Raw genomic sequence first — 115,343 nt, 5'->3', positions numbered from 1 at the left:
ATCCTTACCCGCTACCATGACGTGCACCGTCGGCAGCTGCCCGAGCTTATGCGCATGGCCCGCCGGGTGGAGCAGGTCCATGGCGCACGTGACACCTGCCCCCATGGCCTGGCCGACCTGCTCACTGCGCTCTACCAGGAGATGGAAAGCCACATGCAGAAGGAGGAACAGATCCTCTTCCCGATGCTGCGCCGGGAGCTGGGTGCCCAGGCCCGGGGGCCCATCACGGTGATGCGCCACGAGCATGACGACCACGGCGAAAACCTCGACCAGCTGATGGCCCTGACCAACGACATCACGCCCCCCAGGGGCGCCTGCACCACCTGGCGTGCCCTCTATACCGGGCTGCGCGAGTTCCGCGATGACCTGATGCAGCATATCCATCTCGAGAACAACCTGCTGTTCGAACGCGCCGGCTGATCGCCGGCCACACTCACGACGGCGCGTCGCCTCGACGATGCGCCGGGGAGGCCACCATGAAAGCCATCCTGCTCGAGCGACTGCATGCCGACCACTATCGCTACGAGGCGCTGCTGTGCATCCTCGACCGACAGCTGCATATCGCTGCCTGCCAGGAAGTGCCTGACCACCAGCTCCTGGCCCGGCTCTTTCACTACCTGACCCGACAGCCCGAGGAGTGGCACCACGGGGTAGAGGACCGGCTGTTCGAATGCCTCGCCGCCCATCACCCGGTCAGCCGCGAGCTACTCGCCGTGCTGGTCGAGGAGCATCACCGGATTGCGACCTACGGCCGCGAGCTTGAGGCCAAGATGCGGCGGCTGGCCGACGAGTGTCCGGACGAGGAACTGGATATCAACACCCTCAACCTGGCACGTGCCTTCAGCGAGCTCTACCACCACCATCTGCATACCGAAAACCACCGGGTCTTTCCGCTGTTCGAGGTGCATCTCCCCGCGGATGAACTCGAGCACCTGGCGCTCGCGCCTCTCGTGGCCCCCGCCGAGGGCAGCCCCGACTTCCAGCGGCTCTATCGGCAGATCGCCGCGGGACGCACGGGCCTGAAGCTGGGCCATGACGAGCAGGCCGATTTCTGCCCGCTGTGCGACGCTCGGCCCACGGCGGCGGTCGAGCCCTGAGCCCGGCCTCTTAGGGGCCCTGGCGGCCCATGGGGACGCCGGCCGCGTGAGCTTACCGCGCGGCTGGCCCATCCGTGGCTCGCGGCTCAGGAGGCCCCGCCACCCGGTCATAGTGGAAGGTCACGTAGACGATCCCCGGCGTCATCACCAGCCGCCAGGCCAACTCCACGTCGTCATTGAACTCGTCGTCGAAGCGACGTGCCGTCTCGACCAGCGCATCGAGCCACAGGTCATAGAGCCCGGGGCGTATGTCGAGGTGGGCACGACTGTGGCTGATCGCCACCTGATCGAGGTAGTAGTCGGCATTGCTCGACCCGTAGAAGGCCAACAGGTGATAGAAAGCCTTCTTGAGCATGAGCCGCTGTCGCGCCATATCGGTGTGGCGGAACTTCTCCGCGACCTCCGGCGAAGCGGCGATGAAGCGCTCATAGAAGGCCTCGAAAAACTCCTGGCCGTTGACCTCGCGGTTGAGCACGCGCACGAAGCTGGCATTGAAGAGCTGCTCGATGTCCATGCGGCCTCCACGCGGCAACCTCTCTTGCGGCAAGCCTAGGCCAGCCATGCCCTTCCGGCGGCCTTGTGGCGCCCCGGCATGACATGCATCAAAGGACGGCCACGAATGCTCGACTAGCATGGTCGGGTTTTTATCGACAGGAGTCTCGCCATGGAGCTCGTCTGCCCGGCTGGCAACCTGCCCGCCCTGAAGCGGGCCGTGGATGAAGGAGCCGACGCCGTCTATTTCGGCTTCCAGAACGCCACCAACGCCCGCCAGTTCGCCGGGCTTAACTTCACCGGCCGGCGTGCCCGGGAGGGCATCGACTACGCCCACGCCCGCGGCAAGCGGGTGTTCTGTGCCATCAACACCTACCCGCAGCCCGACGGCTGGGCCCTGTGGACCCGTGCCGTGGACCAGGCCGCCGAGTTGGGTGTCGACGCCCTGATCCTGGCCGACATGGGGCTTTTGGACTACGCCGCGCGACGCCATCCCTCCCTTCCCCGCCACCTCTCGGTACAGGGCTCGGCCACCAGCGTCGAGGCACTGCGCTTCTACCACGAGCAGTTCGGCATCCGGCGCGCCGTGCTGCCCCGCGTGCTCTCCATCACCCAGGTGCGTGATCTGGCGAAGCAAAGCCCGGTGGAGCTCGAGGTGTTCGCCTTCGGCAGCCTGTGCATCATGGCCGAGGGGCGCTGCTACCTGTCGTCCTACCTCACCGGCGAGTCGCCCAACACCCGCGGCGTCTGCTCGCCCGCGGCTCACGTGCGCTGGGAACAGACCCCGGCGGGCCTGGAATCGCGCCTGGGCGGCGTGCTGATCGACCGCTACGGCGAGGGCGAACGGGCCGGCTACCCGACCCTGTGCAAGGGACGCTTCGAGGTCGGGGGCGAGACCTACCACGCCATCGAGGAACCCACCAGCCTCAATACCCTGGAGCTGCTGCCGGAGCTCAAGGAACTCGGCATCCACGCGGTGAAGATCGAGGGCCGCCAGCGCAGCCCCGCCTACGTGTCGAAGGTGGCCGGCATCTGGCGCCAGGCGCTGGACCGCCTCGCCCAGTCCCCGGTGCGCTTCCATCCTGACCCCGCCTGGATGACCGGCCTCGGTGCGCTCTCCGAGGGCACCACCACCACCCTGGGCGCCTATGAGCGTCACTGGAAATAGGAGACCCCATGCCGACTTCCGACACCCTGCAGCTGTCGCTGGGCCCGGTGCTCTTCTACTGGACCCGCGAGCGCTATGCGGCCTTCTATCGGGAGGCCGCCGACTGGCCCATCGAGATCGTTTACCTCGGTGAGTCGGTCTGCTCGCGGCGCCGCGACATGAAGCTCGACGACTGGCTAGGGCTAGGCCGGGAGCTCGCCCAGAGCGGCAAGCGGGTGGTGCTGGCGAGCCAGACGCTGATCGAGTCCGAGGCCGACCTGCGCGACCTGCGCGACCTGCGCAAGTTGTGCGACAACGGCGAATTCACCGTCGAGGCCAACGACCAGAGTGCGGTGCAGCGGCTCTCGGCGGCCGGCTTGCCCTTCGTCGCCGGGGCGGCCCTCAACCTCTACAACACCGCGGCGATCGGCGTCATGGCACGCGCCGGCATGCAGCGCTGGCACGCCCCGGTGGAAATGTCGCGCCATGATCTCGCCCGGCTGCTCGCTGACTGCCGCGCGGAAGGGCTCGAGGCGCCCTGCGAGGTACTCGCCTACGGTCACCTGCCGCTGGCCTGGTCGTCGCGCTGCTTCACCGCCCGGCGCCACCAGAAACCCAAGGACCGCTGCCGGTTCGTCTGCCAACAGTACCCCGAGGGCCTGGCGCTGCGCTCCCAGGAGGCCCGGGAGGTCTTCACCCTCAACGGCATCCAGACCCTGTCCGGGGCCTGCCAGGATCTGCGTCACGAGGTGCCCACCATGGCCGAGCTGGACGTGGCGGTGGCGCGGCTCAGCCCCCGCGCCGAGGGCATGGCCGAGGTAGTGGTCACCTTCGATGCGGCGCGGCGCGGAACGCTTCCCGCCCCCGATCCGCTGGCCCTGGTCGACGCCGGCCTCTGTGACGGCTACTGGCACGGCCGGCCCGGCATGGACAACACCCGCGCCGAGGCGACGTCATGAGGATCCCGGTGCAACCGCTCGTCCCGGTCGGCCAGGCACCGCTGCGGCTGCCGCTGGCCGGGCTGACCACCCTCGACTGCCAGGCCTTCCCCGGGCGTCGTGCCCTGGTGATCTACCTCCAGGGCTGCCCGCTGCAGTGCGGCTACTGCGAAAACGGCCAGATGATGGCGCCGCGACGCGGCGACCCCGGCGAGTGGGAGGCGGTTCATGACTACCTCTCGGCACGCCTCGGCGACCTGGAGGCGGTGGTATTCAGCGGCGGCGAGCCGACCCTGCACACCGACCTTCCCGAGGCCATCGCCCGGGTCCGTGAGCGGGGCCTCGCCGTGGGCCTGCACACGGCGGGCCCTTACCCGGAGCGCCTGACCGCCTTGCTGCCGCAGCTGGACTGGGTCGCCCTGGACGTCAAGGGCCGCGGCCGCCACTTCGATCGCATCGGCGGCCGTCCCGGCGTCTGGCAGCGCCATGCCCGCAGCCTGGAGGCCCTGCTCGACGGCGACGTCGCCTTCGAGTGCCGCACCACGGTGCACTGGCGGGATTTCACCCTGGACGACGTGGAGCGCCTGGCCATGACGCTGGCCGACTGCGGCGTGCGCCGCTATGCGTTGCAGCTGGCTCGCACCGAGCGGTGCCAGGACCCCGACTACTGCCGGCCGGTGCCCGGTGCCCCGACCCGGGAGGCGCTGGAGGCCCTGGTACGGCGGCTCAGGCCCCACTTCGCGCGGCTCGAGCTGAGGCGCTGAACGGCAACCCGCCATAGGAGCGCTCCCTTCATCGGCGCGGGAAGGCAAGGCGCGCTGGGTCGCCGCCCGCCATTTGCTCGGGCCCATGGCTGAGGTCTAGGGTAAAGCAGTAGACGCTCGTGCCACATCCCCATTCGGCCCATCTAAGGAGGGGTGCATGGAAATTGTTATCGAAAACGTCAGCATGGCCGATGAAGAGTTTCACCAACTCATCAGCGGCGAAACGGGCGATGCGCTTCGGCAGACGGCCAAGAACTACCTGGGCAGCCAGGGGATCACCGAAAGCCAGCTGGCTCGGCTCAAGGAGAACGATGACCAGGCGTATGAGGAGTTACGCCGCAAGATGGCCGAGCATGCGATCGACGTGGTCAGCCTGCCACCGACGGATCGCCACATCCGCCTCGACATTTCCCTCGACGGTGGCAAGAAGGCGTAGGCGGAAGGAGAAGGCCTGAGCAGGAGAAGGGGCGACGCAGTCGCCCCTTCTCGTTCGGACCGGTGCCGGTCAACTCCTAGCCGCACTTCGACCAGCCGCAGCCTGTGCAGGTCGGGCAGCCGTCCATCATGATCAGCTCGCCGCGGCACTCCGGGCAATGGCCGACCACGGTAGGGCCGTCACCCTTCTCGACGGCTTTGCGCTCGGCCTGCTCGACCGCCTCCGGGGAGGGCGGCTGCCACAGGTGGCCACTGGCCTGACGCTGGGCATAGCGGGCCACCAGTTCCTCCACCGGCACCTGATGGCCGTCCTGGTCGAGGAAGCCGCGGCGGTAGAGGATCTGCTGGATCGACCAGGCGATGGCCGCCACCTCGGAGTCGTGGAACATCGGCTTGCCCCAGCGGTTCATGCCGCAACGCACCAGCCCCTTGTCCCAGGCCACCTTGCGCAGGTCGGCCACCGCCTGGGTGACATAGCCGCCCCGGGCGGCCAGCGACAGGCTACGCATGGTGGCGGTGATCCACTGGTGCTCGCTGGAGAGCTGGCCGGAAGGGAAGAAGAACTCCACCGGGCGCTCGATCACCACCCGCTGGCCACCCAGCACCCCCTCCACCGGCATGAAGGAGACCAGTAGATAGACCTTCTTGCGACCTTCGGCACCGACGTAGGAGATCTTCTCCGATACGGCCTCGAGCGTGCCCTCGGGACGCGAGGGGATTCGCACCGTGAGCGGGCTCTCGTCGGCCAGCGGCGGCGCCTCCACCGCCTTCTTGATGCTGTAGGAGACGATTCGAGAATTGATCTCGACGGCCATCAGGGGGCTCCTCCGGAAAGTTGTTGGGTGGCACTGGGCGTCCATCGCTTGGGGCTAATCCGGCAAGTGACGTGATTACCACTTGCCATAGGTGCCTTCCTTCAGCGCCTCATAGAGGTTCGCCGCGTTGTGTTCCTCGCCGTCGTAGATCACCTTCTCGTCGCCGGCCAGCTCGACGGTCTCGCCGTTCTCCAGCTCGAAGACGTAGGTGGTATTCTTGAGATCGTCCTCGCGCACCAGCACGCCCTGGAAGGCCTCGGGATTGAAGCGGAAGGTGGTGCAGCCCTTGAGCCGGCTGGCGTAGGCGTCCAGGTAGAGATCCTTGAACGCCTCGAAGGGGAAGTCGGTGGGCACGTTGACCGTCTTGGAGATCGCCGAGTCCACCCAGCCCTGGGCGGCGGCCTGCACCGCTACGTGCTGCGTCGGGGTGACGGCATCGGCGGTGATGAAGTAGTCGGGCAGGTCGCTCTCCACCGCGTCGGCGGCGATGAAGTGGCGGTAGGCGGCCAGCTCGAAGGAGACCACCTCCACCTGCTCCTTGGTCTTCTTGCCTGACTGGATGACATTGCGGAAGTAGCGGTGCGAGAAGGACGGTTCGATGCCGTTGGAGGCGTTGTTGCCCAGCGACAGCGAGATGGTGCCGGTGGGCGCGATGGAGCTGTGGTGGGTGAAACGCGCACCGTGTTCGGCGAGCTGCGCCACCAGCTCCGGCGCCACCTCGGCGATCTTCTGCATGTAGCGGCTGTAGCGGGCGTGCAGGAGTCGCCCGGGCACCCGGTCACCCACCTCGTAGCCGTCCTTCTTAAGCTCCGGCCGTTCGCGCAGCATCTTCGGGGTGAGCGCGTACTCCTCGGCGAGCGCCGGGGCCATGCCCTTCTCGCGGGACAGCTCGAGGGCCTGCTTCCAGCCCTCAACGGCCAGCACCTTGCTCACCTCCTCGGTGAAGGCCAGCGACTCCGGCGAGCCGTAGGGAATCTTGAGCATGGTGAGCGTGGAGCCCAGGCCCAGGAAGCCCATACCATGGCGGCGCTTGGCCTCGAGCTCGCGGCGCTGGCCCGCGAGCGGCAGGCCGCTGATCTCCACCACGTTATCGAGCATGCGGGTGAAGATGGCCACCACCTGGCGGTAGCGGTCCCAGTCGAAGCGCGGCTTGTTGCCAAAGGGGTCGATGACGAAGCGGGTCAGGTTGACCGAGCCCAGCAGACAGGCGCCCTCGGGGGGAAGTCCTTGCTCGCCACAGGGATTGGTGGCACGTATCTCCTCGCAGAACCAGTTGTTATTCATGCGGTTAACTTCATCGATCAGGATGAAGCCCGGCTCGGCGTAATCGTAGGTGGAACGCATGATGGTGTCCCACAGCGCGCGCGCCTTGATCACCTCGACGACGCGGCAGGCCACCCGGCCCTGGTCATCGACGGTGTAGCCCTCCTCGACCACCGGCCAGTCGCGGTAGATCAACTCGTTCTCGTCGACATCATCCTTCTCGCCGGGATGCAGCGGGAAGGCCAGCGGCCAGTCGGCGTCGTTCTTGACCGCCTCCATGAACTCGTCGGTGATCAGCAGCGAGAGGTTGAACTGGCGCAGGCGGCCCGCCTCGCGCTTGGCCTCGATAAAGGCCTGTACATCGGGGTGGCCCACGTCGAAGGTGCCCATCTGGGCGCCGCGGCGACCGCCCGCCGATGCCACCGTGAAGCACATCTTGTCGAAGATATCCATGAACGCCAGGGGGCCGTTGGTGCCCGCCCCGGCGCCGAACACGAAGGCGCCCTTATGGCGCAGGGTGGAGAGCTCATAACCGATACCGCAACCCGCCTTGAGCGTCATGCCGGCATCGACTACGGCCTCGAGGATATCGCGCATGGAGTCGCGGATGGTGCGCGAGACGGTGCAGTTGATCAGGCTCACCGAGGGCTTGTACGCCTCGGCGCCGGCGTTGGACATGATCCGCCCGGCGGGGATGGCACCGTTCTCCAGCGCCCAGCGGAACTTCGGCAGCCATGCCTCGGCGGCATCGCCTTCCACCGCCGCCAGGGCCCGGGCCACGCGCTCATAGGTGGCGGCCGGGTCCTTGTCCACCGGCTTGCCGTGGCGGTCCTTGAGGCGGTATTTGGCGTCCCAGATGTCTCGCGACGGTCCCTGCATCGGTACCTCACTGGAGGTGTGGGCAACCTGGGTGGGGGTGCTCATGGACGATGTCTCCACAGTGCTAAGAGTATGGACAGTGTCAGGCGCGGCGTCGTGCCAGGTGCTCCAGGTGGACCAGCCACTCGCCCAGGCGGCCTTGGGCGAGCCCCTCCTCACGGCCGTCGAGCAGGTTCTTGGCCATCAGGCCCAACTCGGTATCGCCCTCGATCAGCAGCCGGCGCTGGAAGAACAGTGCATCGGGATCCTCGCGACGTGTGGCCAGACAGAGGAACTCCCGCCAGCCGCCGCGGATAGTGGCCTCGCCGAGCTCAGCACACACCGTCAGGCGCTCGCCCGCCAGGGTGAGAGTCAGCGCCATGCCGAGATCCTCGATGGCCAGGGTGATGCCGCGCCCTTCCAGCGCATCGAACTCGCCCTCGGCCAGCGGCTCGGCAAAGGTGCGGTTGGGCAGCGGCTCGACCAGGCGTCGCTTCACATGCAAGGGAACACGCGGGTCAACGGCGCGAATCGGCCGGCTGGGCGCCGGGGGACGTGGCAATGACAGGGAGGGCAAAGGCAGTGGCATGACAACACTTCTCCTCTTACAGCGGGGCGGCCGGAGCCGCGAGCCGCCCATCCTAAGCCGGCCATCTCGCCCGTGCCCTGATATGCGTCAATGCACGGGCAGACTCCGGCGTCATTCTTGACCGCCGAGCACCATATATAGACGACAAGTTGTCATCACTCCACTACATATTGACATCTTAGAGAGAAAAGGGCCCATTCCATGCCGCACTCCGGCGGTCTGTCGTCGCATCTTTGCCCATCGCGGCCGACATGCCGGGAAGAGATCGGGCGGGCTATGCTGTACTCGCCAGCCCATGATCGATCGCGAGGTGAGCCATGGATATCGTCCTGAAGCGTGCCTTCGACTCCCCCGAACCGACGGACGGCTACCGTGTGTTGGTCGACCGGATCTGGCCGCGGGGAATCGCCAAGGCCCAGGCCAGCATCGACGAATGGCGCAAGGACGTGGCACCGAGCGACAAACTGCGCCAGGCGTTTCACAACGGCGAGCTGTCCTGGGGCGAGTTTCGCCGCCGCTACCTGGCCGAGCTGCGCACCTGTCGCGAGAGCCTGCGCGACCTGGCAGAGCGCGCAGGCCAGCAACGGGTGACGCTGGTGTACGCATCGCGCGATGAGCGGCACAACAACGCCGTGGTGCTGAAGCAGTACCTTCAGATGCTGAACCGCTGATCCTCTCTGCCGATCATCGCGAGCCGGCCCCCTGCCGTCCCCTGACACGACGGCCAGCCCACGAGCGGCTACCGGTCGCTCGGTCTTATTCGGAAGCTGGTATTGAAGAGCGAGTCGCTATCCTCGGGCCTGCATTCCATTTATCGGACTCATAATTGTCCACCAACCACATAAGACACAGCCTATCCAGCGTCTGCTGGCGCTCCTCGCTTGCTCCTTCTTGGTGGCACCAGCCATGCCGATAACCCATCATTTATTAAAATAGTCTGATTGAAATAATTTGGTGCACTGCTTTTCAGATTTTCCAGATACTTTTCGTCAAGAAGGCGCATGATAACGACATACTTTATGCAATTGCTGCATAATGGTGCATTGCTTTATAGTGGCGCTCGCTTTTCCATCACAGGTAATTTGCATGACCTACGTTCACGACACCCTGGAAGGTCTGCGCCAGAGCAGCCCGGCCCAGACCGAGTTCTACCAGGCCGCCGAAGAGGTGCTCGAGTGCCTGCGCCCGGTCCTCGAGAATGATCCGCGCTACCACGATCACAGCATCATCGAGCGCATCGTCGAACCGGAGCGCCAGATCATGTTTCGGATCTGCTGGACCGACGATGCCGGTCGGGTGCGAGTGAACAAGGGCTATCGCATCCAGTTCAACTCGGCGCTGGGACCCCACAAGGGCGGGCTGCGTTTCCACCCGAGCGTCAATGCCGGCATCATCAAGTTCCTGGGCTTCGAGCAGATCTTCAAGAATGCCCTGACCGGCCTGCCAATCGGCGGCGGCAAGGGGGGCTCGAACTTCGACCCCAAGGGCAAGTCAGATGCCGAGATCATGCGCTTCTGCCAGGCGTTCATGAGCGAGCTCTATCGCCATATCGGCCCGACCACCGACGTGCCGGCCGGGGATATCGGCGTGGGGGCGCGTGAGATCGGCTATCTGTATGGCCAGTACAAGCGCCTCACCGGACGCTACGAGGGCATCCTGACCGGCAAGAGCCTCAACTGGGGCGGCTCGCTGGGCCGCAAGGAAGCCACCGGCTATGGTGCCGTCTACTTCGCCGAGAACATGCTCGAGGCCCGCGGCGAGACCCTCGCCGGCAAGACCTGCCTGATCTCCGGCGCCGGCAACGTGGCCATCTATACCATCGAGAAGCTCTATCAGCTTGGCGCACTGCCGGTGACCTGCTCCGATTCACGGGGCACCGTCCATGATCCCCGCGGCATCGATCTCGAGACCCTGAAGCGCCTCAAGGAAGTCGAGCGGGCCCCGCTTCGCCACTATGTCGAGCACCATCCCGAGGCGCACTATATCGATCGCGAGGAGTATCCCAGCGATGGCCATGCCGTATGGCGCATCGCCGCCGACGTGGCCTTCCCCTGCGCTACCCAGAATGAACTGACCGAGGCCGATGCCGAGGCCCTGCTGGGCAACGGGGTGACCTGCATCAGTGAAGGGGCCAACATGCCCTCCACCGCCGCCGCCGTGGACCGTTTCCTCGACGCCAAGATCGCCTACGGCCCCGGCAAGGCCGCCAATGCCGGCGGCGTGGCCACCAGCCAGCTGGAAATGGCCCAGAACAGCAGCATGCAGCAGTGGACCCTGGAGAAGGTGGACACCAAGCTGCAGGCGATCTTGGCCGACATCCACCGCAGCTGCGCCGAGACCGCGGCGGAATTCGGCGCGCCCCATAACCTGGTGCTGGGCGCTAATATCGCCGGCTTCCGCCGGGTCGCCGACGCCATGATCGAGCAGGGCGTCGTGTGAGCCAGACATCGATCGGCTGACGGCCAAGACAACACGGCGCCCCGCGGGGCGCCGTGTTGCGTCGGGACAAGGATCGGCTTCAGACGGTGCGCGAGTAGCGCCCCTCGCTTCGTGTCAGGTAGGCATCGAAGGCCATGGCGGCATTGCGCATCATCAGCCGCCCAGCGGGCCGCACCTCAATGGCCCCGTCCTCGATCACCAGCAGGCCATCGTCCGCCATCTCCTCGAGCTCGGCGAGCGCGTCGGCGAAATAGTGGCGAAAGTCGATACCGTGACTGGCCTCGATGGCCGCGAAGTCGATGCGGCCATGGCACATCAGGGCGTTGATCACGTCGCGACGCAGCAGGTCGTCGGCGTTGAGACGATAGCCGCGCATCACCGGCAGCCGGCCTGCCTCGAGGCGCGCCTGGTACTGGGCGGTCTCCTTGACGTTCTGGCTGTAGCTGTCGCCCACCTTGCCGATGGCGGTATTCCCCAGGCCGATCAGGTCGCAGTCGGCATGGGTCGAGTAGCCCTGGAAGTTGCGCTGCAGGCCGCCGTTCGCCTTGGCCAGGGAGAGCTCGTCCTCGGGCAGGGCGAAGTGGTCCATGCCGACATAGACGTAGCCCGCCTCGGTGAGGCGGCGGATGGTCAGCTCGAGCAGCTCGATCTTGCGCTCCGGCGGCGGCATGTCCTCGGGACGGATCAGCCGCTGGGCCTTGAACAGCTCCGGCAGGTGGGCATAGCTGTAGGCGGCGATGCGGTCCGGCCGCAGGGCGATGATCTTGGAAAGGGTGGCGTCGAAGCTCGCCACGGTCTGCAGCGGCAGACCATAGATCAGATCGACGCTCACCGACGCGAAGCCTGCCTCGCGGGCCGCGGCCACCAGTTCCACCACCTGGGCCTCGCTCTGGATGCGGTTGACCGCCTCCTGGACCTTCGGGTCGAAGTCCTGTACACCGAAGCTCAGGCGATTGAAGCCCAGGGCATGGAGCTCGTGGATCTGCTCGGGGGTCACGGTGCGCGGATCCACCTCCAGCGAGAACTCCCGCGCCTCGGGCTCGGCGAAGTGGAAAACCGCGTCGAGGGCCGCCATCAGTTCGCCGAGCTGGTCGTTGTTCAGGTAGGTGGGCGTGCCGCCCCCCAGGTGCAGTTGAGTCATGCGCCGCGAGTCGTCGAACAGCGTCCCCTGGAGCGCGATCTCCCGCTTGAGCCAGGCAAGGTACTCCGCAGCCCGTTCGCGGTTGTGGGTGATGATCTTGTTGCAGGCGCAGTAGTAGCAGAGGCTCTCGCAGAACGGGATATGCACATAGGCCGACAGCGGCTTGGGCGTCGCGGCCCGGTTGCTGCGTTCCACGGCGGCTCGGTAGTCGTCCTCGGCGAAGGCCGCCTGGAACTGCGGTGCCGTGGGATAGGAGGTGTAGCGCGGCCCCGGACGGTCGTACTTCTCGACCAGGGGACGGATGAACGGCAGGGTGTCTTGCATGATCGAGTCAAACCTCTTGAACCGTAAGGCGACGGCCGGGGCCGCCACCGCTTGAACGGATTATGCCAGCCATGACCGGGTGCGTCGGTACCCTTCAAGGGGTAGCTGACCCAGGTCAATTGGAGGTAGTGCCCCCTGCGGCAACGGTCGCCAAGAAAATAAAAGCATCTATAATATTTCTTAAAGATACCGGCCCCGGCGCTGCGGCCTCGCGTCGCCTCCTGAAGGCGTTGGTGCCGACACGATGGTAGAGTTGACCGCAACCGTTTCGATTCACTCGCCGGGCCTGCTTCGCCACCCGTCGACCAGGAAGCCCCATGCACCTGACCCGCTTTACCGACTATTCGCTACGCGTGCTGATCTATCTCGCCGTCAAGGGCGAGGAGCGCTCGACCATCGCCGAAATCGCCGAGCGCTTCGAGATCTCCCGCAACCACCTGATGAAGGTGGTGCAAGACCTCAACCACCAAGGCTACATCACCGCCATTCGCGGCAAGCATGGTGGCCTATTGCTCAAGCGCCCCCCGGAAGCGATCCCCTTGGGCGAGCTGGTCCGCAACACCGAGCGTGACCTCAGCTTGGTGGAGTGCTTCGGCGACGACAACGAGTGCGTGATCACCCCCGCCTGCCGGCTCAAGCCGATCCTCGCCGAGGCCCTGGGGGCTTTCCTCGCCGTGCTCGACCGCTACACCCTGGCCGACATGCTGGGTCCCCAGCGCAGCGGGTTGATCCGGCTGCTGCAAATCAAGGACCCGCCCCCGCCGGCCGCTCAGGCCCCTCTCCCTAAGGCATAGGGCAGCCGCAGGCTGACCCGGGTGCCCTCCCCCTGGCGGCTGTCGATGGCCAGGGGGGTCCCGTGGCGCTCGCAGATCTCGCGCACGATGGACAGCCCCAGCCCCGAACCCTCGCCCCGCGCCTGGCTGCCCCGGGTGCGATAGAACCGCTGGGTCACCAGCGGCACCTCCTCGGCGGCGATCCCGATCCCGCTGTCGACCACCGCCAGCCTGACGCCCTCGGCCAGTGCCTCGAGCTCGAGCCACACCCGTCCCCCGGCGGGGGTGGCGTGCAGGGCGTTCTCGACCAGGTTCGACAGGGCACGATCGATCAGGCCGAGATCCGCCACGACCCAAGGCAGCGAGGGCTCCCCGATCACCTCGAGGACGATACCCGACTGGCGGGCCTGATGCTGGAACTTGCCGACGATATCGTGGGCGAGCTCGGCTAGCGAGAACGGCTCGCACTGCAGCGGCCGGTCGTAGGCATCGAGCCGGGCCTGGGTCGACAGCTGCTGGGCCAGGCGCGTCAGGCGATCGGCATTGTCGAGGATCGCGTCCAGCGCCCGCCGCCGCTCCCCGGGGGACGCCCACTCGCGCGCCAGCAGCTGCTCGGCATAGCCGCGCAGCGAGGTCAGCGGGGTGCGAAAGTCATGGGACAGGTTGGCGACCAGCTCGCGGCGCTGGCGATCGGTCTCGCGTAGCGCCGCGAGCTGGGCCTCGATGGTCCCCGCCATGTTATTGAAGGCGCGCGCCAGGCGACCGATCTCGTCATCTCTGGGCACGGCGACGCGCTCGCCGTAGTCGCCCTCGGCGAAGCGCTGCACCGCCGTGGTCAGCTGCGAGAAGCGCCGCGTCAGCAGGGCGAACCAGACCAGGCCGAAGACTCCCGAGATGAGCAGCGCCAGCAGGCTGGCGGCGACCAGGGTGCGGGTGATCGAGCTGGTGCGCAGCATGGCGACCATCGAGGCGTGACTGGCACTGTTCAAGTCGGCGTACAGATAACCGGGTCGCCGGGCCTCGCCATGGGTGATCCGCGCCACGGAGAAGACCCCGGGCCGCCCACCGCAGGGCGAGGCGACCAGCACCGGCAGCATGGGGGCCTCGCCGAGCAGGGCCTCCAGGGCGTCGCGCTCCACCCGGCGCCCCAGGCCGCAGGCCGACTCGGTGAAGTCGGCGATCACCCTGCCCTCGGCGTCGAGCACGTACAGCGACAGCGTGGGGTTGATCGAGGCGATATGCCGGGCGATCTCCCGGGCGGCGTCACTGTCGGCACCGGCCTGCAGGCCCGGGCGCATGACGCGGGCGAGGTTGTCGGCCAGATCGATCGCCTGGCGCTGCTGGAGCTCGCGCCCTAGCTGGTCGAACTGGCTGATGGCGATCCAGGCGGCGGCCACCGACAGCAGTAGCAGGCTGGTCAGGTAGACCACGGCGATGCGCGCATAGAGGCTGCGCCCCAGGCGCCCGATGCGCCGCAGCAGCACACTCATGTATCGGCGTCCTCCGCCGCCGGGTCGACGAAGCGATAGCCCACGCCCCAGACGGTCTGGATGAAGCGCGGTCGCGCCGGGTCGACCTCGATCTTCTTGCGCAGGCGGTTGATGTGGGTGTTCACGGTATGGTCATAGCCGTCGAACTCCTCCCCCCAGACCTTGTCCAGCAGCTCGCCGCGGGTGAAGCCATGCCCGGGATGGCGGGCGAACAGCGACAGCAGCGCGAATTCCTTGCCGGTGAGCTGTACCGGCTGGCCGTCGAGGGTGACGCGATGCTGGTCGGCATCGATGACCAGCGTCCCGCGGACCAGCGGCGCCGTCTCGACGATGCCGTCCTCCCCCTGTGCCTGGCGCTGCCCCCGGCGCAGCAGGGCCTGGACCCGGGCCATCAGGATCGGCATGTGGAAGGGCTTGGTGACGTAGTCGTCGGCCCCGAGCTCGAGCCCCTCCACCACATCGTGGATCGCGGCCTTGGCGGTCACCATCAGCACCGGGGTCCGGCTGTCGCGACACCGCAACCGGCGACACACCTCCAGGCCGTCGATACCCGGCAGCATCAGGTCCAGCATCACCAGGTCATAGGCGCTATTCTCCAGGGCCCCCAAGGCCACCTCACCATCGGCGACCCAGTCACAGCGGTGGCCGGCCTCGGCGAGGCGTTCGCTGAGCAGCCTGCCGATCTCGGGATTGTCCTCGACACAGAGGATCCGGTAAGGCATGGGGCGGGCTCCGAAGAGGGGTTCGGTCTCTACTCTAGAGGCCCCCGCCTGAGGCTGCATCACGAAACCCTCACGCCGCCCTCTGGTTCGTGATGAATTCGTGATGAATCGCCCCGCGGGGCTGGCTAGCGTGACAGGTGCCGTCACGGCATGTCGCCGGCGGTCAGACCATTACCGGAGGTGCGAGATGTTCAAGCCGACCCATCCCAGGACCGCCCTGTTCGCCATCCTGCTCGGCGCCCTGCTGCTGCCGACCGCTACCCTGGCGGACCACCACGAGGACGCCATGCAGGAAGGCGGCAGCATGGAGCGGGACGCCATGGACGGCGAGGCCATGGACGGCGAGGCCATGGGCGAGAAGGACGCCATGGCGGGAGACGCCATGAGCGAGGATGACGCCATGCAGCCGGAAGGCGACGACGAGATGATGATGGAGGACGAGGACTCGATGATGGAAGGCGACGGCGAGATGTGAGGCTCGCCGCCTCGTGACCGACCGGGCCGCGGTCCGGTCGGTCATGTTTTCCCGCTCCGCCTCGCCTCTTCGGGAGGGCCCTTCCCATGCGACTGTTCCGTGCTATGCGCCGTGCTTCCCGGCCGACGGTCATCAAGCGGCACTCGGCGTTTACCCGAGTGTGGCACTGGATCAACGCCATCTGCCTGGCGATCCTGCTGATGAGCGGCCTGCAGATCTTCAATGCTCACCCTGCCCTCTACTGGGGCAAGGATTCCACCTTCGACGCCCCGGCGCTGTCGATCGGCGCCGAGCGGGCCGATGATGGCTCCCTGCGCGGCATCACCCACATCGGCGTCTGGCGCTTCGACACCACCGGCGTGCTGGGCGTTTCTGGTCCCGAGGCGGACCGGGAGCGACGCGCCTTCCCCGCCTGGGCGACCCTGCCCGGCCCCCGCTGGCTGGCCATGGGCCGGCAGTGGCACTTCCTCGCCGGCTGGGTCTTCGCGCCCCTGCTCGTGGCCTATCTGGTCTACCTGGTGGCCAGCGGCCAGCTGCGACGTCGCCTGCTGCCGCGACGCGACGAATGGCCGCGCCTCGGCCATGTGGTAGTCGACCACCTGCGGCTGCGCTTCCCGCGGGGCGAGGAAGCACGCCACTACAACCTGCTGCAGAAGCTGGCCTACCTGGTGGTGCTGTTCGTCATCGCCCCGTTGGTGGTGCTGACCGGCCTGACCATGTCGCCCACCATGGATGCCGCCTGGCCCTGGCTGCTGGATGTCTTTGGTGGCCGGCAAAGCGCCCGCACCCTGCACTTCCTGGCCGCCGCCGCTCTGCTGGCCTTCTTCGTGGTCCATCTGCTGCTGGTGCTGATCTCCGGCGTCGGCAACAACCTGCGCTCGATGATCACCGGGCGCTATGCCCTGCCCCCGGACCACGCCCCGTCTCAAGAAAAGGAGCCGCACGATGACGCATCCCACTGATCCCGGCCGCCGCCGCTTCCTGACCCACGGCCTGCTGGCGACCGGCACGCTGATGCTGGCGGGCTGCGACCGGCTCTCGCGCAGTGACGCCATGCAGCACCTGTTCGCCGCCAGCGAGGGCCTGACCCAGCGAGCCCATCGCCTGCTGGCCTCCCGGGAGGCCCTGGCCCGGGAATACGCCCCCGAGGACATCGCCCCGAGCTTTCGCGCCAACGGCACGACCATGCCCCGGGAGAGCGACTACCTGCGACTGGCCGCCAACGACTTCCGCGACTGGCGCCTCGAGGTCGACGGCCTGGTCGAACGGCCCGGGACCTTCTCCCTCGCCGAGCTCCGGGGGATGCCGGCGCGCACCCAGATCACCCGCCACGACTGCGTGGAGGGCTGGAGCTGCATCGGCGAGTGGACCGGGGTGGTGCTCGGCGAGCTGCTGGCCCGGGTCGGTGTACGGGACGAGGCGCGCTTCGTGGTCTTCCACTGCGCCGATCGCTACTGGGGCGGTGACCGCTACTACGAGAGCCTGGACCTGCGCGAGGCCTACCATCCACAGACCCTGCTGGCCTACGGCCTCAACGGTGACGACCTGCCCATCGCCAACGGCGCGCCCCTGCGCCTACGCGCCGAACGCCAGCTGGGCTACAAGATGGCCAAGTACGTCATGCGCCTGGAGCTGGTGGCGAGCTTCGCGCATCTCGGCCGTGGCCGGGGCGGCTACTGGGAGGATCGTGGCTACCGTTGGTGGGCTGGAATCTGAATCGACGGGTCGAGTCACTGCCGGGTGTCTAGCCTGTAGATGACCCACATCAAGCTTCCGGCACCGGGCCACTGGCATGATGGGGTCATCCGCCTGGTACGGCGCCGCCGTTACCGGGCTCGTTTCAGCACGAAAAGATGCATTCAGGAGGTAAGTTATGAGAAGGCTCGCTACCGTGGCACTCATCGGCTGCAGCGTCCTGGCCGTCGACGCCCAGGCCGCCGGGGATCCCGCTGCCGGTGAGGGCAAGGTCACCGCCTGCGCCGCCTGCCACGGCACCGATGGCATGGGTACCGCCCCCATCTACCCGAACCTGGCCGGCCAGTCCGCCGCCTACCTGGAAAGCGCCCTCAAGGCCTATCGCGCCGGGGAGCGCGGCGGGGGCATGTCCGCGATCATGACGCCCCAGGCGCAGTCGCTCTCCGACGAGGACATCGCCGATATCGCCGCCTACTACGCCAGCCTCGAACCCTGAGACTCCCCCGGCCCCGGGCCGGCTCCCTGATGGGTGGCGGCCGGGAAGCCGACCCGTGCCGCCACATTTCTCGCGCCGAAGGGACCTCTCATGTCGTTACTCCGTTCCCTGCCGGCCGGCCCGCTGAGCCGCCTGCTGCTCCTGTTGCTGCTCCTCTTGCCGGCCCTGCCCCTGCACGCCCTGGAACTGGCACAGGTCCACGAGGGCTTCCCCGACGCCGACCGGCTGGAGGCCATCGATAGCGAATGGCCAGTCAGTGGGGTCTATGCCGGTGATGAGCTGCTTGGCTACGCCTTTGAGACCGTCGACGTCGCCCCCATTCCGGCCTACTCCGGCAAACCGGTCAACCTGCTGGTGGGGATCGACCCCGGCGGTCGACTGACCATGGCCAAGGTGCTCGACCACACCGAGCCGATCATGCTGGTGGGGATTCCCGACCAGAAGCTGCAGGACTTCGCCGGCGCCCACGTCCCCCACCATGTCAACGACACGCCCAAGATCGGCGACAACCTCGATGCCATCTCCGGCGCGACGGTGACGGTGATCGTCGTCAACGACACTATCATGCGCGCGGCACGCCGGGTTGCCGCCGGCCTGGGCATCATCGAGGATCCGACGGCCAACCCCGCGGCCACCGTCAAGCCTGATGTCTTCCACGAGGCCGACTGGGACGAGCTCACCGGCGACGGCACCATCCGCCGCCTACACCTGACCCATGGCGAGGTCGACGCGGCCTTCGTCGGCACGCCCGCCGAGGACTACCTGCACACCCCGCAGCCGGCCGACCGAACCTTCATCGAGCTCTTCTACACCTACCTGAACCCGCCCACCGCCGGCCGCAACCTGCTGGGCGACACCGGTTACGAACAGCTGATGGCCGACCTCGACGACGGCGAGCACGCCATCGCCGTGATGGGGCGCGGCGACTACTCCTTCAAGGGCTCGGGCTACGTGCGCGGCGGCATCTTCGACCGCCTCGAGCTCTCCCAGGGCAACACCAGCGTCAGCTTCCACGATCGCGACCATAGCCGCCTGGGCGGCCTGGCCATCGAGGGGGCGCCCGCCTTCGATGAGCGCGACATCTTCATCGTTCGCGAGGACACCGCCTTCGATGCCGGCCAGCCCTGGCAGCTGGAACTGCTGGTGCGCCGCGCTTCGGGGCCGCTGGATACCGAGTTCAGCCGCTTCAGCGCCGACTACCGCGTTCCCGAGGCTTACATCGAGCGCCCCGAGCCACCGGTGGAGGAGCCTATCTGGGTGCAGGTATGGCGCGACAAAGCCTTCCAGATCGGCGTGCTCGCCGCCGGCCTGCTGGTGTTGACGGGGATCATGCTGTTCCAGGACGTGCTGGCGCGTCACCCGAGGATCCTGCGCCCGCTGCGCCTGGGCTTTTTGGTCTACACCCTGGTCTTCATCGGCTGGTACGCCCTGGCCCAGCTCTCGGTGGTCAATATCCTGACCTTCACTAACTCGCTGATCACCGGCTTCAGCTGGTCGTCGTTTCTGATCGACCCAATGATGTTCATCCTCTGGTCCTTCGTGGCGGTGACCCTGCTGCTATGGGGCCGCGGGGTCTTCTGCGGCTGGCTGTGCCCCTTCGGCGCTCTCCAGGACCTGGTCAACAAAGCCGCCCGCAGGCTCGGCGTGAAGCAGATCGAGGTGCCCTTCGGCCTGCACGAGCGCCTCTGGGCCATCAAGTACATCATCCTGCTGGGACTATTTGCCGTCTCGCTGCATTCCCTGGGCAGCGCCGAACGCTACGCCGAGGTGGAACCCTTCAAGACCGCCATCACCCTGCGCTTCCAGCGCGAGTGGGGCTTTCTGCTCTATGCCCTCGGCCTGGTGGCAATCTCAGCCTTCAACCACAAGTTCTACTGCCGCTACGTCTGCCCGCTGGGCGCCGGCCTGGCGATCCCCGCCCGCCTGCGCCTGTTCGACTGGCTCAAGCGCCATCGTGGCAGCTGCGGTACCCCCTGCCAGATCTGCGCCAACGAATGCGAAGTGGCCGCCATCCATCCCGATGGCCGCATCAATGCCAACGAGTGCCACTACTGTCTCGACTGCCAGATCACCTACCACGACGACCAGCGCTGCCCGCCGATGATCAAGCGTCGCAAGCGCTACGAGAAGGCGGCCCGCCTGACCGGCCAGGCGGCTGGCACCGAGACATTCGACCCCGGCCAGGCCGGAAAGCCCAAGCTGCAGCGAATCCCGACCCACCAGGAGGATTGAAAATGAGTGACAAGAAGAAAGCGATCGAGAACCTCGGCCGCCGCCACTTCCTGCGCAACAGCGCCGTGACCGGGGTCGCCGGTGCCGGCCTGGCCGGTGGCTTCGGCGCCGGGGCGCTGATGAGCAGCCGCGAAGCCCACGCCGCCGAGAACGGCATCGAAATCGCCCCCGGCGAGCTCGACGAGTACTACGGCTTCTGGAGCGGCGGCCACCAAGGGGAGGTGCGGGTGTTGGGCATCCCCTCCATGCGCGAGCTGATGCGCATCCCGGTATTCAACATCGACAGCGCCACCGGCTGGGGCATCACCAACGAGTCGAAGCATATCATGGGCGACTCGGCGCGCTTCCTCAACGGCGACTGCCACCACCCGCACATCTCCATGACCGACGGCCGCTACGACGGCAAGTACCTGTTCATCAACGATAAGGCCAACACCCGGGTAGCGCGCATCCGTCTCGACATCATGAAGACGGACAAGATCACTACCATCCCCAACGTCCAGGCCATCCACGGCCTGCGCCTGCAGAAGGTGCCGCACACCAAGTACGTCTTCGCCAACGCCGAACTACCGATCCCTCAGCTCAACGACGGCCGCGACCTCGACAATCCCGACGCCTACTACACCATGTTCAACGCCGTGGATGCGGAGAGCATGGAGGTCGCCTGGCAGGTGATTGTCGACGGCAACCTCGACAACACCGATGCGGATTACACAGGGCGCTTCGTGGCCTCCACCTGCTACAACTCCGAGAAGGGCATGACCCTGGCCGACACCATGCGGGCCGAACGCGACTGGGTGGTGGTGTTCGACGTCGAGGCCATCGAGGCCGCTGTAAAGGCCGGCGAGCATGAGACCCTGGGCGACAGTGAGGTGCCAGTGCTCGATGGCCGCAAGGGATCCAAGCTGACCCGCTACATCCCGGTGCCCAAGAATCCCCACGGCCTCAACACCTCGCCGGACGGCCAGTACTTCATCGCCAACGGCAAGCTCTCGCCGACCTGTTCGGTGATCGCCATCGACAAGCTCCCCGAGCTGTTCGATGATGCCATCGCGCCCCGCGACACCGTGGTCGCCGAGCCCGAGCTGGGCTTGGGGCCGCTGCACACCACCTATGACGGCCGCGGCAACGCCTATACCACCCTGTTCATCGACAGCCAGGTGGCCAAGTGGAACATCGCCGACGCCATCCGCGCCTACAACGGCGAGGAGGTGAATTACCTGCGCCAGAAGCTCGACGTCCACTACCAGCCCGGCCACAACCATGCCAGCCTGACCGAGTCCCGCGACGCCGACGGCAAGTGGCTGGTGGTGCTCTCCAAGTTCTCCAAGGACCGCTTCCTGCCGGTGGGCCCGCTGCACCCGGAGAACGACCAGCTGATCGACATCTCCGGCGAGGAGATGAAGCTGGTCCACGACGGCCCCACCTTCGCCGAGCCCCACGACTGCATCCTGTTGCGTGCCGACCAGCTCAACCCGAGCCGGGTCTGGTCCCGCGACGATCCCTTCTTCGCCGAGACGCGTGCCATGGCCGAAGCCGACGGCATCACCCTGGAGCGTGACAACAAGGTCGTGCGCGATGGCAACCAGGTGCGGGTCTACATGACCTCCATCGCCCCCCAGTTCGGCCTGACCGAGTTCACGGTCAAGCAGGGTGACGAGGTGACCGTGGTGATCACCAACCTCGACCAGGTGGAGGACCTGACCCACGGCTTCGTGATGGTCAATCATGGCGCTTCCATGGAGATCAGCCCGCAGCAGACCTCCAGCGTCACCTTCGTGGCCGACAAGCCCGGGGTGTACTGGTACTACTGCTCCTGGTTCTGCCATGCCATGCACATGGAGATGACCGGCCGCATGCTGGTCGAGAAGGCCTGAGCCACGACGGGGCCGGGAAGACCCGGCCCCGTGCCACGGGAGCAACGATGACCCGACTCTTTTCCCATGCCGCCGTGGTCCTGCTGCTGACGGCGGCCTGCCTGCTGGGCGTCGCGCCGGCGGCCCTGGCGACTACCTGGATGGCCAGCCCCGGCGAGCCGCTGCAGCCGCTGATCGAGCAGGCCGGCGACGGCGATCGTCTGATGCTGCCCGAGGGGCGCTATCCCGGGCCGTTGACCATCGACCGCCCCCTCACCCTCTCGGGCGAGCCGGGCGCGGTGATCGATGGCGGCGGTCACGGCCACGCCGTGGTGCTCGAGGCCCCCGGCATCGTGCTGGAGGGCCTCACCATCGAGAACTGGGGCGCCGACCTCACCGCCATGGATGCCGGTATCTTCGTGGCCGAGAGCGCCACCGGCAGCGTGATCCGCGACTCGCGCCTAGAGGGCCCCGGCTTCGGCATCTGGCTCGACGCCGTGAGTGAGGTGGAAGTGCTGGACAACGTCATCCGCGGCGACGCCGACCTGCGCTCCCAGGATCGCGGCAACGGCGTGCACCTGTTCAACGTCCGCGACGTCACGGTGGCGGGCAACGACATCCGCCACACCCGCGACGGCATCTATATCGATACCAGCCGCGACAGCCTGCTGCGCGGCAACCATATGCAGGACCTGCGCTACGGGGTGCACTACATGTATGCCCACGACAACCGCCTGGAGGGGAACACCACCCGGAATACCCGCACCGGTTATGCGCTGATGCAGTCCAAGCGGCTCACGGTGATCGGCAACCGCTCGGATGACGACCGCAACTACGGCATTTTGATGAACAACATCACCCACTCGACGCTGCGCGGCAACCGGGTCAGCGGTATCCAACAGCGTCGAGGGGCGGACGGCGAGGCACTGATCAGCGGCGGCGAGGGCAAGGCGCTGTTCGTCTACAACGCCCAGTACAACCGCTTCGAGAGTAATCGCTTCGCCGCCAGCGACATCGGCATCCACCTCACCGCCGGCTCCGAGGACAATGCGGTGATCGGCAACGCCTTCGTCGACAATCGCCAGCAGGTGATGTACGTGGCCACCCGGCCGCAGGAGTGGTCGGAGGCGGGCCGTGGCAACTACTGGAGCGACTACCTGGGCTGGGACCTGGACGGCGATGGCATCGGCGACACCCCCTTCGAGCCCAACGATGCCATGGACCTCCTGCTGTGGCGCTACCCGGCGGCCCGGCTGCTGATGGACAGCCCCGCGGTGCTGGCCCTGCGCTGGGTACAGCGCCAATTCCCAGTGTTCCGCCCCGAGGGCGTCAAGGACAGCCATCCACTGATGAATGAACCCGACTTGAATGAACCCGACTGGGGAGGCGCCGACGCATGACCGCGGTGATCGACTTCCAGGGCGTGACCAAGCGCCACGGCCCCTTGACCCGCCTCGACGCCCTCGACCTGACGGTGAACCAGGGTGAGGTGCTGGCCCTTCTTGGCCACAACGGCGCCGGCAAGACCACTACCATGCACCTGATCCTCGGCCTGATCTCGCCGAGCGCCGGACGCGTCACGGTGCTCGGCGGGGCCCCCGACGGGGTCCATGCCGCGACGCTGCGCCGCCGCCTGGGCTATCTGCCCGAGAACGTTAGCTTCTATGACCAGCTCAGCGGCCGTGAGGTACTCGACTACCTGGCCCGCCTCAAGCGGGGCAACCGCCGTCAGGTGGATGAGCTACTGGAGCGGGTCGGCCTGGGCGACGCCGCCCAGCGGCGGGTGAAGACCTACTCCAAGGGCATGCGCCAGCGCCTGGGCTTGGCCCAGGCGCTGCTCGGCGAGCCGCAGCTGCTGCTGCTCGACGAGCCCACCACCGGCCTCGACCCCGCCGCCACCCGCGACTTCTACGATACGGTGAAGGCGCTGCGTGAGCGGGGCTGCACGGTGCTGCTGTCCTCCCACGTGCTGCCGGGAGTGGAGCCCTACATCGACCGTGCGCTGATCCTCGGCGGAGGGCGCCGCCTGGCGCTGGGCAGCCTCGACACCCTGCGACACGAGGCGCGCCTGCCACTGACCATCCGCGCCCGGGGCCGCCTGGTGGGGCAGGACTGGCGTCACGGCTGGGAGGACCCACGCATCGAGGCCCGCCCCCTCAACGGCCACGAGCTGACGCTTTCGGTACCCGCCGAGGCCAAGCTGGCCGTATTGCGTCGCCTGGCCGACAGCCCCGGGGTGGAGGACATCGACCTGCAGCCGCCGACCCTCGAGCACCTCTACACCCATTTCTCCGCCCGGCATGCCGCCGGCGAGCGAGGAGACGCGCCATGACCGCCATCCCGACCATCGCCGCCAAGGAGTTCCGCGACGGCCTGCGCAACCGTTGGGTGCTGGCCATCACCGTGATGCTGGCCTGCCTGGCCGTGGGCATCGCCTGGTTCGGTGCCGCCGCCAGCGGCGGCCTGGGCTTCACGTCGCTGGCCACCACCCTGGCCAGCCTGTCGACCCTGGCGGTATTCCTGATCCCGCTGATCGCCCTGCTGCTGGCCTATGATGCCGTGGTCGGCGAACGGGAAGCCGGCACCCTGCTGCTGCTGATGACCTATCCGCTGAGCCGCACTGAACTGCTGCTGGGCAAGTTCCTGGGCCATGGCCTGATCCTGGGCGTGGCCACGGCAGTGGGCTTCGCCGTCGCCGGGGCGGTGATCGCCCTGGCCGCCGAGGGTGTGGCGCTCCCCGAGCTGGCCATCGGCATGGGGCGGCTGATCGTCAGCAGCGTGCTGCTGGGCTGGGTGTTTATCGCCTTCGCCTACCTGATCAGCGCCGGGGTCACCGAGAAGGCCCGGGCCGCCGGCCTGGCGCTGGTGGTGTGGTTTCTGTTCGTGCTGGTCTTCGACCTGGCGCTGCTGGCGCTACTGGTCAGCGTCGAGCGGGGCGGCGACTGGCTGCCCTGGCTGCTGTTGCTCAACCCCACCGAGTGCTTCCGGCTGATCAACCTGGCCGGCCTCGAGGCGACACGCAGCGACGCCGGCCTGGCCGCCATCGCCCAGGGAAGCGCCTTCCGCCCCGCCGTCTTGCTGCCGGTTCTGCTGGCCTGGATCCTTGTGCCCCTGATCCTGGCCATCCTGCGTTTTCGTCACCAACCGGCCTAATGACCACCGACGGAGTCCCCATGTCACCACGCATGCTTCCCCTCATCGCCCTGTTGCTGGGGCTGACCCTGCTCGCGAGTTGCAGCAACGACGCCGACACTACTTCCCTGGCAGCGGCACAGCCCATCGAGGCAGGCGACAGTTGCCATGTCTGCGGCATGGTGATCGAACGCTTCCCCGGCCCCAAGGGCGAGGCCTTCTTGGAAGGCCAGACGACACCGCGCAAGTTCTGCTCCACCCTGGAACTCTTCACCTTCCTCAAGCAGCCCGAGAACGCGACCCAGCTCTCTCACGCCTATGTGCATGACATCGGGGTGACCACCTGGGACACTCCAGCGGACGAGGCCTTCATTCGTGCCGACCAAGCTTGGTACGTGGCCGGCCATGACCGGCGCGGCGCTATGGGCCACACCCTGGCGTCGTTTGCCGAGCGCCCCGACGCCGAGGCCTTCCGCGAGGCCCACGGCGGCGAGGTGATCGCCTACGCCGACATCGACCTGGCCCTGCTGGGCCGACTGGGACGTGGCGAGTTGGACGGCGACATGCAAGGCATGGGACAGAGGGATGGCCACATGCACCAGGCCAGGACGGACGGTCGGGAGTGACCGACGGCGGGACAGCCTCGCCGTCGCATGCTAGCCTCGGGCGCATCCGCTACCCGAGCCCACTATCGTCATGCGTTCGTTCCCCCTTCCCGCTCGTAGTCTTGCGCGGCGTGTCCGCCCGGCCTTGCTGATCCTCGGCCTGTGGCTGGCCGGGCCGGCGATGGCCACCCAGTACAACCTCGATGCCGTCGAGCGCCACGGCGACTGGCACTCGCTGACGCTGAGCCTTGGCGAGGAGCGCCATGTCCGCGCCCTGGAACAGCACAGCTATCGCGATACCGTGCTCAGCGTCAACGCCAGCCCCGGGGCCTGCGACCGGCCCTGGCTCGAGGTGCGGGTGGAGCTTGATGCCTACCAGCCCCGAAGCGGCGTGGTAAACCGGGTACCGGTCGATCTGCTGGTCGACCAGGGCCGGGGCCAGCGCGGTCAGGGCGAGTTCATCACCGGGCGCGGCGACAGCGGCTTCTACGTGCGCCTGTCGCTGCCGGATACCGCCCGGCTGCTCGAGGAGATGGCCGGCGGCGAAACCCTGCGCCTGCGCATCCACCGCGCCGAGGCCGACTACTGGTTCTTGGTCTTCAGCCTCGCGGGCGCCGGCGAGGCACTGGCCCGCACTCGGGCCCTGTGTGAACGCGCGAGCCAGGCCTCAGGGCAAGACGCGCCGACACGCCTGCGCTGACGGCCCACAGGCCAGCGCCCCCGCCGGTCGAACCGGTGGGGGCGCTGGAGGGGGTGCCCGTGGACGTCGAGGACGCCCGGAGCGATCAATCAGCTGCGGATCAGGTAATCGAAAGCCCCCAGAGCCGCCCTCGAGCCCTCGCCCAGGGCGATGACGATCTGCTTGTAGGGCACGGTGGTCACGTCGCCGGCGGCGAAGATGCCGGGGATCGAGGTCATGCCGCGCGCGTCGACGATGATCTCGCCGCGCTCGGAGAGCTCGATGGGCGACTCCTGCAGCCATTCGGTGTTGGGCACCAGGCCGATCTGCACGAAGATACCCTCCAGGTCGAGCGTCTTGAGCTCGCCGCTGGCGCGCTCCTCATAGGTCAGGCCGGTGACGCGCTTGCCGTCGCCGTTCACTTCGGTGGTCCGCGCGCCCTTGATGACCTCGACATTGGGCAGGCTGGCGAGCTTTTTCTGCAGCACGTCGTCGGCGCGCAGCTCGTCCATGAACTCGATCAGGGTGACCTCGGCCACCAGGCCGGCCAGGTCGATGGCCGCCTCGACACCCGAGTTGCCGCCGCCGATCACCGCCACCCGCTTGCCCTTGAACAAGGGGCCGTCGCAGTGGGGGCAGTAGGCCACGCCCTTGTTGCGGTACTCGGCCTCGCCGGGTACGCCCATCTCGCGCCAGCGGGCGCCGGTGGCCAGCACCAGGGTCTTCGCCTTGAGACTGGCGCCGGACGCGAACTGCACCTCGTGCTCACCGCCGGGCTGGGGGGACGGCACCAGCTTGACCGCCCGCTGCAGGTTCATGATGTCGACCTCGTACTCCTTGACGTGCTCCTCCAGCGCCGCGGCCAGCTTGGGGCCCTCGGTGTGAGGCACGGAGATGAGGTTCTCGATCCCCATGGTGTCGAGGACCTGGCCGCCGAAGCGCTCCGCCGCCACGCCGGTGCGGATGCCCTTGCGGGCGGCATAGACGGCCGCGGCGGCGCCGGCCGGGCCCCCACCGATCATCAGGGTGTCGAACGGCGCCTTGTCGTTGAGCTTGGCGGCTTCGCGCTTGGCGGCCCCGGTGTCCACCTTGGCCAGGATCTGCTCGAGGCTCATGCGGCCCTGGTCGAAGGGCTCGCCGTTGAGGTAGATGCTCGGCACCGACATCACCTCACGGGCCTCGACCTCGTCCTTGAACAGCGCGCCGTCGATGGCCACGTGGTGGACGTTGGGGTTGAGGATCGCCATCAGGTTCAGCGCCTGGACCACATCCGGGCAATTCTGGCAGGACAGCGAGAAGTAGGTCTCGAAGTTAAGCTCACCCTCGAGGCCCTTGATCTGTTCGATCACCTCGTCCGAGGTCTTGGGCGGATGCCCCCCGACCTGCAGCAGGGCCAGCACCAGCGAGGTGAACTCGTGGCCCATGGGGATGCCGGCGAACACCACGCCGGTCTGCTCGCCGGGACGGTTGATGGCGAAGGAGGGCTTGCGCGGGGCATCGCCATCGGTCTTCAGGGTGATTTTGTCGGTCAGGCCGACGATGTCGCGGAGCAGCCCATGGAGCTCCTTGGACTTGTCGCCGTCATCGAGGGACGCGACGATCTCGAACGGCTGAGTGACCTTCTGCAGATAGGCTTTAAGCTGGCTTTTCAGAGTCTCGTCCAACATGACAGCGGCATTCCTTCATGTTCGGGTTACGAATGCGGAGACATGAGGAAGCCTCGCGAGCACCATCGGTGTGTCGCTGTCGCTCATGTTTCCTGAAACAAGGCCCGGGCGGGAGATGCCCGGGCAGGGACGGGCGAGGCCGAGGCAGGCCTCGCCGGCAGGGCAGATCGCTTAGATCTTGCCGACCAGGTCCAGAGAGGGAGAGAGGGTCTCTTCGCCTTCTTCCCACTTGGCCGGGCAAACTTCGTTCGGGTTGGCGCGCACGTGCTGGGCGGCCTTGACCTTGCGCAGCAGCTCCTCGGCGTTACGGCCGATGTTGCCGGCGTTCAGCTCGATGATCTGGATCTTGCCGTCGGGGTCGACCACGAAGGTGCCGCGCTCGGCGATGCCGGCATCTTCGATCAGCACTTCGAAGTTACGCGAGATGGCATGAGTCGGGTCGGCCAGCATCGGGTACTGCAGCTTGTTGATGGTCTCGGAGCTGTCGTGCCACGCCTTGTGGGTGAAGTGGGTGTCGGTGGAGACACCGTAGATCTCGACGCCCAGCGCCTTGAACGCCTCATAGTTGTCCTGCAGGTCGCCCAGCTCGGTGGGGCAGACGAAGGTGAAGTCGGCCGGATAGAAGAAGAAGACGCTCCACTGACCCTTGAGGTTCTCCTCGGACACGTCGACGAACTCGCCGTTATGGTAGGCAGTGGCTTTGAACGGCTTGACTTCGGTGTTCAGCAGTGACATCAGGTAATGGCTCCTTGATGTGGGTGGATGTGTTCCGAATACGGGGCACATGGTATCCCGGAATGCGGGATAGGCTAAATTGAATGGTGCCATGGGCATGATAATTCAACCCTATGGCGATGACCGGCGCAATCTGGTCAGCCGATGCTGACTGCCTCGCCCTGGCGGTCGAAGGCCAGAAAGGATTCGATGTTGCCCATCTTCAGCGACTCCACCATGCGGTTCAGGTGGTGCTCGGCCTGTGCCTCGGCCCCCTCCCCGGCCAGGGCGGCCACGAAGACGATGTCCCAGTCGATGCCGGTCGCGCGCGACTCCTCCACCAGGGCCGCCATGTCGGTCAGCGCCTCCGGGGCCTTGTCGACACACAGCACCGGGGTCAGCACCCCACCCTCACCCTGCTCGAAGCGGTGACGCTGCGCCTCGCTGGGATGATCCGGCAGCTCGGCATGAGTGAAGACGAACAGCAGGTGCTGGGGATCGGGCTGTCGACGCGCCTCGTCGAGCAGGTCGCTGAAGCGGGAAATGGCCACGGCACTCCTCCGAGTCATGAATGATAGCGTGAGCGGCAGCGTAACGGGCCGTCCCCGTGACGGGAAGGGCAATCCGCGGCCGACACGACCCGCGTCAACTTTTGGCGGCTTGACTCAGGCGCGGAGTCGACGCGGCCTCTATCCGATCCCGCCCCCGGGCCTTGGCATGATAGAGCCCCTGGTCCGCCCGGCGATAGAGACCATCGAACCCCTCGTCGTCCCAGGCCTCGGCGACACCGATACTGACCGTGAGCCGATGCCCGGCCGCCTGGCCCGACAGCCTCATGGCCCGGGTCGCGAGACGAATCCGCTCGGCCAGGAGACGGCCTGCCTCGAGATCGCTCTCTGGCATCAGGATGGCGAACTCCTCGCCACCCATGCGCGCGACGATATCGCCTCGGCGCACCTGGTGCTGCAGGGTGGCGGCGAAGCTGGCCAGCACCCCATCGCCGACGGGATGGCCGTAGGCGTCGTTGATGGTCTTGAAGTGGTCCAGGTCGAGCAGGATCAAGCCGAGCGGCGAGGGGTGACGCTGGCGGCGCGCGAAGGCTTCCTCGGCCGCCTCTTGCAGCCGACGGCGGTTGGCCAGACCGGTCAGCGCGTCGACCCGGCTTTGGTGGCGCATCGCCTCGCGCTGTTGATGGAGGCGCAGCAGCATCAGCATCACCGCCCCCACGGCGAATACCAGCAGCGCCAGCAGCATTCCCACGGCCAGGGTCAGTCGCTCCATCAGCCGACGCTGGTCGGCCGAGGCCTGGTGGAGCCGCTCGTTGAGCTCGCTGTAGGCCCAGGCCAGGTCCGACTCGACCGCCAGACCCTGAGCCAGCAGGGCCTCGGTGCTTCGCGCCTCGGGCGCATTCTGTCCCCATCGGGCCACGGTGGCCTCCAGGACCGGCAAGCGGTCCGCCGCACGCTCCAGTTCCTCGAGCAGCGACGCGTAATCCTCGGCGGCCAGATCGCTGCGGTGCAGCTGCCGTCGCAGGCTCTCGATCCGCCGGGGGATGCGCCACAGCAGCGCCTCGAGCCGCTCAAGGGGAGGCGGGGCCGCGCCATCGACCAGGGACTCCAGGGCCTGACGAAGCTGTACGGGATCCTGTTGCGCCCGCACCACGTCAGTCACCATGGCCGTGTAGTCGGCCCCCACGTGCTGGCGTGCCTGGGCGACGTAGTAGAGGAGCGCCAGGGTACACACCGTAACGATCACGCCGAAAGCCAGCTGCAGGCGGCGTTGCAGGTGCCGGCTCGACGCTGCGTTCACCGGCTGCGGATCTCCCGGATCGCCCAGATCCAGCGGGTCATCGGCGCCAGTCCCGCCAGCACGGCCTCGGCGTCTTCGGGAACCACCAGCATCAGCGGGCCCAGCCGATCAGGGTCCAGCGGCTGGCCCGCCAGGCGAGTCACCAGCAGGTAGGCCTTCTCGCGGCGCTGTGCCGGGGTGAGGAAGGTCGTGTAGCCATCATGGGCGACGAAGCGCACGCGTCGGGCCTTGGCCAGCCCATGGGCCGCCAGGAAGTCATCCAGCCAGACGCCGGAGAACCGACCCTGAAGCCCCTCGGGATGGCGTATCTGCACATGCTGAAGACCGCCGCGCTCGATCGCGTCAAGCGAGAGTGGCTGGCGCTCGAGACCTTTCCACAGGGTCAGGACCGGAGACGCGGCGCCGGCTTCGGCCAGAGGCTGACCGACCAGGACCAGCAGAAGAAGCAGGCGCCAGCCGGCGGGGCGCGTCCATGGCCAGGCCAACTGCGTCACAATGGCAGGGGCGAACATCATGACAGGAGCCCTCCCGAAACCAGGGACGAGGACGGTATGCCATCACGGTGGCATGACAGTTACCGGATGAAAGGGTTACTCAATGTATCTTACTGTATCACAGTATTGTCGCCATGCCGCCCGCTGTCGAGCATCGCGAGACACGAGGAAAAAACCCCGGCCGAAGCCGGGGCGATGTCGCCGGAGAGGGGCGTCTCGACATGGCGACACCGCGACGAAGCATAGCGCGATGCCCAGCGCCTGTCATCGCCAGCATCAGGGGTTGTCACGCCTTTAGCTGGGACAGGTAATCCCTAGCAAAGGTAGCGGCATCCACCGGACGACCGGTGAGGAAGCCCTGGATCAGATTGACGTGATAGCGGGAGAGCGCCTGGCGCTGCGCCTCGGTTTCCACCCCTTCGGCCACGACCCGAAGGCCGAGCTCCTTGGCCAGGCCGGTCACCGCGGCGACGATGGCCGCACTGCCGCGATTCTCGCCCAGCCCCTGGATGAAGCTGCGGTCGATCTTGAGGGTCGTCACCGGCAGTTCCTGCAGGTAGCTCAGCGAGGAGTAGCCGGTACCGAAGTCGTCGATGGCCAGCCGGCAGCCCAGTGACCGCAGTGCCTCGAGGGTGCCCACCGCCTGCTGGTGCTTATCGAGCAGGATGCTCTCGGTGAGCTCGAAGCCGATCTGCCCGGGTGGCAGGTCATATTCCCGATAGAGCGCCTTGACCCGATCCACCAGGTCGCCCTGCCAGAACTGGCGTGCCGAGAGGTTGATGGCGATAGGCGGCGGCGTGAGCCCTGCTGTCCGCCAGTCGCGCAGCTGAGCGGCCACCAGCTGCATCAGCCGTTCGCCCAGCGGCAAGATCAGTCCCGAGCGCTCGGCCAGGGGGATGAAGTCACCGGGCGAGACGGGCCCGAACTCGAAAGGGTGCCAGCGCAGCAACGCCTCGGCCCCCTGGAGCGTACCGCTATCACGATCGAACAGCGGCTGATAGTGCACCGCCAGCCCTTCGCCGGTCTCGGCGGTGTTGCGCAGGGCGGTCTCCAGCGCCAGGCGGCGATGGTCCTGGCGATGCATCTCGGCGCGGAACAGCCGGTAGGTGTTGCGCCCTTCCTGCTTGGCGCGATACATGGCGGCATCGGCATGGCGCACCAGGGTCTCCACGCCGTCACCGTCGTCCGGATAGACGCTGATGCCCAGGCTGCAGCCGACCCGGAAGAGATGCCCGCCCACCTCGAAGGGCGCACTCACCGACTCGATCAGACGCCGCGCCACCCGGGTGGCCTCGTCGATCTCGATCAGTTCGTTGACCAGCACGATGAACTTATCGCCGCCTAGCCGTGCCAGGGTGTCGTCCTCGCGCAGCTGACCGCGCAGCCGACGGGAAACCTTGAGCAGCAGGTCATCACCCAGCGCATGGCCCAGGGAGTCGTTGACCTGCTTAAAGTGGTCCAGGTCGAGGAAGATCACCGCCAGGCGCCGGTGCTGTCGACGGGCGTGTCGGATCGCCAGGGCCAGGCGATCCTCCAGCAGGCGGCGGTTGGGCAGCCGGGTCAGGGGGTCATAGTAGGCCAGACGGCGGACCTGCTCCTCGTTCTCGCGAATATGGGTGATGTCGGTGAACAAAGCCGCGTAGTTGGTTACCTCGCCCTGACCGTTGCGGATGGTGGTAATGGTCAGAAGCTCCAGGTAGAGCTGGCCGTCCTTGCGCCGATTCCAGATCTCGCCGCGCCAGTGGCTCTGCTGCTGAAGGGCGCGCCACATGGCGCGATAGAAGGCCGCGCCGTGGCGACCGGAGGAGAGCATCGCCGGGGTGCGGCCCACTACCTCCTCCTGGCGATAGCCGGTCATGTGGGTGAAGGCCGGGTTGACGAACTCGATGCGTGTCTCGGCATCGGTGATGATAATGCCCTCCAGGGAGGCGTCGATCACTCGTTCGACCAGTTGCAGGTGGCGACGCGACTGGTCCAGCGCCTGGTCGCGCTGCGCCAGGGCCTCACACAGGTCATTGAGGTAGCGGTACCCGGCGCTGGCAAGCAGGTCATGGAAGCCCACCAGGCCGACCACCTCGCCTGCGTCGTTCACCACCAGGAAGTGGTGGCCCCCTTCGCTGTCGAGGTGCTGGGTCACCTCGCCCATCGTCGTGGCCTGATGCAGGGTGCCGACCGGCTGGCGCATCACCCGCTCGATGGGTATCTGCAGGGAAGCGGGATCGTTGACGTCGACGCACAGGCTATCGTGCTCCGTCCAGATGCCCAGCACCCGTCCGTCCTCCATGACCAGCATCGCCCTGCCGTGCTGCTCGGCCATCCGGACGGCGGCCTCGCTCAAGGGGGTGTCGCGCCGGCAGGTGAGCAAGCCGGTCTGCATGATGCGTTCGACGGGGAAGTCTGGCGTCATGGGATCTCTTCAATGTCGTCGTTGATGCCTATAAGGAGCAATGGGGCACGGCGCCGCCTGCCGATCTTGACGGCAAGCATGAGAAATGTCATCGGTTATACTGAGATCTAACTCTGAAGAGTACAGGTAATGCTTCGATCAACAAGGACCCCAGCATGAGCCACTGCGCGCGGATGGAGGGCCACTGCGGACGCTGTGAGGGCGTGCTGCCCTTCGCGTTCACCATGGCCTTCCAGCCCATCGTCGATGTGGCCCTAGCCCGTGTCACCAGCTTTGAAGCGCTGGTCCGAGGGCCAGACGGTGAGCCGGCCGGGAGCGTGCTCTCTCGGGTGACCGACGATCTGCTGTACCGCTTCGACCAGGCCTGCCGCGTGCGCGCCATCGAACTGGCGGCCCGGCTGGGCATGCAGGAGCGCCTATCGATCAACTTCCTGCCCAACGCGGTCTACGCGCCGGCGGCATGCATCCAGGCAACCCTCGAGGTCTCGCAGCGGGTCGGCTGGCCCACCGAACGCATCGTCTTCGAGTTCACCGAGACCGAACGTGTCACCGACCAGGCCCACCTCAAGCACATCATCGACAGCTACCACAGCATGGGGTTCGCCACCGCCCTGGACGACTTCGGCAACGGTTACGCCAACCTGGACCTGCTGACCGACCTGCACCCCGACACGCTCAAGATCGATCGCGCACTGGTGATGGGCTGCGATGCTCACCCCCGTCGCCAGGCGCTGTTGCGGGCCGTGAAAGGACTCGCTGACGAGCTCGGGATAGAGGTGATCGCAGAAGGCGTGGAAACCCGCGCGGAGGCTCTGTGGCTGGCTTGTCACGGCATCACGCGTCAGCAGGGCTACTATCACGCCCGCCCCAGCATCGAGTCACTGGGGCACGATCTCGGCCCCTCCCTGCGCGAGCTGCGCCAGGCGTCGGGACTGAGCCGGCCGTCTTCACCGGGCTGAGGCACGACAGGAGAAGGTCGGCGACGTTGGACAACCTGTGACCGGGGAAACTATACCTCCTCTGATAAAGGCACGAACGGTGCCTCGCAGTCCACCCGAGGAGGTACGACAGTGACGAGCGACAACCGCAAACCCACGACGACCGATGCCGGGATTCCCGTTTCCAGCGACGAGCACTCGCTCACCGTGGGGCCCAACGGCCCGATCCTGCTCCACGATCACTACCTGATCGAGCAGATGGCAAACTTCAATCGGGAACGGATTCCCGAGCGTCAGCCGCACGCCAAGGGGGGCGGCGCCTTCGGCCACTTCGAGGTCACCCAGGATGTCAGCCAGTACACCCGGGCGGCGGTGTTCCAGCCGGGCACCAAGACCGACACCGTGATCCGCTTCTCCACCGTCGCCGGCGAACGCGGCAGCCCCGATACCTGGCGGGACCCGCGCGGCTTTGCCCTCAAGTTCTACACCAGCGAGGGCAACTACGACATGGTGGGGAACAATACCCCAGTGTTCTTCGTCCGCGACCCGCTGAAGTTCCAGCACTTTATCCGCTCACAGAAGCGCCGGGCGGATTCGGGACTGCGTGACCACGACATGCAGTGGGACTTCTGGACGCTGTCTCCGGAATCGGCCCACCAGGTGACCTGGCTGATGGGGGATCGGGGCATCCCCAAGACCTGGCGCAACATGAACGGCTACACCAGCCATACCTACATGTGGGTGAACGCCCAAGGCGAGAAGTTCTGGGTCAAGTACCACTTCAAGACCGACCAGGGCATCGAATGCCTCACCCAGGAGGAGGCCGATCGGATCGCCGGCGAGGATGCCGACTACCACCGGCGCGATCTGTTTCAGGCGATCGAGCGCGGCGATTATCCCAGTTGGACGCTCAAGGTCCAGGTCATGCCGTTCGCAGAAGCGGATGACTACCGCTTCAATCCCTTCGACCTGACCAAGATCTGGCCTCATGACGACTATCCGCTGCACGAGGTCGGGCGACTGACCCTGAATCGCAATCCGACCGACTTCCATACCGAGATCGAGCAGGCGGCCTTCGAGCCCAACAACCTCGTGCCGGGGATCGGTATCAGCCCGGACAAGATGCTGATCGCCCGCGTGTTTTCGTATGCCGACGCCCATCGGGCTCGCATGGGGGTGAACTACAAGCAGATCCCGGTCAACGCGCCCAAAAGCCCGGTGCACAACTACAGCAAGGACGGCGTGATGCGCGTGCAGAACGCTACCGACCCGGTCTATGCCCCCAACTCCAAGGGCGGCCCGCAGGCCGATGGAGAACGCTACCCGGAGATGGCCACCTGGTCGACGGAAGGCGACTTCGTGCGTGCCCCTTATACCCCGCACCGGGACGATGACGACTTCATCCAGCCCAATACCCTGGTCAACAAGGTGATGGACGATGCCCAGCGTGACCGGCTGGTGTCCAATGTCGTCGGCCATCTCCTGGATGGCGTCTCCGAGCCCGTGCTGGAGCGCGCCTTCGAGTACTGGCGCAATATCGACAAGACCATCGGGGAGCGTATCGCCAAGGGGGTCAAGGAAGGCAAGGGCGGCTGAGCTGCGCTGCGCGGCCTTGTCCCCCACGGCGGCGCGGCGCGGGCATTTCCTTCCAGCAGGGGGCCTTCCCCTGCCGAAACCAGGCGTGTGCTTGGGTTCACCTGTCAACGCAAGGAGACCCGGTGCCTAGAGCCATACTGCTCGACATCAGCGGCGTACTGCATGAGGACGGCGAGCCCCTCGACGGCGCGGTGGCGGCCGTGGAGCGCCTCCAGGACGCCGGCCTGGTGCTGCGCTTTGTGACCAACACCTCGCGCCGGACCGGTGACGCGGTGCATGACAGCCTGACGCGCCTGGGATTTTCCCTGTCGCGGGACCAGGTATTCACCGCCCCCGGTGCGATCCGACAGCACCTGCTCCGCGAGCGGCTGCGGCCTTACCTGCTGATCCATCGCGATCTGGAGCCGGAGTTTGCCGACCTGGACGACCACGCCCCCGATGCCGTCGTTCTCGGTGACGCCGAGGAGCGACTGGACTATCACCACCTTGACGCCGCCTTCCAGCTGCTCCAGCAGGGCGCCCCCTTGCTCACCGTGGGCACCAACCGCTGCTTCAGGCAGCAGGGCACCCTGCACCTGGATGTCGGGCCCTTCGTGCGCGCCCTGGAGTATGCCGCCGAGTTGCAGGCGACCGTCTTCGGCAAGCCCTCGGGAGACTTCTTCCGAGCGGTGCTTGATGACGCCGGCGTGAAACCGGAGGAGGCGTTGATGGTCGGCGACGATGTCGAGTGCGATGTCGTGGCGGCGCTGGACGCTGGCCTGACGGCCTGCCTGGTGCGCTCAGGCAAGTACCGCTCGGGGGATGAAGACAAGGCCCGGGGCGCCAGGGTCGAACCCGACCTGGCATCGCTGGTCGATCACCTGTTATCCCGTCAATGATCCGAGGAGCAGCGCTACAAGCTGCCCGCCGGCGCCCTGATCCGCGACTCCTCCTCACCCCTTCACCGAGCGCCTGGCCAACCTGCTGCGGATGTGGGCCGACATCTAGCCGGACTTCCAGCGATTGACGACCCGCTTGCGCTTCCCGGAGGCGAGCAGCGGAATCTCGTCGACATATTCCACGCGGAACCGGGCATCCCGGCCCAGGTAGGCTCGACACTCCTCGAGGAGCTGACTCTCCCGCGCGAAAGGCCCCGCCATGTTGAGCCTGAAAGCATAGTCTCTCGGGCCCTCCTGGATCACCTGGTACTGTCGGATCTCGGTGTACTGTCCCATGTTGCGGTACACCACATGGGAGGAAATGAGGTCACCCGAGGTATTGTACAGGGCGTCCATCCGGCGGCCTTCCACCGTCTCCAGGTAAGGGTTGCCGAAGGGGTCGGTCTCGCCCGACAGGGCCCCCACATCTCCCGTGTCATAGCGGATCAGGGGCATCGCCAGGTTGAACAGATCGGTAACCACGATGCGTCCCCTCTCTTCCCGTGCCGCCGGCCTGTCCGACTCCATCGCCAGGATCTCGACCACATAGCTGGCCCGGTTCACCAGGTACCGCTCGCCGCTCCCGGGCACCTGCTGGGCCAGGATGCCCATCTCGAGGTTGGAGTAGCGCGAATGAACCGGTACGCCGAGATAGTGCGCCAAGCGCTCCCTCACATAGGGCGTCGGCGACTCCGACATGGTGATGATGGACGCCACCTCGGTGTCCAGGCGCCGCCGGCCGGTATGGTCGAGAAACTGGCAGAGCTGTTCCAGGGCCGAGACATAGCCCAGCAGGCTGTGGGGGCCGCGCCCCGTCTCGAGCGAGGCAACCAGGCCGGCGAGCTGCGCCTCGCCCAGCCGGGTGACATCGACGGGGACGACATTCTGCAGCCAGTGCTGCACGGGGAGGTGCCGCCGGCACTGCGGCCATACCTTGAGGTACAGCAGCCGCTGCCCGAGGCGATAGCCGGCCTGACCGGCGAAGAACAGGGTATCGGCCGTGTTGCGACATCGCTTGTCCGGGCTGTGGTAGACCTTGAACGGGGTGCCGGTGGACCCACTGGTCACCACGGACGTCAGCCGGGTCTTGTCGAAGCAGCGGGAGAGGAACCGGTCGTGGTGGTCGCGGATGACATTCTTGTCGACGACCGGGAAGGTCGACAGCTCGGCCGCCCCCGCGCGGTCGGCATAGAACGCCGTCGTCTCCGCAGCATGCTGCAGCAACGCCGCCAGGCGGCGCTCGATCCTGGCCTGCGCGTCGCCAGTGGTGCCAAGCACCGCCGCAAGCTCATCGAGATGCCCCTCGACCCGCGCCCCCTTCGCCCTGTCGACGAGCCAGAAGGCCTGCTCCCTCGCTCTCGTGAACATCGCATGTCCTCGCCGGCGCCACGGTGACCCTCATGGCTGAACCGCACCCTGTTCGGACACAAGCGTAGACGCCGCACGCCGGCCGGTCGATGCGACCAGGGGATCACCGGCAGCCCCACCGATTGCGTCCGCCGCGCTTGGCCGCGTAGAGGGCATCGTCGGCGCGTTCGAGGGCACTTTCCGGCGTGTCATGGGGCCGCATGGCGGCAACCCCGAGGCTGAGGGTGATCCTCAGCACCTCCCCCCCATGGTCGACCCGCATGGCCTCGATGGCGGCCCTCAGGCGCTCGGCGAAGGCGCCGCCTCCGACGACATCGGCCTCCGGCAGCAGCACGGCGAACTCCTCTCCCCCCAGCCGTCCCAGCAGGTCGGTGGCCCGCAGCAGTCCCTGACAGGTGTCGACCAGCTGTTTGAGCACCCGGTCACCGGCCGCATGCCCCCAGCGATCGTTGATCCGCTTGAAGTAGTCGACATCGAACATCACCAGCGCCGCCGAGTGACCATGCCGGGCCTGGCGGTGCAGCTCGTTGTCGAGGCGCTCGAGAAAATGCCGACGATTGGGCGCCCCGGTGAGACCATCGGTGGTCGAGAGGCGCTCGAGCTCGGCCTGGGCCTGACGCCGCTCGGTGATGTCCTGAAAGACCACGACACAGCCGCTCACCCGGCCTCCCTCCCGTATCGGGGAGGCTACCAGTTCGACGGCGAAGCCACTGCCATCGCGGCGCCAGAACCACTCGTCCAGGGCGCGCCGGGAGTTCCCCTGGCGCATGGCCTGCATCGTCGGGCATTCGGCGGACGCGTAAGGAGAGCCATCGCGGTGGTGATGGTGGAACAGGGCATGGGCCAAGCGACCGCGCACCTCACTCAGGCGCCAGCCCAGCATGCGGCTGGCGGCCCGGTTCATGAAGCTGATGTGGCCTGCCTCGTCGAGGCCGTAGATTCCCTCTCCGGCCGCCTCGAGGATCTGCTCCTGACGCTGGGCGAGCCGTTTGAGGGCCTGTTCGGCCTGGCGTCGCTCGGTGACCTCGCGGGACAGGGTCTGCAGGGCGATAACCCGGCCCCGGCGGCTGCGCACCGGCATGGTGGTGGTATGCAACCACACATAATGCCCCTCGCGGTGGCCACAGCGGTACTCGATCCCGATCCCGGTATTCGGCTCGCCTGTCCGCGCCTCGAGATACGCCCATGCCCGGAGGCGCTCACGGTCGTCGGGGTGCACGATGTCATACGCCGAACGTCCCAGCAGCTCGTCTCGGTCATAGCCGAGGAGCCGGGTCACCGAGGGGCTGACGAAACGCAGGATAGCCGCCGGGTTGGGCGAGAGCAGACAGACCAGGTCGCTGATATTCTCGGTGATGCGACGATAGCGCCGCTCGCTGGCTTCGAGCTCGAGGTGGACCCGCTTGCGCTCGGTGATGTCGGCGATGAAGCCATGCCAGAGCACGGCACCGCCGGGCAGGCGTTCGGGCGTCGCCAACCCCGACACCCAGAGCTCATGGCCACGGGGATGGCAGACCCGATACTCGCAGTGCCAGCGCTCCAGGGTCTCGGCGGAGTGTCGGATGGCCTCGGTGACCCGCGCCCGGTCGTCCGGGTGCACCACCTCGAGAGCCGGCGCGTGGCTCTCGCGCAGCGCCTCGGGGGTGGCGCCGTAGAGCTCGAGGCTGCGCCGGCTGGCATAGGGAAACCAGGCATGTCCGTCGGGGTCGATCTGATACTGGTAGACGAAGCCCGGCAACTGCTCGCCGAGCTTCTCCAGGCGCTGATTGAGGGACTGAGCTTCGGTAATATCCAGCAGCGCACCGACGATCTTTTCCGGTCGCCCCTCGGCATCACGCAGCAGGCGCATCTCGCTTTGTACCCAGAGGTAGTGGCCGGCCTGGTGGCGTACGCGGTAGCGCAGCTGGATGCTGCCGCCCTCGTCGAGCAACCGGGCCACCTGACGCGTGGTCTCCTCCTGGTCTTTAGGATGCACCACCTGCCGGCGCCAGCGTTCGTTTCCCAGCAGTTCCTCACGCCGATAGCCCAGTACGCGCTCCAGGCTGGGGCTGATGTAGGTGGGTATCCGTGCCGAGGTGGGCTCGCAGGTGAAGATCACCACCGGGCTGGTCTGCAGCAACTGGTCCAGGTCATCCCGCGATGCCCGCAGCGCGTGCTGGCTGGCCTGGAGCATGGCGATATCCTCCCCGGCCTGCACCAGTGCCGCTTTCCCGCGCTGGAACGCCTCCTGATGGTCGGTGACATCTCGGGCGACCCCGTACAGGCGGCGGGGCTGGCCCTGCTCATCGGGCATCAGCCAGGCCATGTCGTGCAGCCAGACCACTTGCCCGTCGGGACGCAGTATCCGGTAGCGACGCTCGACCTTGCCGAGCCGCATCAGCCGGTCGTGGCTCTGCGCCACGGCGCCCTGGTCTTCCGGATGCACCACCTCGAGCCATAGCCGGGGATTGGCGTGGAAGGCCTCGATGTTCCGGCCGAAGATGCGCTCCGCCGCGGGGTTGAGGTACTCCAGTGAGCGGTCGTGGGCATTCACCGACCAGACCACGTCACCCATTTGCTCGACCAGGTGCGACAGCAGCATGGGGGGTGGCGGGACAAATCGCTCGGGCATGGCATGATCCGGGCAGCTGATGACGGGAAAAGCGTCATCTTAGCGCATCTCGCCGGCTCGGTAGGCCCCGGTATCGGCTGCCTGCAGGAGTTCGAGTCCAAGGGGACGGGAAAGCGTCGACGACCTTCAGCGGCAGCTCGAAGGCCTCCTCGCCTAACCCCCGTACACACGCCGCCGGGGCACGACGGCGTCGTGCCCCGGCGGGGGGCTGGCCGCGGGGTCACGGCCTCACGAGTCAGCGCGACATATCGACCACGACGCGCCCGCGGACCCGACCGGCCAGCAGCTCGCCGGCCGTGTCGATGGCCTCCTCCAGGCCAATCGTGCGGGTGATGGCATCGAGCTGCTCGGGGGCCAGCAGCTCGCCGAGCCGGCGCCAGGCCTCGACGCGATCCGCATAGGGCCGCATCACGCTGTCGATGCCCGCCAGGGTCACACCCCTGAGGATGAAGGGGGCGACGCTGGCCGGCAGGTCCATGCCCTGGGCCAGGCCACAGGCCGCGACGGTGCCACCGTAGCGGGTCCCGGCCAGGACGTTGGCCAGGGTGTGGCTGCCCACCGAGTCGATGGCCCCCGCCCAGCGTTCCTTGGCCAGGGGGCGGCCCGGTTCGGACAGCTCCGCCCGGTCGATCACCTCCTCGGCCCCGAGCCCCTTGAGGTAGTCCGCTTCCTGCAGGCGTCCGGTGGAGGCCACGACCCGATAGCCCAGCTTCGCGAGCAGCGCGATGGCATAGCTGCCCACACCCCCGTTGGCCCCGGTCACCAGCACCTCTCCCTGCGCCGGGGTAACGCCCTGCTTCTCCAGCGCCATGACCGAGAGCATGGCGGTGTAGCCGGCCGTGCCGATGGCCATGGCCTGGCGGGCCGTGAAAGCCGAGGGCTGAGGAATCAGCCAGCGACTGTCCAGCCGCGCCTTCTCGGCCAGCCCACCCCAGTGCGTTTCGCCGACGCCCCAGCCGTTGAGCAGCACGGCATCGCCCGGCCGATAGGCCTCGGCCGTCGAGCTCTCGACCGTCCCCGCCAGGTCGATCCCCGGGACCATGGGGAACTTCCTCACCACCGGCCCCTTGCCGGTGATGGCCAGGGCATCCTTGTAGTTGAGCGTGCTGCAGTCGACCCGCACGGTGACATCGCCGTCCGGCAGGCGCGACTCGTCCAGCGAGGCGATCTCCACCTGCTGACCCTCGTCGTTCTTGTCAATCAGAATGACCTTGAACATCGTGCACCTCTCTTGTAAAGCGCTTATAGACCGGTCGTCTATTGAATGGCATGAAACGGCGCCCGCCTAGCGGGGCAGCCCCTCCAGATAGGTCGTGATGAAGGTTTCCAGGGGGCGCGCGCCGCCCTCGAGCCTGGCGCGCATCACGGCCCCCTCCCAGCCGATCCAGAAGGCTTCGGCAAGCCTGTCGCAATCGGCATCTTCGGCCAGCTCGCCGATCGCCTGCGCCTCGTACAGGCAACGGGCCAGGCGCCGCTGCCAATCCGCGAGGGTCGCCCGCAGCCACTCGCAGTATTCCTCCGGCAGGCCGCCGGCCTCTTGGCCCAGGTTGCCCACCAGACAGCCCCGGCGAAAGTCATGACGGGCCATGCCGGCCTTGGCGTCTTCCACGAAGGCCGCGATGCGCGCCAGCGGCGAATGCGATTCATCCAGGAGGTGGCGGTCGAGCTTGCGGGCGAAATAGGCCCCGTAGTGCTCCATCACGGCCCACCCGAAGGCTTCCTTGCTGTCGAAATAATAGTAGAAGGAGCCCTTGGGTACTCCGACGCGCCTGAGGATGCCGTCGATGCCGGAGACGGCGAAGCCCTGCTCGGTCAGCACCTCGACACCGCTGCGGATCAGGGCCGCGCGGGTATCGGGGTCGTCACGGGGCACCTTGGGCGGGCGGCCGCGACGCGGTTTGGAAGTCGCTTGGGTCATGCCCCAAATATAGACCACTCGTCTATAAAATCAAGACCATCGATGAGTGGCCCGTCGCCCTGCCTCGCGATGCATTGCCTGAACGCCAGCTATCGACCATCCTCGAGGCTCGAACCGTCAGGGTCGTCTAGCATGGAGAACAGGCGACGAATCGAGACAGCACGAGCGCTGACCCCTATCACACGCCTCGCCCGGCGCGAAGGCTCCCCAGGAGGATGCCCATCTTGAACAAGCACGTCCTGATCGTTCTGACCTCGCATGACCGTCTCGGCGACACCGGCGAGAAGACCGGCTTCTGGCTGGAGGAGTTCGCCGCCCCCTACTACGCCCTCAAGGAGGCCGGTGCCACGATCACCTTGGCCTCCCCCAAGGGTGGCCAGCCGCCCTTGGACCCTAAAAGCGACGCCGAGGACAGCCAGACCGAGGCGACGCGGCGTTTCAAGCAGGACCCGGAGGCCCAGGCCCAGCTCGCCGCCACCCATCGACTGGCCGACATGCAGGCCGACGACTTCGATGCAGTCTTCTACCCCGGCGGTCACGGCCCCCTCTGGGACCTGGTCGACGACCCGGACTCGATCCGCCTGATCGAGGCCTTCTGGGCCCAGGGCAAGCCGGTTTCGGCGGTCTGCCATGCGCCCATCGTGCTGGTGAATGCCAAGGACGCCTCGGGCAACCCCATCGTCGAGGGACGCGAGGTCACCGGCTTCACCAACGGCGAGGAAGCGGCGGTCGGCCTGACCGATATCGTCCCCCAGCGGGTGGAAGACGCCCTGATCGCCTGTGGCGGCAGGTATTCCAAGGCCGAGGACTTCGCTCCCTACACGCGTCAGGACGGGCGCCTGCTCACCGGGCAGAACCCGCCCTCCTCCGAGCCCGTCGCGCAGCGACTCATCGAGATGCTGCAAGCGTAACCAGGAGGCCACATGATCGATCTCTACTACTGGACCACGCCCAACGGCCACAAGGTCACGATGTTTCTCGAGGAGGCCGGGCTCGACTATCGCATCAAGCCGATCAACATCGGCAAGGGCGACCAGTTCGACGAGGATTTCTTGGCCATCGCCCCCAACAACCGCATCCCGGCCATCGTCGACCACGACCCGGAGGATGGCGGTGAGCCGCTATCACTCTTCGAGTCCGGGGCGATACTGGAATACCTGGCCGACAAGAGCGGCCGCTTCCTGCCGAAGGACCTGCGGGGACGCACCAAGACCTTGCAGTGGCTGCACTGGCAGATGGGCGGGCTTGGCCCCATGGCCGGCCAGAACCATCACTTCACCCAGTACGCGCCGGAGACGGTGGAATACGCCATCAGCCGCTACGTCAACGAAACCGCACGGCTCTACGGCGTGCTCGACACCCGCTTGGCCCGGCGGGACTACATCGCCGGCGCCGACTACTCCATCGCCGACATGGCGGTGTATCCGTGGATCGTGCCCCACGAGAAGCAGCGCCAGGACCTGAACGACTTCCCCCACCTCAAGGCCTGGTTCGAGCGCATCGGGCAGCGGCCGGGAACGCAGCGCGCCTATGCGCTGACTCGGGAGGTCAACCCCGACGCCGGCAAGCCACTGGATGAGGAGGCCCGCCGCCATATGTTCGGGCAGCGCTAGTCCGCCGCCAGCGGGCAGACACAAGGCCCCGAGCGCCTCCCGCGCTCGGCTAGCCCCGGCAGAACGGCCAGACCTGATAGAAGCGGTCGCAGCGGAACTCGGCCTCGCAGGCGGCCAGCTGAGAGCGATAGCGCGCGGCGGTCGCAGCGACCTGCCGGGCGGCCCGGCGCACCCCGGGCTTGCGGTGGTAGGAGCCTCGGCGATAGCCGCCCTGGCCCTCGTGGTAGGCCAGGTAGAGGTGCTCGGGATTATACAGCGACACTCCCGCCATACGGTGAGTGCGCGCGTTGTACCAGCCGATGAAGTCGGTGGCATCCTCCATGTCGCTGCGGCTGGCGAACCAGCCGGCCGCCTCTGCCTTATACTCCCCCCACACCGGGTCCTGTGCCTGGGCGTAGCCGAAGGCCGACGACGGCCGGGTCCAGGGAATGAAGCCGAGCAGGCGTTGCCGAGGGGGCTTCACATGGCTGCGAAAGGACGACTCGCGCGCGATGAAAGCCATCTGCGTCGAGATCGGCGTGCCCCACTTCTGCTGCGCATCCCGGGCGGCGTCGTACCAGTCCGGTTGCTCACGGAAGATCTCGCACAGGTTCGCCTGGTTCTGGGGCGGCGCCGGCGCGAACACGGCACAGCCCGTCAGGCCGAGGACCATCCCCACCAGGCTCAAGCCCCGTAACCATCCCGTCATGCCACTCCTGCCCCGCGAGGCACCTCGACTCGCCACCACCCGCTGTCTCCCTTCGTTGGCCCGGCCGCCTATCAACCGGGCTACCGGCGAGCCTATCATCGAATCGGGCGCGACGCGGCCCTCGACGATATCGACGCTGCCCCCCTTCTCACGCCCCATCGGAGGATGCCATGCCGGTCCCCATACCCGAGTCCCTCCCCTCCGCCATTGCCCCGCATCCGGAGCCTGACTGGTCGGTGGTCAGCCGCCTCCCGATCGCGGGAAGCGACGAGCCGCTGGTGCCGCTGAGCCTGGCTCCCGCGCCGCTGCGGATCTTCCCGGTCTACGCCAAGCAGGGCCTGCCGGGGGCGATCGACGAGTGCTACGTGCGCGAGGGGGTCTATCGTCGCCTGCTGAGGGTGGCCCGCGCCCTGCCGACGGACTACGGACTGGTCGTTCTGGACGGCTGGCGCCCCTGGCGGGTGCAGCAGTACCTCTTCGAGACCCTCCATGAGGCGCTCCGCGCCCACCACCCCGAGCTTTCCGAGGAGGCGCTGCTGGAGAGGACCCGGGAGTTCGTTGCCGTGCCCAGCCGAGATGCCCGGGCGCCCAGCCCACACCTCACCGGCGGCGCGGTGGACGTGACCCTGAGCGATGCCGATGGCCTGCCCCTGGACATGGGGACGCTGTTCGACGAGGCCGTGCCGGCCTCGCACACGGCGGCCCTGGAAGCGATCGCACGGCCGACATCCCGCGAGCGGCAGGCCCGGGACAATCGACGCCGGCTATATGGCGCCATGCTCGAGCAGGGCTTCACCAACCTGCCCAGCGAGTGGTGGCACTTTGATGCGGGTGACCAGCTATGGGCCCACTACGGCGGCCACCAACAGGCCGTATACGGTCCCGCGGAGCTGGAGACCGTCGAGAGTCGCTGGCGGCGCCAGCTGTGAGCGCAGGCATCAACGCCCCTGGAACAAAAAACCCCCGCATCGGCGGGGGAAGAGACATCCACTCGACTCCTGGGTGGAGAGACGAAAGGCCCAGGCGGTGGGGTCACGTCACGGCTTGACGATCCAGGCGTGCGCCGGGTCATTCTGGAACTTCCATTCACGCTTGGGCCCGGCCATCACGTTAAGATAATAAAGCTCATAGCCATGCGGCACGCCGGCCGGATGGTAGCCGCGCGGCACCATCACACAGCAGCCGTCCTCCACGGTCATGGTCTCATCCAGCGAGCGGTCGTCCGTGTAGACCCGCTGGAAGGCGAAGCCCTGAGAGGGATTCAGCCGATGATAATAGGTCTCCTCGAGGATCGATTCCTCGGGCAGATTATCCACGTCGTGCTTGTGCGGTGGATAGCTCGACCAGTTGCCCGCCGGGGTATAGACCTCGACCACCAGCAGGCTGTCGGCCGGTTCGGAGTCCGGCAGGATATCCTGGATATGCCGCGTGTTGCTGCCGGTGCCACGGGTGCTGCGCTTGATCTGGTCGGGGGTGATCAGGCGCGCCGCATGGTTGCCATGGCCCGGTGCGCTGCAGACCGCCAGTTCCATGTCGGTGGTCGCCTCGACGCTGAAGCTCACCCCGTCGGGCAGATAGACGGCATAGGGTGGCACCTTCTCGAAGATGTCCATGCGCTCACCGATGTCTTCCCAGCGGTTGTCACCACTGGCCACGGTCGCGCGACCGGACAGGATCACCAGGCAATGTTCACGTTCGCCGGTGTTACCTTCGATCTGCTGGCCCTTGGCGAGCTTGTGCACCCGAAAACCGACGTAATCCCAGCCGGCGGACTCCGGCGTGACCTCGAGTACCTTGCCTTGCTCATCAGGTTGCTGGGGGCGTACCAGTAGCGATGTCATCGTGGCCCTCCTTAAACAGTATCAGTCGTCATTCGTTGATGGTTCGGTGCGAACCGGTGATTCAATGAACGTCATCCTGGCATGCCCTTCACGCCGCGAGCGCTCGACAGCCCCGGCCAGGTGCAGGCGCTCCGGATCGTCATGAGCATCGCCAAACAGGGGAAGCTAATAAGCAGTCTAGGCCAAATGGAATAAGAATTCCAATAATACAAAAGTATAGAATTTTGAATTCTAATAACAGAATAATGGAATTAATGTTCCATTAAGGGGGTCAAAAAAACCCCGCCAAGGCGGGGAGGAGAAACGTCAGAACGCGAGCCTGACGTGACGAGTCATGCCGAGGCTCAAGCGCGATCAGAGTCCATGTCGCCCTTGGCGCTGCCGCGAGAGGCGCGATCTCGGGCCCGGTCCTGGCGAACCCCCAGCGCGATGGCCAGGGTCTGGGTCAGGCACAGCGAGGACGTCAGGCCACGAAAGCTTTTCACTTCGGCCTCGTGGACCACCAGCGAGACGTCGGCCTGACGGGCCAGCGGGCTCAGGTTGGAGTCGGTAATCACCACCAGCGGAATGCCGCGCTTGCTGGCCTCGTCCGCCACATCGCGCGATTCCTGCGCATAAGGTGAGAAGCTCACCACCAACAGGGCATCACGGGAACCGATGGCCCGCACCTGTTCGCCGTACATCCCCCCCAGACCATTGACCAGGAAGGTGCGCTTGTCGATATGGTGCAGCGCATAGGTCATGTAGCTGGCGACCACGAAACTGCGTCGGGCCCCCATCACATGGATGGCGTGAGCCTGCTCGAAGATGTCCAGAACGCGCTCCAGGCTACGCGGGTCGATACGGCTCGGCAGCTGGTCGAGTACCTCTCGGTTGGCTTCAGCGAACTCCCACAACAGCTGTGTGCTGTCGGGCGTCTCGCCGGTCGCCGTGCGCACCGCGTGAATGCGCTCGTTGTAGTTGGGCAGTTCGTCGACCAGGCGTGCCCGGAACAGCTGCTGCATCTCGGAGAAGCCGGAGAAGCCGAAACTGTTGGCGAAACGGATCAGCGTCGAGGGCGTCACGCCGGCCTGCTCGGCCAGTTTGGCCACGGTGGCGAAGGCCACCTCCTGGGGATGGTCTAGAAGAAAACGGGCCGTCTGCTGAAGACGACGGCTCAGCGACGGGTAGTCGGCCGTGATGCGCTCTTCCAGCGTGGAGAAATCCTGGGGGGTCTGACTCATGGTATCCGCCTCGCGGTCTGGCTTTTCGGCCATTCGGCTCAATCTACGGTCTGCGTCAAGACCTAGCATAGCCTAAAAAGAATAAAAATTCTATTTAAACGTTAGTATAGAACAGCCCCTGCTGGCCACCACGCTGCGTATCTGCTCAATGTGGACCCGGTTCGCAACCTGCTGCTTTGGTCGAAGAGCTGTGCTGCAAGGGGAGCGGCATTTTCCTCATAACACCTTGATACGTCACGAATAGTCGAGCGAACCGCAAAACAAATATAAAGCGATGGCATATTCTGTTTGTTGATCGAATAGAATGTTTATTCTAGTCTTCCAGCAATTGCATCAGCTCTACCGCTGGCAATGGGATGAGAAAGCCCCGCAAGCCCGAACAATGACGATACCGCAATGACTGGAGACCGCCATGGCTCAGCACGCCTTGAAGTTTGCCCTCAACCATATGGTCTGCCCGCGCTGGACCCCTGAACAGCTGATCGAGACCGCTGCCGAGATGGGAGTCGGTGCCGTGGAGCTGCGCAATGATGTGGGCGAGAACAGCATCCTGAACCTCGACGCCGCACGTGCCGCCGGGCGTCGGGCGCAGGAGCTGGGCATCGAGGTACTCAGCATCAATGCCCTCTACCCTTTCAACATCTGGAACGCCGAGCGTGCCGACAAGGCCGAGCAGCTGGCACAGCTGGTCGATGCGGCGGGGGGACGCGGCCTGGTCCTTTGCCCTCTCGTGGATGCCGATTACACCGCTAGCGAGGCAGACAAGCGCGCCGGTCTCGAGCAGGCCCTGACCGAGCTGGATGCCATCCTGGGGCGCTATGACCTGCAAGGCTTCGTCGAGCCACTCGGCTTCCCGATCTCGTCGCTGCGCACCAAGGCGAAGGCAGTGGACGCCATCCGCTCGCTGGGCCTGGAGTCTCGCTTCGGCCTGGTGCACGACACCTTCCATCACCAAGGCGCCGGCGAGCGCGAGTTCTTCGCCGATCTGACGGGACTGGTGCATATCTCCGGTCTCGAGGACTCGGCCATCGGTTTCGAAGAGATGCTCGACGAGCACCGCCTGCTGGTCGGCGAGCGCGATCGCCTGGACAACGTCGGGCAGTTGCGCCGCCTGCTGGCAGACGGCTACGACGGTTATGTCTCCTTCGAGCCCTTCGCGGCGGAGGTGCATGGTCTCGAGGATCCCGTTGCCGCCCTGCGCGCCAGCATGGTGCTTGTCCGCGACGGGCTGGCCTGATACCGGAGCGGCCGCTTGAGGCCAAGCGCCAGCGTGAAACACCTCCGAAAGACACACCCTCGCCACACGCATGAGGACATCCAATGAAAATCGCCCTCGACCCATTCATGCATCGTCATGTACCTCTCGATGACCTGCCGCGGCTCGCCGCCGATCTGGGCTACGAGTACATCGAGCTGTCACCGCGCGCCGACTTTCTCGATTGGTTCGTGCATCCGCGGGTCTATCCGGAGCGCCTGCAGTCCTTCAAGAAATCGCTCAAGGACCACGGTGTTCAGCTCTCCTCGCTGCTGCCCATGTATCGCTGGGCGAGTCCCCATGAGGAAGAGCGTCAGGCCGCGGTGAAGTACTGGAAGAAGGCCATCGAGATCGCCGTGGAGCTGGGTGTCGACACCATGAACTCCGAGTTGGGACGCGGCCCTCACCCCGAACGTGGCAGCTGCTCCAGCTGCTGCCAGGGTGGGGCGACCACCGAGTCCAGCGAGGCCTCCTGGTGGCGCTCCATGGAGGAACTGGTGCCGATCTTCGAGCGTGAGGGCATCCAGCTCAATATCGAGCCGCACCCGGACGACTTCGTCGAGACGCTGCATCCGGCCGTGGACATGATCCGCACCGTCAACTCCGACAACGTCAAGTTCCTCTACTGTGCACCCCACACCTTCCATTTCGGCGACGACATGGAACAGATGATCCGCGACTGCGCCCCGGTGCTGGCCCATGTCCACGTGGCCGACACCTTCAATCACAAGGCGTCCTCGGGGCTGCGCTACATCATCAACCCGCCGGGCTCCACGGCTCGCGTCCACCAGCACCTCAATATCGGCGAAGGTGAGGTGGACTGGGACCTGTTCTTCAAGACCCTGGCCGACGTCGGTTTCGACGGCATCATGACCGCCTGCGTCTTCGCCTGGGAAGAGAAGGCCGAGGACTCCTCGCGCTTCATGCGCAACGAGATCCAGCGTTACGTCGACAAATACTGGAAATAAGTACTGGAAATAACCCGGAGAGCACAACATGACCGTCAGAATTGGTGTTATCGGTACCGGCATGATCGGCGAGGAGCATTCTCGGCGCATCACCCAGCAACTTACCGGCGGCGAGATCGTCGCGGTTAGCGACGTCAATGTCGAGCAAGCCAGTACCGTCGTCGACCGGCTGAAGCTCGACGCCAAGGTCTATGAAAGCGGCCTGGAGCTGATCAAGGCCGATAATGTGGATGCCGTGCTGGTCACCTCCTGGGGACCGACCCATGAAGAGTACGTGCTGGCCGCCATCGCCGCCGGCAAGTCCGTGTTCTGCGAGAAGCCGCTGGCCACCACCGCCGAAGGCTGCCGCCACATCATCGATGCCGAGATCGAGGCCGGCAGACGCCTGGTCCAGGTCGGCTTCATGCGCCGCTTCGACAGCGGTTACAAGCTGATGAAGGAGGCCATCGATACCAACCGCCTGGGCGAGCCGCTGATGGTCCACGCGGCCCACCGCAACCCCGAGGTGCCGGAGCGCTATGTCACGCCGATGGCCATCCACGATACCCTGATCCATGAACTGGATACCTTCCGCTGGCTGCTCGACGACGACTACGCCAGCGCCCAGGTGATCTTCCCGCGCAAGACGCGTCACGCCCATAGCAAGGTGGAAGACCCGCAGATGATTCTGCTGGAGACCACCCAGGGCGTGCGCATCGACGTCGAGGTGTTCGTCAACTGCCAGTACGGCTACGACATCCAGTGCGACGTGGTCGGCGAGGACGGCATCGCTCGCCTGCCCGAGCCGCAGAGCCTGATCTTCCGCCAGGCCGGCCAGCGTTATAACGAGATCCTCCAGGACTGGAAGAAGCGCTTCGGCGAGGCCTTCGACGTCGAACTGCAGGCCTTCATCGACGGTGCAGCCGCAGGCGAGATCTGCGGACCTTCGTCCTGGGACGGCTATGCCGCCGCCATCGCCAGCGACGCCTGCGTCAAGGCCCAGGAGAGCGGGCAGATCGAGGCGATCGAGATGCCCGAGCGACCGGCCTTCTATGGCTGAGGCACCATCATGATCTCCACCTACTGAAGACTTGCCCTGGAGGCCGCCTTTGATGCCGGCGCCAGGGCATTTTTCATGGTGGGGCCGCCTGCCCCGCCTGCGATCGGCCAAGTGGCCGTGTCATCGCCACCATGGAACGTACATTCCGCTGCTTCTAGGAATGGCGTCGTGCCCTGGGGATGCCGTAGTGGCTCTCGGCACGCCTCCTGCCGCGCAGGAGCCCCAAAGCTAGGACGTGGTGGGAGTTGTCATGCCTTCGCCAAGGATGCTGATGAACCAGGAACCGTTATTCCAACTATCGTATTATTGGAATTTATATTCCATATCTTCTAGTATTGGAATGACAGCAGACGTACCACGGACCCATGGCCGACAGAGCCCATCGACCGACCCGCAGGAACCAAGGCGCTCGCGTTTCGGCCTCACGCAGGATTTGACTCTATGAACAATGCCAAGCCCCTGGATTTGATCTGTCTCGGCCGCGTCGCCGTCGACCTCTACGCGGAGCAGATCGGCAGTCGCCTGGAAGACGTCGCGAGCTTCGCCAAGTACCTGGGTGGCAGCTCCGGCAACATGGCCTACGGCACCGCCCGCCTAGGCCTGAAATCGGCCATGCTGTCACGGGTCGGCAACGAGCAGATGGGCAACTTCGTGCGCGAGGAACTCGAGCGCGCCGGCGTCGATACCAGCGCCCTGCAGACCGATCCCGAGCGTCATACCGGCCTGGTGCTGCTGGCGCTAAAGGATCGCGACAGCTTCCCGCTGCTGTTCTATCGCCGCGACTGCGCCGACATGGCCATCGACGCCGAGAGCATTGACCCGACCTTCATCGCCCGCGCCAAGGCGCTGGCCATCACCGGCACCCACCTGTCCACCGACACCACCGCCCGCGCCTGTCGCAAGGCGCTCGACGCCGCCGTCGAGCATGGCGTCAAGCGCGTGCTGGACATCGACTACCGCCCGGTGCTGTGGGGCCTGACCACCCCCGGCGACGGCGAGACCCGCTTCATCGCCGACGACAAGGTGACCGACGACCTGAAGGCCTGGCTTGCCGACTTCGACCTGGTCGTCGGCACCGAAGAAGAGTTCCATATTGCCGGCGGCAGCACCGACACCCTGGCATCGCTACGTGCAGTGCGTGAGGTCAGCGACGCCACCCTGGTGTGCAAGCTGGGCGCCTTGGGCTGCGTGGTCTTCGAGGGCGAGATCCCCGCGCGCCTCGAGGACGGCATCCTGGTGGAAGGCGTCAAGGTCGAAGTGCTCAACGTGCTGGGTGCCGGCGACGCCTTCATGAGCGGTCTTCTCAGGGGATGGTTACGTGACGAAGACTGGGAGACCAGTGCGAGCTACGCCAATGCCTGTGGCGCCCTGGTGGTCTCGCGCCACGGCTGCGCCCCGGCCATGCCCACCGAGGAGGAGCTGTTCGACTACCTGGGCCGTCGCGCTACCTTGCCGCGTCCCGACCAAGATGTGCGCCTCAACCACCTGCACCGGGTGACCACCCGCACCCCCAGGGAATGGCCCCGGGTCTGCGGCCTGGCCTTCGATCATCGCCGCCAGCTCACCGACATGGCCCGCGACGTCAAGGCCAACCCGGCGCGCATCCCGGCCCTCAAGCAGCTGCTGGTCCAGGCCGCCGAGGAAGGTGCGCGCCGCACCGGGCTCACCAAGCCGGCGATCCTGGTCGACGACGTCTTCGGCCAGGATGCGCTGAACGACGCCACCGGCAAGGGCTGGTGGATCGGTCGCCCGGTGGAGCTACCGAGCTCCCGGCCACTGCGCTTCCAGCACGGCGACGACCTGGGCAGCCACCTGCGTCAGTGGCCGCGCGAGCACATCATCAAGTGCCTGGTGTTCTATCACCCGGACGACCCGGCCGCGCTGCGCGCCGACCAGGAGGCTCACCTGCGCCAGCTCTACCAGGCAGCCTGCGCCAACGGCCTGGAGCTACTGATCGAGGTGATTCCGCCCAATCACCAGGACGTCGATGACCACACCCTGGCGCGCGCCGTGCAACGGCTCTACAACCTGGGCATCCGCCCCGACTGGTGGAAGCTGCCGACGATGCCGGATGCCGCCTGGGACGAGGTGAGCCGCGCGATCGAGAAGCAGGATCCGCATTGCCGCGGCGTGGTACTGCTGGGCCTGGACGCCCCCATGGATGACATGAAACGCGGCTTCGGCGCCGCCGCCCGCAATGGCCAGTGCAAGGGCTTCACCGTGGGGCGCACCCTGTTCGCCGGCCCCAGCCGCGAATGGCTCGCCGGCGACATCGATGATGCCCAGCTGGTCGACAAGGTCGCGGCTAACTACGCCGAACTGATCGAGGAATGGCAGCGGCTGCGCGCAGCCCAGCCCACCACCGAGGAATCTGTGTCATGAACACCATCCGACTCACCATGGCCCAGGCCGTCGTCCGCTACATGATGGCCCAGAAGGTCGACATCGACGGCGAGATCAAGCCGCTGTTTCCCGGGGTCTGGGCGATCTTCGGCCACGGCAATGTCGCCGGGCTCGGCGAGGCGCTCTACCAGGCACGCGACGCGCTGCCCACCTACCGCGCGCACAACGAGCAGGGCATGGCGCATGCCGCCATCGCCTATACCAAGACGCTCAACCGTCAGCAGGTCATGGCCTGTACCGCCTCGGCCGGTCCCGGCTCCACCAACATGGTCACCGCCGCTGCCGTGGCCCATGTCAACCGCCTGCCGGTGCTGTTGCTGCCGGGGGATACCTTCGCCACCCGCCTGCCGGACCCGGTGCTGCAGCAGGTCGAGAACTACCACGACCATACCCTGACCTCCAACGACTGCTTCAAGCCGGTCAGCCGCTTCTTCGATCGCATCACCCGACCCGAGCAGTTGCTGACCTCGCTGCCGCAGGCGGTGCGCGTGCTCACCGACCCGGTGGAGTGCGGTCCGGTCACCCTGGCATTGCCCCAGGACGTGCAGACCTTCGCCTTCGACTATCCCGAGCACTTCTTCGCCGAGAAGGTCCACCGCCTGCGTCGCCAGGCCGCCGACCGGCGAGAACTGGAAGACGCCATCGCCCTGATCCGCCAGGCGAAGCAGCCGCTGGTGATCGCCGGAGGCGGGGTGCATTACTCCGGCGCCCTGGCCGAGCTCGACGATTTCGTCTCCACCTACCACCTGCCGGTGGGCGAGACCCAGGCCGGCAAGGGGGGGCTGCCGTGGGATCACGCCCAGAACCTGGGCACCATGGGGGTCACCGGCGCGGCCTCCGCCAACGCCCTGGCCGCCGAGGCCGACCTGATCATCGCCGTGGGCACCCGGCTGGGCGATTTCGCCTCGGGCTCTCGGGCGATGATCAACCCCGAGGCCAAGCTGCTATGCGTGAATGTGGCCTCCTTCGACGCGGTCAAGCACAAGGGCCAGGCGCTGGTCGGCGACGCCCGGCTGACGCTACCGGAACTGGCCGCGGGCCTCGGCGACTGGCAGCCCTCAGGCGGCTGGGTCGAGCAGGTGGCCGAGCTGCGTGCCGACTGGAACCAGACCGTCGATCGGGTCACCGCCGATCGCGGTACCGACCTGCCCTGCGATGCCGAGGTCGTGGGCGCCGTCAACCGCGCCGCCGGCGAACGCGACATCGTGGTGTGCGCCGCCGGCGGCCTGCCCGGCGAGTTGCAGAAGCTGTGGCGCACCCGTTTCCATCGTGGCTACCACATGGAGTACGGCTACTCCTGCATGGGCTACGAGCTGGCCGGCGGCCTGGGCGCCAAGATGGCGCTGCCCGACTCCGAAGTCTTCGTGATGGTCGGCGACGGCTCCTACCTGATGCTCAACTCCGAGATCGCCACCTCGGTGATGCTGGGCCACAAGATCGTCGCCGTGGTGCTCGACAACCGCGGCTATGGCTGTATCCACCGCCTGCAGCAGTTCTGCGGTGGCCCGGGCTTCAACAACCTGCTCGACGACTGCCTGACCGTGGAAGGCGGCGCCCCCAAGACCGATTTCGCCGCTCATGCCGCCGCGCTCGGCGCCAAGGCCGAGAAGGTGGGCAATATTCGCGAGCTGGAAGCGGCCCTGGAGCGCGCCAAGGCCTCCGATGTGAGCTACGTGATCGCCATCGACACCGACCCGCTGGCCGATACCCAGGACGGTGGCGCCTGGTGGGACGTGGCGGTGCCCGAGGTCTCTGCGCGCGCCGAGGTCAATGAGGCCCGAAGCCGCTACGAGGCCTACAAGGCACGCCAGTGGCAGAACATGTAACGCCATTCACCATCACGAATCCACGACCACAAGACTTGCACTCAGGAGTACGTCATGAGCGTTAGACTGGGCATCAACCCCCTCACCTGGACCAACGACGACATGCCGTCGCTGGGCGGTGATACCCCGCTGGAAACCTGTCTCTCCGAGGGCCGAGAGGCCGGCTTTTCCGGCTTCGAGCTGGGCCACAAGTTCCCCCGCGATCCCGAGGTGCTGGGTCCGATCCTCGACAAGCACGACCTGTCGCTGGTCTCCGGCTGGTACAGCAGCGAGCTTTTGACCCGCAGCGCCGAGGAGGAAATCGAGGCGATCAAGCCGCACCTGCACCTGCTCAAGTCGCTGGGTGCCAAGGCGATGGTGTTCTGCGAGGTCACCCATTGCGTGCACGGTCAGCGCGATGTGCCGCTCTCCCACTCGCCGACCATGAGCGAGGAAGAGTGGCAGACCTTGATCCCGCGCCTCAACCAGGTGGCCGACTACTGCCTCGAGCAGGGCGTGCAGATCGCCTACCACCACCACCTGGGCACGGTGATCGAGACCGAGGAAGAGATCGCGCGATTGATGGCCGAGACTCGGCCTTCCGTCGGCCTGCTGCTCGATTCCGGCCACCTAGTGGGTGCGGGTGGCGACCCCGTCGCCGCCCAGAAGCGCTACGCCAAACGCATCGTGCATGTGCATTGCAAGGACATCCGCCAGGAAGTGCTGCAGGACGCCCGCAACCGTGACCTGAGCTTCCTGGACGGTGTGCTCAACGGCATGTTCACCGTGCCGGGCGATGGCTTCATCGACTACGTCACGCTCTTCAAGGGGCTCAATGAGAGCGGTTATGCAGGCTGGATAGTCGTCGAGGCCGAACAGGACCCCGCCGTGGCGCATCCGCTGACCTATGCCCGGCTGGGCTGCGACAACCTCAAGCGCTTCTGTGCCGAGGCCGGCCTGAGCGTCACCCCCTAACAGACCATCGAGAGCCCCGACAACCAAGAGGTAATCTGACATGAGCATTCTGGGCAACTACATCCACGGCCAGCCCGTGGCCAGCCAGAGCGGACGCACCGCCCCGGTCTACAACCCGGCCACCGGAGAAGAGAGCCTTCAGGTGGCACTGTCTTCCGCCGACGAGACCCGCGAGGCGGTGCGCGTGGCCGATGAGGCCTTCGCTTCCTGGTCGAAGGTCACGCCGCTGAAGCGTGCCCGCATCCTGTTCAAGTTCAAAGAGCTGCTCGAGGCCCACGCCGACGAGCTGGCGCGGCTGATCTCCCGCGAGCATGGCAAGGTGTTCTCCGACGCGAAAGGGGAAGTGACCCGCGGTCTGGAGGTCGCCGAGTTCGCCTGCGGTGTTCCTCACCTGCAGAAAGGCGAGCACTCCTCGAACGTCGGCACCGGCGTCGATAGCTACACCCTGATGCAGCCGCTGGGGGTGTGCGCCGGCATCTCGCCGTTCAACTTCCCGGCCATGGTGCCGATGTGGATGTTCCCCATCGCCCTGGCCTGCGGCAATACCTTCATCATGAAGCCGTCCGAGAAGGATCCCTCCACGCCGATGCGCCTGGCCGAACTGCTCAAGGAAGCCGGCCTGCCCGACGGCGTGTTCAACGTGGTCAATGGCGACAAGGAAGCGGTGGACGTGCTGCTCACCGACGAGCGCGTTCAGGCAGTCAGCTTCGTCGGCTCCACCCCCATCGCCGAGTACATCTACGCCACCGGTTCGGCGCACGGCAAGCGCGTCCAGGCCCTGGGCGGGGCCAAGAACCATATGGTGATCATGCCCGATGCCGACCTCGACCAGGCCGTCGGCGCGCTGATGGGCGCCGCCTACGGCAGCGCCGGCGAGCGCTGCATGGCGATCTCCGTGGCCGTGCCGGTGGGTGAGGAGACCGCGAACCGCCTGCGCGACAAGCTCGTCGAAGAGCTCGACAAGCTGAGCATCGGTCCGGGCATCGTCGACGGACCGGACCACGACATGGGCCCGCTGGTCACCCGTGAGCACCTGGAGAAGGTCAAGGGCTACGTCCAGGCCGGTGTCGACGAGGGCGCCGAGCTGGTGGTCGACGGCCGCGAGGCCGTGATCGAGGGCGCCGGCGACGGCTTCTTCCTGGGTGGGTCGCTGTTCGACCACGTTACACCGGGCATGTGCATCCACCGCGAGGAGATCTTCGGCCCGGTGCTGGCCATCGCCCGCGCCGCGAGCTTCGACGAGGCCGTCAGGATGGTCAACGACCACGAGTATGGCAACGGCACCGCCATCTTCACCCGCGACGGCGACGCCGCCCGCCAGTACTGCGAGCAGATCCAGGTGGGCATGGTCGGGGTCAACGTGCCGATCCCGGTACCGATGGCCTTCCACAGCTTCGGCGGCTGGAAGCGCTCGCTGTTCGGCCCGCTGCACATGCACGGCCCCGACGGCGTGCGCTTCTATACCCGCATGAAGACCATCTCCCAGCGCTGGCCGAGCGGCATTCGTGAGGAGACCAATCACTTCACCATGCCGACGCACTGATCTCGCACAACGCAGATCACGCGACAGTGAACGCCGGAGCCCCTAAGGCTCCGGCATTTTTTTATGGGAGTGCCAGGCATGGCGCGCAGCGCCTGACGGGGCTGATTCCAAGGATGATGTTTCGGAAGGACGTGGGAAAGGGTCCCCGACACGCACTCACTTCCTGTCCCGTCTGACGCGTGCACGGTCTGAATCTAGGCCTTAGCCTTTGGTCGCAGACTTGGCGTATGGAAATCGATAACTGACTGTTCATGAAGAAGTTATCTTGCTATGACCAAAGTATCATAAAGTTGACTGCTAACAGTAGTGGAAGCTTTCATGGGTGCCGAGGGTCAGCTCAAACCTCATCAACGCCACAAGATGCCTACACGGGTTTTACAAAATCCTGACTGTCTCATGCACAGCCCTGTTGACAAGAAGCTACAGGGGGATTGCGAAAAAGAGCTGTATGCTGAAGTGAGCGGTGCAGCAAGGCCGCCAGCAGCAGGAACCCACCGAAGCGACTCAACGGCAGACCATGTCTGCCGTTGAGCGCCGTAGAAATCCTCTTCCTTCCCGCCGCAGGCGGCAACGTCCTGAAACGTTGAGGGAGAGGAGGATGTCAATCTCTCGTCCGATGATGGCGGAGCACCTTGCAAGCCAGCAAGTAGACACTTAGACTATTTATAAATAGTTTTGGTGTGCACCTATGGATCAAATGACGGCTCGACGGCGGCTGGATGAGTGGGACCGCCGCGAAGGACGGTATATTTTCACCCTCCGCGATATGGCCAAGGTCTTTCCTGAGGACAGCCGCAAGACGCTTCAGGAGGGGATCAACCGTCTCCGGCGACATGGCCTGTTGCAAGGCGTCGCCCGGGGAATCTACCTCTACCCCCTCGCCACAACGAGCGATCCGTATCGACTGGAACGGATCGCCAGGGCCATGCGTCGCGGAGAATTCAGCTATGTCAGCCTCGAGTCGGCCTTGTCCGAGTACGGTGCCATCTCCCAGATTCCCGTGGATCGCCTGACGATCATGACCACCGGGCGCAAGGGAACCTACCGCACACCCTACGGCACGATCGAGTTCACCCACACCAGCCGCCCGGTCAGCGAGCTGATGGAGCGCATGCGCGATGTCGGCCGGCCCCTACGTCTGGCGACCCCCCAGGCCGCCTGGGCCGATCTCAAGCGTGTGGGGCGGAATACCCATCTCGTCGATACCCAGGTGCTGAAGCGTGATTGAACCCGCAGACTTCGAGCGGCTGGTTGCCCAAGCCATGGCCGATCCCGGACGACAGGCCATGCGGCCGGTCATCGAGAAGGAGCTGCTCCACTTCGACATCCTGTTCGCCCTGGACAGAGAAGGCCTGCTCGACACGTTGACGTTCCAGGGAGGGACATCGCTCCGGCTGTGTCATGGTGCACCGCGATTCAGCGAGGATCTGGACTTCGTCGGCGACCGGGATTTCAAGCGCCAGGATGTCGCGCACCTCAAGGAATGCATCGAAGACTATGTGAGTCGTCGATATCGGCTCGATGTCACCGTCAAGCCACCCAGTGAACTTCGTCGCGACCCGACCTATGCGGAGATCCGCGTCGATAAGTGGCAGGTAGCCGTCGTGACATCCCCCGCTCGGCCCGACCTGCCCAAGCAGCGAATCAAGCTGGAGATCGCCAATATCCCGGCGTATTCGCGCGAGGCGCACAGCGTGCAAGTGCATTACCCCTTCTTGCCGGATGGGTACAGCGACCTTCTCGTGATCACCGAGAGCCTCGACGAGATCCTGGCCGACAAACTCATCTCTCTGGTGAACACACAACGCTATGTTCGCCACCGGGACATCTGGGATCTGCAGTGGCTCAAGCAACAGGGAGCAACTCCCGACCTGGAGCTGGTGAAACACAAGATCCATGACTACAACGTGCAGGACTACGTTGGGAAGACCCACGACATGATCGAGCGGTTGCCCGGGATCATCGCCGGTGAAGCCTTCCACAACGAGATGACGCGCTTCCTGCCGGCCGCGACCCTCGATCGCACGCTGCGCAATGCCAAGTTCGCCGATTTCCTCTCGCGCGAACTCAGCACCACCCTGAGATCCGTCGTATCCAGGCTGGAAGGACCTGAGCCGGAGGCCCCAGGCCCGGCGTTTACCCTGTAGCCCACCGCCCGTGCCTCCAGGGAGCGCCTGCCTACCCGGGGCGATCTAGTTTGTCCGGCGATGGGAGTCGCGTTGGATCAATTCGCCCGGTAGCAGGTGACGTCGGGGCTGCGCCTCGTCGAAGCGGATGCGCCGAATCGCCTCATTGACCAGCGACTCCAGCGGCTGGCGGTAGGTCGTCAGGGCGTAGGCGGGTGACGCCGCCTGCTTGATGTCGTCGAAGCCGACGATCCCCATGCTGCCCGACTCGCCTCGCGCCTTGAGGGCATCCAGAGCACCGATGGCCAGGATGTCGTTCTCGCAGAACAGCGCCTCGAGCCGCTCGGCCGGCGCCGTGGTGGCCAGATAGTGCTCCAGGGCACGGAACCCGCACTCGCGTCGGTAATGCCCCGCCTCCAGTACCTCGTCGACGGCCAGGCCCTGCTCGGCGAGGCCATCCCGAAAGCCATCCAGTCGACTGAGTCGGGTGGATCCGCTGACCGGGCCGGTCATGTACCCGATGCGGCGATACTCCTGCTCGAGGAGCAGGCCCGCGATCTCTCGGCCCGCCCGATAACCGTCGGTGGAGACGACCTGGATATTGGGATTGTCGCTGTTGCGATAGAGCACCACGAGCGGGATGTGGCGGATCTGCTGCGCCAGGTGCACCAGTTCGTCGGTCAAGACGGTACCCAGGAAGATCAGGCCATCCACCTGGAACTGGTCGGCCAGCGAAATGGCCGCGCCATGATCGTGCTCGGAGCTGATGTTGAGCAGCATGGCCAGGTACCCCTGGCGCTGCAGCTGCGAGGTGGTGGTGTTGATCAGCGAGAGAAGGTTGGGATTGTCCATCTCGTCGACCACCAGGCCGACGATTTGGGTGCGGTGCTTGGTCAGGCCACGGGCCAGCAGGTTGGGGCGATAGCCGAGTTCCGCGGCGGCCGCGAGCACCCGCTCCCGCGCCTGGGGGGACACCGAGGCGCCCTCGGTGAAGGCACGGGAGACGGTCCACTTGGAAACGCCCGCTCGCTCGGCCACATCACTGGCGGTGACGCGCTGGCCGTTGGACGTCTTAGACCTTTTGCGCATGGTGGCTCCTTGACAGGTTTTCTGCCCCCATTCTATCTTATTTGCAACCGGGTGCAATGCGGTGTTTATCCCTCGATGGCACCCGGTGAATGACGCAGCGCATGGCCTCATGCGCTTTTTTACCAACCCGATTGCAACCGGTTGCATAAACGCCGGAAGGGCCTTCTCGACGCAGAGAAGCGCCACAGATCGCGCGACTCGCGACCTTCTTTGCATCATGTTTGCAACCGGTTGTAAACCCCGCGACTCACAACAGCCAATAAAGGAAATCCGACATGCTCAACGGTGAAAAGCAAATCGCACGTCCCCTGCGCTGGGGCATGGTGGGCGGCGGCCGCACCGGTCAGGTGGGCTACAAGCATCGCACCGGTGCCCTGCGCGACAACACGGCCTATCGCCTGGTAGCGGGCGCCTTCGACCTCGACGCCGAGCGCGGCCGCGATTTCGGCACTAACCTCGGTATCGCCGAGGATCGCTGCTACGCAACCTATCAGGAGCTCATCGCCGGCGAGGCCGAGCGCGACGACGGCGTCGAGGTGGTGTCGATCGCCACGCCCAACTTCACCCACTTCGAGATCACCAAGGCGTGCCTGGAAGCGGGACTGCACGTGATCTGCGAGAAGCCGCTGTTCTTCAGCGTCGCCGAGTGTGAAGAGGTAGCAAAAATCGCCGAGGACAAGGGCCTGATCGTGGGCGTCACCTATGGCTTCAGCGGTCACCCGCTGGTTCGCCAGATGGCCGCCATGGTCGAGAAGGGCATGCTGGGCGAGATTCGCATCGTCGACATGCAATATACCCATGGCTTCAACTCGGGCGACGATGTGAACGCCGGCGAGGCCGTGAAATGGCGTACCAACCCCGAAACCGCCGGCCCCACCTTCGTACTGGGCGATATCGGCACCCACCTCCACTACCTCTCCGAGGTGGTACTGCCGCACCTGAGGATCGACAAGCTGCTGTGCGACCGCAAGGCCTTCATTCCGACCCGTGAGCCGCTCGAGGACCACGCGACCGTGCTCACCCACTACGACAATGGGGCCCGCGGGCGTCTCTGGGTGTCGTCGGTGAATACCGGCCACATGGGGTCCCAGCGCTACCGTTTCGTCGGCTCCAAGGCCTCCGTCGAGTGGTCGGATGCCCATCCCGATCAGTTGATGTACGAGGTGCAGGGCGAGCCGCCCCGTACCCTGCACCACGGCATGCCCTACCTCGAAGAGGAAAGCCTGGCGATCGATCGCATGGGCGCGCTGCACACCGAGGGCCTCGGCGATAGCTGGGCCAACATCTACCTGTGGATCGCCCAGGCCATCGACGCCAAGCGGCGCGGCGACGAGGCCTTCCTGAAGACCCACCATTACCCGGGCATTGCGGCCGGCACCGAGGGCGTTCGCTGGCTCGAGAACTGCGTGCGCTCGGCCGACGCCGGCGCAACCTGGGTCGACTACCAATAAGCCATTTACCGATTCATACACTGACTCAACCTGGAGACCACCACGATGAAGTTGTCCATCTGTACCGATGTCATGGGCGATCTCTCCTTCACGGAGATGCTCGACAAATGCGTGGAGCTCGGCGTCGAGGGCATCGAGATGACCGGCGGCGGCTGGTCGCCGGCGCCCCACTTCCGCGCCGACGAACTGCTGGCCGACAAGAGTCTGCTCACCTCCCGGCTCAAGGAGATCGAGGCCCGCGGCCTCGAGATCGCCGCGCTCAACTGCTCCGGCAACCCGCTCGATCCCGGCGCGCTCGGCGAGCGCCACCGCCAGGAGATCGACCAGACCCTCCGCCTGGCCGGGGAAATCGGCGTCAAGAAGATCGTCGCCATGTCCGGCCTGCCGGCCGCAGCGCCGGGCGACAGCGTGCCCAACTGGCTCGTGTACACCAAGAGCTGGCCCGAGGAGATGCCCGAGCACGACCGCTACCAGTGGGAAGACTGCGCCTTCCCCTATTGGCACAAGCTGGTCCGGCTCGCCGAGGAAGTGGGCGTCGAGACATTCGCGCTGGAAAACTTCTCCGCCATGCTGGTGTGGAACCCCGAGACCCTGTTCCGCCTGCGCGACGCGGTGGGGCCCAAGGTCGGCATGAACCTCGACCCGTCGCACCTGTTCTGGAAGGGCGCCTGCCCGATCGCCGGGGCCCGGGCGCTGGGCGAGGCGATCCACCATTGCCACGGCAAGGACACCCGCATCGAGCGCGGCCTCGCCGATGTCAACGGCCTGCTCGAGCTGCGCGAGGTCACCGACGTGGCCAACCGCGCCTGGAACTATGTCGCTGTGGGCGCCGGTCATGACCTGCAGTGGTGGAAGGAGTTCTTCTCGGTGGTGCGCATGCAGGGCTACAACGACTGGGTCAGCCTGGAGATGGAAGACTTCACCATGTCCACCGAGGCCGGCATCCAGACCTCCATCGACGCCCTGCAGCAGACCATCAGCCGCTGAGGCGCACGCCCGCGCGATATCAACAACAACGACGGAGCCAACCATGAACAAGCTCAGCCTGATCCCCCTCACCGCCGCCCTGATGGCCGGCCCCGCCCAGGGCGAGGGCGCCATCGACACCCTGCACCGCCTGATCGACGGCGAGGAGGTCGACAACGCCGTATGGATTCCCTTCGAACTGGTGACCCCCGACAACATAGAGGCTTACCTGCGACGCAACTAAGCGTTGCACCGTCGAACGAGCGGTTCAGGCGCCTGGCTCGAGACAACGCTTCCCCCTGATCTCCCCTCCTCTCCTGCCCTAGGCACAACGCCACGCGCCAAGCCCGCTCCCCGAGTGGTTCGCTGAGGAAGACGGCGAAGGAACACACTTACGTTTCATACCAAAGTATAGAACGATTGGTTTGAATAAAACATTAATGGAATATATATTCCAATACATGATCAGAGATTCACACCAGCCGAGACCGGAGGGGCGCTGCCCCGACAGCCGGTCCCAAAACCCTTTCAAGAGCAACGGATGAGCGTCATGAGCACACAAGCGACCAGCGCGACGACGTCCCCGGCCGGGGATGACGTTGCCCAGAGCGATGAGCTCGAGTACCAACGCATTCCGCCCAGCAAGCAGTTGAGCGGCAAATACTTTCTTGGAGCCTATTCCGGGGAGCACGTGGCGGGCACCGAGTTCGTCATCGGTGCCGCCCTGGTATCGCTGGGCGTCTCGACCAGCGACCTGATCTGGGGCCTGATTCTCGGTAATCTCATGGCGGTGTTGTCCTGGGCCTGGGTCTGCAGCCCGGTGGCGACACGCTCGCGCATGACCGTCTACTGGTATCTGGCCCGTCTCGCGGGCAAGAAGGTCTCCTACATCTACAACATCGTCAACGGCATCTTCTACGCCGTGGTGGCCGGCGCCATGATCACGGTGTCGGCCTCGGCATTTCGGGCCATGACCGATATTCCGCCCCAGACCGGTCTCTACCCGACCAGCGTCAGTTTCGTGCTGCTGGCGCTTGCCGTGGGGGCCTTCACCGTCTTCCTGACCCTGAAGGGCTTCAAGCTGATCGCCAATTTTTCCACGGTCTGCGCGCCCTGGATGGCGACCATGTTCCTGGTCAGCGGCATACTATCCGTGCCGATCGTCACCCACCTGGGCGACCAGCAGGGACTGAGCGGCCTTGGCGCGGTGCTTGACGGGTTGGTCTGGACCGGGCAGACGCCGGACGGCGAAGCGGGGATCAGCATCTGGGTCATCGCCGCCTGGGCCTGGGGCGTCAATCTGCCGATGCACCTGGGCATGAGCGACATGAGCATCCTGCGTTTCGCGCGCAAGTCTTCCTATGGCTACTTCTCCGCGGCCGGCATGTACATCGGCCACTTCATGGCCTGGGTCTGCGCCGGCATCATGGGGGCGACCGCGGCACTCCTGCTCAAGGAACAGCTGATCGGTCTCGACCCGGGCGCCATCGCCTATCGCATCCTCGGCACCATGGGCCTGGTGGCCGTGGTGGTCGCCGGCTGGACCACCTCGATCCCGAGCCTCTATCGGGCGGGTCTCGCCTTCCAATCGGTGTTCCATCGCCACAAGCCCTTCAATGTCAGCCTGACGGTGGGCGCCGCCACCACCGTGATCGCCTGCTTCCCCTTCGCCTTTACCTCGCTCCTGGACGTCATGTCCTACCTGATCATGGCCATGGCGCCCATCGGCGCCATCATCGCCGCCGAACACTTCGTGCTGCCTCGGCTCGGCATCCGTCCGCTGTGGCGTGAGCACAAGGGCCTCGAGGACAACCGCCCCGCCATCCTGACCTGGATCACCGGGGTGGGGGTGGGTATCCTCATGATCGGCCTGCCCCAGGTCCACCTGTTCACGGTGTTCATCCCGGTGTGGCTGACGGCCTTCCTCGTCTATCCGCTGCTGTGTCGCGTCATGGGGGTCGAAACCGAGTCCGGTATCGACTACCACGCAGCGGCCTACGGTCCGGTGGAACCGCCCGAGCTGGCCGGTGTCACCGCCCCGCCCCACTCCCCGGTCAACCGCCGCGATCCCTGGTACTTCCTGGCCTTGGGTTGCCTGGTGGTGATCCTGCTGGCGAGCTTCTGGGCCTGGAGCGGGGAGAGCGGCGGCGCCATCGACTATCTCGAGACCTACCAGTGGCTGGTCGTGCCGCTGACGGGGATCTACTTCATCGCCGCCACACTGTGGATGAAGAACCGCCGTGAGCCGCAGACAGCTTAAGAGAGCCGACATCTGGCTTGAGACGGGCTGGCCATTGGCCAGCCCGTTTCCATTGGGGCCTACCGGCAGATCATGTGTAACGCCTGGCCCATCCACTACCTGATCCGGCGAGCCCAGGGGGCATCGGCATCGCTCGTCTCCAGCGACGCCAGCATGGTTGCTACCGCGCGCTCGGCCAATAGGAAGGACCTGGCCCCTCGTTAAGAGCCCCCTTGAACGCAACAGGCCCCGCCGAGGCGGGGCAAGAAAGGCGCTATCGCAATCACTCGGGATCAGAATAAATACTTGAATCTCAGGCGTCCCCCATAGCGGTCGGCCTCATCCAGGTTGCTGATTTCCTCGTGGTCAATCTGGCTGTAGTAGGCACCGAGATAGATATCGAAGCCCTCGATGCCCAGCACCTCCGGAAAGCGGTAGGAGGTGTAGAGGGTATCGACGTCATAGTCACCGGAGGCGAACTCGACGCTACTGCCGACCTTGACATTCTGGATCTCGTTGCGGGCATGGATGTAGCCCAGGCCGAAGTTGTGCCAGAGCATGTTCAGGCCCAGCGTCAGGTTCTCTTCATCATGAGCGTCCATGTAGGCAAGGTTGGCATTGAGTGACCAGGCGCCCTCGGAATAGGAAAGGCGCGTCCCGTAACCGTCTCGCTCACTGATATCCTGTCCCCTTTCATCGACGATGGCATCGTCGACCAGGTTGGTCTCGGCACCCGCCGCCAATGTCCAGGACCCCGGCGTCCATGCCAGTACCGGACGAATAATGAAGGCGTTCTTGCTGTCTTCCTGGATGGTAAAGCCGTGATAGGTACCGCCCTGGAAGAGATCGGTGCGATCGCCGAACAGCGTGGAGACTTCGGCATAAAGATCTCCACTTGCCTTGCTGACCAGGACCTGACCGGCGTCACCCGACCGGCCACGGCCCTCCTTGGCCTGATAGATATATCCCTGACCGTCACTGTACAGGCTGTCGGAGGTGTCGCCGTTGTACTCCACGAACACATCCTGCCCTAGTGGGAAGAGGTCGAAGGCCTCGAAGCGGCCAACCTTGGCCTCAAGGCCAGTGTCGTTGCCGAAGGCGAACCAGGAATCATCCAGTCCGAAGGTGCCATCCGTCTGCATGAGCGGCTGTACCTTGAAGCGTGCGAAGTTGCCCCTGTGAGTGCGTTCACCACTCACATCCAGAAGGATACGCCCGCTCTGGTTGTATTCGTCGTTCGTCTCGATGTTGTCTTCGGTAAAGATCGGGCCCGACTGGGTATTGTAGGAGTTGATGTCCAGTTCGACATCACCACCGAACATCAACTTCCCCGGCTCACCCTCGTAGACAATCTCAGCATATGCGGAAGAGGCTGAAAAAAGGGCCAAAAGGCCTGCGGTAATATGTAACGGATTTTTCACTTGATATCCCTATGATTAAGTAGGTTGTTTGGACTTGTTATATGGTTCGTGGCAGTGAATTTTTCTCTGGACAATCTCCTTTCTTGATGCGTGACAGTACGTGGAAAAGGGCGATCGATGCCTCTTCCGGTCGGTAAGCATGATGGAAAAAAAGGTCCACCTGGCTCTGGAGGAGCCAGGTGGAGGAGGGGTCAGGCCGCCTTGTTGCGCTTGCGCTGGCGGTATTGATCGACCACCACGGCAGCGACGATGATCGCGCCCTTGACGATGTCCTGGTAGTAGGCGTCGACACCGAGGAAGGTGAAACCGCTGAGCATCACGCCAAGGATCAGCGCCCCGATCACGGTGCCGGCAATACGGCCAACCCCACCGGCCAGGCTGGTGCCGCCGATGACGGCTGCCGCGATGGCATCGAGCTCATACATCAACCCCATGCCCGCCTGACCGGTGCCGGCACGGGCCGAGGCAACCACACCGGCCAGGCCGGCCAACAGGCCACCGATGGTGTAGACCAGTACCAGGTGACGGCGTACGTTGATGCCCGACACACGAGCCGCCTGGGGGTTGGCGCCGATCGCATAGGTGTACTTGCCGTAGCGGGTGTACTTCAGGGCGATATGGAAGATCACGGCCACGGCCAGGAAGATGATCACCGGGTTGGCGCCGGAGCCGATCCAGGTAAACTGATCGGTCAGCATGCTGACGGGTTGGCCGTCGGTGTAGGCGCGAGCCACACCGCGGGCACTGACCATCATGCCCAGAGTGGCGATGAACGGCGGAATCATCGCGAAGGAAATAAGAGCACCGTTGATCAGCCCGCACAGGGCGCCGACCAGAACACCGGCGATAAGTGGAATGATCCACGGCATATCGGTCAGTGCCGGGTAGACGGCCCGCACGTAGTCGGACTGCTGGGCCAGGCTGGCCGTGACCATGGCCGTCAAGGCCAGTACCGAGCCCGACGAGAGATCGATGCCGCCGGTGATGATGATCTGCGTGACGCCGATGGCGATGATGCCAATGATCGACATCTGCAGGATCATGATCAGCAGGCGCTGGGGGTTCATCAGGAAGGAATCGCCGCGCACGATCCAGCCGAGAATCTCGAAGAGGATCGCGATGCCCACTAGGACGAGGAAGATGCTCACCTCGGTGGGCAGTTTCTTGCGGCGTTTCCGGACCACCTCCAGGTGGTCGGTAGTTTCCATTGTCTTGCTCATTGTCTTCTACCTCATTGGTGCCCGTGGCTGGGGGAAAGATCAGCCTTCGACGACCGGCGGTTCCACCGGTGACGATGCGAGTTGCATGATGTTGACCTGGTTAGCTTCGCTGCGGTCGAGGAAGCCGGTGACCCTCCCTTCGTGCATGACCATGATGCGATCGCTCATACCGAGGACTTCCGGCAATTCGGAGGAAATCATGATCACGGCTACGCCTTGTTTGACGAGTTCAGTGATCAGCTTATGGATCTCGGCCTTGGCGCCCACATCGATCCCGCGGGTGGGTTCGTCGAGGATCAAGATGCGCGGCTTGGTCATCAACCAACGGCCGATCAGCACCTTCTGTTGGTTGCCGCCGGAAAGATTGCCGATGCGCTCTTCCATGGAGGGTGTCTTGACCCTTAACCGCTCCTTCATCGAATCGCACTCTTGATCAAGTCGATCCTGCTCGACGAAGGTGGCCCGTGTATAACCATCCCGCAGGACGGCCATTTCCATGTTCTCGACGACCGAGAGGCCGAGAAACAGGCCGGTTTCCTTGCGATCTTCGGTCAGCAGTGCAAGACCACGCAGCATCGCCTGATGCGGTGAGCTGATGATTTCTTCCTTTCCATCGATGACGATCCGACCCGACGTGGGCGGCGTCACACCGAACAGGGTCTCGGCGACATTGGTACGTCCCGACCCCACCAGGCCGGCGAGACCGAGGATCTCACCGGCACGCACCTCGAAGCTGATGTCCTCGAAGACACTTTCCAGGCAGAGGTTGTCCACCGATAGCACCACCTCCCCGATCGGCACCTCTTCCTTGGGGAACATTTGGGTAACCTCGCGGCCGACCATCAGCTTGATGATCTCGTCGGATGTCATGTTGCTGGCCGCAGTGGAGTGAATGAACTGGCCGTCACGGAACACGGAGATGTCGTCGGCGATCTCGAACACTTCGTCCATCTTGTGGGTGATGTAGATGATTCCCTTACCCTGGGTCCGTAGGTCGTTAATGATCCGGAAAAGGTGTTCCACCTCACGGTCGGCCAGTGATGAGGTGGGCTCGTCCATGATCAGAACATCGGACTCGTAGGACACGGCCTTGGCGATCTCGATCATCTGGCGGCCGGCCACGGTAAGATGGCGAACCTCCATTTCCGGGTCCATGTCGATGCCCAGACGCTCGAACAACGCCTCGGTCATCTGGTTCATCTTGTCGTGGTTTACCATGCCGAAGGCATTGAGCGGCTCACGGCGGATCCAGATGTTCTCGGCGATGCTCATGTAGGGCATCAGGTTGAGTTCCTGATGGATCATGGCGATGCCGGCTTCCAGGGCATCCAACGGGCCGTGCAACTGCAGCGGCTTGCCATTCAGGCGGACCTCGCCCTGATCGGGAATGTAGATACCGGCGATGATCTTCATCAGGGTGGACTTGCCGGCACCGTTCTCGCCCATCAGGGCATGCACGGTACCCGGCCGTATCTTGAGCTGAACATTGTCCAATGCCACCACGCCCGGGAAGGTCTTGCGGGCATCGACCACTTCCAGCAAGTACTGAGTGGCAGCCTCGGTGGCGGGCTTTTCTGCGGTCATCGTTGCCATAACGCACGCTCCAATGGCTCGCGACGCGACCTGCCCGACACATCGGGCAGGCCAGGCGGCATCAGTTGAGGAAGTTGTCGAGATTCTCGGGGGTCACCAGCTTGAAGGGCACCATGGTGCGCTTCTCCACCTCTTCACCATTGATCAGGCCGAGAGCGGACTTGACGGCACCGCCGCCCTGCCCTTGGGCATCCTGAAAGACGGTGACGGCGAGCTCACCACGCTGCATGGCCTCGAGGGCATCGCGAGTGGCGTCGATACCACCGACCAGTATCTCGTCCGGAGAAATGCCCGACTGCTGCATGGCGATCAAAGCACCCAGGGCCATCTCGTCGTTGTTGGCGGCGATGGCATCGATCTGCTGCCCCCCGACGATCCAGTTGTTCATCAGGTTGATGGCCTCGGTACGCAGATAGTCGGCCGGCTGCTCCGCGATGATCTCGATACCGGGGTATTCCGCGATGACTTCCTTCACCCCTTCGGTGCGCTGATGAGTGGCGCCTGAAGAGAGCTCGCCGAGCATGATGGCGACGTTGCCTTCGCCACCCATGCGTTCAGCCAGCGCCTCCATCTGCAGGGTGCCCGAGAGCTTCTGGTCGGAGCCGACGAACACCACGTTGTCGTTTTCGAGGTCCTTGCCTTCCGGCTGGCGGTTCACATAGACCAGCGGGATACCGTTCTGCACAGCAACCTCGGTCATCTTGCCGGTAGCGGCGGTGTCGACGGGGTTGATGATGATGGCGTCGACGTCCTGGGCGGCCAGGGATTGCGTCTGGCTCAGCTGGCGGCCGATATCACCCTGGGCGTCCAAAAACTGGATATTGTGGCCCTGCGCCTCCGCCTCGGCCTGCATGGCGTTGCGCATGGAGGTCAGGAAGTTGTCGTCGAACCAGGCCACGGATACGCCAAGGGTGGCGGCCATGGCAGAGGACGTGCAGGTGGCAAAGATGGCGGCACCGAACAGTACGCGTTTCATTGGGCAGACTCCTTAGCGGGCTTGTTGTGTTTGTTCGGCCTCCCAGGCGGGGTGGGAGGCGTCGGCTGGCAGGATGTGGCGACGAGCCTCCTGCCTGAACCGTCATTGGAATATAGATTCCATTTTATGATTTATCAAAAAAATTATTCTATACTTTGGTATAAATGGAACTATTATTCCAACTACCTTCAGCTTTTCATGACAGCCCTCGGCCAAAAGCCCTGAGCCCCTGGTAACGGATGACGAGTCGTGCGAAGAGCGGCTGTTGGCTCGGGCCGGGGCATGCCGGCTGGATGATGAGAAGCAGATGGAGAGGGGCTGTCTCGCCCTGGCACCCATCCAACAGGCGATGCTGTGGCGGATGTTCGAGCTGGGTGAGGTAGCAGCAAGATCAGTGAACCGGCCCACCACCGTTCACGAGAGGGCCGCCTGCTGACATCGAGCCGGAGGCGGTGCCCGGGAGTGGCGTTGACGAGAACACCATCGGGCTGTACTAGTCTGCGCAGGACAGGTCCCGATCCGGAGCCGCCCCATGCTGGACCTCTACTTGATGCGCCATGCCAAGGCGAAGCACGACGGTGGTGACATGGCCGATCGTCATCGTCCGTTGAGCAAGCGTGGCAGACGGCAAGTGGCCGCCATGGCCCGGCCGCTGCAGCGGCTGGGCGCCCTGGCAGGAGAGATTCATGTCAGCCCCGCGACCCGCACGCGCCAGACCCTGCTGGGCCTCGATGAAAATCTGGCGGCGTACTCCCTGGCCAAGCGGGCTCACACCCGGGAGGCGCTCTATACCTTCGACAGGACGGCATTGCTTGAGTGGCTGATGACCCACCCCGCCGAGACCGGCAGTGTCCTGTTGATCGGCCACAATCCGGCCCTGCGGGATCTCGCCCGCTGGCTCTGCCAGCAGGCTCCCCCCTCTCTGCCCACCGCCGGCCTTCTGCATCTCTCGCTTCCTGACGGCCACTGGCAGGATCGGGGCCGGCACCAGGCCGAGCTGGTGACCCGCCTGGTTCCCACCGAGGCGAGCCATGCCTTCTTCAAGCGCCGGGCCCCCAAGGCGCCCGACCTCAAAAAGGCCAGCCTGGCCAAGCGGGCCCTGGGGTTACTGACCCATCAATACCATCTGGTCAGGGCCCTGGAGCCCGGGGTGATCGCCGGCGTCGACCCGGAGTTCCTGCACCAGTATCGCGTGAACTTGCGCCGTAGCCGGGCGATCGGCGAGTCCGTGCGGGCCACCAGCGACACTCCCGGCCTCAAGAAGGCCTTGAAGCGACTGAAGCGCCGCGCACAGGCCACCAGTGACCTACGCGACCTGGATGTGTTCCTGGACCACCTGGATCACACACCGCCATCGCTATCGGACACGACCCTGAGCGCCGTGTGCGACTGGCTGAGCGCCCAGGCACGGGAGCAGCATTCGGTCCTGTGCCAGGAACTGGCGCAGCCGGCCTACGCCCGCGATATGAAGAAGTGGCAAGACTTTCTCGCGACCAAGCGCTTTCGTAAGGCATTACGCGCGCTCTCGTCGGATGAGATCGAGGCGGTGCTGGCCCAACGCATCTCGCAGCACGATCACGACCTGAGGGCGCTCACCTCCATGGCGCCCGACGAGACGCTCCACACGCTGCGCAAGACCGTGAAACGCATCCGCTACCTGGCCGAGCTGGACCCTGTGCGCAACAAGGCATTCCTGGCGGGGCTGAAGCAGCGCCAGACCCTGCTGGGCGACTTTCAGGATCTCTGTACGCGACAGGCCTGGATCAAGGCCTTCGCCAACGCAGGGACAGCTTCTGCTGGGGAAGAGACGATCCAGTTGGAGTGCCGTGCCTGGATCGAGACAATCGAACGACACAAAAAGGAACTGCGCCAGAGGATCGTGGCACTAGAACCGCTGACGGGTAGCCTACCCTCTAATTGAAGTAGGCACCGATGGTTCGCCATCGGCGACCGCGGCTCACCTCGGTGCGGTAAAGGCACTCCCGCCTCTGGAGTCAAGGGTGCCGGACGGCCTCATCGCACATGCCAGAGCTGGAAGGGCTCCTTGCGGGCCAGCCAGTGCTCGAACTGTTGCTCGACGCGCGCCTGATTGCGTGCCCACCATTCGGCGTCAATGCGCAGGGCGCCTTCGGCATTGGCGGGGGCGGTCGGCAGATGCGGCTTGATCGCCTCGTCCATCAGCGCCAGCGAGGATCGACGGGCCGGGCCATAGGAGATGTAGCGGGCCTGATCGGCCAACCGCTGCGTGTCGGTGGCGAAGGTGATGAACGCCATAGCCGCGTCCATGCTGGCGGTCTTGGGTGTGCGCTTGGGGATCACCCACATGTCGTAGTCCCAGCCCTGGCCATCCCAGATCACACCGAAATCGTGCCCCTGATCCTCGATTGCGGCGTAGAGGCGACCGTTGAACACCGCACTCATGGCCACTTCGCCATCGGCCAGCAACCGGGCGGGAGCATCGGCGTCTTCCCACCAGACGATGTCCTGCTTGATGGTGTCGAGCTTCTCGAAGGCACGTTGCAGGCCCTCGTCGGTCTCCAGCACCTCATAGATCCGCTCCGGCGCGACCCCATCCACCAGCAACGCCCATTCCAGGTTGACCCTGGGGGTGCGACGCATGCCGCGCTTGCCGGGATACTGGCTCAGGTCGAAGAAATCGGCCAGTGCCGTGGGTGCATTGTCATCGAACCGGCCGGGGTCGTAGGCCACCAGCGTGGACCAGATCACCTGACCGACGGCGCATTCGGTGAGCATGCCGGACAGGAAGTCCTCCGCTGCCGGCGTGCCATCGGGGGCGGGCGGCAGCACGGAATGGTCGATCTTCTCGAGCAGGCCTTCCTCGCAACCGCGAATGGCATCGCTGAGTTCCATATCCACCACGTCCCAGGTCACGTTGTAGGCCGCCACCTGAGCGCGCACATCGGCCAGCTCGCCGTTGTAGCGTTCCATGTTGAGGGTCAGGCCGCTCTGCTGTTCGTAGGGGATGACATAGGCCAGCATCTGGCTGCGGGTATAGGCACCCCCCCATGACGTCACGGTGAGATCGCCGTGCGCCCGGGCCACCGTGCTGCCGAGCGGCACAAGGGCGACAACGGTCAACAACCGTACCAGGGTTCGCATTGACATTGGCATGACGGGTCTCCCTTCCATTCACGGTTATTCGCGTACAACCATTACCGAGCAACTACCGTGGCGGACCACCCGGGCGGCATTGGCACCCAGCAAGTAGTCCTTGAGCGACGGTCGGTGCGAGGCCAGGATAATCAGATCGGCCGGAATCTTGTCGGCGACTTTCAATATCTCCTGATAGGTGCGGCCCTCCCGGACCAGATACTTGACCGAGATATCGCCCGGCACGTGCTGCTTGACCAGATCGGCCAGACGCTGTTCGGTTTCCTGGCGATACTGGTCGTTGAAGTCCTCGGGCAGACGCACGGCGGTAATGTCGAGATTGATGTCGATCACCGTCATCACGTGCAGCATGGCGCCGTAATGGCGGGCCTGATCGATAGCCACCGGCAGCACCTTGCGCCAGGAGCTCTCGTGGGCCAGGTCGAGGGGGACGAGCAGGTTCTTGAACATGAGGATCACCTTTCAGGCTTTGGCGGTGGACGGAGGTACAGCGTCGTGGCGACCGGTCTCATCCATCACCGCTTCACCCAGATCCTTCCAGCGCTGGCGTTCCTGGTCGCTGGCCTTGGGCACGAACCAGCCGGTGGCGGCCCACAACAGGCCGAACAGCAATGACATCCAACAGGCGAAGGCCACCGGAGCGTAGGCCAGGGTGTCGACGCCCAGGGTACCGGCCACGAAGGCACCGCCCACGTTCCAGGGGATCAGTGGCGAGACCAGGGTGCCGCCGTCTTCCACCGAGCGCGAGAGATTAGTGACCGACAGGCCACGGCCACGGTAGGCGGGAGCAAACATCCGGCCCGGCAGGGCGACCGACAGATAGACATCGCCGGTGACCATGTTGGTGCCGATGGCCGAGCCGGTGCTGGCGGCGACCAGCCCGAAGCGGCTCTTGGCAATCTTGAGGACGTGCTCCAGCACCACTTCTAGGCAGCGGGTCCGCTCCAGCATGCCGCCGAAGCCCAGGGCGATGAGTACCAGGGTGATGACCCAGGTCATCGACTGGATGCCGCCCTTGCTGAGCAGCGAATCGACCGCCTCGATGCCGGTATCGCTGGTGTAGCCGCTCTGCATCGCGTTGAACACATCGTGGACCGACACCCCCTGCACGACCACGGCCATGATGCCCCCCAGCACCACGCCGGCGAAAATCGAAGGCAGGGCGGGAAAGCGCCGGACCGCAAGGACCACCACCACGATCGGCGGGATCAGTAGCCAGAAGGTAAGCGCGAAGGTCTCTTGCAGCGTGGTGTTGATCTGCGCCACGCTTTCGCTGGGCAGGGTAGCGTCGGTGGCGTACCCCGTGCCGATCCAGGCATAGAGGGCCAGCGCCACCAGCATAGCCGGTCCGGTCGTGGCGATCATGGCACGGATGTGGCTCCAGAGATCGGTACCGCAGACCGCCGGGGCCAGGTTGGTGGTATCCGACAGCGGCGACATCTTGTCGCCGAAGAAGGCCCCGGAGACCACCGCGCCGGCGGTCAGGTAGAGCGGAATGCCCAACCCCTCGCCGATGCCGATCAGAGCCAGCCCCACGGTGCCGACCGTTCCCCAGGAGGTGCCGGTGGCTAGCGAGATGACGGCGCAGATCAGACAAGTGGCAAACAGGAAGATCCCGGGGCTGAGAATCGCCAGGCCGTAGTAGATCAGCAGTGGCACGGTGCCGCTCAGGATCCACACCCCGATGATCATGCCGACCGTCATCAGGATGGCCATGGAGGGCAGACCGACGCTGACCACCTTGTAGAGACCCGCCTCCATGTGCGACCAACGATAGCCCTGGAACCAGCCCAGAGCGCCGACGATCATGATGCCCAGCACCAGGGGAATGTGGGGCGTGAAGTCATCGAATACGAACAGCTGCAGCATCAGCAGGGCGATGGTCAGGGCGATCGGTAGGATCGCCATGAGCAAGCTGGGCTTCTTGGGGGAAGGAGTTTCGTCGCTGTCCATGGGTATGGTTCTCCTGCTGGTGGGGATAGCCAACCATAAACAGTGCCAGCCCTCTCGGACCGGCACGTCTATTTATTCAGCCGTGGCCAGCAGGCTGGCGTTACCGCCCGCGGCGGTGGTGTCGATGCACAGATGGCGTTCCACCACGTAGCGTTCCGGCAAGATGGTCTGGGTCTCGAGCGACACGATGGGGCCGTCGCGCTTGGCGAGCGCGAGGCGTAGCTCGCGGGTCCAGTCGCTAGCACCGGCCGCAGCCACCGCCGTGATGCCCTCGACCGCGGTCAGCGTCTCGGCCGCGACGCGGCCGTCGAGCGCGGCGACAGGCGCCCCGGCCGCGCTCAGCGAGCGCACGTCCCCGTCCGCACCGGGGGCGACGATCACCGCCGCACAGCCCGCGCCGAGCGCCTGTGCCGCCTGGGCGACCGCGATATCGAGCGTCGGCCCGAGGCAGAGTACCGGGCCCTTCGGGTACAACGCCAGCCGGTTGCTTTCCCCCGTCGGCCCCGGCAGCGTCTGCGGCGTCATGTCCAGGGCCGCGGTCTCGGCGAGCGCCTTGCGGATCACGCCGCGTTTGCCGGAGAGGGCCTTGCGCAGCACCTCGACCCGATCGGGCCGCGCCGCCCAGTTGCGCGGATCCAGCCCGTCGAGGGCCGACTGGAGATCCTCGCGGGTCACGGCATCGCCCTGGGGCGCCTCAAAGCGCTCGACGGCGGCGGTCCGGCGGAACCGGTTGACGTACAGGGGACCACCGGCTTTGGGCCCGGTGCCCGAGAGGCCCTCGCCCCCGAAGGGCTGGGAGCCGACGATGGCGCCGATCTGGTTGCGGTTGACGTAGATGTTGCCGACATGGAGTCGCTCGACGACCTGCTGCACGCGGTCGTCGATCCGGGTATGCAGGCCGAAGGTCAGGCCATACCCCTTGGCGTTGATCGCATCGACCACCCCATCGAGGTCCCGCGCCTTGAACGTGGCCACGTGCAGGACCGGGCCGAAGATCTCGCGCTCGAGGTCGTCGATGCCCCCGACCTCGACCACGGCCGGGGTGACGAAGGTGCCGTCGTCCGGCGCGGGCAGCGTCTTCAGTACCTTGCCGGCCTTTTCCTGCGCCGTCACATAGGCGCCGATGTCAGCCTGAGCCTCGGCATCGATCACCGGCGAGACGTCGGTGTCGGTGTTCCACGGATCGCCGATGGAGAGCGCGTCCATTGCACCGTCGAGCATCGTCAGCAGCCGCTCTCGCGCCTCTTCCTGGACATACAGCATCCGCAGCGCCGAACATCGCTGGCCGGCCGACTGGAAGGACGAGATCAGGATGTCGCGCACCGCCTGCTCGGTCAGCGCGCTCGAGTCCACGATCATGGCATTCAGCCCGCCGGTCTCGGCGATCAGCACCGCATCCGGCCCCGCATTCTGCGCCAGGGCCTTGTGGATGATCTGCGCCACCTCGGTCGAGCCGGTGAAGCAGACGCCGGCGATCCGCGGATCGCTGGTCAGCGGCCCACCCACCGTGGGCCCGTCGCCGGGCAGCAATTGCAGCGCCGCTTCCGGCAGGCCGGCCTCGCGCATCAGCTCGACGGCCCGGGCGGCGATCAATGGCGTCTGCTCGGCAGGTTTGGCGAGCACCGCGTTACCGGCCGCCAGCGCCGCGGCGATCTGACCGGTGAAGATGGCCAGCGGAAAGTTCCACGGGCTGATGCAGACGAAGATGCCTCGTGCACTGCCGGGCGCTTCCGTCTCCAGCCGCTCGCCCTCGTTGGCGTAGAAGCGCAGGAAATCCACCGCCTCGCGCACCTCGGCGATGCCATCGAGGATCATCTTGCCGGCCTCGCGGGTGGCGATCACGGTCAGCTCGGCGATGTGGTCCTCGTAGAGATCGGCGATCCGCCGCAGCACCTCGGCCCGCTCGGCCACCGGGCGCGCCGACCACTCGCGAAAGCCCTCCTCGGCGGCGTCGAGGGCGGCGGCCACCTCGGCCGGGGTCGCCTCATGCACCTGGCCGACCACCCGCGCGCCGTCGGCGGGCGACATGGCATCACGCGCCGGCCCCTGCGGCGCCGGGCTTCCCGCCAGCATGGGCCTGGCGGTCCAGGTCGTGTCGGCGAACGCCTCGCGCGCCGCCAGCAGGGGCAGGATCGAGGCGGGTTCGTTGATCCGATAGCCGCGGGAGTTCTTGCGCTCGGGGGCGAACAGCTCGCCAGGCTGGCGGATCAGCGGGCTGGCGAGGGCGTCGCCCAGACGCTGCATCTCGGCCACTGGGTCCTTCGAGACCTCGCTCGGGGGAATCGACTCGTCCACCACCTGGTTGACGAACGAGGAGTTCGCCCCGTTCTCCAGCAGGCGGCGTACCAGGTAGGCCAGCAGGTCACGGTGCGCGCCAACCGGGGCGTAGATACGGCAACGCGTGCCCTCCGACTGCTTGACGATGTGGTGCAGTGACTCGCCCATGCCGTGCAGGCGCTGGAACTCGAAGCTGTCCTTGTCGTCGCCCGCCATGGCGATGACGGCGGCGCAGGTATGCGCGTTGTGGGTGGCGAACTGCGGATAGATGCGGTCGCGCCGGTCGAGCAGCATCTGCGCGCAGGCCATGTAGCTGACATCGGTGTTGACCTTGCGGGTGAAGACCGGGAAGGTCTTGACGCCCATCTCCTGGGCCAGCTTGATCTCGGTGTCCCAATAAGCGCCTTTCACCAGCCGCACCATGATCTTGCGGTCGAGCCGCTCGGCGAGGTCGTAGAGCGTCTCGATCACCGGGGCGGCGCGGCGCCCATAGGCCTGCACCACGACCCCGAAGCCGTCCCAATTGGCGAGACCGGGATCGGACAGCAGCGCCTCGATCACGTCGAGCGACAGGTCCAGCCGATCCTGTTCCTCGGCGTCGATATTGAAGCCGATATTGGCTTTGGCCGCCTGCTGCGCCAGTTCCCGCGCGCGCGGCACGAGCTCGGCCATCACCGTGTCACGGTGGGTGTATTCGTAGCGCGGGTGCAGCGCCGAGAGCTTCACCGAGATGCCGGGGCTGGAACGCACGTCGCCCTTGGCCTGTTTGGCGATCGCCGTGATCGCCTTGGCGTAGGCCTCATGATAGCGCAGCGCATCGGCGTCGGTACGCGCCGCCTCGCCCAGCATGTCGTACGAGTACGTATAGCCCTGCTTCTCGAGTTCGCGGGCATTCTTCATGCCCTCCTCGATGGTCTGGCCGAGCACGAACTGGCGGCCGAGGATCTTCATCGACCGACCGACCGCGGTGCGCACCACCGGCTCGCCCATGCGGCGTACCAGGCCGCGCAGCGCCCGCACCGGCCCCTTGGGATCCTCCTCCAGCACCTTGCCGGTCAGCATCAGCGCCCAGGTCGAGGCGTTGACCATCGAGGAGGAGGACTTGCCCAGGTGCGCGCCCCAGTCGGACGGCTCGATCTTGTCGTGGATCAGATCGTCGATGGTTTCCGCATCGGGCACACGCAGCAGGGCTTCTGCCAGGCACATCAGCCCGACGCCCTCGGCGGTCGAGAGCCCGTATTCGGCCAGGAACGCCTCCATCATGCTGGGCGAGGTCTCCTTGCGCACCCGTGCCACATAGTTGGCGCCGACGTCGGCCACCTTGCGGCGGTCGTCCTCCGACAGCTTGATCTGCTCAACCAGCCCATGCAGCACCGCTGCCTCATCGGCGTCATAGTGGGCGCGGATGCGCGCCCGCAGCTCGCTCACGGCGCCCTGCGGGTGAAGGTTGGCTTCGTTCATCGTTGTTCTCCCTAGCGACGCGCATCGTTTCGTCGATGGTCAGGCTCGGATGCCGCCGTCGTTATTGTTAAAAGTCGCTCATATAGCGTAGGCGTCCTGGCCGGGGTTGCCCCCTGTCTGCAATCACGCTGCACTCACGCGATGAAATGCTGGCCCGCAAGACCCTGATGGCGGCGGGGCTAGACCGAACGGCGGCCGGTCTCCTGCCCCTATCCTTGGCCTCGCCGGAAGCGAGTCACCCGGTAGGGGGCAAGGTCCAGGGCCGGGGCCTCCCCCGCCATTCGCGCGGCAAGCAGCTCGGCGGTGATCGCCGCCTGGGTCAGCCCCAGGTGCTGGTGGCCGAAGGCGAAGTGCACCGCCGGAACGTCCGGATGGGTATCGATCACCGGCAGGGAATCGGGCAGGGTCGGCCTAAAGCCCATCCACTCCTCGGCGGTGTCATCGAGGCCGGCGGGGTCGCGTAGCAGCGCCTCGGCATGATGCCGAAGGGAGGCGTAGCGGCGCTTGACCGGGGACAGCGCGAGCCCGCCGAGCTCGGTGAAGCCGACCACCCGCAGGCCGCAACGCATCGGCGTCATCACGAAGCGACGCTCCGCCGAGCCCACCGGCTGGCGCAGGGCCTGCCCTCGCTCGGGCAGGGTCAGGTGATAGCCCCGCTCGGTCTCCAGCGGGATCGACAGGCCGAGCCCGGCGGCCAGCCGATGGCTCCAGGCCCCGGCCGCAACCACCGCCTGCCCGGCCATGACGGGGCCTTGATCGGTGTGCAGGCACACACCCTCGCCCTGTGGCGCGAGGCGTTCCACTCGGGCCTGATGAATCGTCCCGCCCCGAGCCACGAAGGCCTCGACGAGACGCCGCACCAAGGCATAGGGGTCGCGCACCTGGTGGGCGCCGGGGAAGTAGAGCCCGTGGCTCAGCGCCTCCGTCAGCCCCGGCTCGCGCTCGCGCAACGCCGCCGCCTCGAGCCATTCCACCTCGTGCCCCCATTGGCGCAGGTGCGCCATCTGAGCCTTGGCCTTCGCCCTCCCCCTCGCCGACTCCCAGACCAGCAGGTAGCCCGAGGGCACAAGCTCCTCCTCGGCACCAATATCGGCCAGGCAGCGCCGCCAGGCGGCCACCGCCGCACTGTTGAGGGCCGCCAGTGCCTGGCGCCCTTTCGTTACTTGGGCGGGACGGGCGGCGGCGATGAAGCGTGCCAGCCAGGGTGCCAACTGCGGCAGGTAGCGCAGCGGCAGGGCCAGCGCCCCGTGAGGTGCGATCAGCAGGCGAGGTGCCAAGCGCAGGGTGGCCGGCGTCGACAGCGGTTCGATCAACTCGGTCGCGAGAAAGCCAGCGTTGCCGTAGGAGGCGCCAAGGCCAGGTGCCTGGGGGTCATACACGCTGACCCCGTAGCCCTGGCGCTGCAAGGCCAGCGCAGTGGTCATGCCCACCACGCCGGCGCCCACCACGGCGATCCGGGAGCACAGGTCGACGTCGGTCATCAGCGTGCCTCCACCTGGGTGGTGATGCCGACGCCGATGGCTAGCGGGATAGGCGGAGTGAAGGCGTCGAAGGAGACACTCTGCACGCCGAGCCGCGCGATGGTCGGCACGAAGGGGGTCAAGGCCAACGGCAGGCTCGGCACGGGAATGTCAGGGGACGAATCGTCTGTCATGTCTTGGGTACTCCCGAGCGTTCCGTTGACGGCAGCAAGGTGCCAGACCGACCCCGGAAAGCTTACAGCATCTGATGCACAATACATTGAATTTCAATGGCATTTCCTGTGCCAATGGGGGCATTTGCACTAGTCATTGGTGCTGGAAAATGACCCTGGCCATATTCGTTCTCACCAGCAGCAAAGAACGCGATTCATCGACACCGATGAGGACGAGGCACCGGCGCGGGTCATGCAGATTCCGGCCAGGCTGGTACAGCGATTCCCTTGAATGAAGTGAGGAGACAACAAAATGCAACTGCCGTCACTGATCGAGATTCCCAATGGTGAAAAAGTCGTGCCGACCTTCTCGGATAGCGAGATGCAGGGCCGCCTGGCACGCCTGCGCGACTACATGGCGCAGCAGGCTATCGATGCGGTGGTGCTGACGTCTTACCACAACATCAACTACTTCAGCGACTTCGTCTACTGCAAGTTCGGCCGTGACTATGGCCTGGTCGTCACCCAGGATCGCTTCACCACCGTGACGGCCAATATCGATGGCGGTCAGCCCTATCGCCGCAACCGGCTGGGCGACAACATCGTCTATACCGACTGGCAGAAGGACAACTTCTTCAAGGCGGTGAAGCAGCTCTGCGAGGGCCGTCGTCGCGTCGGCGTCGAGTTCGACCACCTGACCCTGCAGAATCAGCAGAAGCTGCTGGCCGCCCTGGGCGACGTGGAACTGGTCGATATCGGCGTGCCGACCATGCAGATGCGCATGATCAAGTCCGCCGAGGAGATCGCCCTGATTCGCCAGGGTGCACGGGTCGCCGACGTGGGTGGGGTGGCGGTACGCGATGCCATCGCGGCCGGCGTGCCGGAGTACGAGGTGGCACTGGCCGGTCAGGCCGCCATGGTGCGCGAGATCGCCAAGACCTACCCGAACAGCGAGCTGATGGATACCTGGGTCTGGTTCCAGTCGGGCATCAATACCGACGGCGCCCACAACCCGGTGACCAGCCGCCGCGTTCAACCGGGCGATATCCTGAGCCTCAACACCTTCCCGATGATCTCGGGCTACTACACCGCCCTGGAGCGCACCCTGTTCTGCGAGCATGCCTCCGACGAGCACCTGCGCCTCTGGCAGGCCAACTGCGAGGTCCACGAGCGTGGCCAGGCGCTGATCAAGCCCGGGGTGCGCTGCTGCGATATCGCCCATGAGCTCAACGAGATCTTCGCCAAGCATGACCTGCTCAAGTACCGCACCTTCGGCTATGGCCACTCCTTCGGCACCCTGAGCCACTACTATGGCCGCGAGGCGGGCCTCGAACTGCGCGAGGACATCGAGACGGTGCTCGAGCCCAACATGGTCGTCTCCATGGAGCCGATGATCATGGTGCCGGAAGGACGTCCCGGAGCCGGTGGCTACCGTGAGCATGATATCCTGGTGGTCAATGAGCATGGGGCCGAGAACATCACCGGCTTCCCGTACGGGCCGGAGCACAATATCATTAAATAACAACATACGGGAAAGGGGGCTGGCGCCCCCTTTTTTGTCCAAGCACCGAGGTGAATAACAATGATTCTACACTCAGGGCCATTTAGAGGTATCAACCCCCTTGTGGCATCACTCACCCTCGTGATCATAGGGTTGGTGATTGCGGCGGCAGTCTTCTTTCCAGAGGAACTTACGGCAGCGACGGATGTTGGGAGAAGCTACATCACCTACTATTTCAACTGGTGGTATGTGGCGTTGGCAGCCTGTTTTCTTTTCTTTCTGATTGGTTTGGCAATCAGCCCTTATGGAAAGCTTAGGCTAGGCAAGGATGATGAAAGACCGGAGTTCGGCTATTTTGCGTGGTTTGCCATGCTATATGCCGCCGGACAAGGGATCGGTATCATCTTCTGGTCCATTGCCGAGCCGATGATGCACCTTTCTCAGGGGACCCCCTTCTCTGACGCCACGAACTCACCGGAAGCCGCCACGGTCGCGATGCGTCTGGCGTATTTCCATTGGGGGCTCAATGCCTGGGGTATCTACTGTATCGTGGCGCTGTCCCTCGCCCTGATGGCATACCGCTACGGTAAACCCTTGAGCATTCGGCACACGCTTTACCCGATCCTCGGAGAGAAGGTCAATGGCTGGATCGGCAACCTCATCGATATCATTGCGCTCTTCGCCACCCTCTTTGGTATCGCCACCTCGCTTGGGCTTGGTGTTCAGCAAATCAATTCGGGGCTTAACTTTGTGTGGGATGTTCCGATTTCTGTGAACGTCCAGATGGTACTTATCGCGGCCATTACCGTGCTTGCCTTGATCTCCGTTTTGACAGGGCTCAAGAGAGGGATAAAGTATCTCTCTGAAGCCAATATGTGGCTGACCTTTATCATACTTGGCTTCTTCCTGGTGTTCGGCCCGACTCGGTATATCATCAACAACTTCCTGGATTCCATCGGCGACTACTTCGTTCACCTGATTCCGTTAAGCTTCTACGCTGGCGCGAATGAGGTGGCCAGCAATGGAGGTGGATCCTGGAAAGACGTATGGCAGGGCTGGTGGACCATCTTCTACTGGGGCTGGTGGATGTCCTGGGCGCCCTTCGTCGGTGTCTTCGTGGCCAGGGTCTCACGCGGCCGTACGATTCGAGAGTTTATCTTCGGTGTGGTCGGGGTTTCCTCAATCCTCTCCTTTGTCTGGCTGTCGGCCTATGGTGGCTCTGCCATTTATGTGGAGCTCTTCGGGGGTGGCGGTATCACGGAGATGGTAGCCAACGATGTCTCACTGGCGCTCTATGCCACATTCGAGGCGATCGACTCAGGCATCATAGGGCTTATCGCAGGTGTGCTCGGTACCGTGCTGGTCTCGACCTACTTCATTACCTCATCCGACTCCGGCACCCTGGTGGTCACCACCATCCTCAGTGAAGGCGATCCGCATCCCCTCTCCCGTCACCGGTTGATGTGGGGCATCATCGAAGGGGTCATTGCGGCGGTGCTGCTGGTGGCGGGAGGCGCCTGGGCGCTCACGACACTTCAGACGGCCGCCATCCTGGCCGCCCTGCCGTTCTCGATCATCATGGTGATGATGGCCTTCTCGATCTACAAGGCGGTCAGCCAGGAAAAAAAGCTTGGCCTTAAGCCGCAGCAATCCTGTCAGGGGGCATGACAATGAGCGTGAAGATTGAAAATCTGGATTGGATGTCATATCGAGAGCTTGTCGAGAACGGCAAGTCCAAGATTCTGATCCCCGTGGGCGCCATCGAGCAGCATGGGCCGCATATGTCTCTCAATCCGGATGTGCTGATTCCTCAGCATATCGCCTGCCAGGTGGCGGAGCACGCGGGGGGAATGCTGGTGGCGCCATCGATCGCCTACGGCTACAAGTCCCAGGTGAAGTCAGGGGGCGGAAATTTCTTCCCGGGTACGACCTGTGTCAGCAGTCGCTCACTGGAGGAATATGTCTATGACATTATCCTGGCCTTTGTCGAGCATGGAAATCGGGAGTTCATCCTGATCAACGGGCACTTCGAAAACTCCATGTGCCTTGTCGAGGCGGCGGATCGCGTCGTGAAGCAGGCCAGGCTGTCAGGGAAGGAGGTCAAGGTGATCCTTCTCTCCTACTGGGACTTCATCAGCGAGGCCACCATCGGGAAAGTCTTTCCCGAGGGGTTCTCGGGCTGGGCCGTCGAGCATGGAGGCGTGCTCGAGACGTCCATCATGCTTAAGATCCACCCCGAGCTGGTAGACATGTCAAGAGCGGTCGATATTCCACCCGCGGCGTTTCCTCCGTATGACGTCTTCCCGCCGGACCCCTCCTGGGTTCCCGAATCGGGCACCCTCTCATCACCGTCAAAGGCCACTGCCGAGAAAGGCGAATGGATTCTCGATGAGTGCATCGAGAAGATTGCCACGACATTTTGCTAAACCGGTAACGGGCATTGCCATCCATGATGGGTGGCAGTGTCCTTAAGCCCTGGTCTTTACGACCTTACATGTTGGCAATCCCGGAGCGAAGGAAGTCCAGCACATGCCGGGAAGCCACGTTCAGTTCACGTTCCTTATAGTAGAGTCCGATGCACACCTTCTCCAGGCTGGGAAGGCTGTCGGTACTCCCGGTATGCTTCAGATGGTCGGGAATGACCGAGCTGGCCATTGCCGTAATTCCTAGCCCCTCCTCGACGGCAGAGAAAATGCCGAGCAGGCTGGTGCTCGTGTACATGAAGCGGTAAGGATGCTGCTGCCCTTTCAGGGCCTCTTCCATGATGGAGCGGTAGACACACCCCTGCGGGTAGGCGATCAGCGGTATGGGATCGTCATAGTCACCCATAAGCCGACTGTCCTTGTAAACCCACTCCAGTTTTTCCAGCCGGTAGTCGCGTGAATCCCTGTCTTCATTATCCTTGGCGCGCTCCATGGCCAGGGCGATGTCGTAATGGCCTTTCTGATAGCGCTGAAGGATGACCTTGCTGATCTCGCAGTCGACTTCCACGATGATGTTGGGATAGACCCGGGACAGGTTTCTCAGCGCCTTGGGAAGGAACGCCAGCTCGAAGTCGTTGGGGATACCGAGCCTGACCTTGCCGGAGACATTGTCGCCTCTGACCTTGGCAATGACCTGATCATTGATCTCAAGGATCTGGCGAGCCGCCTCATAGAGGTATTCACCATCCTCGGTCAGCTCGAGGCTGGAGCCTCGAAGAAATATCTTGGTATTCAATATCTCTTCCAGCTTCTTGACCTGAAGGCTTATCGCCGGCTGTGAGCGGCCAAGGAGCTCGCCTGCACTGGTGAAGCCTCCCAGGTCTTTTATCGTGACAAAGGTTCTCAGAAGGTCGGTGGGAATGTTGGTCATTTTCTGTCCATTATGTTCTGCAATGCAGCCATTAAGTATACAAATTGGTGGAGATAATGCACGTAAAATAACTTGGTGGTAGCGGACGCGGCCACATGCCACGTCCTCCGCCCCTGGGCTCACCAAGAACAAGAGGGTACTGAATGAATTCCTGGGTATTAACCACTTTTCTTATATTGACAATTGCCATGCTGGTGCATGCCGGTGCGACCTACCTGCGTCGAGAACTCAAGAGAAACAGGGAAGAGGGGTAGCGCCGCCATGGATTCCTACAAGATGTTCAACTGGGGACTGTTGCTCCTCACCTTCGGTCTGCTGATCTATCTCGGCTATCTTTCTTCCAAGATGATGAAGAAGAGCGACGAGTCGGGCTTTCTGGTCGCCGGGCGCTCGCTCGGCGCCTTCGTCGGCGCCGGGACCATCGTCGCCACCGGTTTCAGCGGCTGGGGCTTCATGGGCTCGCCGGGTGTGACCTACCAGTTCGGCGCCATCGAGGTGCTGGGTAACTTCTTCTTCGCCCCGGCGATGGTGATCGCTGTGCTCTATTTCGCCAGCTTCCTGCAACGCAAGGCGGCGGACATGGGCAGCAATACCATTCCCGAGTATATCGCCCAGAGCCACGGTGGCGGAACCATGGGGCGCGTGGTGCAGGGTGTTGCGGGGCTCATCACCATCATCCTGCTACTGGTGTTCCTGACCAGCCAGATCAAGGCCGTCGGCCTGCTGGGCGCGAGCTGGCTGGGTATCGAGCTGGACCAGAGCGCGACCCTGATGGTCGGGGTCATCATCATCTACACCATGCTGGGTGGACTGGCGGCCGTGGCCTGGACGGATACGGTGATGGTCTGTGGCATGGCGCTGGCGGCGGTGATCATCATCGTGCAGATCCTGACCTCGGTGGATCTCAGCGAATGGGAGACGGCGTTGAATGCCGCCGACCCCGAGCTGCTCAATCCCACCACAGGAGCGCACTACGGTGATCACCAGGGCACGGTGTTCCTGGTGCTGCCCTATGCCTTCCTGTTCACGGCGGTGCTGCCGTTCATGGCCGTGCGTTTCCTGGCCTTCAAGCCCGAGGTCAAGCTGCACAAGGTGGGGGTCTATGTGGCCATCCTCGGCGGCCTGCTGAGCCTGATCCCACTGGTCGGCCTGTACGTGCGGATGCAGGTGCCGGACCTGGCCGACCCCGACAACGCCATGCCGGTCTATCTGGAGCAGTTCATGCACCCGGCCATCCAGGGCGTCATCACCCTGTTCATCATCTTCGCCATGAAGTCCACGGCCAACTCGCTGCTGCACACCGTAGCCTCGGCAACCTCCCATGACCTGCGCCTGGCGCTGTTCAAGGATGGCGCGACGAGTTCCCGCCGTGCCCTGTTCATCAATCGCGGCGCGGTCATGGTACTGGGCGTCGTGGCGCTGCTGATGATGCTCTACGCGCCGCCCTTCATGCTCTCCTGGCTGGGCATCCTCGGCACCGGCACCCTGCTGGCCAGCATGATCGGTCCGGTGTTCATCTCTACCTTCTGGCAGGGCTCCGCCTGGGGCGCGCTGGTCGCCATGTTGGTCGGTTTCTTCACCAGCGGCTATATGATGCTGTTCGCCGATGTGGGCTGGTTGATTGGACCCCTGACCGGCTGCGCGGTGTCCTCGGCCTGCTACGTGGGGGTGTCGCTGTGCACCCGGCGTCCCCAGCTGGTCGGGACCCCGGCTCACTGACCACGAGGCAACATGAGCGCGGGCCGTGGCATCACTGCCGCGGCCCGCTTGCGTTTCAGCCCTCGAGCTCGCGGCTCAGCAGATCACGGAACAGCCGGCAGCTGGGCGTGATATAGGCGCTGTGCCAGGCGGCGATGGTCTCGAGGCGCTCATGGGGGCTCGCCAGTGGCACCACGGTGATATCGTCTCGGCGAAAGCGGCTGACGCAGTCGGAATACAGCGAGATACCCATATTGGCCGCCACCAGCCCGAAGATCCCGCTGCTGGTCGAGGCTTCCTGGATGATGTCCGGCTGGAAGCCGGCCTGCAGGCACAGACGGAAGACGTGAGCCCGAAAGGTGCTCCAGCCCTCCTCGGTGCCGAGAATGAATTTCTCCTCGGCCAGTTCGGTGAGCGTCAGTCGGGCACGATCGGCCAGCGGATGCCGTCGGGGCAGGATGACCACCAGGTTCTCGATAGCCGCGCGATGGGTCTCGATCCCCGGAAGATCCACGGGGCCGATCATGAAGCCGATATCGATGCGGTGATCCAGCAGCGCCTCATGCTGGTGATGCGAGGGCATGTAGATCAGCTCCACGGCGATGTCGGGATAGGCCTCCTTGAAGGTCTCGAGGATCTGCGGCAGCACGCCGTTGATGGAGAAGTCGTTGTAGGCGATGGTGATGCGCCCGATGTCGCCTTGGGCGGCCCTTCCGGCGAGTTGGACCCCGCGCTCGAGGTGGCTCAGCGCCGCCCTGCACTCGTCCAGGAACAGTCGACCCGAGCGGGACAGGGCCACCTGACGCGTGGTGCGCTCGAAGAGATCGGCGCCTACTCCTTCCTCGAGCCCCTTGATCAGGCGACTCAGGGCCGGCTGGGTCATGTGCAGTGCCTCCGCCGCCTTCTTGAAGTGCAGCGTGTCGGCCACCGCCATGAAGGCCCGGAGGTGGCGCAGGTCGAAGCGAAGACTATTGCTCATTTTGTAATCAATCCTTGAGAAATAGGCATTAGACTGTATTATTTTCAGGGGCTATTTTCAAATGTAACTGGCATAAAAAATAAACACTACTTGGGCCATTTAAGTTTCAGAAAGATATTGTAAATGGCCATGTTTCACTCCATGGAGGTGAGCTGAGATAAATATAACTTGGTTACAACACTCATTAAGCAATAAACAAATATACATAAATGGTTGTGAGGTTTGATATGGCTCGTATTGGAGTTGATGTTGGCGGCACTAACACAGACATCATTCTGGAGACTTTTTCCACAGATTCTGTCGGCGCTGGCACATACCGACACAAAGTGCCAAGCACCACTCAAGATCAGTCGATTGGCGTGTTGCAAGGTGTGCTGGAAGTATGTGACAAGGCCGGCATCAAGAGAAGTGAAGTGGGTACCATCGTGCATGGCACGACGGTAGCGACCAATATTTCCATTGAGCACAATGGTGCAGAAGTCGGGATGCTGACCACACGAGGCTTCCGAGATATCCTGCACATTGGCCGACACAAGCGTCCCCATAACTTCTCACTCCACTTCGACGTGCCGTGGCAGTCCAAGCCCCTGATCAAGAGAAGGCATCGAATTCCCATTACCGAGCGAGTGCTTCCGCCCTCGGGCGAGGTGGAGGTTGCGCTAGCAGAAGATGAGGTCAGGCAAGCGGCCAAGAAGTTTAAAGATTCCGGCATCAAGTCCGTTATTGTGGGCTTTCTTTTCTCTTTCCTTAACAAGAGCCATGAACTGCGTGCCAAGGAAATTATCCTGGAAGAGATGCCGGATGCCTACGTCTGCTGTTCGTGCGAAGTCGTCGATGCCATGCGCGAATACGAGCGCTTCTCGACGACAGCCATGAATGCCTATGTGGGGCCGAAGACTTCACTTTACCTGAACAACCTGGAGCGTCAGCTTAAAGAGAATGGCATCGACGCCGATTTGCGCATCATGCAGTCGAATGGCGGTCTTGCCACGGTAGACAGCTGCTGTGAAAAGCCTGTCAATATTCTGATGTCGGGACCTGCCGGGGGGGTTATCGGGGGGCACTTCTTTGCCGGGCTCGATGATGAAAAAAATATTATCACCGTGGATATCGGCGGAACGTCAGCGGATATCTCGACGCTGGCGGATGGTGATATCAAGATCATGAACCCACGGGACTCCTATGTTGGCGGTCATCCCGTGATGGTGCCGATGATCGATTTGATCACCATCGGGGCCGGTGGCGGATCGATCGCCTATGTCGATGAAGCCGGTGGCTTCCAGGTCGGGCCTCGCTCGGCGGGGTCCATGCCGGGACCGGCCTGCTATAACCGTGGGGGCGAAGAACCCACCGTCACCGATGCCAACATCCTGCTCGGGCGCCTAGATGCCGACCAAATGTTGGGTGGCGACCTGAAGGTTGATCCTCAGCTTTCCCATGACGCGATCAAAACCAAGATTGCCGATCCTCTTGGATTAAGCGTTACGGAAGCCGCTCTGGGCATCATCAGGATCGTCAACAACAACATGGCGCTGGCGATTCGCTCCAACTCCGTGGCCAAAGGCGTCGATCCCAGGGAGTTCATGCTGATGCCCTTCGGTGGTGCCGGCCCGGTGCATGGCCCGGCCCTGGCCGCGGAAGTCAACGCCAAGGGGGTTATCGCTCCGCCTGCGCCGGGGATCACGTCAGCCGCCGGGCTGCTGACCACCAACCTGCAGTACGAGGTCACCCGGTCGCACCTCTGCGAGCTGACCTCGATCAGCAACCAGGACTACGAGACCGTGCAGGGGCTGATGCACGACCTGGATGGGGAGGCCATGCAGAAGCTGGCCAAGGACGGTGTGGAGGCTGCCGATATCAAGCTGACCCGCTTCGCCGAGTGTCGCTACCACGGTCAGGGCTTCGAGCTGCGTGCGGAAATCCCCGATGGTGAGCTGACCCGGGAGAACGTCCGCCAGGTAGTGGAGAACTTCCATCGACAGCACAAGACCGACTACGGGTATAGCTATGACGATGCCGAAGTCGAGCTAGTGACGCTGCGCGTGGTCGGCGAGTCGCAATCGACGAAGCTGGCGTGGAAACCGCTTGCGTCGGCGGAGGGCGGTGGGCTGGAAGAGGCCTTCATGTATGAAAGAGAAACCACCTTCGATGATGGCACGACTCACATGACCCCTCGCTATGACCGTAGCAAGCTGCTGTGTGGTCACAAAATTTCCGGGCCGGCCCTGGTCATGCAGCACGACTCGACCTCCCTGGTGCCGCCCGATTGGAAGGCCCTGGTGTCGGACCACGGCAACCTCATGATCACGAAATTCAGCTAAGTACTCGTACAGGTGGGCAAGATGGAAAACAAGAAAGTCGATCCAATCACAATGCAGGTCATCAGTGGTGCACTCGACACCATTGCCGAGGAAATGGGTCATGTGCTCTACCGGATGTCCTTTTCCTCCATCATTCGCGAGTCACAGGACCTGGGGGCCGGCCTGTTCGACAGGAATTACCAGACGATTTGCGAGTCGGAATCGACCCCGATGCACATCGGCTCGATTCCCGCCTACCTGCGCGGCGTCGAGAAGACCCTGCAGGGTGGTGAATGGCATGAAGGAGACGTGGTGGTACATAACCACCCCTATTACGGATCCAGCCATACCCCCGATCTGGCCATCATCATTCCCGTCTTCTACGAGGGGGAGCTGGTCGGGTTCTCTGCCAACACCGCGCACCATATCGACATCGGGGCCGCCACTCCGGGGCTGATCATCGATGTCGGCGATGTCTATGCCGAGGGGATGCTGTTCGCTGGCCTGAAGCTCTACGAGAAGGGCAAGAAGAACGAAGGCCTGGAGAAGATGATCACGGCCAATAGTCGTGCATCGCAGCAGCTCATGCGCGATATCGAAGCACAGGTGGCCTCGGCCCAGCTGGGGGTCAAGCGGTTCACGCAGCTGCTCGACAAGTACGGCATGGAACGGACCTTTACGGCGATCGACCAGCTGATTGATTACTCAGAGCAGATGCTGAGGAATAAAATCGCTGAGATTCCCGATGGTGAGTACCAGGCGACAGGCTTCCTGGACGATGATGGCAGGAACCGTGAAGAACGCCTCCCCGTCGTGGTGACGGTAAAGGTGCAGGGTGACTCGGTCACCGTCGATCTAACGGGATCTGCCAAGCAAACGCCTACCGCCTACAACGTGCCTTTCGAAGGTTCGTGCAAGGTGGCGGCATTTGCCGGATTCAGGAAGTTACTGCTGGATGCCAGCCAACTGGATGTCCCCATCCCCTCCAACGAGGGTTCCTTCCGCCCCATCAATGTGGTGGCTCCCGAGGGCTCCATCTTTAATCCCATCTTCCCGGCCGCCGCCGAGGCCAGGTTTACGCAGTGCAACATGATGATTGACTTGATCATCAAGGCGCTGTCTCCCGTCATGCCCGAAAAAGTTATTGCCGGGAGTTCGGCTGCCATTTCCTTTGCTTCCTATGCTGGCATGAAGGATGACGGCGATTACTGGGTCTTCCTGGAAGTGAACGAGGGAGCCTATGGCGGACGGCCAAACTCGGACGGTCCCGACTCCATCGACAATCTGATGGCTAACACCCGGAACAATCCTATCGAGGATCTGGGGATGCACCTCCCGATGATTTGTGACCGGTATGAACTGAGAGACGATGTCATGCCTGGTGCGGGAAAACATCGGGGGGGTATCGGGGTCGTCAAGGCTCAGCGCGTCCTGTCACCCGGTTTCATTACTCACGAAAGTGAGAGGCACTATCATGTTCCCTGGGGGGCGTTTGGGGGCTCGGATGGAGCCGTCGGCAAATGTGAGATTTATAACTATGACTCACAAGATACTGTTAACAACATGCCTTCAAAGTTTTCTGGGTATGCGACAAAGGCCAATGATGTCATGGCTTTCTATGCACCCTGTGGTGGAGGCTATGGCAACCCGCTCGAACGCTCTCCTGAGCAGGTAAGGGAAGATGTGCTCGATGACTTCTGCACCGTGCAGCACGCCTATGAAGCCTATGGCGTAGTACTCGATAAAAATCTCGAGATTGATCGTCTAGCCACTGCCGCAAGGCGCAGCGAAATGGGCGCTTGATTGCCCAGCCGCTTGGGGGTGGGGTATCGCTCCTCCCCCTTCCCTACAGCCTAGCGGTAATACAGCGCTTAAAAACAACGCCAACAAGATAACTCAAGGGTGACGATATGTCTGTCTCAGGATCCGGTGTCGCCGATAAGGCTTCGCCTATAGCATCCCACAAGAATCATCTTCTAGAAGAATCCATACTTCCTGTTGTCAATACGCAAAGACCCATTACCGCTCTCGGCTTTGTCTGGATCTGGGTCGGCATCGCGGTAATGATCGCGACGTTCCAGCTGGGGGCGAATGGCATTACAGGGGTACCCCTCTGGCAAGTGGTATCAGTCATCTTTTTTGCTAATATGGTGTTGGCCCTGTTGATGCTGCTGACCGCCGATATTGGCACCGAGCATGGACTATCGTTTTCGGTTTATCTCCGTGCCCCCTTTGGCGTCTATGGCACCCACTTTCCATCGGTCTTTCGTGGTATCGTGGCCGCGATATGGTTCGGGATTCAAACATACCTCGGGGCCCTGGCGCTCAACGGTATCTTCGAATACCTGACCGGGTTCTCGAACTGGGCCGTGTGGTATGGGGTATTTGCTCTGGTTCAGGTGGCGAATACGGCGATGGGAATCAAGGCGGTCGAGAGACTGGCCGCGATCGCCGCCCCTGCCATTCTTGCCATCTCGATCTGGATGTATTTTACCCTGGATGTGCTGGCACAGACTCAGGGTATCAATATCTGGAGGTTTGTGGGCGAGCAAGATGTGACCATCCTTACCCTCTTTCTCGCCAATGTGGCGTTCTGGTCCACGCTGGCCATTGATATCCCGAACATCACCCGCTTTGTCAAAGCCCCCTCAGGAGAAAGGCGGTTCTTCTCTCGTAACAAGAATGTGCTGCTGGCACAGCTTCTGGCATTGCCTGCCACTCAGGCCTGGATCGCCCTGATCGGTGCGGTATCGTTCATCGCCGCGGGCGACTGGAATCCCGTGACCGTCATTCAGGGACAAGGGGAAGGACTGAGTCTGATTGTGCTCCTGGTGCTCGTCATTCTGGCTCAGTGGTCAACCAACAACGCGGCCAACTTGATTCCGGCTGCACTCGCGTTTGTCAATGCCGGGGCCCCCAAGGTCTCTTACCCTGTCGCCGTGGCGATTGCGGCAACCGTGGGGACCCTGTTTATGCCCTGGGCGATCCTCGACAACCTTTTCTCCTTCCTCTTTTCCTATGGGGCCTATCTTTCTGCCATTGGTGGGATCATGGTGTCCGATTATTATTTTATAAGAAAACGGCGCCTCAATGTTCCCCATCTCTATCGTGAGCGTGGCCAGTTTCATTATCTCAAGGGCTTCAACCCAGCTGGCATCATTGCCTGGCTGGTGGCCGGCTCTGTCGCGTTTTTCTCGGGGCAGTGGGCCTTCCTGCTGGGCTTCGTTCTCGGTGCCCTGATCTACTTCGCCATCATGAAGCTGTACGTGATGAAGCGCTTCTCACAGGAAGAGTGTGGCGACGCCCCCTCGGACGACTATCTGGGCACCAGTGTCGATTATAACTGGGTCTATGATGAGGCCAGCAGCAGTTTCTTGCGCCTGCGTTCTGATGAGTTGGATACGGAGGCATCACGAGAAGATTTATGATACTGGCTGATGTTTTTTCATAGACATTGATGCACTCTAAGAGATCAAATCCATTTAAAACGTAATTGGAAAACACCAGAGTCAGCAATTAGTCTTGGAGCTGATATTAAGACAGAACGCTCCCGATAGCCATCTGACACAATAACGTATTTCGCCACATTGGAGAAAATATAATGTCTCACGATCTTATGAGCATGCTGGAGCAAGCCTTTGAAGAGTCCACCAAGCTCTACCAGGAGCGCGGCTTCCAGCGCCGTGTCGGTTTCGGCAAGAAACCCGCGCTGGTGAGCGTCGATCTTGCCAATGCCTGGACCCGCCCGGGCAATCCCTTCACCTGCGACCAGGAGAAGATGGACAACGAGATCATTCCGGGTATGCAGAAACTCCTCGAGGCCTTCCGCGCCGCCAACCTGCCGGTGATCCATGTGACCACGGCCTATGAGATCACCGACCGCGACGCGCCTTTCACCGACATGGGGCTGTGGCACAACAAGATTCCGGTCGATGTCGTCGATCTGGCCAACGAGGAGCTCTGGGCCATCGATTCTCGCATCGCCCCGGTCAAGGGCGAATATACGCTGCTCAAGAAGCGCGCCTCATCCTTCCACGGTACCGAACTGGCCGGCATCCTGCGGGCCAATGGTGTCGACACCATCCTCGTGACAGGGGTGACGGCCTGCGCCTGTGTGCGCCAGACCATCTGTGACGGCATCGCCGACGGCTTCCGTCCTATCGCGGTCAAGGAGTGCATCGGCGACCGGGTGCCGGGGGCCGTGGCCTGGAACCTGTTCGATATCGACGCCAAGTTCGGCGATGTCGAATCCGTGGATCGCTGCGTCGACTACGTGACCACCATCGGCAAGGTATGATCCGACGCGCCGGAAACTGAGATTTCCAAGCGAGCCCGCAAGGCTCGCTTTTTTATTTTTCTTTTTAATAACTCTTTTTTATCAATATGTTGCTGGGGTAGTCACGACCCGAATACGGCGACTTTATTTATACCAAAAAATGCATCAAAGAAATAAAAAAATGAATTTGTTGTTAATAGTCGGCAGCACTAACCTTGAACGTGCCAACCGGCAGAAAGCGCTAATAACCGCAAGCCATTCGCTACCCCGATAACACTTCACAGCAACAAAAAGGACCCAGACCATGTCCCAAGATCTCATGACCATGCTGGAGCAGGCCTTCGACGAATCCACCAAGCTCTACCAGGAGCGCGGCTTCCAGCGCCGTGTCGGTTTCGGCAAGAAACCGGCGCTGGTGAGCGTCGACCTTGCCAATGCTTGGACCCGCCCGGGCAATCCCTTCACCTGCGACCAGGAGAAGATGGATAACGAGATCATTCCGGGTATGCAGAAACTCCTCGAGGCCTTCCGCGCCGCCAACCTGCCGGTGATCCATGTGACCACGGCCTATGAGATCACCGACCGCGACGCGCCTTTCACCGACATGGGGCTGTGGCACAACAAGATTCCGGTCGATGTCGTCGATCTGGCCAACGAGGAGCTCTGGGCCATCGATTCGCGCATCGCCCCGGTCAAGGGCGAATATACGCTGCTCAAGAAGCGCGCCTCGTCCTTCCACGGTACCGAACTGGCCGGCATCCTGCGGGCCAATGGTGTCGACACCATCCTCGTGACAGGGGTGACGGCCTGCGCCTGTGTGCGCCAGACCATCTGTGACGGCATCGCCGACGGCTTCCGTCCTATCGCGGTCAAGGAGTGCATCGGCGACCGGGTGCCGGGGGCCGTGGCCTGGAACCTGTTCGATATCGACGCCAAGTTCGGCGATGTCGAGTCCGTGGATCGCTGCGTCGACTACGTGAATACCGTGGCGCACACCCAGTCCTGATTCTGTCGGCACGAAATCGCACCAAAAGCGAGCCTACCCGGGCTCGCTTTTTTGTCGTGACACCGACCTGGATCACCACAGCGGCAAGAATCTGTCCGCTTCAGCCGGCAACAGCCGCGATCAGCACAAGCCGATGCTCGAGGTTCGAGGTTCGAGGTTCGATGCGCGCAGCATGATGTCTCGAAGGACCAGGCCCGACACACGCCGGGCCCTGGCGCGGCTTTTAGTTAAGATGTACATAAAATCGACACTAATGTACTCTCCGCTTCTGGTCAGTGTTTTTCTTGCCGCACTGCATTCCCGGCCCGGAGACTGCATCTCGATGCCAACTGCCGATACCCCCGACACCAAATGGAAAGGCTCCCGCGAGGCCTGGCTCGATGCGGCCTTCGCGCTGCTTCTCGAATCCGGCGTGGACAGCGTACGGATCCTGCCACTGGCCAAGCGGCTCAATGTCTCGCGCACCAGCTTCTACTGGTTCTTCAAGGACCGCGAGGCGCTGCTGGAGGCCTTGATCGACCGCTGGCGCGAGAAGAACACCCAGTGCCTAATCCGGCAGACCGAGGCCTATGCCGACAGCATCGTCGAAGCGATCCTCAACGTCTTCGACTGCTGGCTGGATCCCGATCTGTTCGACTCGCAACTGGAATTCGCGATACGCAGCTGGGCGCTGCAGTCGGACCAGGTGGCCAGGGAGGTCGATGCTGCCGATGAGAAACGTATCGAGGCATTGACTCGGATGTTTGTGCAACACGGCTATGAGGCGCTGGCGGCCAACGTGCGGGGGCGCACCATCTACCTCACCCAGATCGGCTATATCTCGATGAACACCCAGGAAGCCCTCGAGGTCCGCATGCGGCGCATGCCCGCCTATGTCGAGATCTTCACCGGGCAGGCGCCGCAACGGCACGAACTTCAGCGCTTCCACGCCCGGCACGGTTACGTGCCGGAGAAGGCTGTCCGGCAGGGTGACGATATCCATCAGGAGGTGTGAACCCTACCGTGATTCACTCGCCGCCTGGTGGGCCGCCTCGAGCCCTTGGTGAATCGCCTGGACCATGCCCCCGTCGATCATCGCGCGCAGCCCCTTGGCCGTGGTGCCGTCATAGGCGACCAGCCGCTCCACCATCTCACCGGGGTCGGCATCCAGGCTTTCCAGCAGCAGGCTGCCGCCCACCAGGGTCTGCATGACGGCCTCACGGGCGACGTCGTCGGCGATGCCCATCTGCCTGGCATGGTCCAGCATCGACTGGGCCAGCAGGGCGGGATAGGCCGGCCCGGCACCGCTCAGGGCGGTCAGGTAGTCGAGAGCCCCCTCCGTGGGCAGCTCCCGTGCCGCGCCACAGCTCGCCAGCACCGCCTGCACGAGCCGCCGGTCGGCGTCACTCACCCCTTCCGAGGCGTACCAGGGGAAATAGGCGCGGCGGATTTCCGCCGCGGCATTCGGCATGGCCCTCACGACCCGGCGACTTCCCACCCGATTGGCCACCTCCTCACAGGACGCCATGGCCAGCAGGGAAATGACCAGTTTGTCACCGGCATCGATATCGACGCAGGGAAGATCCTGCGGGCGCACGGAGAGCACGATGACATCCACCAGCTCGGCCAGCTCACGGCTGTCCTCGACGCAACGGACCTCGGGCCAGTCGCGATAGGCCTCGTTGCGGCCGGAACGCGAGGAGATCACCAGCCGCTCGGGGGGCAGCAGCCCCTGCTCCAGCCAGGCCACCCCCAGCGAGCGCCCCATCCAGCCCTGCCCCCCGATGATCCCCACCACGGCATCGTCATGCATCGCTTGGCCCTCCTCTCGACCAGGCGGCGAGGCCGGCCTGGCGGCAGCGTTTCGATATCGATGTACATCTATGTACATTCAGTCAACGAGTGTGTACATTCGCCATGACCGCTGTCAAGCGAATAACAAGAGAGACCCGACCATGGCGACCGACCCGCTGCTGCAGCCCTTCCAGCTCAAGCACCTGACCCTGAAGAACCGGATCATGATGACGTCCCACGAGCCCGCCTACCCCGAGGACGGCATGCCCAAGGCGCTCTACCGCGCCTACCACGTCGAGCGCGCCAGGGCCGGCCTTGGCCTGACCATGACCGCCGGGTCCGCAGCGGTGGCCAAGGACAGCCCGCCGGTGTTCAACAACATCCTGGCCTACAAGGACGAGGTGGTGCCCTGGATGCGCGAGCTGACCGATGCCTGTCACGAGCATGGCACCGCCGTGATGATCCAGCTGACCCATCTGGGCCGGCGCACCCGCTGGGACAAGGGGGACTGGCTGCCGACGGTGTCGCCCTCTCACCGCCGCGAAGCCTCCCACCGGGCCTTTCCCAAGCAGGTCGAGGACTGGGATATCGAGCGCCTGATCCGCGACTACGCCGATGCCGCCGAGCGCATGCACGCCGCCGGCCTGGATGGCATCGAGCTGCAGGCCTATGGCCACCTGCTGGACCAGTTCTGGTCGCCGCTGACCAATACCCTCGAGACGCCTTACGGCGGGAGCCTCGACAACCGGCTGCGGTTCACCTTCGACGTGCTGCGCGCCATTCGTCAGCGGGTCGGCGAGGCCTTCATCGTCGGCGTGCGCTACACCGGCGACGAGATGCTGCAGGGCGGGCTGACGGCCAGCGATGGCATGGAGATCTCACGGCGCCTGAAGGACAGTGGCCTGGTCGACTTCCTCAACGTGGTGCGCGGTCATATCGACACCGACGCAGGGCTCACCGACGTCATCCCCATCCAGGGCATGCCCAGTGCCCCGCACCTGGATTTCGCCGGCGAGATCCGTCGCGAGGTGGACTTCCCCACCTTCCATGGCGCCAAGATTCAGGACGTCGCCACCGCCCGCCATGCCATCGCCTCGGGCAAGGTCGACATGATCGGCATGACCCGCGCCCACATGGCCGACCCGCACATCGTGCGCAAGATCATGGCGGGGCGTGAGGAGGAGATCCGTCCCTGTGTCGGTGCCAACTACTGCCTCGATCGCATCTACCAAGGCGGCGCGGCCTACTGCATCCACAACGCCGCCACCGGCCGGGAAACCACCATGCCCCACACCATCCCCACGGCAGCGCAGAAGCGTTGGGTGGTGATCATCGGCGCCGGTCCCGCGGGGCTGGAGGCCGCCCGGGTCGCCGGCGAGCGGGGCCATGCGGTGGTGGTGCTGGAAGCCGCCAGCGATGCCGGCGGGCAGGTGCGGCTCACGGCGCAGAGCGAGCGCCGCCGCGAGATGATGGGCATCATCGATTGGCGCCTGGCACGCTGTGAGGCCCTCGGCGTCGAGATCCGCTACAACGTCTGGGCCGAGGTCGATGACGTGCTCGCCGAGCAGCCGGACGTGGTGATCGTGGCGACCGGCGGCTACCCCCTGGACGACCAGCCCGCGGTCGGGCACGACCTGGTGGTCAACACCTGGGATATCCTGTCCGGCCACGTCGCGCCGGGGAAGCGGGTGCTGCTGTTCGATGAGGCCGGCGATCATGCCGCCATGCAGGCCGCCGAGATCATCGCCGCCACCGGGGCAACGCTCGAGATCATGACGCCGGATCGCACCTTCTCGGCGGAGATCATGGCCATGAACCTGGTGCCCTACATGCGCTCCCTGCAGCGGCCCAACGTCACCTTCACGCCCACCTACCGGTTGAGATCCGTGCAGCGGGAGGGCGGCGAGTTGCTCGCCAGCATCACCAGTGACTATGTCTCTCAAGATCGGCTGGACCGGGATCATGGGCGGCATGTCGACCAGGTGGTGGTCAATTACGGCATCACGCCGATGGCCGACCTCTATTTCGAGCTCAAAGCGCATTCCCGCAATGGCGGCGAGGTGAACTACGACGACCTGATCGTCGGCCGGCCCCAGGCGGTTGTCCATAACGCCAATGCTGGGTTCCAACTGTTCCGCATCGGCGATGCCGTCGAGTCGCGCAATACCCACGCCGCCATCTACGATGCCCTACGGCTGGTCAAGGATCTGTGATCCCCGACCACATCCATCGATAGGAGGAACATCTTGGATCAGCAGACCTTGTCCGCCCACGAGGCCAGGCGACTCGTCGAGCAGGCCTGTCTCGCTGCGGGGGCCAACCTAAACGGGTCCAATTGGAGTGGAGGCCCCCGTAATCGGTTGGCGCATCGTCTCGGCAACGCCATATGCTGATACCCTGCAGCGGGTTTGGTGTATCACCGCCTGATCGGATGAGGCGAGGAAAAGCGCTATGCCGGCATAGCATGGCAAATCTCTTGCAGCTTATACTTGTCGCCTGTCGTGGCGAATGTGTTGGAGTCGTGCCATGAACAACATCGAAGATCCTGCCCGCATTGCAGTTCGAGCTCGAAAGCACTCCTTAATGATTGAGAAGGCCTCAGATGCGTCGCTGTCTGTCGGCTTTGTCTTGTTGCGTCGTTTCACCATGCTGCCCTTCGCCGCCTTCGTCGACTGCCTGCGCCTGGCTGCCGACGAGGGCGACCGCAGCCGACAGCTGCGCTGCCACTGGGTCTTCATGACCAGCGCCGGCCAGGACGCCATCTCCAGCTGTGGGGCGGCCGTCACCCCCTGCACGGCCTTCCGCGACCCCGCGGAGTTCGACTACATCGTGGTGATCGGTGGGGTCCAGGATGAGCGAGATCGGGTCGATACCACGACCCAGGCCTATCTACGGCAGGCAGCCGACGCCCAGGTGCCGCTGGTGGGGCTATGCACCGGTGTCTTCGCCCTGATCCAGGCTGGCCTGATGTCCGGGCGGCGCTGCTGTGTCAGCTGGTACCACCATGGCGACCTTACCCGGCGCTTCCCCGACATCGAGCCGGTGGCCGACCGATTGTTCATCGATGATGGTCACCTGCTTACCTGTGCGGGGGGCATCGCCTCCGCCGACTTGGCCGCACACCTGGTAGAACGTCACCTGGGCAAGGCCTGGGCCATGAAGAGCCTGCATATCATGCTCATCGACGAGGCCCGACGCGGCGCGCATCCCCAGCCCCAGCCAGTGGTATTCGGCAAGATCGAGGACCGTCTGGTGCGTCGCGCCATCACCCTGCTCGAGCAGCACCTGGGCGAGGCCATCGCCATGGACGTGCTGGCCGAGCGAGTCGGGACGTCACGTCGCAACCTGGAGCGCCGCTTTCGCGAAACGCTCGGCGTCGGTCCTCAGAAGTTCGCGCGCGACCTGCGCCTGCGCTACGGGCTCTGGCTGCTGCACTATACCGGCAAAAGCATCACCGAGATCGGCGAGCGCTGCGGTTTCGCCGATACGGCCCACTTCTCCCGCCACTTCCGTAGCACCTTCGGTGTGACGCCATCGGAAATGCGCAAACGTGCCAGTGAGCCCGGCGGCGACCGGGTCGATCCCTTCTTCCTGCATGTTGAGGGTCATCCCGCCCTCTGAGTCGTTCATGTCACGATTGATCAAGCTCACGAGCAGGATGCGCTATCTAGGCGATGCCTCGTCCAAAGATTGCATCAAGTTGCTCGCGCCCTCGCTTGCTTCTTGATTCCACAGGTCTTTCTTCCTCACTCGACCCTACACCCCAGCCGCGAGTTCCAGGCCGACGCTCCCGCAGCTGCCGGGAAAGGTGCCCTGACTGCAAGCGCCGCGATCGGCGATGTGTGTTATCAGCTGGGCCCACCAGCTCAGCAGGAAGCTTCCCAGAGTGGTGGTGTCTCAGCACATCGAGATCTTGAACTTTGGTCGAAATTTGAGCAAAAGGCTGTTGCACACCCATGGCGTGACGATTAATTTGCCATACGTATGATGTATGACAACCGCGGTGTTGTCGGTTATCCGCCCGTGAGGCAGGCGCACCTGCCCGCGCCAGAGAGAGGGAATCTGCGTGAAGTTTTCCAGAGAACAAGTGGTGAACGCCATCGGTGACGGCCTGCTGTCGTTTCCCATCACGGATTTCGACCAGGAGGGCCGATTCGACGCCGAGAGCTATCGCCGTCGGCTGGGGTGGTTCGTCAGCCACGACATCTCCGCGGTGTTCGTGGCCGGTGGTACCGGTGAGTTCTTCAACCTGTCGCTCGACGAGTTCCGCGAGGTGGTGCGCGTCGCTGTGGACACGGTGGATGGCAAGCTGCCGGTGATCGCCAGTGCCGGGCTGAGCGTCGAAAGCGGCAAAGCCTTCGCCCAGGCGGCTGAAGAAGCCGGCGCCGACGGTATCCTGCTGATGCCGCCCTACCTGACCGAGTGTCCCCAGGACGGACTGGTGGAGTATGCCCGCCAAATCTGCGACTCCACGAGCGTCAACGTCATCTATTACAACCGCGGCAACGGGATTCTCGATGCCGGGTCCGTCAAGGCACTGGCCGAGGCCTGCCCCAACCTAGTTGGCCTCAAGGATGGCAAGGGCGACATCCAGGCCCTGAACAAGATCGTCAAGACCGTGGGCGACCGGCTCGTTTACATCGGTGGCGTGCCGACCGCCGAGATCTTCGCCGAGGCGTACCTGTCCATCGGAGTGAACACCTATTCATCAGCCGTGTTCAACTTCGTGCCGGATATGGCTGTGACCTTCTACAAGGAACTCCGCAAGGGTAACAGCGAGGTCGTTAATCAGATCACCAACGACTTCTTCATTCCCTTCGTGGATCTCAGGGATCGGAAGAAAGGGTATGCCGTCAGCCTGATTAAGGCCGGCGCCGAGATCATCGGTCGTCCGGCGGGCAGCGTACGTGCGCCCCTGACCATGCCCTCGTCCGAGGAGCGCCAGCAGCTCGAGACGCTGGTAGATATCGCCAAGCAACTATAAATCGACAACAGCAACGAGGTGTAAAGCATGAACGTGTCCAAGAAGACCCTGGCAGGACTGGGTTCCGCCGTCCTCATGGCATCGATGACCTTCGGTGCCAGCGTCGCCATGGCACAGGATGGCCAGCTGCGTGGCAATATCCGCGTGGTCATCGGCTCCACGTCCACTGGCGGTGACACTTACCAAAATTCCAGCATCGTGGTGGACAAGTTGGCCAATAAGCTAGACCTCAACATGAAGGTCGATGCGGTCGGTGCAAGTTCCGCTTTCCGCACGCTGGATCGCGATTCGCGCGGCAATACCCTGATGATCTTCCATGATCAGTCCTACCTGGGCTACCTCTATGGTGTTCAGGGGTACGAGAATATTTTCGAAAAATACACCATCGGACCGACCGTGGCGATTAATCCGGGCAATGCCTACCTGGTGCCCAAGGACTCGCCGTACGAGAACCTTGACGAGATCATCGCGGCAGTTGGTGAGGGCGAAGAGGTGCGCGTGGCGATCCAGCCGGGCGGTGTGTCCGAGATCGGCTTCAGTGCCTTGAAGAACGCCATCTCCATCGAGCATCCGGGGCAGGAAGACAACCTGGTCGCTGTGAACACTGGCTCACAGGCGGACAAGAACCAGCAGCTCTACGATGACCAGGTCGACATGATCCATGGGTCCGTGCAGGCCAACGAGCAGTTCACTCGCCTGCCGGAAGACGATCAGAAAGCTATGCGCTTTGTATGGCTGACGGCTCGCCAAGGTACCATCGAGCAGTCGCCGGAAGAAGGTATGGGGCAGACCAGCCGTGAGCAGCTGCTGGAGTATGTCGAGCCCAATGTGACCGTCACCATGGGCGGCGATGAGAACTTTACCTTCGATAAGGAATTCTTCTTCCTCTACAACAAGGAGATGGATTCCGGCATCGTCGATCAGATTGATGAGGCCCTGGCAGAGATCTATGCCGAGGGCGAGATTCAGGAAACACAGAAGAAGTCTTTCTTCATTCCGAATTTCAAACCCTCCGATGAAGCCTCTGAGTACCTGAAAAACAAGATGTCGCGTTACGAAGCGATTATCGAAAACATCCAGTAACCGCTACGAGCATCGGCGGTGGCAAGCCGCCGATGCTCTTGCTATCTGGCATTTATCGACATAGAAAATTGACGGGCAGGGCTACCTGCCCTTCGTCGGAGCCGCTATGGAATCAGGTCTGTCTAGTCTGCTCAGTGTCTCGATTGATTTCGAGACCTCTCACCTGGTTTTCCCGACAATCATTCACTGGATCCTGGCGGTGCTGTTCGCCATTATCCTGGTAACCAAGGTGATTCCCTTTTTGGCTGCGGTGAAGCGAGGAGAACGTACTCTGCCCATCGTGGGCGAATCCATGGATGGCTTTCGTTTCTTCGGCACCCTTGCCCTTATCGCCGCGTATTTTTACCTCATGGCGGTAGTGGGCAATATGTTCCCCTATACGGGGTATGGTTTCTTGTTCGTCTCGGTGCCCTTCGTCTTTTTAATGGCACTCATGTACCTGCATGAGTGGACGAAGAAAGCTGTGGTCATCGTGCTGATCAATGCCATCGTCGCCCCCAGCGTGGTTTGGTTTGTCCTGGCCAAGCTGTTCAGAATCACCCTGCCGTGACTGAGGTGAATGCCATCATGGAATTCTTGTCACTTCTCGATGTAACGTTTTTCCTGCTAGCCGCTTTTGGCGCGTTGGTGGGCATCATCTTCGGTGCGATCCCCGGTATGACGGCCACGATGGCCGTGGCCGTGTGCTTGCCGCTGACCTATGCTCTTGGCCTGAATAATGGCCTTGCCCTGTTGCTGGGGCTATATGTGGGTGGGATCTCCGGCGGGATGGTCCCGGCCGTTCTGCTCAATATACCGGGAACGCCATCCTCGATCACGACGACCTTCGATGGCTATCCCATGGCCCAGAAGGGCGAAGGTGAGAAGGCCCTGAGAGTCTGTGTCATTGCCTCCGTCTTTGGTGGATTGATCAGTGCTGCCGTGCTTTTCCTGTTCGCTCCCATGCTGGCGGACTTCTCCATCAAGTTCTCCTATGTGGAGAAGTTCCTGATCATCCTGCTAGCGCTGTCTGTCATCGCATCTCTCTCCAGCAACATGCTGGTGGGCATATTTAGTGGTGTGATCGGCATCTGGCTGAGTCTGGTGGGTGTCTACAGCATCTCCGATGGCGGGAACGGCAAGACCCGGCTGATGTTCGATTTCATGGAGCCCTACCTGTATGAAGGCTTTTCTCTGCTGCCCGTGCTGATTGGTATCTTTGGTATCTCGACCATTCTCCTCGAGGCCGAAAAAGGCGTGAAAAGCGATCTCACTAACGACCGAGTGAAACTGGGCAAGGGAGGAGCGTTTGCTTTCTCCATCTTCAAAGGACGTTTTACCAACCTGGTGCGCTCGTCCTTTATCGGTACCTTCGTGGGCATGCTGCCCGGCGTGGGTGGCAGTGCTGCCTCGGTGCTCGCCTACACTCAGGAGAAGAACCTGTCGCAGGATTCCTCGGAGATGGGAAAGGGTGCGCCTCAGGGGCTCATGGCCTCGGAGTCGGCCAACAACGCCTTGACCGGCGGTGCTCTGATTCCGCTGCTTTCTCTGGGTATTCCCGGTGATTCCACCACTGCCGTGCTGATCGGTGCTTTCACGCTCCAGGGCATCCAGGTGGGTCCGCTGTTCATCCCCGAAAATGCCAATACCTGGTACATCATGATGACGGCGCTGGTTTTTGCCAACTTCGTGATGTTTTTCCTGATGTTCTTCGCCATCAAGCATATCGCTAAGGTAGTGATGGTGCCTAAGCATATCCTCTATCCGTTAATCACCATGATGTGTGTGGTGGGCGCCTATGCGATCAACTACGGCATCATGTTCGACGTCTGGACGCTGCTGATCTTTGGTGTTCTGGGGTACCTGATCCAGAAGATCGGTCTTGAAGTGGCACCCCTGATCATCGGCTTCATCTTGGGCGGTCAGGCGGAGATCTACTTCGTCAAGAGCCTCGAGTCGTTCGGGACCCTGTCGATCTTCTTTACCAAGAGTCCTATCGCCGTGGTGCTGTGGCTGCTGATTCTGGCGTCGGTGGTGTTCTCGATCGTGATGAGCCTGAAGAGCCGTGCCAAGGGACGTGAGAATGTGCTCAGTTGAACAACGTCGTTGGGACGACATTGAAGTTGGTGACTAACGTTCATCCGGCACCCGTGATCTTACTCCGGCAGGGAGGCGTCCCTCCTGGGTGGATAATTCAAGAGGCAAGAGACTGATGTTTCCGAAAATCAAAAGCATGCGTGTAGTTCCTGTGGCCGGCTATGACGGCTTCTTGTTGAACCTCAGCGGTGGCCATGCCCCTTGGTTCATCCGCTGTGTGTTGATTCTCGAAGATGATGCCGGCAACCAGGGGGTCGGGGAGATTCCCTCGAGTGACGGCATCCTCAAGGGGCTGGAGCAGTGCCGCTCTCTGGTCGAAGGGTCGCGCGTCAACGACGTCAAGCAGACCCTGAACCAGGCGCGCCATGTGCTGGCCCGTAACGGACGGGAAGAGCGCGGCCGCCAGACCTTCGACCTGCGCGTGGCGGTTCACGTCATCACCGCCATCGAGTCGGCACTGTTTGATCTCTTCGGTCAGGCGCTGCAGATGCCAGTGGCGGACCTGCTGGGCCAGTACGGCCGACAGCGCGACGAGGTCGAGGCACTGGGCTATCTCTTCCTGCTCGGCGATCCGGAGAAGACCGACCTGCCCTACCCTCGGGCGAGCGACCCGCAGGATGCCTGGGACGAGGTGCGCTGCCGTGAGGCGCTGACCCCCGAGGCGGTGGCCAATTTGGCCAGGGCGGCCTATGACCGATACGGCTTCAAGGATTTCAAGCTCAAGGGCGGGGTGCTGCATGGCGAGGAGGAAGCCGACTGCATCCGCGCGCTGTACGAGGCCTTCCCCGAGGCACGCCTGACTCTGGACCCCAACGGTGCCTGGAAACTCGATGAGGCGGTGCGGGTGCTGGAGCCGATCAAGCACTTGCTGAGCTACGCCGAAGATCCCTGCGGTCAGGAGGAGAGCTACTCGGGCCGCGAGACCATGGCGGAGTTCAAGAAGCGCACCGGTCTGCCTACGGCGACCAACATGATCGCCACCGACTTCAAGCAGCTGCAGTACGCCGTGCAGCTCAATTCGGTGGATATCCCCCTGGCGGACTGCCATTTCTGGACCATGCAGGGCGCCGTGATGGTGGGCGAGCTGTGCAATGAGTGGGGCATGACCTGGGGCTCGCACAGCAACAACCACTTCGACATCTCGCTGGCGATGATGACCCACGTGGCTGCCGCCTGCCCCGGCGAGATCACCGCCATCGATACCCACTGGATCTGGCAGGACGGGCAGCGTATCACCAAGGAGCCCTTTCAGATCCGCGATGGCAAGCTCACGGTGCCAAAGGTACCCGGGCTCGGGGTCGAGCTGGACGAGGCGAAGCTGATGGAGGCTCACCGCCTCTACCAGAGCCTCGACGTGACCCAGCGCAACGACGCCATGGCCATGCAGTACCTGATTTCTGGCTGGGAGTTCGATCCCAAGCGGCCGGCGCTGGTGCGCTGATCCGGGCATTCCAGGCGGTATGTTAAGTGTCTCTCGGCTGCTAGACTAAAAGTCATACTTTTGCTCGAGGACGTCGTTCATGGCAGAGGGTAAAGAAATGCCAGCAGCAGAAATCGCGCGGTTGGATGTGCGTCGGGTGGTGAGGCAGGGCAGTCTCTCCGCTCATGTCGCGGATCAGCTCGAGGCGCTGATCCTAGAGGGCAAGGTCAAGGTGGGCGAAAAGTTGCCCACCGAGAGCCAGCTGTGCGACTCCTTCGGCGTCAGCCGCACCGTGATCCGCGAGGCGATGACCCATCTCAAGTCGCTCGGGCTGGTGGAGACGCGTCGTGGCGTGGGCACCACCGTACTGCGCTCGACGGCCGTCGAGGCGCGCCCGGCGGAGCGCATCAACCCGACCACGGTGAAGGATATCCTGCACGTCCTCGAACTGCGCCTGGCCATGGAGCCGGTGGCGGCGGAACTCGCGGCCCTGCGCCACGATGCCGACGACCGCCGCTGTCTCGAGGCCAAGCATGCCGCCTTCATCAAGGCGCACGCCGAGAGCAGCCTGGCCCGGGTGGAGGACTACGAGTTCCACCGCGCCATTGCTAGGGCCACCCACAACCCCGTGTTCGAGCAGTTCTACGAGCAGCTCAGCCCCAGCGGTATCCCCCGGGCCAAGCTGCTCAGCATCGATATCAATCCCGCCGCGGCGGCGCGCTATCTGGAGCGCGTCCAGGAGGAGCACGCCTTCATTCTCGAGGCGATCCTCGCGCGTGACGCCGAGGCGGCCAAGGAGACCATGTTCCAGCACCTCAATCGGTCGCGGAACCTGTACCTGCAGTATCAGGAAAACTGAATCCGGCAAACCAAGGGAGACAGCATGACTCCACAAGGCACTTCCCTGATCGGCCAGCAGGCCATCACCGGCGACCAGGCCACCATTCGCGCCATCGACCCTGCCACCGGCGAGGCGCTGGCGCCCGAGTATCCGGGCCTGGATCGCAGCGCCGTCGCTCAGGCCTGTCAGCTGGCCGAGGACGCCTTTGCGACCTACCGCGAATCCTCGTTGGACGACCGCGCCGCGTTTCTGGAGGCCATCGCCACCGAGATCGAAGCCCTGGGCGATGCCCTGATCGAGCGCGCCATGGCCGAGACCGGCCTGCCCCGGGCGCGCCTCGAGGGCGAGCGCGGCCGCACCTGTGGCCAACTGCGCCTGTTCGCCTCGGTGGTCCGCGCCGGCGAATGGCTCGACGTGCGCATCGACCCGGCGCTGCCCGAGCGCGAGCCCATGCCGCGCGTCGACCTGCGCCAGCGCCATGTGGCCCTGGGCCCGGTGGCGGTGTTCGGCGCCTCCAACTTCCCGTTGGCGTTCAGCGTGGCCGGCGGCGATACGGCCTCGGCGCTGGCCGCCGGCTGCCCGGTGGTGGTCAAGGCCCACTCCGCCCACCCCGGCACCTCGGAACTGGTGGGCCGGGCCGTGCAGGCCGCGGTAGCCCAGTGCGGCCTACCCGAGGGCGTCTTCTCGGTGCTGTTCGGGTCAGGAAAGGAGATTGGTCAGGCGCTGGTGGCGAATCCGCATATCCAGGCGGTGGGCTTTACCGGCTCGCGCGGCGGCGGCCTGGCCCTGATGGCCACGGCGCAGAATCGCCCCCAGCCGATTCCGGTCTACGCCGAGATGAGCTCCATCAACCCGGTATTCCTGCTGCCCGAGGCACTCCAGGCGCGCGGTGAGGCGATCGCCGAGGCCTTCATCGGCTCGCTCAACATGGGCGCCGGGCAGTTCTGCACCAACCCCGGTCTGGTGATCGCCGTCAAGGGCGAGGCGCTGGATGCCTTCCTCGCGGCCGCCGGCGAGGCGGTCAAGGACAGCGCCGCCCAGACCATGCTCACGCCGGGCATTCACGGCGCCTACCAGGACGGCGTTGGCGCCCTGGCCGCCAATTCCAAGGTACGCGAGATCGCCCGCGGCCCGGCCGGTAAGGGGCCGCACCAGTGCCAGAGCGCGCTGTTCGCTACCCGCGGCGCCGACTTCCTGGCCGATGAGGCCCTTCAGGCCGAAGTGTTCGGCGCCAGCGGCCTGGTGGTAGAGTGCGCCGACGCTGAGGAAATGCAGCGCGTGGCCGCGGCCTTGGAAGGCCAGCTCACCGCCACCCTGCAGATGGACGACGGCGACCTCGAGGCCGCCCGTACACTGCTGCCAGTGCTCGAGCGCAAGGCCGGCCGGGTGCTGGCCAACGGCTGGCCCACCGGTGTCGAGGTGTGCCACGCCATGGTCCACGGCGGGCCCTTCCCGGCCACCTCCGACTCGCGTACTACCTCGGTGGGCAGCGCAGCGATCTTCCGCTTCCTGCGTCCAGTGTGCTACCAGAACCTGCCGCAGGGCTTGCTGCCTGAAGCGCTCCAAGACAACAACCCCTTGGACGTAAGCCGCCTGGTCGACGGCAAGCGTGAGTGATGTCCGAAGCCGAGTAAGTGATGGACGGTTTTGGCGGCCTGCGGGCCGCCTTTTTTCTTTCCTTTTATGATGCGAGCGGTGGTCAGCTTTCTACAGCGAGCGTTATCTCGCCACTTCCTCAGCACCGTCGGCATGACGCCGTCGGAAATGCACAAGCGTGCCAGCAACCGGTTCGACCCCTGCTTTCTGCATGTCGAGGGCTGGCCGGTGCTCTGAACCACCTTGCCTTTTCCCGCGCTTCAAGCGGCATCAGGCCTTCTTCTTCAAACGTCTCGATGTTCGCCGACCGACTCGGTCGACGCTCTCGATCGCATCGCGCGTTCAGGAAGTCTGTCGCATTTATTCAATCTTCGTCCCGCCTTGTCGCCTTTAATCGAAGCGTGAGCTGGATGCGCTGCGCGGTGGTTATCCGCGCATAAGGATTTCAAATTTTTCCCACTGGCAGGTTGCCGATAGATTCGGAGACACACCCTGCCCACTACCGATAACAATAGGAGTCCGTCATGAATCAGGTTGGTCTCACCGCCTTCGATCCCCAGATCGCTGCCGCCATCGCCGACGAGGTGACCCGCCAGGAGGCTCACGTCGAGTTGATCGCCTCCGAGAATTATGCCAGCCGTGCGGTCATGGAGGCCCAGGGCACCCAGTTGACCAACAAGTACGCCGAGGGCTATCCGGCCAAACGCTATTACGGCGGCTGCGAGCACGTCGACGTGGTCGAGCAGCTGGCCATCGATCGCGCCTGCGACCTGTTCGGCGCCGACTACGCCAACGTCCAGCCGCACTCCGGCGCCCAGGCCAATGCCGCAGCCTTCATGGCCCTGATCAAGCCGGGCGACACCGTACTGGGCATGAGCCTGGCCCACGGCGGTCACCTGACCCATGGGGCGGCGCCCAACTTCTCTGGCAAGCATTACCATGCCGTGCAGTATGGCCTGAACCCCGAGACCGGCGAGATCGATTACGAGGAAGTCGAGCGCCTGGCGAAAAGCCACAAGCCCAAGCTGATCATCGCTGGCTTCTCGGCCTACGCGCGGGTGGTCGACTGGAAGCGCTTCCGTGCCATCGCCGACGCTGTGGGCGCCTGGCTGATGGTCGACATGGCGCATGTCGCGGGCCTGGTGGCTGCTGGGCATTACCCGAGCCCGCTGACCCATGCCCATGTGGTGACCACTACCACCCACAAGACGCTGCGTGGTCCGCGCGGCGGCCTGATCCTCTCCGCCACCGGCGACGAGGCGCTCTATCGGAAGCTCAATGGCGCGGTGTTCCCGGGCCAGCAGGGCGGGCCGCTGATGCACGTCATCGCCGCCAAGGCGGTGGCCTTCCGCGAGGCCATGAGCCAGGACTTCGTGCGCTACCAGGCGCAGGTCATCGATAACGCCCGTGCCATGGCCGGGGTGTTCATGGATCGCGGCTATGAGGTGGTCTCCGGCGGCACCGACGACCATCTGTTCCTGGTCTCGTTGATCAAGCAGGGCGTGACCGGCAAGGACGCCGATGCCGCCCTGGGCCGCGCCCACATCACCGTCAACAAGAATGCCGTGCCCAACGACCCGGAAAGCCCCTTCGTCACCTCGGGCCTGCGCATCGGCACTCCCGCGGTGACCACCCGCGGCTTCAGTGTCGATGAGTGCGAGGCCCTGGCCGGCTGGATCTGCGACATCCTCGACGTGCTGACCGAGCGCCGCAACAGCGACGCGGTCGAGGACGAGGTGCGCGAGAAGGTGGCCGAGCTGTGCGAGCGTCACCCGGTCTATGGCGTGGCCGCATCGAGCACCGAATCCGCCCCGTCCATCGCGTGAGCCCGTTCCCGCCGGCACCTCCGGCGGGATCCTCGAGGAGATCCCTATGCAACGTTATTCCGGCTTCGGGCTGGTCAAGCACGCGCTCAGCCACCACGAGAACTGGGAGCGTCAGTGGCGCAATCCCACGCCCAAGAAGGCCTACGATGTCATCATCGTCGGCGGCGGCGGCCACGGCCTGGCCACCGCCTACTACCTGGCCAAGGAGTTCGGCGTCAGGAACGTGGCGGTGATCGAGAAGGGCTGGCTGGGCGGCGGCAATACCGCGCGCAACACCACCATCGTCCGCTCCAACTACCTGTGGGACGAGGCCGCGGCGCTCTACGAGCATTCCATGAAGCTGTGGGAAGGGCTGTCCCAGGACCTCAACTACAACGTCATGTTCTCCCAGCGTGGCGTGTTGAACCTCGGTCACACCCTGCAGGACATGCGCGACATCCAGCGCCGGGTCAACGCCAACCGCTTGAACGGCATCGACGGCGAGGTGCTCGACGCCAAGGGCGTCCAGGCACTGGTGCCGATCATGGATTGCTCGAAGAATGCCCGCTATCCGGTGATGGGCGCCTCCTGGCAGCCGCGTGCCGGCGTGGCCCGCCACGACGCCGTGGCCTGGGGCTTCGCCCGGGGCGCCGACGCCCATGGCGTGGACATCCTCCAGCAGACCGAAGTCACCGGCTTCAAGATCCGCGATGGCCAGGTCTACGGGGTGCACACCAACCGCGGTGACATCGAGGCCAAGACCGTGGGCTGCGTGACTGCCGGCAACTCCGGCGTGCTGGCCAAGATGGCCGGCATCAAGCTGCCGCTGGAGTCACATCCGCTGCAGGCGCTGGTCTCCGAGCCGCTCAAGCCGGTGCTCGACACCGTGGTGATGTCCAACCACGTGCATGGCTACATCAGCCAGTCCGACAAGGGCGACCTGGTCATCGGCGCGGGCATCGACGGCTACAACGGCTACGGCCAGCGCGGCAGCTACCCCACCGTGGAGCACACCCTGCAGGCCATCGTCGAGATGTTCCCGATCTTCTCCCGGGTGCGCATGAACCGCCAGTGGGGCGGCATCGTCGACACCTGCCCGGACGCCTGCCCGATCCTCTCCAAGACGAAGGTCAAGGGCCTCTACTTCAACTGCGGCTGGGGCACCGGCGGCTTCAAGGCCACCCCGGGCTCGGGGCACGTGTTCGCCGCCAGCCTGGCCAAGGGCGAGATGCATCCGATCGCCGCGCCGTTCTCCATCGACCGCTTCAATACCGGCGCGCTGGTCGACGAGCATGGTGCCGCCGGCGTGGCGCACTGATCCACCGCAGAGGAGAGCCGACATGTTCTATATCCATTGCCCCTACTGCGGCGAACACCGCGAGGAAGAGGAATTCCATCCCAAGGGCCAGGCGCACATCGCCCGCCCGGCCGATCCCGCGGCCTGCAGCGACGAGGAATGGGGCGACTACCTGTTCTTCCGCGACAACCCGCGTGGCATCCACCACGAGCTGTGGGTACACGCCGTGGGTTGCCGCAAGTTCTTCAACATCACCCGCCACACGGTGACCTACGAGATCCTTGAGACTTACAGGATGGGCGAGCAGCCGACCATCACTGCCGAGAGCCTGGCACGCGCCGAGAAGTCGGCAGGCGTGCAGGTCGCCAACGGCGGCCAGCAGACGGTGGGCGCAAGCGACAGCGCGGTGAAAGACTCCAAGGGGGCCAAGGTATGACACGCAATGCACAGCAGTCCAACCGCCTGTCACAGGGCGGTCGCATCGACCGTTCCCGCCAGCTGAGCTTCACCTTCAACGGCAAGCGTTATCAGGGCCATGCCGGTGACACCCTGGCCTCGGCGCTGCTCGCCAACGGCGTCGACGTGGTCAATCGCAGCTTCAAGTACTCGCGGCCGCGCGGCATCGTCGCCGCCGGCGCCGAGGAACCCAATGCGGTGGTCCAGCTCGGCAAGACCGAGGCCGGCCAGGTGCCCAACGTGCGGGCCACCCAGCAGGCGCTCTACGACGGTCTCGAGGCCCGCAGCACCAACGGCTGGCCCAACGTCCAGCGCGACCTGATGGGCCTGGTGGGCAAGCTGGGCGGCCAGTTCATGCCGCCGGGCTTCTACTACAAGACCTTCATGGCCCCGGCCTCGATGTGGATGACCTACGAGAAGTACATCCGCAAGTCCGCTGGCCTGGGTCGCAGCCCCATGGAGAACGACCCGGACAGCTACGACCACCTGCATCAGCACTGCGACGTGCTGGTGGTCGGGGCCGGCCCGGCGGGCCTCGCCGCGGCGCTGGCCGCGGCACGCAGCGGGGCGCGGGTGATCCTGGCCGACGAGCAGGAGGAGATGGGTGGCTCGCTGCTCGATTCCCGCGAGCGGCTCGATGACCAGCCGGCGGACACCTGGGTGGCCGAGACGCTCAAGGCGCTGGCGAGTCTCGACAATGTGACCCTGCTGGCCCGCACCACCGCCAATGGCTATCACGACCACCACTTCGTGACCCTGCACGAGCGTCGTACCGAGCACCTGGCGGATACCGCGCCGCTCAAGGACGGCCGTCGCCAGGTGCGCTCGCGCCTGCACCGGGTGCGTGCCGGTCGCGTCGTGCTGGCCACTGGCGCCCACGAGCGCCCGCTGGTCTATGCGGGTAACGACGTGCCGGGCAACCTGCTGGCCGGTGCGGTCTCGACCTATATCCGTCGTTACGGGGTGGTGCCGGGCCAGAAGCTGGTGCTCTCCACCAGCAACGACCATGCCTATCGCGCCGCCCTGGACTGGGTCGAGAGCGGCCGCGAGGTGGTGGCCATCGCCGACGCCCGGGCCAACCCGGACGGCGAACTGGTCGAGCAGGCCCGTGC

Annotated in this window: 97 protein-coding genes (1 of these 97 running past the window's edge); 63 read left to right on the top strand and 34 right to left on the bottom strand. The window is 64.3% G+C overall.

All coding sequences use genetic code 11. The features are described from left to right. Together ytfE and FHR94_RS07815 are read left to right on the top strand one after the other, a co-directional pair. A protein-coding gene (gene ytfE, locus FHR94_RS07820) for an iron-sulfur cluster repair protein YtfE (protein WP_183325079.1) crosses the window boundary here: on the top strand, window positions 1–420 show its 3' portion. 237 nt of this gene lie to the left of the window's left edge; the window shows 420 of its 657 coding nt (coding positions 238–657); the start codon falls outside the window, past its left edge; its stop codon occupies window positions 418–420. A gap of 56 nt (window positions 421–476) precedes the next feature. Next, window positions 477–1,097 (top strand): hemerythrin domain-containing protein, encoded by a 621-nt coding sequence (locus tag FHR94_RS07815; protein ID WP_183325078.1) that lies wholly within the window; start codon window positions 477–479, stop codon window positions 1,095–1,097. 52 nt (window positions 1,098–1,149) lie between these two features. On the opposite strand, the gene FHR94_RS07810 is transcribed toward FHR94_RS07815, so the two are convergent. Then, a complete protein-coding gene (locus FHR94_RS07810) occupies window positions 1,150–1,611 on the bottom strand; it encodes a globin (RefSeq protein ID WP_183325077.1) in 462 nt (153 codons plus the stop codon). 150 nt (window positions 1,612–1,761) lie between these two features. On the opposite strand from FHR94_RS07810, the gene ubiU reads away from it, so the two are divergent. From ubiU to FHR94_RS07790, 4 genes are all read left to right on the top strand, one after another. After that, window positions 1,762–2,757, top strand: a complete 996-nt coding sequence (gene ubiU, locus FHR94_RS07805; protein WP_183325076.1) for a ubiquinone anaerobic biosynthesis protein UbiU — start codon at window positions 1,762–1,764, stop codon at window positions 2,755–2,757. Between the two features lie 8 nt (window positions 2,758–2,765). Beyond that, a complete protein-coding gene (locus FHR94_RS07800) occupies window positions 2,766–3,695 on the top strand; it encodes a U32 family peptidase (RefSeq protein ID WP_183325075.1) in 930 nt (309 codons plus the stop codon). 8 nt (window positions 3,696–3,703) lie between these two features. Further along, window positions 3,704–4,438: an anaerobic ribonucleoside-triphosphate reductase activating protein gene (locus tag FHR94_RS07795; protein ID WP_343064646.1), complete on the top strand. Its 735-nt coding sequence runs from the start codon at window positions 3,704–3,706 to the stop codon at window positions 4,436–4,438. Between the two features lie 157 nt (window positions 4,439–4,595). Continuing rightward, entirely contained in the window at window positions 4,596–4,874 is a 279-nt protein-coding gene (locus FHR94_RS07790; RefSeq protein ID WP_183325073.1) for a hypothetical protein, read from the top strand. Window positions 4,875–4,950: 76 nt separating this feature from the next. On the opposite strand, the gene FHR94_RS07785 is transcribed toward FHR94_RS07790, so the two are convergent. The 3 genes from FHR94_RS07785 to ubiT all read right to left on the bottom strand — a co-directional run bounded on the left by FHR94_RS07785 (window position 4,951) and on the right by ubiT (window position 8,398). Beyond that, window positions 4,951–5,688 carry a ribonucleoside-diphosphate reductase gene (locus tag FHR94_RS07785; RefSeq protein ID WP_183325072.1) on the bottom strand — a complete coding sequence of 246 codons (738 nt, stop codon included), beginning with the start codon at window positions 5,686–5,688 and terminating at the stop codon, window positions 4,951–4,953. A gap of 75 nt (window positions 5,689–5,763) precedes the next feature. Then, window positions 5,764–7,875: an adenosylcobalamin-dependent ribonucleoside-diphosphate reductase gene (locus FHR94_RS07780; RefSeq protein ID WP_183325071.1), complete on the bottom strand. Its 2,112-nt coding sequence runs from the start codon at window positions 7,873–7,875 to the stop codon at window positions 5,764–5,766. 37 nt (window positions 7,876–7,912) lie between these two features. Beyond that, window positions 7,913–8,398 carry a ubiquinone anaerobic biosynthesis accessory factor UbiT gene (gene ubiT / locus FHR94_RS07775; RefSeq protein ID WP_183325070.1) on the bottom strand — a complete coding sequence of 162 codons (486 nt, stop codon included), beginning with the start codon at window positions 8,396–8,398 and terminating at the stop codon, window positions 7,913–7,915. A gap of 317 nt (window positions 8,399–8,715) precedes the next feature. Here ubiT and FHR94_RS07770 point away from each other — a divergent pair, with 317 nt between their 5' ends. Together FHR94_RS07770 and gdhA are read left to right on the top strand one after the other, a co-directional pair. After that, window positions 8,716–9,069 (top strand): DUF488 domain-containing protein, encoded by a 354-nt coding sequence (locus tag FHR94_RS07770; RefSeq protein ID WP_183325069.1) that lies wholly within the window; start codon window positions 8,716–8,718, stop codon window positions 9,067–9,069. A gap of 415 nt (window positions 9,070–9,484) precedes the next feature. Next, entirely contained in the window at window positions 9,485–10,837 is a 1,353-nt protein-coding gene (gene gdhA, locus FHR94_RS07765; protein WP_183325068.1) for an NADP-specific glutamate dehydrogenase, read from the top strand. Between the two features lie 79 nt (window positions 10,838–10,916). Here gdhA and hemN read toward each other — a convergent pair whose 3' ends face one another. After that, a complete protein-coding gene (gene hemN, locus FHR94_RS07760) occupies window positions 10,917–12,302 on the bottom strand; it encodes an oxygen-independent coproporphyrinogen III oxidase (protein WP_183325067.1) in 1,386 nt (461 codons plus the stop codon). A gap of 317 nt (window positions 12,303–12,619) precedes the next feature. Here hemN and FHR94_RS07755 point away from each other — a divergent pair, with 317 nt between their 5' ends. Further along, entirely contained in the window at window positions 12,620–13,096 is a 477-nt protein-coding gene (locus FHR94_RS07755; RefSeq protein WP_183325066.1) for an Rrf2 family transcriptional regulator, read from the top strand. Here the strand turns inward: FHR94_RS07755 and FHR94_RS07750 are convergent. Together FHR94_RS07750 and FHR94_RS07745 are read right to left on the bottom strand one after the other, a co-directional pair. After that, window positions 13,072–14,565: a sensor histidine kinase gene (locus tag FHR94_RS07750; RefSeq protein ID WP_183325065.1), complete on the bottom strand. Its 1,494-nt coding sequence runs from the start codon at window positions 14,563–14,565 to the stop codon at window positions 13,072–13,074. The genes FHR94_RS07755 and FHR94_RS07750 overlap by 25 nt on opposite strands. Beyond that, window positions 14,562–15,287 carry a response regulator transcription factor gene (locus FHR94_RS07745; RefSeq protein ID WP_183325064.1) on the bottom strand — a complete coding sequence of 242 codons (726 nt, stop codon included), beginning with the start codon at window positions 15,285–15,287 and terminating at the stop codon, window positions 14,562–14,564. The genes FHR94_RS07750 and FHR94_RS07745 overlap by 4 nt, the downstream gene beginning before the upstream one ends. Window positions 15,288–15,474: 187 nt before the next feature. Between FHR94_RS07745 and FHR94_RS07740 the strand changes: the two genes are divergently transcribed. From FHR94_RS07740 to FHR94_RS07690, 11 genes are all read left to right on the top strand, one after another. Beyond that, the gene (locus FHR94_RS07740; RefSeq protein WP_183325063.1) at window positions 15,475–15,762 is read left to right on the top strand and encodes a hypothetical protein; all 288 of its coding nucleotides are present in this window, start codon (window positions 15,475–15,477) and stop codon (window positions 15,760–15,762) included. An 86-nt stretch (window positions 15,763–15,848) separates the two neighbouring features. After that, on the top strand, window positions 15,849–16,724 hold the full coding sequence (locus FHR94_RS07735; protein ID WP_246389867.1) for a cytochrome b/b6 domain-containing protein: 876 nt from the start codon (window positions 15,849–15,851) through the stop codon (window positions 16,722–16,724). Next, window positions 16,708–17,478 carry a molybdopterin-binding protein gene (locus FHR94_RS07730; RefSeq protein ID WP_183325062.1) on the top strand — a complete coding sequence of 257 codons (771 nt, stop codon included), beginning with the start codon at window positions 16,708–16,710 and terminating at the stop codon, window positions 17,476–17,478. The genes FHR94_RS07735 and FHR94_RS07730 overlap by 17 nt, the downstream gene beginning before the upstream one ends. Before the next feature lie 157 nt (window positions 17,479–17,635). Continuing rightward, window positions 17,636–17,953: a c-type cytochrome gene (locus FHR94_RS07725; RefSeq protein ID WP_183325061.1), complete on the top strand. Its 318-nt coding sequence runs from the start codon at window positions 17,636–17,638 to the stop codon at window positions 17,951–17,953. A 90-nt stretch (window positions 17,954–18,043) separates the two neighbouring features. Next, window positions 18,044–20,185: a transcriptional regulator NosR gene (gene nosR / locus FHR94_RS07720; protein WP_183325060.1), complete on the top strand. Its 2,142-nt coding sequence runs from the start codon at window positions 18,044–18,046 to the stop codon at window positions 20,183–20,185. Window positions 20,186–20,187: 2 nt separating this feature from the next. After that, complete coding sequence (nosZ, locus tag FHR94_RS07715) at window positions 20,188–22,062, top strand: TAT-dependent nitrous-oxide reductase (protein WP_183325059.1); 1,875 nt, start codon at window positions 20,188–20,190, stop codon at window positions 22,060–22,062. A gap of 47 nt (window positions 22,063–22,109) precedes the next feature. Further along, entirely contained in the window at window positions 22,110–23,441 is a 1,332-nt protein-coding gene (locus FHR94_RS07710; RefSeq protein WP_246389866.1) for a nitrous oxide reductase family maturation protein NosD, read from the top strand. Then, complete coding sequence (locus tag FHR94_RS07705) at window positions 23,438–24,373, top strand: ABC transporter ATP-binding protein (RefSeq protein ID WP_183325058.1); 936 nt, start codon at window positions 23,438–23,440, stop codon at window positions 24,371–24,373. The genes FHR94_RS07710 and FHR94_RS07705 overlap by 4 nt, the downstream gene beginning before the upstream one ends. Beyond that, window positions 24,370–25,194 carry an ABC transporter permease gene (locus tag FHR94_RS07700; RefSeq protein ID WP_183325057.1) on the top strand — a complete coding sequence of 275 codons (825 nt, stop codon included), beginning with the start codon at window positions 24,370–24,372 and terminating at the stop codon, window positions 25,192–25,194. The genes FHR94_RS07705 and FHR94_RS07700 overlap by 4 nt, the downstream gene beginning before the upstream one ends. A 20-nt stretch (window positions 25,195–25,214) precedes the next feature. Continuing rightward, window positions 25,215–25,799 (top strand): nitrous oxide reductase accessory protein NosL, encoded by a 585-nt coding sequence (locus FHR94_RS07695; RefSeq protein WP_183325056.1) that lies wholly within the window; start codon window positions 25,215–25,217, stop codon window positions 25,797–25,799. A gap of 70 nt (window positions 25,800–25,869) precedes the next feature. Continuing rightward, window positions 25,870–26,478 carry a hypothetical protein gene (locus FHR94_RS07690; protein ID WP_246389865.1) on the top strand — a complete coding sequence of 203 codons (609 nt, stop codon included), beginning with the start codon at window positions 25,870–25,872 and terminating at the stop codon, window positions 26,476–26,478. Window positions 26,479–26,567: 89 nt separating this feature from the next. On the opposite strand, the gene ahpF is transcribed toward FHR94_RS07690, so the two are convergent. The 6 genes from ahpF to FHR94_RS07660 form a co-directional block, all read right to left on the bottom strand. Next, window positions 26,568–28,124 (bottom strand): alkyl hydroperoxide reductase subunit F, encoded by a 1,557-nt coding sequence (gene ahpF / locus FHR94_RS07685; protein ID WP_183325055.1) that lies wholly within the window; start codon window positions 28,122–28,124, stop codon window positions 26,568–26,570. A 171-nt stretch (window positions 28,125–28,295) separates the two neighbouring features. Continuing rightward, window positions 28,296–28,859, bottom strand: coding sequence for an alkyl hydroperoxide reductase subunit C (ahpC, locus tag FHR94_RS07680; RefSeq protein WP_183325054.1), 564 nt, complete (start codon window positions 28,857–28,859; stop codon window positions 28,296–28,298). A gap of 137 nt (window positions 28,860–28,996) precedes the next feature. Then, on the bottom strand, window positions 28,997–29,389 hold the full coding sequence (locus tag FHR94_RS07675; RefSeq protein WP_183325053.1) for a ribonucleotide reductase subunit alpha: 393 nt from the start codon (window positions 29,387–29,389) through the stop codon (window positions 28,997–28,999). A 94-nt stretch (window positions 29,390–29,483) separates the two neighbouring features. Beyond that, window positions 29,484–30,647, bottom strand: a complete 1,164-nt coding sequence (locus FHR94_RS19960) for a diguanylate cyclase (RefSeq protein WP_183325052.1) — start codon at window positions 30,645–30,647, stop codon at window positions 29,484–29,486. Further along, window positions 30,644–31,162 (bottom strand): molybdopterin-dependent oxidoreductase, encoded by a 519-nt coding sequence (locus FHR94_RS07665; protein WP_183325051.1) that lies wholly within the window; start codon window positions 31,160–31,162, stop codon window positions 30,644–30,646. The genes FHR94_RS19960 and FHR94_RS07665 overlap by 4 nt, the downstream gene beginning before the upstream one ends. A 265-nt stretch (window positions 31,163–31,427) precedes the next feature. Beyond that, a complete protein-coding gene (locus FHR94_RS07660; RefSeq protein ID WP_221188409.1) occupies window positions 31,428–33,548 on the bottom strand; it encodes an EAL domain-containing protein in 2,121 nt (706 codons plus the stop codon). 155 nt (window positions 33,549–33,703) lie between these two features. On the opposite strand from FHR94_RS07660, the gene FHR94_RS07655 reads away from it, so the two are divergent. The 3 genes from FHR94_RS07655 (at window position 33,704) to FHR94_RS07645 (ending at window position 36,960) form a co-directional block, all read left to right on the top strand. Continuing rightward, the gene (locus tag FHR94_RS07655; RefSeq protein WP_183325050.1) at window positions 33,704–34,507 is read left to right on the top strand and encodes an EAL domain-containing protein; all 804 of its coding nucleotides are present in this window, start codon (window positions 33,704–33,706) and stop codon (window positions 34,505–34,507) included. Between the two features lie 111 nt (window positions 34,508–34,618). Continuing rightward, entirely contained in the window at window positions 34,619–36,082 is a 1,464-nt protein-coding gene (locus tag FHR94_RS07650; RefSeq protein WP_183325049.1) for a catalase, read from the top strand. Between the two features lie 122 nt (window positions 36,083–36,204). After that, on the top strand, window positions 36,205–36,960 hold the full coding sequence (locus FHR94_RS07645) for a TIGR01458 family HAD-type hydrolase (protein ID WP_183325048.1): 756 nt from the start codon (window positions 36,205–36,207) through the stop codon (window positions 36,958–36,960). A 105-nt stretch (window positions 36,961–37,065) separates the two neighbouring features. Here the strand turns inward: FHR94_RS07645 and FHR94_RS07640 are convergent, their stop codons facing one another. The 4 genes from FHR94_RS07640 to acuR all read right to left on the bottom strand — a co-directional run bounded on the left by FHR94_RS07640 (window position 37,066) and on the right by acuR (window position 42,896). After that, entirely contained in the window at window positions 37,066–38,367 is a 1,302-nt protein-coding gene (locus FHR94_RS07640) for a phenylacetate--CoA ligase family protein (RefSeq protein ID WP_183325047.1), read from the bottom strand. 103 nt (window positions 38,368–38,470) lie between these two features. Beyond that, complete coding sequence (locus tag FHR94_RS07635) at window positions 38,471–40,978, bottom strand: PAS domain S-box protein (protein WP_183325046.1); 2,508 nt, start codon at window positions 40,976–40,978, stop codon at window positions 38,471–38,473. Between the two features lie 235 nt (window positions 40,979–41,213). Continuing rightward, window positions 41,214–42,197 carry an acrylyl-CoA reductase (NADPH) gene (gene acuI, locus FHR94_RS07630; protein ID WP_183325045.1) on the bottom strand — a complete coding sequence of 328 codons (984 nt, stop codon included), beginning with the start codon at window positions 42,195–42,197 and terminating at the stop codon, window positions 41,214–41,216. A gap of 66 nt (window positions 42,198–42,263) precedes the next feature. Beyond that, complete coding sequence (acuR, locus tag FHR94_RS07625; RefSeq protein WP_183325044.1) at window positions 42,264–42,896, bottom strand: acrylate utilization transcriptional regulator AcuR; 633 nt, start codon at window positions 42,894–42,896, stop codon at window positions 42,264–42,266. A 224-nt stretch (window positions 42,897–43,120) separates the two neighbouring features. On the opposite strand from acuR, the gene FHR94_RS07620 reads away from it, so the two are divergent. Beyond that, window positions 43,121–43,807, top strand: coding sequence for a type 1 glutamine amidotransferase domain-containing protein (locus FHR94_RS07620; RefSeq protein WP_183325043.1), 687 nt, complete (start codon window positions 43,121–43,123; stop codon window positions 43,805–43,807). Window positions 43,808–43,819: 12 nt separating this feature from the next. Beyond that, window positions 43,820–44,509, top strand: a complete 690-nt coding sequence (locus FHR94_RS07615) for a glutathione binding-like protein (RefSeq protein WP_183325042.1) — start codon at window positions 43,820–43,822, stop codon at window positions 44,507–44,509. Window positions 44,510–44,558: 49 nt separating this feature from the next. Here the strand turns inward: FHR94_RS07615 and FHR94_RS07610 are convergent, their stop codons facing one another. Further along, a complete protein-coding gene (locus FHR94_RS07610) occupies window positions 44,559–45,197 on the bottom strand; it encodes a transglycosylase SLT domain-containing protein (RefSeq protein ID WP_183325041.1) in 639 nt (212 codons plus the stop codon). 170 nt (window positions 45,198–45,367) lie between these two features. On the opposite strand from FHR94_RS07610, the gene FHR94_RS07605 reads away from it, so the two are divergent. After that, window positions 45,368–46,126 carry a M15 family metallopeptidase gene (locus tag FHR94_RS07605; RefSeq protein WP_183325040.1) on the top strand — a complete coding sequence of 253 codons (759 nt, stop codon included), beginning with the start codon at window positions 45,368–45,370 and terminating at the stop codon, window positions 46,124–46,126. Window positions 46,127–46,234: 108 nt separating this feature from the next. On the opposite strand, the gene iolB is transcribed toward FHR94_RS07605, so the two are convergent. Together iolB and FHR94_RS07595 are read right to left on the bottom strand one after the other, a co-directional pair. Further along, window positions 46,235–47,038, bottom strand: coding sequence for a 5-deoxy-glucuronate isomerase (iolB, locus tag FHR94_RS07600; protein ID WP_183325039.1), 804 nt, complete (start codon window positions 47,036–47,038; stop codon window positions 46,235–46,237). 344 nt (window positions 47,039–47,382) lie between these two features. Further along, window positions 47,383–48,261: a MurR/RpiR family transcriptional regulator gene (locus FHR94_RS07595; RefSeq protein WP_183325038.1), complete on the bottom strand. Its 879-nt coding sequence runs from the start codon at window positions 48,259–48,261 to the stop codon at window positions 47,383–47,385. A gap of 412 nt (window positions 48,262–48,673) precedes the next feature. On the opposite strand from FHR94_RS07595, the gene FHR94_RS07590 reads away from it, so the two are divergent. The 9 genes from FHR94_RS07590 (at window position 48,674) to FHR94_RS07550 (ending at window position 60,396) form a co-directional block, all read left to right on the top strand. Continuing rightward, the gene (locus tag FHR94_RS07590; RefSeq protein WP_183325037.1) at window positions 48,674–49,498 is read left to right on the top strand and encodes a TIM barrel protein; all 825 of its coding nucleotides are present in this window, start codon (window positions 48,674–48,676) and stop codon (window positions 49,496–49,498) included. A gap of 83 nt (window positions 49,499–49,581) precedes the next feature. After that, window positions 49,582–50,484 (top strand): sugar phosphate isomerase/epimerase family protein, encoded by a 903-nt coding sequence (locus FHR94_RS07585; protein WP_183325036.1) that lies wholly within the window; start codon window positions 49,582–49,584, stop codon window positions 50,482–50,484. A 28-nt stretch (window positions 50,485–50,512) separates the two neighbouring features. Next, window positions 50,513–51,523 (top strand): bifunctional inositol 2-dehydrogenase/D-chiro-inositol 1-dehydrogenase, encoded by a 1,011-nt coding sequence (gene iolG, locus FHR94_RS07580; RefSeq protein ID WP_183325035.1) that lies wholly within the window; start codon window positions 50,513–50,515, stop codon window positions 51,521–51,523. Window positions 51,524–51,964: 441 nt separating this feature from the next. Further along, on the top strand, window positions 51,965–53,905 hold the full coding sequence (locus FHR94_RS07575) for a bifunctional 5-dehydro-2-deoxygluconokinase/5-dehydro-2-deoxyphosphogluconate aldolase (protein ID WP_183325034.1): 1,941 nt from the start codon (window positions 51,965–51,967) through the stop codon (window positions 53,903–53,905). Further along, entirely contained in the window at window positions 53,902–55,752 is a 1,851-nt protein-coding gene (gene iolD / locus FHR94_RS07570; protein WP_183325033.1) for a 3D-(3,5/4)-trihydroxycyclohexane-1,2-dione acylhydrolase (decyclizing), read from the top strand. The genes FHR94_RS07575 and iolD overlap by 4 nt, the downstream gene beginning before the upstream one ends. Before the next feature lie 54 nt (window positions 55,753–55,806). Further along, on the top strand, window positions 55,807–56,706 hold the full coding sequence (iolE, locus tag FHR94_RS07565) for a myo-inosose-2 dehydratase (RefSeq protein ID WP_183325032.1): 900 nt from the start codon (window positions 55,807–55,809) through the stop codon (window positions 56,704–56,706). Window positions 56,707–56,746: 40 nt separating this feature from the next. Beyond that, window positions 56,747–58,249 (top strand): CoA-acylating methylmalonate-semialdehyde dehydrogenase, encoded by a 1,503-nt coding sequence (locus FHR94_RS07560; protein WP_183325031.1) that lies wholly within the window; start codon window positions 56,747–56,749, stop codon window positions 58,247–58,249. Window positions 58,250–58,937: 688 nt separating this feature from the next. Beyond that, window positions 58,938–59,477 carry a type IV toxin-antitoxin system AbiEi family antitoxin gene (gene abiEi, locus FHR94_RS07555; RefSeq protein WP_183325030.1) on the top strand — a complete coding sequence of 180 codons (540 nt, stop codon included), beginning with the start codon at window positions 58,938–58,940 and terminating at the stop codon, window positions 59,475–59,477. After that, a complete protein-coding gene (locus FHR94_RS07550) occupies window positions 59,470–60,396 on the top strand; it encodes a nucleotidyl transferase AbiEii/AbiGii toxin family protein (protein WP_183325029.1) in 927 nt (308 codons plus the stop codon). The genes abiEi and FHR94_RS07550 overlap by 8 nt, the downstream gene beginning before the upstream one ends. 45 nt (window positions 60,397–60,441) lie before the next feature. Here FHR94_RS07550 and FHR94_RS07545 read toward each other — a convergent pair whose 3' ends face one another. Further along, on the bottom strand, window positions 60,442–61,464 hold the full coding sequence (locus FHR94_RS07545) for a LacI family DNA-binding transcriptional regulator (protein ID WP_183325028.1): 1,023 nt from the start codon (window positions 61,462–61,464) through the stop codon (window positions 60,442–60,444). 275 nt (window positions 61,465–61,739) lie between these two features. Between FHR94_RS07545 and FHR94_RS07540 the strand changes: the two genes are divergently transcribed. From FHR94_RS07540 to FHR94_RS07525, 4 genes are all read left to right on the top strand, one after another. Next, window positions 61,740–62,915, top strand: a complete 1,176-nt coding sequence (locus tag FHR94_RS07540) for a Gfo/Idh/MocA family protein (RefSeq protein WP_183325027.1) — start codon at window positions 61,740–61,742, stop codon at window positions 62,913–62,915. A 45-nt stretch (window positions 62,916–62,960) separates the two neighbouring features. After that, a complete protein-coding gene (locus FHR94_RS07535) occupies window positions 62,961–63,902 on the top strand; it encodes a sugar phosphate isomerase/epimerase family protein (protein WP_183325026.1) in 942 nt (313 codons plus the stop codon). A gap of 43 nt (window positions 63,903–63,945) precedes the next feature. Continuing rightward, window positions 63,946–64,125: a hypothetical protein gene (locus FHR94_RS07530; protein ID WP_183325025.1), complete on the top strand. Its 180-nt coding sequence runs from the start codon at window positions 63,946–63,948 to the stop codon at window positions 64,123–64,125. 306 nt (window positions 64,126–64,431) lie between these two features. Further along, on the top strand, window positions 64,432–66,141 hold the full coding sequence (locus tag FHR94_RS07525) for a purine-cytosine permease family protein (protein ID WP_183325024.1): 1,710 nt from the start codon (window positions 64,432–64,434) through the stop codon (window positions 66,139–66,141). 272 nt (window positions 66,142–66,413) lie between these two features. Here FHR94_RS07525 and FHR94_RS07520 read toward each other — a convergent pair whose 3' ends face one another. The 4 genes from FHR94_RS07520 to FHR94_RS07505 form a co-directional block, all read right to left on the bottom strand. After that, window positions 66,414–67,541: a carbohydrate porin gene (locus tag FHR94_RS07520; protein ID WP_484494476.1), complete on the bottom strand. Its 1,128-nt coding sequence runs from the start codon at window positions 67,539–67,541 to the stop codon at window positions 66,414–66,416. Window positions 67,542–67,732: 191 nt separating this feature from the next. Beyond that, window positions 67,733–68,761 carry an ABC transporter permease gene (locus FHR94_RS07515; protein ID WP_343064645.1) on the bottom strand — a complete coding sequence of 343 codons (1,029 nt, stop codon included), beginning with the start codon at window positions 68,759–68,761 and terminating at the stop codon, window positions 67,733–67,735. Window positions 68,762–68,800: 39 nt separating this feature from the next. After that, window positions 68,801–70,354, bottom strand: coding sequence for a sugar ABC transporter ATP-binding protein (locus tag FHR94_RS07510; protein WP_183325022.1), 1,554 nt, complete (start codon window positions 70,352–70,354; stop codon window positions 68,801–68,803). A gap of 61 nt (window positions 70,355–70,415) precedes the next feature. Continuing rightward, window positions 70,416–71,330: a sugar ABC transporter substrate-binding protein gene (locus FHR94_RS07505; RefSeq protein WP_183325021.1), complete on the bottom strand. Its 915-nt coding sequence runs from the start codon at window positions 71,328–71,330 to the stop codon at window positions 70,416–70,418. Window positions 71,331–71,862: 532 nt separating this feature from the next. Between FHR94_RS07505 and FHR94_RS07500 the strand changes: the two genes are divergently transcribed. After that, complete coding sequence (locus FHR94_RS07500) at window positions 71,863–73,251, top strand: CHAD domain-containing protein (protein ID WP_183325020.1); 1,389 nt, start codon at window positions 71,863–71,865, stop codon at window positions 73,249–73,251. A gap of 92 nt (window positions 73,252–73,343) precedes the next feature. Here FHR94_RS07500 and FHR94_RS07495 read toward each other — a convergent pair whose 3' ends face one another. The 6 genes from FHR94_RS07495 to FHR94_RS07470 all read right to left on the bottom strand — a co-directional run bounded on the left by FHR94_RS07495 (window position 73,344) and on the right by FHR94_RS07470 (window position 81,807). After that, window positions 73,344–74,462 (bottom strand): ABC transporter substrate-binding protein, encoded by a 1,119-nt coding sequence (locus tag FHR94_RS07495; protein WP_221188408.1) that lies wholly within the window; start codon window positions 74,460–74,462, stop codon window positions 73,344–73,346. 24 nt (window positions 74,463–74,486) lie between these two features. After that, window positions 74,487–74,912 (bottom strand): universal stress protein, encoded by a 426-nt coding sequence (locus FHR94_RS07490; RefSeq protein WP_183325019.1) that lies wholly within the window; start codon window positions 74,910–74,912, stop codon window positions 74,487–74,489. Window positions 74,913–74,924: 12 nt separating this feature from the next. Further along, window positions 74,925–76,415, bottom strand: a complete 1,491-nt coding sequence (gene nhaC, locus FHR94_RS07485; protein WP_183325018.1) for a Na+/H+ antiporter NhaC — start codon at window positions 76,413–76,415, stop codon at window positions 74,925–74,927. 72 nt (window positions 76,416–76,487) lie between these two features. Beyond that, window positions 76,488–80,153, bottom strand: coding sequence for a bifunctional proline dehydrogenase/L-glutamate gamma-semialdehyde dehydrogenase PutA (putA, locus tag FHR94_RS07480; protein WP_183325017.1), 3,666 nt, complete (start codon window positions 80,151–80,153; stop codon window positions 76,488–76,490). A gap of 209 nt (window positions 80,154–80,362) precedes the next feature. Further along, window positions 80,363–81,634 (bottom strand): NAD(P)/FAD-dependent oxidoreductase, encoded by a 1,272-nt coding sequence (locus FHR94_RS07475; RefSeq protein WP_183325016.1) that lies wholly within the window; start codon window positions 81,632–81,634, stop codon window positions 80,363–80,365. Continuing rightward, complete coding sequence (locus tag FHR94_RS07470; protein ID WP_183325015.1) at window positions 81,634–81,807, bottom strand: hypothetical protein; 174 nt, start codon at window positions 81,805–81,807, stop codon at window positions 81,634–81,636. Before FHR94_RS07470 ends, FHR94_RS07475 begins: the two co-directional genes overlap by 1 nt. Window positions 81,808–82,099: 292 nt before the next feature. On the opposite strand from FHR94_RS07470, the gene FHR94_RS07465 reads away from it, so the two are divergent. From FHR94_RS07465 to FHR94_RS07455, 3 genes are all read left to right on the top strand, one after another. After that, window positions 82,100–83,308: a M24 family metallopeptidase gene (locus FHR94_RS07465; protein ID WP_183325014.1), complete on the top strand. Its 1,209-nt coding sequence runs from the start codon at window positions 82,100–82,102 to the stop codon at window positions 83,306–83,308. Window positions 83,309–83,410: 102 nt separating this feature from the next. Further along, complete coding sequence (locus FHR94_RS07460; protein ID WP_343064644.1) at window positions 83,411–84,955, top strand: BCCT family transporter; 1,545 nt, start codon at window positions 83,411–83,413, stop codon at window positions 84,953–84,955. 2 nt (window positions 84,956–84,957) lie between these two features. Then, entirely contained in the window at window positions 84,958–85,713 is a 756-nt protein-coding gene (locus tag FHR94_RS07455; RefSeq protein ID WP_246389863.1) for a creatininase, read from the top strand. Window positions 85,714–85,777: 64 nt separating this feature from the next. On the opposite strand, the gene FHR94_RS07450 is transcribed toward FHR94_RS07455, so the two are convergent. Further along, the gene (locus FHR94_RS07450; RefSeq protein ID WP_183325011.1) at window positions 85,778–86,641 is read right to left on the bottom strand and encodes a LysR family transcriptional regulator; all 864 of its coding nucleotides are present in this window, start codon (window positions 86,639–86,641) and stop codon (window positions 85,778–85,780) included. A gap of 261 nt (window positions 86,642–86,902) precedes the next feature. On the opposite strand from FHR94_RS07450, the gene FHR94_RS07445 reads away from it, so the two are divergent. Continuing rightward, window positions 86,903–88,360 carry a sodium:solute symporter family protein gene (locus tag FHR94_RS07445; protein WP_183325010.1) on the top strand — a complete coding sequence of 486 codons (1,458 nt, stop codon included), beginning with the start codon at window positions 86,903–86,905 and terminating at the stop codon, window positions 88,358–88,360. A gap of 55 nt (window positions 88,361–88,415) precedes the next feature. Here FHR94_RS07445 and FHR94_RS07440 read toward each other — a convergent pair whose 3' ends face one another. Next, the gene (locus tag FHR94_RS07440) at window positions 88,416–89,318 is read right to left on the bottom strand and encodes a LysR family transcriptional regulator (RefSeq protein ID WP_183325009.1); all 903 of its coding nucleotides are present in this window, start codon (window positions 89,316–89,318) and stop codon (window positions 88,416–88,418) included. Between the two features lie 227 nt (window positions 89,319–89,545). Between FHR94_RS07440 and FHR94_RS07435 the strand changes: the two genes are divergently transcribed. From FHR94_RS07435 to FHR94_RS07410, 6 genes are all read left to right on the top strand, one after another. Continuing rightward, complete coding sequence (locus tag FHR94_RS07435; RefSeq protein ID WP_183325008.1) at window positions 89,546–91,639, top strand: hydantoinase/oxoprolinase family protein; 2,094 nt, start codon at window positions 89,546–89,548, stop codon at window positions 91,637–91,639. A gap of 21 nt (window positions 91,640–91,660) precedes the next feature. Then, window positions 91,661–93,421 carry a hydantoinase B/oxoprolinase family protein gene (locus tag FHR94_RS07430; protein WP_183325007.1) on the top strand — a complete coding sequence of 587 codons (1,761 nt, stop codon included), beginning with the start codon at window positions 91,661–91,663 and terminating at the stop codon, window positions 93,419–93,421. Window positions 93,422–93,528: 107 nt separating this feature from the next. After that, window positions 93,529–95,046: an NCS1 family transporter gene (locus FHR94_RS07425; protein ID WP_183325006.1), complete on the top strand. Its 1,518-nt coding sequence runs from the start codon at window positions 93,529–93,531 to the stop codon at window positions 95,044–95,046. A gap of 173 nt (window positions 95,047–95,219) precedes the next feature. After that, window positions 95,220–95,915, top strand: a complete 696-nt coding sequence (locus FHR94_RS07420; RefSeq protein ID WP_183325005.1) for an isochorismatase family protein — start codon at window positions 95,220–95,222, stop codon at window positions 95,913–95,915. 283 nt (window positions 95,916–96,198) lie between these two features. Beyond that, window positions 96,199–96,900 carry an isochorismatase family protein gene (locus FHR94_RS07415; protein ID WP_183325004.1) on the top strand — a complete coding sequence of 234 codons (702 nt, stop codon included), beginning with the start codon at window positions 96,199–96,201 and terminating at the stop codon, window positions 96,898–96,900. Between the two features lie 322 nt (window positions 96,901–97,222). Further along, entirely contained in the window at window positions 97,223–97,894 is a 672-nt protein-coding gene (locus tag FHR94_RS07410) for a TetR/AcrR family transcriptional regulator (protein WP_183325003.1), read from the top strand. Window positions 97,895–97,897: 3 nt separating this feature from the next. Here the strand turns inward: FHR94_RS07410 and FHR94_RS07405 are convergent, their stop codons facing one another. After that, on the bottom strand, window positions 97,898–98,692 hold the full coding sequence (locus FHR94_RS07405) for a pyrroline-5-carboxylate reductase family protein (RefSeq protein WP_183325002.1): 795 nt from the start codon (window positions 98,690–98,692) through the stop codon (window positions 97,898–97,900). A 142-nt stretch (window positions 98,693–98,834) separates the two neighbouring features. Here FHR94_RS07405 and FHR94_RS07400 point away from each other — a divergent pair, with 142 nt between their 5' ends. The 13 genes from FHR94_RS07400 to FHR94_RS07340 form a co-directional block, all read left to right on the top strand. Further along, a complete protein-coding gene (locus FHR94_RS07400) occupies window positions 98,835–100,886 on the top strand; it encodes an NADH:flavin oxidoreductase (RefSeq protein ID WP_183325001.1) in 2,052 nt (683 codons plus the stop codon). Between the two features lie 415 nt (window positions 100,887–101,301). Beyond that, a complete protein-coding gene (locus FHR94_RS07395; protein ID WP_246389862.1) occupies window positions 101,302–102,294 on the top strand; it encodes a GlxA family transcriptional regulator in 993 nt (330 codons plus the stop codon). A 445-nt stretch (window positions 102,295–102,739) separates the two neighbouring features. Then, complete coding sequence (kdgD, locus tag FHR94_RS07390) at window positions 102,740–103,657, top strand: 5-dehydro-4-deoxyglucarate dehydratase (protein WP_183324999.1); 918 nt, start codon at window positions 102,740–102,742, stop codon at window positions 103,655–103,657. A 27-nt stretch (window positions 103,658–103,684) separates the two neighbouring features. After that, window positions 103,685–104,740, top strand: coding sequence for an ABC transporter substrate-binding protein (locus FHR94_RS07385; protein WP_183324998.1), 1,056 nt, complete (start codon window positions 103,685–103,687; stop codon window positions 104,738–104,740). A gap of 106 nt (window positions 104,741–104,846) precedes the next feature. Further along, entirely contained in the window at window positions 104,847–105,290 is a 444-nt protein-coding gene (locus tag FHR94_RS07380) for a tripartite tricarboxylate transporter TctB family protein (protein WP_183324997.1), read from the top strand. 17 nt (window positions 105,291–105,307) lie between these two features. Further along, on the top strand, window positions 105,308–106,816 hold the full coding sequence (locus tag FHR94_RS07375; protein WP_183324996.1) for a tripartite tricarboxylate transporter permease: 1,509 nt from the start codon (window positions 105,308–105,310) through the stop codon (window positions 106,814–106,816). 115 nt (window positions 106,817–106,931) lie between these two features. Beyond that, window positions 106,932–108,257, top strand: coding sequence for an enolase C-terminal domain-like protein (locus FHR94_RS07370; RefSeq protein ID WP_183324995.1), 1,326 nt, complete (start codon window positions 106,932–106,934; stop codon window positions 108,255–108,257). A gap of 79 nt (window positions 108,258–108,336) precedes the next feature. Beyond that, window positions 108,337–109,095: a FadR/GntR family transcriptional regulator gene (locus FHR94_RS07365; protein WP_183324994.1), complete on the top strand. Its 759-nt coding sequence runs from the start codon at window positions 108,337–108,339 to the stop codon at window positions 109,093–109,095. Window positions 109,096–109,119: 24 nt separating this feature from the next. Then, complete coding sequence (locus FHR94_RS07360; protein ID WP_183324993.1) at window positions 109,120–110,694, top strand: aldehyde dehydrogenase (NADP(+)); 1,575 nt, start codon at window positions 109,120–109,122, stop codon at window positions 110,692–110,694. 503 nt (window positions 110,695–111,197) lie between these two features. Next, a complete protein-coding gene (glyA, locus tag FHR94_RS07355) occupies window positions 111,198–112,499 on the top strand; it encodes a serine hydroxymethyltransferase (RefSeq protein WP_183324992.1) in 1,302 nt (433 codons plus the stop codon). 46 nt (window positions 112,500–112,545) lie between these two features. Then, window positions 112,546–113,796, top strand: coding sequence for a sarcosine oxidase subunit beta family protein (locus tag FHR94_RS07350; protein ID WP_183324991.1), 1,251 nt, complete (start codon window positions 112,546–112,548; stop codon window positions 113,794–113,796). Between the two features lie 22 nt (window positions 113,797–113,818). Then, window positions 113,819–114,211 carry a sarcosine oxidase subunit delta gene (locus FHR94_RS07345; protein WP_183324990.1) on the top strand — a complete coding sequence of 131 codons (393 nt, stop codon included), beginning with the start codon at window positions 113,819–113,821 and terminating at the stop codon, window positions 114,209–114,211. Then, window positions 114,208–115,343 (top strand): 2Fe-2S iron-sulfur cluster-binding protein (locus FHR94_RS07340; RefSeq protein WP_183324989.1); only part of this gene is annotated, 1,136 nt, incomplete at its 3' end. The genes FHR94_RS07345 and FHR94_RS07340, both read left to right, overlap by 4 nt.

Source organism: Halomonas cerina, from assembly GCF_014192215.1.
In the GTDB taxonomy this organism is placed as follows: domain Bacteria; phylum Pseudomonadota; class Gammaproteobacteria; order Pseudomonadales; family Halomonadaceae; genus Halomonas; species Halomonas cerina.
Note: the sequence above shows the minus strand (reverse complement) of the source record. Positions and strands in the feature narration are given on the sequence as shown.

Bases quoted from the DNA above. Each gene is read 5' to 3' on its own strand.
- FHR94_RS07365 (WP_183324994.1), top strand. From the start codon at position 108,337: ATGGCAGAGGGTAAAGAAATGCCAGCAGCAGAAATCGCGCGGTTGGAT.
- ahpC (WP_183325054.1), bottom strand. From the start codon at position 28,859: ATGTCACTGCTGAACACCGAAGTCAAGCCGTTCAAAGCCACTGCCTAC.
- FHR94_RS07470 (WP_183325015.1), bottom strand. From the start codon at position 81,807: ATGACAGACGATTCGTCCCCTGACATTCCCGTGCCGAGCCTGCCGTTG.
- FHR94_RS07730 (WP_183325062.1), top strand. From the start codon at position 16,708: ATGACGCATCCCACTGATCCCGGCCGCCGCCGCTTCCTGACCCACGGC.
- acuR (WP_183325044.1), bottom strand. From the start codon at position 42,896: ATGACCCAAGCGACTTCCAAACCGCGTCGCGGCCGCCCGCCCAAGGTG.
- FHR94_RS07425 (WP_183325006.1), top strand. From the start codon at position 93,529: ATGTCTGTCTCAGGATCCGGTGTCGCCGATAAGGCTTCGCCTATAGCA.
- FHR94_RS07640 (WP_183325047.1), bottom strand. From the start codon at position 38,367: ATGTTCACGAGAGCGAGGGAGCAGGCCTTCTGGCTCGTCGACAGGGCG.
- nosR (WP_183325060.1), top strand. From the start codon at position 18,044: ATGTCGTTACTCCGTTCCCTGCCGGCCGGCCCGCTGAGCCGCCTGCTG.
- FHR94_RS07740 (WP_183325063.1), top strand. From the start codon at position 15,475: ATGTTCAAGCCGACCCATCCCAGGACCGCCCTGTTCGCCATCCTGCTC.
- FHR94_RS07465 (WP_183325014.1), top strand. From the start codon at position 82,100: ATGCAACTGCCGTCACTGATCGAGATTCCCAATGGTGAAAAAGTCGTG.
- FHR94_RS07505 (WP_183325021.1), bottom strand. From the start codon at position 71,330: ATGAAACGCGTACTGTTCGGTGCCGCCATCTTTGCCACCTGCACGTCC.
- FHR94_RS07415 (WP_183325004.1), top strand. From the start codon at position 96,199: ATGTCCCAAGATCTCATGACCATGCTGGAGCAGGCCTTCGACGAATCC.
- FHR94_RS07500 (WP_183325020.1), top strand. From the start codon at position 71,863: ATGCTGGACCTCTACTTGATGCGCCATGCCAAGGCGAAGCACGACGGT.
- FHR94_RS07510 (WP_183325022.1), bottom strand. From the start codon at position 70,354: ATGGCAACGATGACCGCAGAAAAGCCCGCCACCGAGGCTGCCACTCAG.
- FHR94_RS07615 (WP_183325042.1), top strand. From the start codon at position 43,820: ATGATCGATCTCTACTACTGGACCACGCCCAACGGCCACAAGGTCACG.
- FHR94_RS07585 (WP_183325036.1), top strand. From the start codon at position 49,582: ATGAAAATCGCCCTCGACCCATTCATGCATCGTCATGTACCTCTCGAT.
- FHR94_RS07780 (WP_183325071.1), bottom strand. From the start codon at position 7,875: ATGAGCACCCCCACCCAGGTTGCCCACACCTCCAGTGAGGTACCGATG.
- FHR94_RS07350 (WP_183324991.1), top strand. From the start codon at position 112,546: ATGCAACGTTATTCCGGCTTCGGGCTGGTCAAGCACGCGCTCAGCCAC.
- FHR94_RS07695 (WP_183325056.1), top strand. From the start codon at position 25,215: ATGTCACCACGCATGCTTCCCCTCATCGCCCTGTTGCTGGGGCTGACC.
- FHR94_RS07375 (WP_183324996.1), top strand. From the start codon at position 105,308: ATGGAATTCTTGTCACTTCTCGATGTAACGTTTTTCCTGCTAGCCGCT.
- FHR94_RS07475 (WP_183325016.1), bottom strand. From the start codon at position 81,634: ATGACCGACGTCGACCTGTGCTCCCGGATCGCCGTGGTGGGCGCCGGC.
- FHR94_RS07770 (WP_183325069.1), top strand. From the start codon at position 8,716: ATGGATATCGTCCTGAAGCGTGCCTTCGACTCCCCCGAACCGACGGAC.
- FHR94_RS07535 (WP_183325026.1), top strand. From the start codon at position 62,961: ATGAAGTTGTCCATCTGTACCGATGTCATGGGCGATCTCTCCTTCACG.
- iolG (WP_183325035.1), top strand. From the start codon at position 50,513: ATGACCGTCAGAATTGGTGTTATCGGTACCGGCATGATCGGCGAGGAG.
- FHR94_RS07455 (WP_246389863.1), top strand. From the start codon at position 84,958: ATGAGCGTGAAGATTGAAAATCTGGATTGGATGTCATATCGAGAGCTT.
- FHR94_RS07655 (WP_183325050.1), top strand. From the start codon at position 33,704: ATGAGCCACTGCGCGCGGATGGAGGGCCACTGCGGACGCTGTGAGGGC.
- FHR94_RS07495 (WP_221188408.1), bottom strand. From the start codon at position 74,462: ATGCCAATGTCAATGCGAACCCTGGTACGGTTGTTGACCGTTGTCGCC.
- ubiU (WP_183325076.1), top strand. From the start codon at position 1,762: ATGGAGCTCGTCTGCCCGGCTGGCAACCTGCCCGCCCTGAAGCGGGCC.
- abiEi (WP_183325030.1), top strand. From the start codon at position 58,938: ATGGATCAAATGACGGCTCGACGGCGGCTGGATGAGTGGGACCGCCGC.
- FHR94_RS07545 (WP_183325028.1), bottom strand. From the start codon at position 61,464: ATGCGCAAAAGGTCTAAGACGTCCAACGGCCAGCGCGTCACCGCCAGT.
- FHR94_RS07380 (WP_183324997.1), top strand. From the start codon at position 104,847: ATGGAATCAGGTCTGTCTAGTCTGCTCAGTGTCTCGATTGATTTCGAG.
- FHR94_RS07560 (WP_183325031.1), top strand. From the start codon at position 56,747: ATGAGCATTCTGGGCAACTACATCCACGGCCAGCCCGTGGCCAGCCAG.
- putA (WP_183325017.1), bottom strand. From the start codon at position 80,153: ATGAACGAAGCCAACCTTCACCCGCAGGGCGCCGTGAGCGAGCTGCGG.
- FHR94_RS07530 (WP_183325025.1), top strand. From the start codon at position 63,946: ATGAACAAGCTCAGCCTGATCCCCCTCACCGCCGCCCTGATGGCCGGC.
- FHR94_RS07810 (WP_183325077.1), bottom strand. From the start codon at position 1,611: ATGGACATCGAGCAGCTCTTCAATGCCAGCTTCGTGCGCGTGCTCAAC.
- FHR94_RS07595 (WP_183325038.1), bottom strand. From the start codon at position 48,261: ATGAGTCAGACCCCCCAGGATTTCTCCACGCTGGAAGAGCGCATCACG.
- FHR94_RS07540 (WP_183325027.1), top strand. From the start codon at position 61,740: ATGCTCAACGGTGAAAAGCAAATCGCACGTCCCCTGCGCTGGGGCATG.
- FHR94_RS07635 (WP_183325046.1), bottom strand. From the start codon at position 40,978: ATGCCCGAGCGATTTGTCCCGCCACCCCCCATGCTGCTGTCGCACCTG.
- FHR94_RS07745 (WP_183325064.1), bottom strand. From the start codon at position 15,287: ATGCCTTACCGGATCCTCTGTGTCGAGGACAATCCCGAGATCGGCAGG.
- FHR94_RS07710 (WP_246389866.1), top strand. From the start codon at position 22,110: ATGACCCGACTCTTTTCCCATGCCGCCGTGGTCCTGCTGCTGACGGCG.
- FHR94_RS07435 (WP_183325008.1), top strand. From the start codon at position 89,546: ATGGCTCGTATTGGAGTTGATGTTGGCGGCACTAACACAGACATCATT.
- FHR94_RS07525 (WP_183325024.1), top strand. From the start codon at position 64,432: ATGAGCACACAAGCGACCAGCGCGACGACGTCCCCGGCCGGGGATGAC.
- ubiT (WP_183325070.1), bottom strand. From the start codon at position 8,398: ATGCCACTGCCTTTGCCCTCCCTGTCATTGCCACGTCCCCCGGCGCCC.
- FHR94_RS07755 (WP_183325066.1), top strand. From the start codon at position 12,620: ATGCACCTGACCCGCTTTACCGACTATTCGCTACGCGTGCTGATCTAT.
- FHR94_RS07405 (WP_183325002.1), bottom strand. From the start codon at position 98,692: ATGCATGACGATGCCGTGGTGGGGATCATCGGGGGGCAGGGCTGGATG.
- FHR94_RS07345 (WP_183324990.1), top strand. From the start codon at position 113,819: ATGTTCTATATCCATTGCCCCTACTGCGGCGAACACCGCGAGGAAGAG.
- FHR94_RS07590 (WP_183325037.1), top strand. From the start codon at position 48,674: ATGGCTCAGCACGCCTTGAAGTTTGCCCTCAACCATATGGTCTGCCCG.
- FHR94_RS07445 (WP_183325010.1), top strand. From the start codon at position 86,903: ATGGATTCCTACAAGATGTTCAACTGGGGACTGTTGCTCCTCACCTTC.
- FHR94_RS07450 (WP_183325011.1), bottom strand. From the start codon at position 86,641: ATGACCAACATTCCCACCGACCTTCTGAGAACCTTTGTCACGATAAAA.
- nhaC (WP_183325018.1), bottom strand. From the start codon at position 76,415: ATGGACAGCGACGAAACTCCTTCCCCCAAGAAGCCCAGCTTGCTCATG.
- FHR94_RS07385 (WP_183324998.1), top strand. From the start codon at position 103,685: ATGAACGTGTCCAAGAAGACCCTGGCAGGACTGGGTTCCGCCGTCCTC.
- FHR94_RS07790 (WP_183325073.1), top strand. From the start codon at position 4,596: ATGGAAATTGTTATCGAAAACGTCAGCATGGCCGATGAAGAGTTTCAC.
- acuI (WP_183325045.1), bottom strand. From the start codon at position 42,197: ATGTTCAAGGTCATTCTGATTGACAAGAACGACGAGGGTCAGCAGGTG.
- FHR94_RS07815 (WP_183325078.1), top strand. From the start codon at position 477: ATGAAAGCCATCCTGCTCGAGCGACTGCATGCCGACCACTATCGCTAC.
- glyA (WP_183324992.1), top strand. From the start codon at position 111,198: ATGAATCAGGTTGGTCTCACCGCCTTCGATCCCCAGATCGCTGCCGCC.
- FHR94_RS07410 (WP_183325003.1), top strand. From the start codon at position 97,223: ATGCCAACTGCCGATACCCCCGACACCAAATGGAAAGGCTCCCGCGAG.
- FHR94_RS07750 (WP_183325065.1), bottom strand. From the start codon at position 14,565: ATGAGTGTGCTGCTGCGGCGCATCGGGCGCCTGGGGCGCAGCCTCTAT.
- gdhA (WP_183325068.1), top strand. From the start codon at position 9,485: ATGACCTACGTTCACGACACCCTGGAAGGTCTGCGCCAGAGCAGCCCG.
- FHR94_RS07440 (WP_183325009.1), bottom strand. From the start codon at position 89,318: ATGAGCAATAGTCTTCGCTTCGACCTGCGCCACCTCCGGGCCTTCATG.
- FHR94_RS07725 (WP_183325061.1), top strand. From the start codon at position 17,636: ATGAGAAGGCTCGCTACCGTGGCACTCATCGGCTGCAGCGTCCTGGCC.
- FHR94_RS07575 (WP_183325034.1), top strand. From the start codon at position 51,965: ATGAACAATGCCAAGCCCCTGGATTTGATCTGTCTCGGCCGCGTCGCC.
- FHR94_RS07610 (WP_183325041.1), bottom strand. From the start codon at position 45,197: ATGACGGGATGGTTACGGGGCTTGAGCCTGGTGGGGATGGTCCTCGGC.
- FHR94_RS07400 (WP_183325001.1), top strand. From the start codon at position 98,835: ATGGCGACCGACCCGCTGCTGCAGCCCTTCCAGCTCAAGCACCTGACC.
- iolB (WP_183325039.1), bottom strand. From the start codon at position 47,038: ATGACATCGCTACTGGTACGCCCCCAGCAACCTGATGAGCAAGGCAAG.
- ahpF (WP_183325055.1), bottom strand. From the start codon at position 28,124: ATGTTGGACGAGACTCTGAAAAGCCAGCTTAAAGCCTATCTGCAGAAG.
- FHR94_RS07370 (WP_183324995.1), top strand. From the start codon at position 106,932: ATGTTTCCGAAAATCAAAAGCATGCGTGTAGTTCCTGTGGCCGGCTAT.
- FHR94_RS07360 (WP_183324993.1), top strand. From the start codon at position 109,120: ATGACTCCACAAGGCACTTCCCTGATCGGCCAGCAGGCCATCACCGGC.
- FHR94_RS07735 (WP_246389867.1), top strand. From the start codon at position 15,849: ATGCGACTGTTCCGTGCTATGCGCCGTGCTTCCCGGCCGACGGTCATC.
- nosZ (WP_183325059.1), top strand. From the start codon at position 20,188: ATGAGTGACAAGAAGAAAGCGATCGAGAACCTCGGCCGCCGCCACTTC.
- FHR94_RS07690 (WP_246389865.1), top strand. From the start codon at position 25,870: ATGCGTTCGTTCCCCCTTCCCGCTCGTAGTCTTGCGCGGCGTGTCCGC.
- FHR94_RS07420 (WP_183325005.1), top strand. From the start codon at position 95,220: ATGTCTCACGATCTTATGAGCATGCTGGAGCAAGCCTTTGAAGAGTCC.
- FHR94_RS07490 (WP_183325019.1), bottom strand. From the start codon at position 74,912: ATGTTCAAGAACCTGCTCGTCCCCCTCGACCTGGCCCACGAGAGCTCC.
- iolD (WP_183325033.1), top strand. From the start codon at position 53,902: ATGAACACCATCCGACTCACCATGGCCCAGGCCGTCGTCCGCTACATG.
- FHR94_RS07665 (WP_183325051.1), bottom strand. From the start codon at position 31,162: ATGATGTTCGCCCCTGCCATTGTGACGCAGTTGGCCTGGCCATGGACG.
- FHR94_RS07660 (WP_221188409.1), bottom strand. From the start codon at position 33,548: ATGACGCCAGACTTCCCCGTCGAACGCATCATGCAGACCGGCTTGCTC.
- FHR94_RS07785 (WP_183325072.1), bottom strand. From the start codon at position 5,688: ATGGCCGTCGAGATCAATTCTCGAATCGTCTCCTACAGCATCAAGAAG.
- iolE (WP_183325032.1), top strand. From the start codon at position 55,807: ATGAGCGTTAGACTGGGCATCAACCCCCTCACCTGGACCAACGACGAC.
- FHR94_RS07800 (WP_183325075.1), top strand. From the start codon at position 2,766: ATGCCGACTTCCGACACCCTGCAGCTGTCGCTGGGCCCGGTGCTCTTC.
- FHR94_RS07430 (WP_183325007.1), top strand. From the start codon at position 91,661: ATGGAAAACAAGAAAGTCGATCCAATCACAATGCAGGTCATCAGTGGT.
- FHR94_RS07700 (WP_183325057.1), top strand. From the start codon at position 24,370: ATGACCGCCATCCCGACCATCGCCGCCAAGGAGTTCCGCGACGGCCTG.
- FHR94_RS07515 (WP_343064645.1), bottom strand. From the start codon at position 68,761: ATGAGCAAGACAATGGAAACTACCGACCACCTGGAGGTGGTCCGGAAA.
- hemN (WP_183325067.1), bottom strand. From the start codon at position 12,302: ATGCAAGACACCCTGCCGTTCATCCGTCCCCTGGTCGAGAAGTACGAC.
- FHR94_RS07705 (WP_183325058.1), top strand. From the start codon at position 23,438: ATGACCGCGGTGATCGACTTCCAGGGCGTGACCAAGCGCCACGGCCCC.
- FHR94_RS07605 (WP_183325040.1), top strand. From the start codon at position 45,368: ATGCCGGTCCCCATACCCGAGTCCCTCCCCTCCGCCATTGCCCCGCAT.